Below are 115343 nucleotides of genomic sequence, written 5' to 3'. Positions count from 1 at the left end.
GTGGGGTGCCCGCTATTCGGGACGAATGGCTGGCGGTGGTGCAGTCTACGGTTACAGCGACGATCCGCCATCGACGACGAATTCGCCGCCGGTGGCAAACGCCGATTCGTCGCTGGCCAGGTACAGCGCGATCGCGCCGATCTCTTCGGGCCTGCCGAGGCGGCCGATCGGATGGCCACTGACCCAGGAGTCGTACAGCGCCTTCGGGTCGGCGACCTGCGACATCACTTTCTCCAGGATCGGTGTATGGATCGCACCGGGATGGATCGAGTTGCAGCGCATGCCGTAACGCTGGCGCGCGTAGTGCAGCGCCGCGGATTTGGTCAGCATGGTGACGCCGGCCTTGGCGGCGTTGTAGCCCAGCAGTTCGGCATCGGCTTTCAGGCCGCACATCGAGGCCATGTTGATCACCGAACCGCCGCTGCGCTTCATCAGCGGTGTGACGTGCTTGCAGCCTAGGAATACGCCGATCAGATCGATGTCGAGCATCGTCCTGAAACCTTCCAGCGACAGCGACTCGATGCTGCCGACCGTGGTGATGCCGGCGTTGTTGACCAGCACGTCGATGCGGCCGTGACGCTGCTCGATCGCCGCGAAGGTGGCGATCCAGTCGGCCTCGCGCGTCACGTCCAGCGCCAGCACGCTGACCGCGTCGCCGAGTTCTTCAGCGAGTGTTTTTGCGGCAGCGAGGTCGATATCGCCGATCACCACCTGTGCGCCTTCGGCGACATAGCGCCGCACGATCGCTTCACCGAGGCCCGAGGCACCGCCGGTGACCAGCGCGATCTTGCCCTGGATTCTGCCCATCTGCGTTCTCCTCGTTGTCGTGGTTCAGATGCCTTGCGCGCCGACATCGACTCGTGGCCGTGGCCCACGCGCGGCGGCGCGCTCGAACAGCGCACGTTCGCCCTGTTCCCAGGTGATGGTCAGGCAACAGGCGCTGATTTTCCAGCCGCTCGCGTCGCGGCGCAGGCGATTGGTGTAAAAGCCGCCGAGTTGCTGCATCTCGCCTTCGAAGTGATGCATCGCCACCATGTGCACGACGATCGTCGCCTCGTCGCCGGCCAGCGTGATCACAGGGTTGGTCATGTTGTGCTGGGTTGCGTCGAAGCAGGCCAGGGTCTGGCGCACCGACACGATCCAGTCGTCGGCGCGCATGGTTTCGCGCACACCGCGCCAGCTGGTGAAATCGAATTCGACTTCGTCGGTGAAGATCGAGCGATAAAGTGGCCAGTCGCGGCGGTCGATGCCGGTGGCGTACTTGAAGATCGTGTCGCTGATCGCGGCGCGATCCAGCAGGTCGGCGAGCGTTTGCGCCGTGGTGGTCGCGGGCATCTTGGACTCCGGCTTCATGTCAGGTGAACAGCGGTGCCGGCGTCTCGATCAGGCCGCGCAGCGCCTGCAGCCAGCGCGCGCCGGTGGCGCCGTCGATCGCGCGGTGATCGCAGGTCAGCGTGACGCTCATGTAGCGCTGCTCGGCAGCGGCGCCGTCCTGTAGCACCACGCGGACGCGCGCGGCGCCTACCGACAGGATCGCCGCCTGCGGCGGATTGATGATGGAGCCGAAGCTGGCGATGCCGTACATGCCGAGGTTGGACACGGTGAAACTGCCACCGGTGTATTCGTCGGGCTTGAGCAGCATGCCTTGCGCGCGCATCGCCAGATCGCGCATCTCGCTGGCGATCTGCGCGATCGCCTTGGTTTCTGCCGCACGCACGATCGGCGTCGTCAAGCCGCCCTTGATCGCGACCGCCACGGCGACGTCGGCATGATGGTGCTGCAGCATGCCCTCGGCCATGTAGCTGACGTTGACTTCCGGCACTTCGACCAGCGCCAGCGCCACCGCCTTGACCATCAGGTCGTTGACCGAAATCCTGGCCGACGATTCAAGGTTGTAGGCGACGCGCGCATCGAGCATCGCGTCGAGCGCGATGTCGGCCGTCAGCGGAAAGTGCGGGATGTCGCGCGCGCTGTCGGTCAGGCGCGTGGCGATGTACTTGCGCAGGCGGTCCAGCGGCTTGACGGTATAGCGGCCGCGCGGCAGGCCGAGCCGCTCGCAGGCTTGCGCCAGCAATTCGCTCTTGGTCGGAGTGTCGTTCATTCCCCAGCATAGGGGCGCTACGCGAGGCGGCATAAGCTGCACAAAGTAATAGCGTGTGGACGCGATGTTTAGTGGCTAGCTTGCGCTGGTAAAAACCATGGCAGGAGAGTCTTATGCATGCCCTCACGGATGTGCCGCCGCTGGCGCAGATCGACGCGACCGACCCCGGCCTGCTGCAGGATCCGTACGCCTATTACGCGCGCTTGCGTGAGGAGGCGCCGGTGTTCCGCGACCCGAAGACCGGCATCGTCGCCGTGTCCCGCTATGATCTGGTGCAGCAGGTCACGCGCAATCCGGCGCTGTTTTCCAGCCATTTCGCGCATCTTTTGAACAGCGGCGGTACCGGCCGGCTGGACCAGGAGGAGGCCGCGATCATGGCCGCCGGCCTGCCCTGGGTCGACACGCTGCTGACCGCCGACGCGCCGCAGCATACGCGCTACCGGCGCATCGCGATGAAAGCGTTCACGCCGGCACGCGTCGCGGCGATGCAGGCCTATATCGAGCGCACCACGCATGATCTGATCGATCGCTTCATCGGCGACGGCGTGGTCGAGTTCAAGACCGGTTTCGCCGATCACCTTCCGTCGATCGTGGTCGCCGACGCGCTTGGTATCGAGCGTGGCGACGTCGAGCGTTTTCACGATTGGCTGCGTGCCGGCATCGCGCGGCTCGCCGGCAACGCCGAACGCGGGGAGCGGCTGGCCAGCGCGCGCAAGGAGATCGAACTGCAGCAGTATTTCCTGGCGGCGATCGCGGCGCGCCGCGCGCAGCGTCGCGACGACATCATCTCCGACCTGGTGTACGCCAGCCTCGACGACGAGCACGGCGGCCGGCCACTTAACGACGCCGAGCTGTACGCGATCCTGCAACAGATCTTCAACGCCGGCCAGGAGACCACGGCGCACACGCTGACCTATGCGATCTACCAGCTGCTGCAGCATCCGCAGCAGCTCGCCGAAGTGCAGGCGGATCCGGCGCTGGCCGCGAACATGGTCGAGGAATCGCTGCGCCATCTGTCGCCGACCAACAACATGTGGCGCGTCGTCGCCGCCGATACCGAACTCGGCGGCGTCGCGCTGAAGGCGGGTGAAACCATGCTGCTACGCTTCGGCGCGGCCAATCGCGACGGCGAGCGGTTTGCCGATGCGGAGCGCTACGACATCCATCGCGACAACGCCGGCCGGCACCTGGCGTTTGGACACGGCGCCCATGTCTGCCTGGGCGCGGCGCTGGCGCGCAAGGAGATGGTCGTGGCCTTGCCGATCGTGCTGCAGCGCTTGCGCAACCTACGTTTTGCCGAAGGGCTCAACAGCTTCCGCTTCAGCCCGAGTCCGCTGTTGCGCGGGGTGCTGTCGCTGCACCTTCGGTTCGATCGCGGCTGAGTCTTTTGCCTAGGCCTTCGAACTGGGCCGTGCGGACACGCGCGAGAACCAGGCCGACAGCCACGGCCGGCCCTGCAGCGGCGTCATGCCGATCAGCAGTGCGAAGTCGACGAAGCAGTACAGCAGGATGTCGGCGATGGTGAAGGCCTCGCCGGCGAGGTAGTCGGCGCCGCCGTGTGAAGACTCCAGCCAGTCGAGCCGGTTCAGCGACATCGCTTTCAGATCCGGTGCCGCTTCGGCGCGCGCGAGCAGCACGCGAGCCGCGAACATCTCGCGGCCTTCGGCGGCGCGAAAACCCAGCACCAGCGGCTCGACGAAGCCCAGGTCGACGCGACGCAACCACATGCGCGTGTTGGCGCGTTCTTCGGGTGTGGCGCCGATCAGCGCCGGCGCGCTCTGGCGTTCTTCCAGGTATTCGCAGATCGCCAGGATTTCGGTGATGACCTGCCCCGAGGGCAACACCAGCGCCGGCGTGCCGCCGAGCGGATTCACCGCGGGCATGTACGGCGGCCGACGGTTGTCGCCGGCGATGATGTCGATGGCCTCGATCTCGTCGAAGCTGATGTGCTTCTCGGCCGCGAACATGCGCACAACACGCGGGTTCGGGCCCACCGAGTCGTAGAATTTCATTCGATGGTCGCGATCAAGGTGCCGACTTCGTAGACCTCGCCGATTTCGGCGATGATCTTCAGCTTGCCGCTGGCCGGCGACGGCACTTCGGTCGCTGATTTCTCCATCTCGATCGCATACAGCGGCGCGCCGGCTTCGACGGCGGAGCCGTCGGCGACCATCCACTCGGACAAGGTCGCCTCGGTCATGCTGATGCCGATTTTCGGGATGCGGATTTCGGTTGCCATTGTGCTATCGCCCCATGGTTTTCAGGATCGCCGCCTGGATTTCTTCGCGGCTGTAGAGAAAGGCCTTTTCCAGCGCAGGGGAGAACGGCACCGGCGAGTACGACGAGCCGATACGCGCAACCGGTGCCCTCAGCTGGCCGAAAAGGTTCTCGTGTATCAGCGAGGAGATTTCGGCACCGACGCCGAACTTCTTCACGGCCTCATGCACGACCACGGCGCGACGCGTTTTCGCAACCGAAGCCAGCACTGCGGCCTCGTCGTAGGGCGCGATCGTGCGCAGGTCGATCACTTCCACCGACACCCCTTCGGCTTCGAGCGTCGCGGCGACCGCCAGCGCGTTGACCACGGCCGGGCCGTAGGCGATCACGCTGACATCCGTGCCTTCGCGCGCGATCGCGGCCTTGCCCAGCGGCACCTTGTAGCCCGGCTCCGGCATGGCCCCGGTGACGCCGTAGGCCAGGGTGTTTTCGATAAAGATGCAGGGATCGTCGTCCTGTATGCACGACAGCAGCAAGCCCTTGGCATCGGCGGGGTTCGACGCGGTCACCACTTTCAGGCCGGGCACGTGCGCAAACCAGGCTTCGAGCATGTCGGAATGCTGGCCGCCGAAACCGGCGCCCGCGCCGGTGGAGGTGCGGATCGTCAGCGGCACGCTGGTCTGGCCGCCGGACATGAAGCGCAGCTTCGCCGCGTGATTGACCACCTGATCCATCGCCACGGTGATGAAATTCATCAGCATGATTTCGGCGACCGGGCGATAGCCGACCAGCGCGGCGCCGACCGCGGCACCGACGATGGCCTGCTCGCTGATCGGCGTCGAACGCACGCGCGCGGTGCCGTACTTGGTCGACAGGCCCTTGGTCGCGGTGAACACACCGCCGCCTTCCTCGTCGGCGATGTCTTCGCCCATCAGGATCACGCGCGGGTCGGCGGCCATGGCCTCGTCCATCGCCATCGTGATCGCCTGGGTGAAGCTGATGCGCTTGGCTTTGGCCGGTTTGGCGGCGGCGATATCGGCAGTGGCTTGCGCGCTCATGCTGCGATCTCCTGGGCAAGAACGTCGAGGCGGATTTCGCTCGCGTCGGGGTATTCACTGACCAGCGCAAACTGCGCGGCCTCTTCGATCGTCGCGGCGATGTCGGCGTCGATCGCATCCAGCGCCGCGGCTTCGATGCCCAGCGCCAGCAGCTGCCCGCGGTAGGCCGGGATCGGGTCGGCGGCCTTGGCCGCGGCCATTTCCTCGGCCGGGATGTAGTGGCTGTCGTCACCCAGCAGATGGCCGAAGAAGCGGAAGGTCTTGGCCTCGATGAACGTCGGGCCCTTGCCGGCGCGCGCGTATTCGACGGCTTGTTTTGCCGCCGTATGCATCGCGAACGCATCGTTGCCGTTGACCGACACCGCGCGGATGCCGTAGCCCGGCGCGCGGTCGATCAGCTCCTTGCAGCCTGTGGATTTGGCCTGCGGCGTGTGCTCGCCGTACAGGTTGTTCTGGCACACGAAGATCACCGGCAGCTTCCATATCTGCGCCAGGTTCAGCGCCTCGTGGAAGGCGCCGATATTGGTTGCCGCGTCGCCGAAGCAGACCACGGTGACCTTGCCGTCGCCTTCCAGCTGGCTGGCCAGCGCCAGGCCGTTGGCGATGGGCAGGCCGGAGCCGACGATGCCGGTGGTGACCATTACGCCGGTGTCCGGATGCGTGATGTGCATCGGCCCGCCCTTGCCCTTGCAGGTGCCGGTCTTCTTGCCAGCGAATTCCGCCCACAGCTCGCGCGGCGGTATGCCCTTGGCGAGCTGGTCGTGAATGCCGCGGTAAGTCGTGATCAGGTAATCGCTGCGGTTCACAGCCGCCATCAGCGCGGCCGACAGGATCTCCTGGCCGCGCGGGCTGTAGTAGATGATCTGCAACTGGCCGCCCATGATCATCTGGCGGAATTTCTCGTCGGCCCGATAGATCAGGTTGGCGCGACGGTAGATGTCGAGCATCGTGTCGCGTGACGGCTGTGTTGCGGTGGCGCCGGTCATGTGATTCTCCTGTTGTACTGCCGCTTTAGTACGCAGCCCGCGCGATGGCGACAACTGGCACCTTTGCCAGTCCGGCGGTTTCTGGCGGTTTTCTGCGTATTCTGGGATCTGCGATGTCAGGTACCGGCGTCGCCGAGGCGCAGCCGGCGGATGGTCTGCGCAACGAAGTCGATGATCGTCTGCACGCGCACCTCGTCGTCCCAGATGTCGCTGTTCAGCGCCAGGCCGTCGACCATCACCCAGACGAAGTCGTTGAGCATGTCCAGTCGCGGGTCGCCGCCCCATTCGGGGAACACCTTGCGCACTTCTTCGCTCCAGACGTGGTGATACAGCTCGGAGCGCTGCAGGAAGATCGCCCGCAGTTCCGGATCGGTACGCGAGGCGATGTGGCATTCCAGGTAGGCGCGGTATTCCGGCGTCTGGCTGATGCGGTAGGACACCGCGATGCCCAGGTTGCGCTCCATGCGCTCGTCGTCGGACAGCGCGCGGATGCGTTCCAGGAACAGCGCCATGCGCCGGTAGAACGCGTATTCGATGACCGCGCTCATCAGTTCGAGCTTGCTGGCGTAGTGATGCAGCATCGCGCCGCGCGACACTCTGGCGCGGTTGGCCACCGACTGCAGCGAGCAGCCGCCGTAGCCGTCTTCGGCCAGGCACAGCAGCGCGGCGTCGAGCAGCGCGTTGCGTGTCGCCAGGCTTTTGCGCTGCTGCCAGCGCGGGTTGCGCTCGTCGTCGGCGATATGCGCCAGGCTCTCGGGGCGCAGCCGCGCCAGTGCCAATCCATCCATTGCCGTGGTTCTCCCGCGGGTACATTGTCGGCGCCGCGGTGCGGTGCGGTGTCCGTCGGCGTCGTGGCGCCTGGTTCGGTGCTGCCGTTGGTCAAAAAACCTGATGAACAGTCTGCAACAGGACGCGCGGTTTGTTTTCTATGACAAGTGATAGGTGGCGCGCCGGAGCGGGGGTGACAAGCTGGCCGTACACAGCCTGGCATGCGTCGCGTCGCCGTGGTTCCCAGCACGGCCTCAGCAGCGCAGCAATGTAACGTCGACGAGGAGAACACCGTGGGTAATGCTGAATTCAGAGCCGATCGCCATCCGTCCGAGTCCTACGAGGACATTCTGGAGCGCGATACGCGCACGATCCCCGATCATTTGCGCCAGGGGCCGACGCGCAACCTCGGTGAAGAAGGCATTCCGGTCACCAACTACTTCGACCCGACGTTCTTCCACAAGGAAGTGCGCCATGTCTGGCTCAAGGTCTGGCAGTGGGCCTGCCGCGAGGAAGACATCCCCAACGCCGGCGACGTGTTCGTCTATGAGAACGTCGGCAAGAGCCTGATCGTGTCGCGGCAGAAGGACGGCAGCATCAAGGCCTTCTACAACTCCTGTCTGCATCGCGGCCGCAAGCTGGTCGACGAATGCGGCCATCGCAGCACCTTCCGCTGCAAATATCACGGCCTGGCCTGGGACAGCGACGGCAGCTTCAAGCACAACCCGATCAAGTGGGATTTCCCGCAGTTCGAAGGCAAGGACATGAGCCTGCCCGAAGTGCGGGTGGAAACCTGGGGCGGCTTCGTCTTCATCAACTTCGATCCGGCGGCCAAGCCGCTGATGCATTACCTGAAGCCGCTGGCCGATCACTTCGACCGCTACGATTTTGCCAACCGCTACAAGGCCGCGCACGTGTCCAAGATCGTGCCCTGCAACTGGAAGGTGATGGCCGAGGCCTTCATGGAAAGCCATCACACCATCGTCACCCATCCGCAGCTCGCGCCGTTTCTCGGCGACGTCAACAGCCAGTACGACGCCTTGTCGGATTACGTGACGCGCCAGTTCACCGCCACCGGCGTCGTCAGTCCGACGCTGGCCGATCGTAACTTCGGCGACATCGACATCCTGAAAGCGATGGAAGCCGCCGGTGGCAGCCACGTGTCCGGCGGCCACAGCGACAAGGACGGCGTGTCGAAGAAGGTCAACAATGCACGCGATACGCCGGATGCGCCGATGACCCTGGAGCAGGGCGTGACCGCGCGCATGTATGCCTGCGAAGTCACGCGAAAATCACTGGGCGACGAGGACGGCTGGGACTACTCGCAGGTGTCCGACGCCGAGATCATCGACGCGCTGTTGTACAACGTCTTCCCGCACATGAGTTTCTGGGCGGGCTACGCGCCGAACGTGGTGTATCGCTGGAGGCCGAACGGCCTCGACCCCGACACCTCGATCATGGACGTGATCATCCTCAAGCGCGTGCCCAAGCAAGGCCCGCGTCCGAAACCGGTCACCGAACATCGGCTGGGTCTGGGCGAGGACTGGTCGTCGTCGCCGATGATCGGTGCGCTCGGCCCGGTGTTCGAGCAGGACATGGAAAACCTGCCGGAAGTGCAGACCGGCCTGAAGAGTTCGGGCACCGGCGTCGTCCACTTCAGCCTGTACTCGGAAATGCGCATCCGCCTGATGCACAAGCTGATCGCGCAGATGATCGCCGAGGGTGAAGCCAAGGTCGGCGTGTGACGCCTGCAAGCGATACCGCTGCGGCCGCCGCCGCAGCGGTATACGAGACCGACGCGCCGGTTCTGTACGCGCAGCAGGATGCAATCGCGATCGTCAGCCTCAACCGGCCGAAGTTCGGCAATGCGCAGAACGCGCAGATGCTGTACGCGCTCGATGGCGCGCTGCGTCGCGCCGCCAGTGACGACAGCGTCAAGGTCATCGTGCTGCGCGCCGAAGGCCGGCATTTCTCATCCGGCCACGACATCGGCACGCCGGGCAGCGACTTCGCCACATCATGGCCGGATCGCAGGACGCTGTGGTACGACCATGTCGGCACCGTGGGCGCCGAAACCCACTATGTGCGCGAGCAGGAGAGCTATCTCGGCCTGTGCCGGCGCTGGCGCGAACTGCCCAAGCCGATGATCGCGGCGGTGCAGGGCGCCTGCATCGCCGGCGGCCTGATGCTGGCCTGGATCTGCGATCTGATCGTCGCCAGCGAGGATGCCTTCTTCAGCGATCCGGTGCTGAAGATGGGCGTGCCCGGCGTTGAATATTTTGCGCATGCCTTCGAGATGCACCCCCGCATCGCCCGCGAGTTTCTCTATCTGGGCGAGCGCATGAGCGCGCAGCGCGCTTATGAGATCGGCATGGTCAATCGCCTGGTGCCGCTGGCCGAGTTGCATGGCGCCGCGATCGCGCTGGCAGAAAAAGCCGCGCAATCGCCGCGTTTCGCACTGGCGCTGGCCAAGCAGATCTTCAACCAGATCGAAGACCTGCAGGGCAAGCGCGCCGCTATCGACGCGGCGTTCAGCGCGCATCATCTGGCGCATGCACACAACCAGCTCACCGGCGACTGGCTCGGTGGCGTGCGCGCTCGCGACGTGAAGAAAACCTAGCGTTTCTGTGGGTATTCCACTGCTATTGCCGCGACCTGTCACTTTAAGCAGTTGAGTAAAAACTGCCGCTTTCCATAATCAGTCACCTAATAGAACAATTATGTGGAAGGAGAGAAAATGACAGTCAATCGTGCCCGCAGGACCACGCGCCATGCGCTTGCCGGTTCCGCTTCGTTGCTGCTGATCGCGACGCCGGCAATGGCGCAGGAAACGGCGCCGATCGCCGCACCGGCCGAAATCGCAGCGCCTCAGGAAGCGGCGCCCGCAGCGGCTGGCGCCGAAGCGCCGGACGCGCCGGCTCCGGCCGCGGAAGCCGCGGCTGCAGAAAGCGGCGACAGCGCTTTCGCTACCGAAGAAGTCATCGTCACCGCGCGCAAGAAGAACGAAACCCTGCTCGACGTGCCGGTCGCGGTGTCCGCGGTCAGCGCTGCGGATCTGAACCGCTATGCCGCAACCGATCTGGGCAAGATCGGCCAGATGGTGCCGCAGGTGATCATCGCCAAGACCGGCGGCGGTGGCGCCGGCGCCTCGTTCACGATTCGCGGCCTGGGTTCTTCTGCGCTCGACGCCGGTATCGAACAGACCGTCGCGCTGAACGTCGACGGCCTGCAGATCAGCCGTGGACGCCTGGTCACGCAGAGCTTCTTCGACATCCAGCAGGTGGAAGTGCTGAAAGGCCCGCAGGCGCTGTTCTTCGGCAAGAACAGCCCGGGCGGCGTGATTTCGCTGCGCACCGCCGGAGCGACCGACGAATTCTCCGGCTACTTGCGCGGTGGTTACGAGTTCGAAGCCGGCGAGCGCATCATCGAAGGCGCCGTGTCCGGCCCGATCACCGACACCCTGAAGTATCGCTTCGCCGGCCGCGCCAGCAAGATGGACGGCTATATCGACAACGTCGCCGGCCCGGTGACGATGCCCAGCGATCCGGACTTTCCGACGGCCGGCGCCGCACATGGCGAGGATCCGGGCACGCGCGAATATCTGGGCCGTCTGACGGTGCAGTGGAACCCCAACGACAGACTCGATTCGACGCTGAAAGTGTTCGGTTCCAACCTGCACGACAACGGCGAAACCGCCGGCACCGAGCTGCTCTGCGACGAGCATCCGCGCACGCTGGATCTGTTGTCCGGCACCTACGTCGTCGACCCCTATGGCGACTGCGGTCTCGACGGCAAGCGCTCGCTGGGTGCTCTGAATCCGGATCGCGCTGCGGCGTATCCCGGCGCCAAGGACGGCAAGCCCTACACCAACTACAAGTCGATGCTGGCGTCCAACAGCGCCAACTACAAGTTCGATTCCTTCCTGCTGACTTCGGTCACCGGCTACTGGAATTACAAGAACGGCAGCTTCGACAACTTCGGTTTCGACGCCAGCACCGCCGTGCTCGGCTACAACGAGGACAAGAGCGACAGCTTCACCCAGGAACTCCGTCTGGCCTCGAACTTCGAAACGCCGGTGAACTTCACCACCGGCCTGTACTTCGAACATGGCAGCCGCGACACCACCGGCAACGGCTTCATCGCGCCGGTCGGCCTGGACAGCCGCAACGGGCAGTACAACAACTGGACCCTGCTGACCACCAACAGCAACTCGGCTTATTCGGCTTTCGCGCAGCTCAGCTGGAAGATCGTCGAAAACGTCGAACTCGCCGGCGGTGCTCGCTACACGCACGAAGACAAGAAGCTGTCGGTCGGCAACTCCTATGTCAACGACCAGTTCGCGCCGCTGCAGATCACCGCCGAAGAGGGTGTGTTCACGCGCGGCAAGTTCAGCGACGACAACGTCTCACCCGAGGCGACGCTGTCCTACCATCCGACCAAGAACTCGACCTTCTACGCCGCCTACAAGACCGGCTACAAGTCGGGCGGTTTCTCCAACCCGTCGATTCTGTCGTTCGGCCAGACCTCGGACGTGCTCGGCTTCAAGTCCGAGAAAGCCAAGGGCGGTGAAATCGGCGCCAAGGGCGAGTTCCTCGATCGTCGTCTGACCATCACCTCGGCGGTGTATCGCTACAAGTTCGACGGCCTGCAGCTGACCTCGTTCAATCCGACGCCGCCGTCGTTCACGATCCGCAACGCGGCCTCGGCGCGCACCACCGGCGCCGAAATCGAAAGCTCGTTCGCGGCGACGCACCAGCTGCGGTTGCGCGCAGCAGCCGGCTACAACAAGGCCGAGTATCTGAGCTTTGAAGGGGCGCCCTGCTATGCCGGTCAGGACGACGCCAGCGGTTGCGACTCGGATACCAACACGCAGGACCTGTCCGGTACCGCGCTGGTGCGTGCGCCGGAATGGAATGTGACCGGCGGCCTGACCTGGGACAGCGAGCTGACCGACAACATCTTCCTCGGCCTGTCGAGCGACGCGAACTACACCAGCGGCTACTGGATGCAGGAGAACGAGCATCCGCTGGCCTGGCAGGGCGGCTTCACGCGCATCAATGCCAGTGCGCGTCTGTATCAGGGATCGGATGCCTGGGAAGTGGCGCTGATCGGCCGCAACCTGACCAACAAGCATTACGGCGTCGCCTCGTCCGACAAGCCTTTCGGCACGCCGGACGAAGTCTGGGTCAGCGTCGGTCGCACCCGCGAGCTGCTGCTGCAGGGCACGTATCGCTTCTAAGTTGTAGAGGCCGCTCCCAGGCGGTGCCGGGTTCCGTCAGCGGAATGCGGCACCGCCTTTTTTTTGATACGAACAACAGGAGCACCACGATGCCGATCATCGAATACCGAGCGCCGGTCAAAGTCCTGCTCGCGGTACGCGGCCATCCTTTCGACCGCAATGCGCTCGATGCGCTGTTCCAGTCGCTGCCGGGCATTTCGGCCACGGTGGTGGATCAGCCGGCCGCCGCGCAGCTGATGAACCCCGAAGGCATGCGCCCCTACGACGCGCTGCTGCTGTACGACATGCCGGGCCTGGACTTCGAAGCCACGGTCGACAAGCCGGCGTACATCGATCCGGGCGAGGCTTTCAAGCGCGGGTTCGAAGCGCTGCTTGAAGAGGGCAAGGGCATCGTCGCGCTGCATCATTCGCTTGCCGGTTGGCCGGCCTGGCCGGCTTACGCCGATTATCTCGGTGGCACGTTCCTGTATCGCCCCGGCAGGCTGCGCGGCGAGAACCGGCCGGATTCCGGCTATCGCCATCAAGTGGAATATCAGGCCGAAGTGCTGGCGCCTGAGCATCCGGTGATGGCCGGCATTCCGGGCACATTCGCGATGCGCGACGAGCTGTACCTGGGCGAAGTGTTCGAGTCCGAAGTGACGCCGCTGCTGCGGTCGAGTCACCGGTTCACGCGCGACAATTTCCATTCGGCGACGGCCGCGATGAACGGCGTCATGTACAGCAACGAGGGCTGGTCGCATGCCGACGGCTCGTCGCTGATCGGCTGGTGCAAGCGCGCGATCAACAGCCCGCTGGTCTATCTGCAGCCGGGCGACGATCAGCAGACTTACGACAACCCGATCTATCGCCGGCTGATCGAGAACGCGATCCGCTGGGTGATTTCGCCAGCGGCGCGCGCCTGATTCGACGCCTGCCGGGCCGGCGAAGGATGGCCGCCCAGCGGTTCCGGGCGATGCTTCAGACTTTCAGGATCTGCTTGCCGCGGTTGCTGCCGTCGAACAGCCGGCGCAAGGTCGCCGGCGCGTTCTCGAAACCCTGCTGCTCATCGATCTGCCAGCTCAGCCGGCCGGCGACCGCGAGTTCGGTCAGGCGCCGGCGCATGTCGGCGAAGCGGTGCTCGTGGTCGAACAGGATGAAGCCTTCCATGCGGGCGCGCTTGAACACCAGGTTGAAGTAGTTGCCCGGCCCCTGCGGCTTGCCGCCGGTCTCGTAGCGGCTGATCGCGCCGCAGATCACCACGCGCGCGCCGTCGGCGAGCACGTTGAGCATCGCGTCGAGGGTCTCGCCGCCGACGTTGTCGTAGACGATGTTGGCGCCCTTGGGCAGGGCCTTGCGCAACTGCGCCTTCAGGTCGCCTGCCTTGTAGTCGAGCGCGATATCGTAGCCGCCGACCTGCGTCAGCCACTGGCATTTCTCGGCGCCGCCGGCGATGCCGACGATGCGGCAGCCGGCGATCCTGGCGAGCTGGCCGACCACCGATCCGGTGGCGCCGGCCGCACCCGACACCAGCACGGTGTCGCCGGCGACCGGCTTGCCGATTTCGAACAGCCCATGCCAGGCGGTCAGGCTGGTCAGGCCGAGGATCGACAGCATCGCGGTCGGCGGCAACGCCGGTTCAGCGGCGATGAAACCGCTGCCGTCGCTGACCAGGTATTCGCTCCAGCCGGTCATGCCGCTGAGCAGCGTGCCGACCGGGATTGCCGGGTTGCGGCTTTCGACCACTTCGCCGATGCCGGTGCCGCGCATCACGTCGCCGATGTGCATCGGCGCGACATAGCCGCCGTAGTTTTCCATCCAGCCTTTCTGCGACGGATCGAAGCCCAGCCAGCGCAGCTTCATCAACACTTCGCCTTGCGCCGGCTGCGGCCGCACCAGCGTCACCAGTTCAAAATCGCTGTCCAGCAGGCCGCGTCCGCGCGGATGCGCAGCGAGCCGGAATTGACGCATCGTGGCCATTGCAGACTCCTGGTTGGGATCCGCCACCATAGGCGTGATGCGCACCAATGAAACCGAGCAGTTTGGACAGTATCCGGCCGCGCAGGCTCGCCCTATGCTCGGTGCATGAACGACCATGCCGATGCCGCGCTGCAGATCAATCGACGTTTCACCTTGCAGCGCCGGCCGAACGGGCTGCCGGTTGCAGAAGACTTTGCGCTGCTGACCGCGCCGCTGCCATCGCTGCAGCCGGGCCAGTTGCTGGTGCGCAATGTCTGCGCCTCGCTCGACCCGGCGATCCGCGGCTGGCTCGACGACCTGCCTTCCTACCTGCCGCCGGTGGCGCTGGGCGACGCGGTGCGCGCGACCACGGTCGGCAGAGTGCTGGCCTCGCGCAACCCGGAATTCGCGGTGGGTCAATGGGTGCTGGGACTTAACGCGATCGAAGACGTGTCGCTGGTATCGCCCGGCGGCTTCACGATGGCGATCGACGCCGATGCGGTGCCGTCGGTGACCAACTATCTGTCGGTACTCGGCGCGGTGGGTTTGACGGCGTACTTCGGCCTGCTCGAAGTCGGCAAGCCCAGCGCCGGCGACACCGTGCTGGTGTCGGGCGCGGCCGGCGCCGTCGGCTCGCTGGTCGGCCAGATCGCGAAGATCAAGGGCTGCAGAACCATCGGCATCGCCGGCGGCGCCGACAAATGCCGGCGCCTGCTCCGCGACTACGGCTACGACGTCGCGGTCGATTACCGCGGCAAGAGCGTCGACGAACTCGCCGCCGCCATTGCCGCTGCCGCGCCCGACGGTGTCGACGTGGTGTTCGAGAACGTCGGCGGCGTCGTGCTGGATGCGACGCTGCGAAATCTCAAACGCGGTGCGCGCATCGCGCTGTGCGGCCTGATCAGCGAATACAACAGCACCAGCGGCAGGATCGGGGCGCGCAATATCTGGGAGCTGATCGTCAAGTCCGCGACGATCAGCGGCTTCCTGATCTCGGACTTCCTGCCGCGTTTCGGCGAAGGCGCGCTTGAGATGGCGAGCTGGCTGGCTCAGGGGAAGCTACGCGCCGACGAGCATATCGACGACGGTATCGAAAACGCCTTGCCGGCTTTCCTGCGGCTGTTCGAAGGCAGCAATCAGGGCAAGATGATGTTGCGGATCGCGCAATAGCGTCCGCAAATCTCGTTACGGCGCCGGCGGGAATCCCGGTGCCGGTGATGGCCGCACCGGATCCCCGCCTGCGCGCGAATCGCCGCTTCGGAGGTTCCTTAAAACTGCACGCGCTTGGTGTATCCGCCGTCGACGATCACATTGGTGCCGGTGGTCCAGCCCGACGCCGGGCTGGCCAGAAACACGATCGTTTTCGCCACGTCTTCGGCGACGCCGAAGCGGCCGATCACCATCTGGTCCTGCGTCGCCTTGTACAGCTCCGGCATGTCGCGCTTGATGTCGTCCCAGTTGCCGCCTTCGAACCACACCGGACCCGGCGACACGGTGTTGACGCGGATGCCTTTCGCGCCCCAGGCCTGGCCGAGCTGCTTGGAGTAGGTGATCAAGGTGGCCTTGACCGCGTTGAACGCCTGCGGGGCGAAGAAGGTTTCGGTGGCCGCGGTGCTGGCGAGCACGATCACCGAACCGTGCTTTGATTTCTCCAGATAAGGCTCCATCGCCTCGCAGCCCCTGACCGTGCCGAGCACGTCCATGTTGAAGCAGGCGCTCCAGTCCTGGGCGAGCTTGGAGCCCGAGGCGCTGGCGCTGGGGATGAAGATGTCGCAGCCGCCGAGTTCGTCGGCAATGCCCTTGAGCAGCGACGGATAGGCGTCCAGATCGCTGAGATCGCCCTGTCGGCCGACGACCTTGCCGCCGTGGCGCGACAGCGATTCCACCGCCTCGTCGATCTGCCGCTGGTTGCGCGAAAAAAAGCCCACATCGGCGCCTTCGGCGGCAAAAATTTCCAGCGCGGCGCGGCCGGTGCCGCGGCTGCCGCCGGTCAGGATGACCTTGAGTCCTTTGAGTCCTAGATCCACGACTATCTCCTGGTGTGCTGCGCCGGTTTCGGCTGCAACGACTATGTCAGAGGCGTCTGCAGGCGACACCCTATCCATAGGGTCAGTTGTTCGTGCCGATGGCGCGCGCGTTAACTCGCTGCATCGCGGCCGGATCGCGGCGCATGGAGACAGCACGATGAAAAGACTCGCATCGAAAGTGGCGCTGATCATCGGCGCCGCCGGTAAGGACAACATGGGCCAGGTGATCGCGCGTCGCCTGCATTCCGAAGGCGCGGCGATCATCGTCGCCGGGCGCCAGCTCGAGCCCTTGCAGCAGTTCGCGGAACAAGTCGGCGGCCTGGCGCTGCAATGCGACATCACCCGGCGCGGCGATATCGTCGATGCCGCGCAGCGCGCCTTCGACTGGAAAGGCCGTCTGGACATCGGCATCAACGCCACCGGCTGGGGGTTTCTGAAGAATTTTCTGGAGACCACCGAAGACGAGTTGCAGCGCATCACCGCATTGCAGTTCACCGGCCCGTTCCATTTCTACCAGTCGATGATCGAGGCGATGATGAAAAACCCGCAGCCCGGCGGCTCGATTATCCAGATCAGTTCGGCCACGGCGACGATCATGCTCAACGATCACGCCGCCTACATGGGCACCAAGGCCGGCAGCGACCACATCATCCGCTGCATCGCCCACGAATACGGCAAGCACGGCATTCGCGCGAACTCGATTTCACCGGGCCTGACCGATACGCCGATGAACGCCGAGGCGAAGAAAATCCCCGGCATGTTCGACAGCTTCATCGCCGGCTATCCGCTGGGCCGTATCGGGACGTCGGACGACGTGGCCGCGGCCGCGGCCTGGCTGTGCAGCGACGAGTGCTTCATGACCGGCGAGAACCTGCAGGTCAATGGTGGATTGACGCTGCGGCGCAATCCGACGCGCGAGGAAATCGGCGCGTCGATCGCCGCCGCGGCCGCCGCCAGGGCATAAACATGCTGCATCGCATCGCACTGGCCTCGGGCGTGGTGCCCGAACTCGGCCCAGTGGCGACGATCGCCGCGGCCGCCGCCGGCGGCTTCGATGCGGTCGGCCTGTGGGTGGAGCCGGATCAGTGGAGCGCCGGCACCGTCACCGAAGTGCGGCGCGGTCTGCGTGACAGCGGCCTGGATCTGATCGATGTCGAAGTGATCTGGATCAAGCCCGGCCCGCTCGATCCGGCGCACCGGCGCATTCTCGATATCGGCCTGGAACTCGGCGCCGCGAATGCGCTGGTGGTGAGTTCCGATCCGGACCTGTGCGCGACGATGGAAAAATTCGAACAGCTCTGCGAGCACGTCGCGCGCGCGCCGCTGCGCGTGTCGCTGGAGTTCGGCCTGTTCACCGAGGTCAAGGATATCGGCACCGCGTCGGCGATCGTGTCGGCCGTGGATCATTCGAACGCGGCGCTGCTGGTCGATGCGCTGCATCTGGATCGCTCCGGCGGCACCGTCGCCGACGTCGCCGCGCTGCCGGCGCGCTGGCTCAGCTACGTGCAGCTCTGCGACGCGCCGACGCAGCGGCCACGGCGCGCCGACGCCGCCGGCATTCTGCAAGAGGCGGTGTACGGACGGCTGCAGGCCGGCGAGGGCGGCTTGCCGCTGTCGGCATTGATTTCGGTGCTGCCGCCAGGCCTGCCGATCAGCGTCGAGCTGCGGTCGCAGGCGCTCTACGACGCCTATCCCGACGCGGCCGCGCGCGCCCGGGTCACTGCGCTGGCGACGCGCGCGTTTCTGGCCAAGCGCGCCTGAGCCCGACCGTTCCAGATCGCGGCAGATCGATGTCGGCGTGACTGCGCCGCGCCGCGCAGGATTACGCCGGGACTTCGACCATCGCGCGAATCATGCTGCGCAGAACGTCCTTGCGCACCTTGCCCGAGGCGGTGCGCGGCAGCTCGGCCAGGTACTCGATGCGTTCCGGGCATTTCTGCTTGGACAGTCCGCTGGCGCTGACGAAACCGGCGAGTTCGGCGAAAGCCGGGCGTTGCTCGCCACGGGTGATCACGAACGCGCAGATGCCTTCTCCGAGACGCGCATGCGGCATCGACACCACGGCCGATTCACGCACCAGCGGATGGCGGCCGAGCACGTCTTCGATCTCCTTGGCGCTGATGTTTTCGCCGCCGCGGATGATCAGGTCTTTCTTGCGGCCGGTGATGACGATCGCGCCTTCGGCGGTGAGCATGCCGATATCGCCGGTGCGGAAATAGCCGTCCGGCGTCAGCGCCTCGCGCGTCTGCGCCGCGTCGGCGTAGCCGAGAAACATCGCCGGGCCGCGCGCGACGATCTCGCCGTCCCGCCCGGGCGCGACATCGTCACCGTTGTCATCGATGAAGCGCACCTCGTAGTCCACCGCCGCGCCGTCGCTGGTGGCCGCGAGCTGCGGTTGCGAGACCGGCATGCAGCCGACCGTGACCAGCGGCACTTCGGAGCTGCCGTAGACGCGGAATGCGCAGGCTTGCTCGAAAGCCGCATTGGCATCGAGCACCAAGTCGGCCGGCACCGCGGCGCCGCCGCAGGCGAACACGCGAAAGCTCGGCAGCCGGTCGCCGCGCGCGCGTGCCATGTCGGCGAGTTCCTTCAGGAACGGCGTCGCCGCGACGGTGCCGGCAACGCGATATCGCCGGATCAGATCCACGGCCAGTGCCGCGTCCCAGCTTTCCATCAGCACGGTGCGCGTACCGGCGAGAAAAGGCTGCTCCAGGCCGTTGCTGTAACCGCTGATATGCGTGACCGGCGACGGCATCAGGATCGCGTCGCCGGCACCGAGTCCCCAATGCTGATAGCTGATCTGCGACACGCGCGCGAGGCTGTTGTGGCTGTGCAGCACGCCTTTCGGCCGGCCGGTGGTGCCGGAGGTGTACAGCAGCAGCTTGACCGCGTCGGCATCGACTTTCGGCAGCTGCGGCCGCCGGCCGCGGCCGGCGGCGAGCAGCGATTCGAAGCGCGTCATATCGCCTTCGGCACGCACGCCGATGCGATGCTGCAGCGCCGGCAGATCGGCGGCGATGCGCTCGACCATCGCCGCATAGTCGTAGCCGCGAAAACGCTCGGCGAAGAACAGGATCGTGGCGCCGCTGTCGACCAGCATTTGCCGCACTTCGGCGTCGCGGTAGATGGTCACGATCGGGCTGATCACGTAGCCGCCCAGCGCCGCGGCGAGATTGATGATCGCGGCCTCGATCCAGTTCGGTAGCTGAAAGCTGATGACGTCGCCGCTGCGCAGGCCGAGTTCCTGCAGCGACACCAGCAGCGCTTCGGCGTCGCCGAGCAGGCTGGCGTACGTCGGCTGCGCCGGATCGTTCGGGAACACCACCGCGTCCGGCTCGCGCTGCGCCCAGTCGCGCGCCAGCTCGCCGATCGTGCGGTCGCGCCAGACGCCGCTGCCGGCGTAGCGCTGCAGATGCGCGGGCAAAGCGGGCGTGCCCATCGCTACACTCCGTTCATGCCGGCGGTGGAGCCGCCGTCGATCACGTATTCGGCGCCGGTGACGAAGGCCGCCTCGTCGCTGGACAGGTACACCACCAGGCCGGCGATTTCTTCCATCGTCGCCATGCGTTTCATCGGCGCCAGGCCTTCGAGCGTCTTGCGCGCCAGCGCCGGATCGGGCGCGCCGGCGATCGCGGTCTTGATCAGCTGGGTTTCGACGACGCCCGGATGGATGCTGTTGCAGCGGATGTTCAGGCCCTGGTTGGCGCAGTGCATCGCGATCGATTTGGCCAGCAGCCGCAGCCCGCCCTTGGTGGTGGAATAGCCGACGTTGCCGCCGAGCGCGAGGATGCCGTTCATCGAACTGTTGAGGATGATCGAGCCGCGTGAGCCGCCGGGATTGCGCTTCATCAGCGCGATCGCGTGCTGCGCGGTCAGCATCGGCCCGGTCAGGTTCACTTCGACGATCTTGCTCCAGGCCTGCAGGCCGATCTTCTCGATGTCGGTGTCGCCGCCTTCGATGCCGGCATTGGCGAAGGCGATGTCGAGGCGGCCGAAGCTGTGCTCGATGTCCCGGCTCAGGTCGGCCCAGCCGGGCGCGTCCTCGACGGCGTGGGCACGAAAGCGCGCACCGGTTGCGGCGCACAGCGCCTCGGCGGCCGCGGCGTTGCGGCCGGTGAACATCACCTGCGCGCCTTCGGCGGCGAGACGCCGCACGGTGGCGGCGCCGATGCCGCTGGTGCCGCCGGTGACCAGTGCCACCTTGCCCTGCAATCGCATGTCGCGCTCCTCGTTCTGGTTGTGCTCACGCCGGTCGCGGCGGCCATGCGGCGGCGACAGGGCGGGCCTGGTCGGCCGAGGTTAACAGCGCGTGCCGCCCGGTCCGCCCTAGTGGATTTGGTAGGTCACGGCGGCCGGGGGCGGGCATAGACTCGGTCGCCTGTAGTCCCGTTTGGCCCGATCGGAGAGTCGCCCGGTGACCGAGGTCCCGTCCCCAGCAGAAAACAGCACGGCGCGCCCGCGGCGCATCGGCTGCGTGCTGGTGGCTGGCGGCAAGTACCACGACATCGACTTCGCCCGGCTCGAGCTGCTCAAGCTGCTGGCTGAAGACAGCCGTGTGCAGGTGCGCGTTTTCGAGGACTACGAGCACATCGCCGCGATCGAGGCGGCCGACATCCTGATCAGCTACACCTGCGACATCGTGCCGTCGCTGCCGGCGCAGGAGGCGATCCGCGCCTGGGTCGAGCGCGGCGGCCGCTGGTACGCGCTGCACGGCAGCAACTCGATCCTGCGTTGGACTCGGGATGGCCGCGTCGAATCGCCGCGCTGGGCGCCGCTGCACATGAACACGCTGGGCACGCAGTTCATCGCTCATCCGCCGATCGCGCCTTACCGGGTCACCGTCGCCAATCGCGCGCATCCGCTGGTCGAAGGTGTCGAGCCCTTCGAGACCACCGACGAAATCTACCTGATGGACGTGCACGCCGAACTCGACGTGCTGCTGCATACGCGCTACGGCGGCAGCACGCCGGAGTTCGTCGACAGCCAGTGGGCCGACGCCGATCATCCGGTGTTCTACATCCGTCATCTCGGCGCCGGCCAGGTGCTGTACCTGACGCTGGGCCACTGCCGCGGCCACTACGACCTGCGGCCGCTGATGGACTGGTGGCCGACGGTGGATCGCTGCGCCTGGGATCTGCCGGTGTTCTACACGCTATTGCGGCGCGGTATCGCCTGGATCAAGCAGCCGTTCGACGAGGTCGCCGAGGCCGGCAGCAGCTGAGCCGCAGCAATGTTGTATCGCAACAACACGCCGGCTTCGCAGAAAGCCGGTTGAAAACAGCAGCAAAACGGTGTGTGACCAACGAGGAAACAGCGAAATGTCCGAACAATATGATGTGAGCCGTGTGCGCATCGCGACGCCGGCCGATGTGCGGCCGGCTGCCGAAAACCTGCGCGACATCGCCGCGGCGATGGGTGGCCTGCGCGTGGCGATCTGCCACAACATCGCGGTGAACCAGAGCATGGAGGACGCCGACGGCAACGTGCTCGCGACCTCGGTGTTCGGCTGGACGTTCGAGGAAGACGATCGCTGGTGGCGCTCGCCGCGGCTGGCGCTGAAGTCGCCGTTGCCCACCGCCTGCCGCTACGAGAGCGAGCCGTTCTGGTGTAACGCCGAAGGCTTTCGCACCAGCCTGCCCAACCCGATGCTGGACATGCTCGACCGCGCCGACTTCGTGCGTCGCGGCCTGACGCCGGCGGCGATCGTGGTGCCGGTGCATCTGCCTTTCGGCCAGATCGGCGCGGCCAGCTATGTGCCGGCCGATCGCAACAAGCTCGATCTGGCGCAGGAGTTCGACGCCTATGCGGTGCAGCTCGGCGTGCTGACGCGGCACTTCATCGCCGGTTACGTGCGCAGCATGTGCAACCGTGAGCGTCTGCCGGTCGGCCCGGTGCTGAGCAAACGCGAAGTCGAATGCCTGCGCTGGGCATCGATGGGCAAGACCGACGACGAAATCAGCCTGATCATCGCGCGCAGCCGCGCGACGGTGCGCTTCCACATGCACAGCGCCTCGACCAAGCTCAATTCGGTTACCCGCAGCCAGACCTTGTTCAAGGCGACGCAGCTCGGCTACATCTCCTTCAGCGGCGGCTCGTTCAACGGCGGCAGCGCGAGAATGGTGGCATGAAAGGATTCCGTCGATGACGGCGAGCCGCCCGATCGCGAGTGAAATTTTCGCGCAGCTCGATCCGCCGCGCCTGCGCGGCGGCCGCCATCGCGAAACCGGCCGCATCGTGTTTCCGATTCCGCTCGGCGCCGAAGCCGCGCTGTACGAGCCGGTGACGCTGGCCGATCGCGGCACGCTGTGGTCGTGGACCGTGCAGCGCTTCCGGCCGAAATCGCCGCCGTATGCGGGGCCGGAGCAATTCGTGCCCTACGCGGTCGGCTATATCGAACTCGCCGGACAGCTCATCGTCGAGTCGCGCCTGGAAGGCGTGGACTTTGATCGGCTGCAGATCGGTGCGCCAATGGAACTGGCCGTGGTTGCGTTTTCGACCGCTGCCGACGGCGCGCCGCTGCTGACCTACGCCTTCATCCCCAGCAAGAGCGGGGTCGCGGCATGAGCGATGTCTGCATCGTCGGTATCGGCATTCATCGCTTCGGTCGCAGTGATGGCATGAGCGGATTGGACATGGGCATCGCCGCGACGCGCAGCGCGCTGGCCGACGCCGGTCTCGCCTGGCGCGACATCCAGTTCGCGTACGGCGGCTCGGACGCCTCCGGCAACGCCGACACCATGGTCGACAAGCTCGGCCTGACCGGCATCCAGTTCATCAACGTCAAGAACGGCTGCGCCACCGGTGGCTCGTCGCTGGCCTCGGCGGCGAGTTCGATCCGCTCGGGCGAATACGATCTGGGCCTGGCGGTGGGCTTCGACAAGCATCCGCGCGGCGCTTTCGATCCGCGACCGGCGGACTGGAATCTGCCGGAGTGGTACGGCGAGGCCGGCTTCATGCTGACCACGCAGTTCTTCGCGATGAAGCTGCAACGCTACATGGCGCTGTACGGCATCAGCCGCAACACGCTGGGCCGCGTCGCCGAGAAAAGTTTCCGCAACGCGGTGCATGCCGACCACGCCTGGCGCCGCGAGCCCGTCGATCTGCACACGATCCTGAATTCGCCAATGGTCAGCGATCCGCTGACCAAGTACATGTTCTGTTCGCCGGCCGAAGGCGCGGTCGCGCTGGTGCTGGCCAGCGAAGCGCGCGCGCGCCAGATCGGCGGGCCGATGATCCGCCTGAAAGCCGCGGCGATGCGCACGCGACCGCCCGGCTCGTTCGAAGTGTTCGCGCCGTCGATCGACATCGAGCGCGGCGGCTCGGCCACGCGCATCGCATCCGCGGCGGCTTTCGAAAAAGCCGGCATCGGCCCCGAAGACATCGACGTCGCGCAGCTGCAGGACACCGAAGTCGGCGCCGAGATCATCCACATGGCCGAAAACGGCTTCTGCGCCGACGGCGAACAGGAACGCTGGATCGCCGAAGGCCGCACCGCTCTGGACGCGGCCTTGCCGGTCAACACCGACGGCGGCTGCATCGCCTGCGGCGAACCCATCGGCGCGTCGGGCCTGCGCCAGGTCTACGAGAACGTCGTGCAACTGCGCGGTGCCGGTGGTGGACGCCAGGTGCCGGGTTCGCCGAAGACCGCGTATGGCCATGTGTATGGCGCGCCGGGCGTATCGGCAGTGACGATCCTGAGTCGTTGAGTCGAGCGGAATAACAACGCCGGCGAGTGCCAGCCGCGGCCCGGGCCAAACCCGGGATCAACCGAAACTGCGGTGTCTCAAGCCGCCGCGTTGTAGCGCCGCGTCTCGTAATCCGCGTCGCCGAACAGGCTCGCCAGCAGCAGCGCGCGCTTCAGCGCGGTGCCGATATCCAGTTCCTCGGAGATGCCCATGCCGCCGTGGAATTGCAGGCATTCTTCGGCCAGATGCACCGCGGCCACCGAGATGTAGGCCTTGGCCGCCGCGATCACCGTACGCCGCTGGCGCTCATCGGTGAGTGTCGCGCGATACAGCTGCGAGCGCGATTGCTCGAGGCTGGCGTAGAGATCGGCCATGCGGTGCTGGATCGCCTGAAAGCTGCCGATCGCGGCCTTGAACTGGTGACGCTGGCGGATGTAGCCCAGCGTCTGGTCGAACAGATACGTCATCACACCGACCAGTTCGGCGCAGATGCCGAGGCGCGCGCGATCGAGCGCCGCTTCCACCGCATCGACATCGCCGTCCATGACATCGGCGGCGACCGAATCGAAGCGCAGCTCGCAAGCCGCCGAGCCGTCGATCAGGCGATAGTCACTGCGCGTGATGCCGCCGGCCTGCGCGTCGACCAGATAGCAGCGCGTAGTGCCGGTCTGGTCGGCAGCGCTGACGATGTAAGCGTCGACATCAGCGCCGACCATGGTCTTGCCGCCGCTCAAACCCTGGCCGTCGAAGCGCGTCTGTGGCCGCTGCCAGTTCCAGCGCGCCGCCTGTTCGGCAAACGCGAACGCCAGATGGGCTTCGCCGGCGATCAGCGGTGGCAGCCAGCGCGCTTTCTGCGCGGCGCTGCCGGCGGTGGCCAGAATCCCGCCCGCGACCAGCACCTCGTCGAGCACCGGTTCCACCACCAGGCCGCGCCCCAGCGTTTCCATCAACAGGGCGATTTCGACATTGCCGGCGCCCATGCCGCCGTCATCGGCCGAAAACGGCAGCGACAGCAGGCCGGTCTCGCCGAGCAGCGACCAGTTGTGCTGCGAGTAGCCGCGCGCCTGGCCGCGGTAGCGCGCGCGCTGTCCCGGCTGGTAGCGATCGCTGACATAGCGATCGACCAGGTCCTTGATCATTCGCTGGTCGCCGTTCAAATCGAAATCCACGCCTGTCCCCGTTTGCTCTTGCCGTTGCCGGAATATCCGGCCATCGCACCACCTTAGAAGAACGCCCGCGCCGCACCCACTGCGACTACGGCTAGGTTTACAGCGCGGTGACAACGGAGCTGCCGCAGTGGCGGTTTCTATCGCTAATGCCAGTGCCGCCGGCAGCGGACGCTGGCCGACAATCCGGCCATGGACATGCAATTTTCAGCAGACCAGATCGCGTTCCGCGACGAGGTGCGCGCCTTCCTCGACGGCCATCTGAGCCCGCGCCTGCGTCTGGGTGCGCGGATGACGCCGACGGTCTTCGCCGAGCCCGACATCGGCCGCGAATGGCAACAGATCCTGTATCAAAGAGGCTGGTTCGGTTACTGCTGGCCGCAGGGTTACGGCGGCACCGGATGGACCCCGGTGCAGCGTTACATCTTCGACAAGGAATGCGCGCTGGCGCATGCGCCCGAGCTGCCGGCGCTGAGCCTGAAGCTGTTGGGCCCGGTGCTGCACCGCTTCGGCAACGAACAACAGAAGCAACATTATCTGCCGCGAATTCTCAGCGGCGAGCACTACTGGTGCCAGGGTTTTTCCGAGCCCTCGGCCGGCTCCGATCTGGCCAACCTGAAAACTCGCGCGGTGCTCGACGGCGATCGCTGGATTGTCAACGGCAGCAAGCTGTGGACCACGCATGCGCATTTCGCCGATCACATGTTCTGCCTCGTGCGCACCAACCCCGAGGTCAAGGCCCAGGCCGGGGTCAGCTTTCTGCTGATCGACATGAAGCAGCCCGGCATCGAGGTGCGGCCTATCCGCAATATCGCCGGCGACCACGAAGTCAACGCGGTGTTCCTCGACAACGTCGTCGTGCCGGCCGGCGACATGGTCGGTGAAGAAGGCCAGGGCTGGACCATCGCCAAATTCCTGCTGGAGAACGAGCGCGGCGGCTCCTGCCATGCGCCGGTGTTGCTGGCGCAGCTGGCCGAGCTGCGTCGCGAAGCGGCCGACGCCAGCGATGGTGAAGGCGCGCCGCTGATCGGCGACCGCAGCTTTGCCGCGGCGCTTGCGCGGGTCGAGTTCGAGGCGCAGGCGCTGGAGGTGACCGAGCTGCGCATCCTCGCGGAAATCGCACAGGGACGGCCGCCGGGGCCGCAGACTTCGCTGGTCAAGCTGATCGCCTCCAATCTGCGTCAGCAGATCAGCAGCCTCGGCCTGCGCGTATTCGGCTACGCCGGCCTGCAGTTGCAGCAGCAGCGGCCGCTGTACGGCGACGGTGCGCCGCAGCCGGTACACAGCGCCGCGGCGATGGCCGCGGCGCCGTCGTATCTGAACAACCGCGCGTGGACGATTTTCGGCGGCAGCAACGAAGTGCAGCGCACCATCATCGCGCGCACCGTGCTCGGCCTGTAGCGCCCCAAGAACATGACGAGGAGCCGAGCATGAATGTCGACGTGGATGCGCTGTTTCAGCCGCTGCAGTTGGGCCGCACACGGCTGAAGAATCGTCTGGCGATGGCGCCGATGACGCGCCAGCGCTCGACGCTGGACGGCGTGCCCACCGATCTTAACGTTGAATACTACCGCCAGCGCGCCAGCGCCGGCCTGCTGGTCAGCGAAGGCCTGTATCCGTCGGCGATGGGTCGCGGCTACCTGTTCACGCCGGGCCTGCACAACGACGCACAGCAGGCCGGGTGGAAGCGCGTCACCGATGCGGTGCATGGCGAAGGCGGGGCGATTTTCGGCCAGATCATGCATGTCGGCCGGCTGTCCGATCCGCTGATGCTGGATGGCGAGCAGCCGATCGCGCCGTCGGCGGTGCAGCCTGATCCGACCGCGCGCCAATACACGATCAACTGCCCGCGGCCGAAGCGGCCATACCCGACGCCGCGCGCGCTGACGCATGCCGAAGTGCTGGGCGTGATCGACGACTTTCGCGACTGCGCGGTGCGTGCGCAGCAGGCCGGCTTCGACGGCGTCGAGATTCACGCGGCCTCGGGCTATCTGCCGATGCAGTTTTTGTCGACCAATACCAATCTGCGCAGCGATGCCTGGGGCGGCAGCGTCGAGAAGCGCTGTGCGTTCCTGCTGGCCTGCGTCGATGCGATGATCGCCGCGACCCGCCGCGATTTCGTCGCGGTCAAGTTCTCGCCGGGCTGGTCGTTCCACAACGTGTTCGACGACGATCCGGTCGCCACGTACCGCTACGCGGTGCGCGAGCTGTCCAAACGCGGCATCGCCTATCTGCAGCTGGGCGACTACGGCATTGGCTGGGTTTACGAGACGCTGCGGCCGCTGTTCGACGGCCCGGCGATGTTCGTCGCCGGATTCACCCAGCCCACGGCTGCGGCGACCGTGCGCGAAGGTCGCGCCGATTTGATCGGCATCGGCCAGGCCTATATCTCCAACCCCGATCTGGCCGAGCGCTTTCGCGACCACCAGATGCTGACGCGGCCGCAACTGGAGACGTATTACACGCAGGGCGCCGAGGGCTACACCGACTACCCGCGCTTTGCCGGCAGTGATCCTGAAAAGCTGCAGTCGCTGGATACCGTGCCGATCCCGATTTCGCCGACGACGACGGGTTGAGAATCCCATTCCCGCCCTCTCGGGAATGATCTGCTGAGGAGAAAATCAATGAGCGTCGCAACGCCAACACTCGCCGAACTCGCGGCCAAGCAGGCGATCACCGAAGTGTTGCATCGCTATTGCCGATCCATGGATCGCATGGACCGCGAGCTGGCGCTTTCGTGCTGGCATGCCGGTGGCACGGATGAGCACACGCCGCTGTTTTCGGGCACCGGCGAAGCCTTCGTCGACTGGGTGTGGAAAATTCACGAGCCGATGCTGCTGACCCGGCATACGCTGAGCAACGTGCTGATCGAAGTCGACGGCGACAACGCCTGGAGCGAGTCCTACTGGACCGTGCTGTTGCGCATCGCGCGCGACGGCGCGATCTACGATCTGTGGAGCGGCGGCCGCTATGTCGACCACCTGAGTTGCGTCGCCGGACGCTGGGCCTTTGTTCACCGGCGTTCGGTGCACGACTGGGACCAGGTGCAGCTCCTGGAGATGACGATGGCGAACTTCCCCGGTCCGGCGCTGGTCGAGCCGGCCGCATTGCAGGCGCCGCTGTATCCGGCGCGCCGCTCGCAACAGGATCCGTCGTACCAGGCGCTGGTCGGCCACGCGATGCAGTTCGGCAAGGGTGGTGTCGGCGCATGAATTTCGGACTGAAGTCGCGCGTCGTGCTGGTGACCGGCGCGGCCGGCAATATCGGCAGCGCGATCTGTCGGCAGTTGAGCCAGGAGCAGGCGATCGTGATCGCCGCCGATATCAGCCCGCGGCCGCAGCAGGCAAACGTCGCCGACTGGCTGCATCTGGACGTGACCAGCGAGGCCGGCTGGGCTGAGGTGATCGCGACCATCGCGCAGCGTCATGGTCGGCTCGATGTGCTGGTCAACAACGCCGGCATCGCGCCGATGGGCACGCTCGAAGGCACCGGCTACGACGAGTGGCGGCGCTGCCTGGCTGTCAACGTCGACAGCGTGTTCCTCGGCATGAAGGCGGCGACGCCGCTGCTGCGCGAAACCGGCGCGGCCTCGGCCTGGTTCGCCAGCGTCGTCAATATCGCGTCGGCCTCGTCGAACCGTGCCACCGCGATGGCCTCGGCCTATGCGGCGAGCAAGGCCGCGGTCGCGCAGCTGACCAAGGCGGTGGGCATCGAGTACCTGTCGCTGGGCTATCGCGTGCGCGCCAACAGCGTGCATCCGGCCGCGGTGCAGTCCGACATGATCGATCAGATCCTGCAGCGCTATTCGGTGATCACCGGCGGCACGCCGGTCGAGGATTTGCGCAAGGCGATGATCGCCGACCATCCGATGCGCCGCCTGGTCGAGCCCGACGAAGTCGCGCGTTCGGTGCTGTTCCTGGCCTCGGATGCGAGCGCCTACGTCAATGCCAGCGAAGTCCACGTCGACGGCGGCCTGACCGCGAACTAGAGAGTTAGGGAACTTCACCATGCGTCTGAAAGACAAGATCGCGCTGGTCACCGGCGCCGCTTCCGGTATCGGCGAAGCCATTGCGCGGCGCTTTGCGCAGGAAGGGGCGACGGTCTATGTCGCCGACGTCGCGCAGGCGGCGGGCGAGCGCGTTGCAGCGGAAGTCGGCGGCCACTTTTTGCAGCTGGACGTGACCGTCGAAGCCGACTGGAGCGCGGCGATGCAGCACATCGCCGACCGGCATCAGCGCCTGGATGCGCTGGTCAACAACGCCGCGATCATTTCCAACGCGTCGATCGACAGCATCGATCTGCAGAGCTGGAATCGCGTGCTCGCGGTCAATCTGACCGGGCCCATGCTCGGCTGCCGCGCGGCGATCGCGATGATGCGGCGCAACGCGACGCCCGGCGGCTCCATCGTCAACCTCGGCTCGACGACGTCGTTTCTCGGCCTGCCCAACGACGTGATCTATACGACGACCAAAACCGGCGTGCTGGGTTTGACCCGGTCGGCGGCGGTGCAGTGCGCGCGCCAGGGATGGAACATCCGCATCAACAGCCTGCACCCGGGCACCACCGACACCGCGATCCTGCAGGGCCACATCGCCCAGGACCCGAGCATGCTCGGCCGCTTCAACGCGATGTCGCCGATGGGGCGCATGGCGCAGCCGCGGGAGATCGCCGCGCTGGCGCTGTTCCTGGTTTCCGACGAGGCGAGCTATTGCACGGGGGGCGCGTATACCGCCGATGGCGGTTTGGGGGCGACGCATCCCGGGATGTGAGCCTTTGCGTTGTTTTGATGTAGCCCGGGTGAAACCCGGGATGTGCGCGTGTTGCGGGCGGTGAACCCGGGTTTCACCCGGGCTACGGCGGCGGCTGGCGCTGCTCCTGGTTTCCTAAGAGGCGAGCTACTGCAAGGGCGCATGCGGTTACCGCGATGCGGGCGCGGCCCACAACGCCTCGGCCACCGCGAACACCGCGCGGATCATCGGCTTGTCGCGATCACGCCGCCGGCACAGCAAGGTCAGTTCGGTGCCGAGCGCCATGTCGCTGAGCGCGACGTGGCCGTCGCGGGCTTGGGCGATGGCCACCGATTCGCGCACCAGCGACAGGCCGACGCCGGCCTTGACCAGATCGAGCATCGACGGCTCGACGTCGACCTGCGCGGCGATGCGGGGCGTCGCGCCGACGCGTTCGAACTGCGCGCTGAGCAGGCGGTTGTGCACCGACTCCGGCGGCGTCCAGATCCACGGCAGTTGCGCGAGTTCGTTCCAGCCGGCGCCGGCGACGCGCGCCTGCCAGGCCGGCGGCGCGACCACGCGATAGTTGAACGGCGTCAGCACCGCGGCCTCCAGGCGCTCGTCGTCGGGCTGGCCCAGATAAAAACCCATGTCGAGCGCGCCGGTGCGCAGCTGTGCCAGAACCCAACCGGAAATGCCGTGCGAGACATCGGTCTGCACCGCCGGATGGCGTTGCAGCATCAGGCCGAGCAGCGCGCCGAGGCGCAGAAAATCCGGATCGAGAATCGTGCCCAGGTGCAGGCGGCCGCTGACCTGGCCGGAGACTTGCGCCGCGGCGCTGCGGAAGGCGTCGTTGGCGCTCAGCACGGCCTCGGCATACGGCAGCAGGCTGCTGCCGGCCGCGAGCAGCTCCATGCCTTGCGGCGTGCGTTTGAACAGCGGCGCGCCGACCGCGTCCTGCAGCGCCTTGAGTTGCAGGCTCAGCGCCGGCTGGGTCAGGTGCATGGCCTCGGCGGCGCGCGTGATGCTGCCATGGCGCGCCACCATCACGAACACGCGCAGCTGCTTCAGATCCATCGCACCGGCACCATCGCATTATTAGCGGGCCTTATATCGGGCCGCAGTTTAACTCATTGGATTCCGCGCCCAGGCTGCGGCCCAATGGGCGACACCTTCAGCGTATCGAGCCTGTCATGAGCAGCCCGCAGAACCCGGTTTCGACTCTCGGCCACTACATCGGCGGCGCCGTGCGCAGCGCCGCCGACGCGCGCACCAGCGACGTGTTCAACCCGGCCACCGGCGCCGTGACCGGCAAGGTGAGCCTGGCGACGCAGGCCGACGTCGATGCCGCGGTGGCGGCCGCCGCCGCCGCGTTCCCGGCCTGGTCGGCGACCGCGCCGCTGCGCCGCGCGCGCATCCTGATGAAGTTCCGCGAGCTGCTGGAGGCGCATCGCGATGAACTCGCGGCGCTGATCACCGCCGAACACGGCAAGGTGCTGAGCGACGCCGCCGGCGAAGTCACGCGCGGCATCGAAGTGGTCGAGTTCGCTATGGGCGCGCCGCACCTGCTCGCCGGCTCGCACAGCGACAACATCGGCGGCGGCATCGACAACTGGAACCTGCGCCAGCCTCTGGGCGTGGTCGCCGGCATCACCCCGTTCAACTTCCCGGTGATGGTGCCGATGTGGATGTTCCCGATGGCGCTGATCTGCGGCAATACCTTCGTGCTCAAGCCCTCGGAGCGCGATCCCTCGCCGTCGCTGCTGGTCGCCGAGCTGCTGAAGAAGGCCGGCCTGCCGGACGGCGTGTTCAACGTGCTGCAGGGCGACAAGCTCGCCGTCGACGGCCTGCTCGCGCATCCGGATGTGCAGGCGCTGAGCTTCGTCGGCTCGACGCCGATCGCCGAATACATCTATAGCGAAGGCACCCGGCGCGGCAAGCGTGTGCAGGCGCTCGGCGGCGCCAAGAACCACATGGTGATCATGCCCGACGCCGACATCGACCAGGCCGTCGACGCCCTGATCGGCGCCGCCTACGGCTCGGCCGGCGAGCGCTGCATGGCGATCTCGGTGGCGGTGGTCGTCGGCGACATCGCCGACGAGGTCGTCGCCAAGGTCGCGGCGCGGGCCAAGCAACTGATCATCTGCAACGGCATCGAGTCGCGCGCCGAAATGGGCCCGGTCGTCACCGGCATCCACAAGGCCAAGATCGAGGGCTACATCGCCACCGGCATCAAGGAAGGCGCCGAGCTGGTGGTCGACGGCCGCGGCTTCAAGGTGCCCGGCCACGACAATGGCTTCTTCATCGGCGGCAGCTTGTTCGATCATGTCAAGCCGGACATGACGATCTACAAGGAGGAGATTTTCGGGCCGGTGCTGAGCGTGGTGCGCGTGCCGGACTTCGCGGCCGCGCTGGAGCTGATCAACGCGCACGAGTTCGGCAACGGCGTTGCCTGCTTCACCCGCGACGGCGCCACCGCGCGCGAATTCTCGCGCCGCGTGCAGGTCGGCATGGTCGGCATCAACGTGCCGATCCCGGTGCCGATGGCCTGGCATTCCTTCGGCGGCTGGAAGCGCAGCCTGTTCGGCGACACGCATGCCTACGGCATGGAAGGCGTGCGCTTCTACACGCGCTACAAGAGCATCATGCAACGCTGGCCGGACAGCACATCGAAAGGGCCGGAGTTCGTGATGCCGACGGCGCAGTAAGCAACGCGCGCCGTTGGTCCCGAGTAGCGACGCAGACCCGATGTGTCTCTCGATACGCGGCGAGCGGCCAACCGGGAGCAACGGGGTTTCGATATTCGTTTCAACACAAAAAAAGCGGCGGGGCGAGATGAATCACTACGGCAACTTCGACTACATCATCGTCGGCGGCGGCAGTGCCGGCTGCGTGCTCGCCAATCGGCTGTCGCAGGACCCGGAGGTGTCGGTGCTGCTGCTGGAAGCCGGCGGCAAGGACAGCTGGATCTGGATCCACATTCCGGTCGGCTATCTGTATTGCATCGGCAATCCGCGCACCGACTGGTGTTATCGCACGCAGGATGAAGCCGGCCTCGGCGGGCGCAGCATCGGTTATGCGCGCGGCCGCGTGCTCGGCGGCTCGTCGTCGATCAACGCCATGATCTACATGCGCGGCCAGGCGCGCGACTACGACGAATGGGCGCAGCTCAGCGGCGATGCCTCGTGGAGCTGGGACCAGGTGCTGCCGATGTTCAAGCGCAGCGAGGATCACTGGCGCGGCGGTGATGCGATGCATGGCAGCGGTGGCGAACTGCGAGTGGAGCCGCAGCGGCTGCGCTGGGACATTCTCGACCGCTTCGCCGACGCCGCCGAACAGGCCGGCATTCCGCGTACCGCGGACTTCAATGGCGGCGACAACACCGGCTCCGGCAAATTCGAAGTCACGCAGCGCCGCGGTGTGCGCTGGAGCGCGTCGAAAGCCTTCCTGCGGCCGGCGATGAAGCGCCGCAACTTGCGCGTCGTCACCGGCGCGCTGATCGACAAGCTGACATTCGACGGCAGCCGCGTCAGCGGCGTCGAGTTCGCGGTCGACGGACACAAGCAGCACGCGAGCAGCCGCATCGAAACCATTCTCAGCGCCGGCTCGATCGGCTCGCCGGCGATCCTGCAGCGCTCGGGCATCGGTGATGCGGCGCCGCTCGGCGCGCTCGGTATCGAGTCGCGGCGGCATCTGCCCGGCGTCGGCCGGAATCTGCAGGATCATCTGCAGCTGCGCTCGGTCTACCAGATCAAGGGCATCCGCTCGCTCAACCTGCTCGCCAACAGCTACTGGGGGCAGGCGATGATGGGCATGGAATACGCGTGGCGCCGCGGCGGCCCGCTGAGCATGGCGCCGAGCCAGCTCGGTGTGTTCACAAAGTCCGATGCCGCGCAGCCGACTGCGAATCTGGAGTATCACGTGCAGCCGCTGTCGCTGGACAAGTTCGGCGATCCGCTGCATCGCTTCCCGGCGTTCACCGCCAGCGTCTGCAACCTGCGGCCGACGTCGCGCGGCAGCGTGGCGATCAGCTCAAGCGATCCGCATGCGGCGCCGCACATCGCGCCGTGCTATCTGTCCACCGACGCGGATCGCCATGTCGCCGCCAGCGCGATGCGGCTGACGCGGCACATCGTCGGCCAGCCCGCTTTGGCGCCGTATTTTCCCGACGAATATCTGCCGGGCAAGCAGTATCAGAGCGACGAGGAACTGGCGACCGCCGCCGGCCTAGTCGGCACGACGATCTTCCATCCGGTCGGCACCTGCCGCATGGGCCGCGCCGATGACGACGACGCCGTGGTCGACACGCGGCTGCGCGTGCGCGGCCTGCAGGGCCTGCGGGTGGTCGATGCCTCGGTGATGCCGACGATCACCTCGGGCAACACCAATGCGCCGACGATGATGATCGCCGAACGCGCCAGCGAAATGATTCGCGAGGACCGCCGCAGCCGCGGCGGCTGATGCGGATGTTTCAGCTGCGGATGTTTCAGCGCGCGACGAAACCGTAGCGGCCCAGCGACAGCTGCTTCATGTCCACGCCCTGCTGCAGGAAGGACTGATTCACGCGCTCCTGCAGCATCGCATAGGTCTTCGCATCGTTACGCTGCAGCAGCGAGCGGCTGCCGGTGGCCGATACCGCGGTGATGATGCCCAGCGATTCAGCCGAGCGCTGCTTTTCTGCGTCGCTCATGAACATGATTTCCGGGCTGCGTTTCAGCGACCAGGCGATACGGTCGCGCGCGGCGCGCGAGTCGCTCGGCGTGGCGCTGCGCAGATTCACGATCTCCCAGGCACTGACGTAGTACGCGGCCATCACGTCCGCGATATTGCGCGAGTTGTAGCCGGAGCCGGCGAGCAGTTGCTCGAACTGCTGCCAGATCGTGGCGCCGGCAAACGCCTCGCGCACCAGCGGCTGCTGCACCGGGTCCAGGCCGATGACCTTGCTGACGATCTGCTGGCGCAAGGTGCGGCTGATGCCGTCGGACGGTGCGTAATACAGGTTCGCGGTCAGCGTCTCGGTCATGCCGTCGCGATTGGTCGTCAACGGCGGCGGCCCGGCCTTGCCGAGCACGCTGCGCTGGCCGGCAGCGAGCGTCGCCTTGCTCACTTTCTGCAGCAGCCCGTCGTAGAACTCCGACGACAGGAACAGCGACGGCAGCGGCGGCGAATCCTGCGCGCGGCCGGCAGGCGAGGCGCTCAGCAGCGCGGCGGTGATCAGCAGGATGGCGAGGCGGGACATGGAGCGGGGCGTCATGTGCGCATGATAAACAGCCACGGCCGGCGACGGGCACCGCCCGGCCTGCCGGCATCGCCCGCTCGGCGCGAGTGCCGCGGTGTGCCGGATCGTCGCATCCGCCCGCTGCTGACCGATCTTGCCGGCGCCGACTTTGTCCACCGTAGGTCCTGACCTGTAGGAGCGGACCCTGTCCGCGACTGAGGCTCCGCAGGCACCGTCGCGGACAGGGTCCGCTCCTACAGGTGTCGCAGGGAGGCGGCCCGCGTTACACGCCGTGACAGATCCACTCCGCGATAAGGCTGAATTCACTACCTGCCGCAAGGGCTTCACCTCTTGCTGCGCATCGTGCTCACGCCTGTAATGAGGGCGTTGCATCCCACGAGCCTTTCCCCCCACTCGATGCGCGTTTCGTCTTCCGATATCGGGCGTCTGCAGTCCGTACTGCTGGTGCTGGCCCTGCTGCTGGCGCAATGGCTGTCGTTCGCGCATTCGCTGGATCACGCCGGGCCGCTGCCGGAGCACGACTGCGGCCTGTGCGTCGCGGCGATGGACCTGGACACCGTCGTTCCCGTTGCCGCGATGTCGGCAGCGACGCTGTGGCTGGGCGTCGAAGCGCCGCCGGCGCTGCTCGCGATCAGCGCCGCGCCGGCGCCGTCGCCGCTGCAGCGCGCCCGCGCACCGCCCGAGCCCGCTGCGGCCTAGCCGCCAGCCTGTTTGATACGGCCGCAAGACTCGGCGGCCGACGACATTCGATAGATGCAAGGGCGCAGGGATCGCGCGCCTGACGCATCGATGCTTTCGGGGTTTTTCATGTTCTTCCTTTCCCGTCGTGCGATTTCGCGCGCGTCCTTGCTGTTGTCCGCGCTCGCTGTCGCCAGCGCCGCGCAAGCCACCACCTCCACCTGGGTTTCCACCAGCAGCAAGGCGCTGCCGCTGGATCCCCGCTTCGTCACCAGCGCGGTGCCGGCGACGCAGACGATGCACGTCGTCGTCGCGCTGAAGACGCAGCATCTCGATACGCTCAAGTCCTACGTGCTCGGGCAGCGCAAGCCCGGCAACCCGGCTTATGGCCAGACGATGACGGCGGCTCAGACCATCGCCAACTTCTCGCCCAGCGCCGCGCAGGCGCAGCAGGTGATGGACTATCTGAGCAGCAAGGGCTTTAAAAATCTGAAGCTGTCCGACAGCCGCATGATGCTGCGGGCCGACGTGACCGCTGCCGACGCGCAGGCCGCGTTCAACACGCATCTGGTCAACTTCAAGCGCGGCGAACAGACGCTGCGCGTGAACCTGAGCGACGTGCAGGTGCCGAGCGCGCTGGCCGATCTGGTGCAGGGCGTGATCGGCCTGCAGACCGCGATCCAGCCGCACACCAACATCGCCGGCCGCAAGCCGCTGACCGACCTGCAGGCGGTCAAGCCGAGCACCAGCGACGACAGCGATCCCACCGCCGGCCTGCTGCCGCCGCCGACGTTTACCGCCGCGGCCTTCCGCAAGGCCTACAACGCCGACGCGATTTCCACCGGCGCCAACTCGACCTTGGGCATCATCACCGGCGGCACCGATCTGCTGCAGGTGATCGCCGACCTGCGCCAGGTGGAAACCGAAACCGGCCTGCCCTACGTGCCGGTGGAAATCCGCCAGCTCGCCGACGTGCCCGATCCGCAGGTCACCGACAACGACGGCGAATGGGATCTGGACAGCCAGTCCGCGTCTGGCATCGCCGGCAATTTGAAGAAGATCATCTTCTACAACGGCGCCGGTCTGGACGACGGCATCGACCTGGGCACCGACAAGTTCGTCAGCGACAACGAGGCCCAGGCGCTGAATATTTCCATCGGCGGCTGCGAAGCGCTGAACGTACTGCTCGGCTCCAGCGACATCGAAGATCCGCTGTACATGAAGGCGGCCGCGCAGGGCCAGACGGTGTTCGTCTCCGCCGGCGACGCCGGTGCGGCCTGCAGCGTGCTGATCAATCTCGGCACGCCGGATTCCGGCATTCCGTCGGTGGAATATCCGGCGTCTTCGCCTTACGTGGTCGCGGTCGGCGGCACCTCGCTGTACACCGATGCGAGCACTGGTGACTACTCGCAGGAAATCACCTGGACCGGCACCGGCGGCGGCACCAGCACGTTTGAAACCGCGCCGGACTATCAGAACAGCGCCGGCGTGACGCCGACCACCACGCTGTTCCGCGCGGTGCCGGACATCGCGATGAACGCCGGCTTCAACGTCGCTGTCGCCGCTTTCTATGCCGCGGCCGACACCGTCGTCGGCGGCGTGCACGAAGCGGTGATCGGCACCAGCCTGTCGTCGCCGCTGTCGGCCGGCGTGTGGATGCGCATGCAGACCGAGCACTGCAACGGCTACGGCTTTGCGGCGCCGCTGATCTACGCGCTCGACACCGCCACCGGCCCGCTGTCGACGGCCACCGGCTTCCACGACGTAACGCTGGGCACCAACGGCTTGTGGGTGGCGACGCCGGGCTGGGATTACACCACCGGCTTCGGCAGCTTCGACGTCGGCGCGGTGAACGCGGCGCTGCCGGCTGCAGACGCGGGCTGCAAGGTCGCCAACGTCGTGCCGACCGCGACGCTGACCGCGAACTACACGCAGGGCAACGCGCCGCTGTCCATCGTGTTCGATGCGAGCACGTCCAGGGACGGCGACGGCGATGCGCTGGCGTACTACGCGATCGACTTTGGCGACAACACGCCGCTGGCCTTCCAGAGCACGCCGACGTTCGCCGCGCACAGTTACACGAGGCCGGGCACCTATGTCGCCAGGCTGCAGGTGCGCGACTCACGCGGCGCGGTCAGCACGCTGGCGACGCAGCAGATCACCGTCGGCGGCATTCCGGAATCGTGCAAGGCACCGGGCGCGACCATCATCACCAGCCCGGCCGGCGTATCCAGCGGCGTCGAAGGTACCGATGTCGGCAGCGCCACCGACGATCTGCTGAGCACGCAGATCGCCGAGCCTTACGACAAGCCGAACCTGCTGGTGTTCACGATGAAGGTCGACAACCTGAGCACGGTGATGCCGGGCTTCCGCTGGGTCACGTACTTCAACATTCCGGAAGATCCGGCCGACGAGTACTACGTGGCGATGGTCAGCTCCGACGGCGCGACGCCGGTGTTCAACTACGGCACGCACGGCACGCTGCCGGGCGCCGGCCTGGGCGACTTCACTGTGCTCGGCAGCCTCGATGCGAGCAGCGCCTACAACGCCGACGGCACCATCACACTGGTGCTCGACAAGAGCCTGCTGAAACTGCAGACCGGCGACGCGCTCAGCAACATCATCAGCAGCGTGCGCGTGTCCATCCCGGACGACACCAGCGGCGCCATCCCGCTCGGCGAAGGCCTGACGCAAGATTCCGCCGGCGCTGCCCAGGCCTACACGCTGCTCGGCAACGACAGCTGCGCGACGCTGGTCAAAACCGGTGGCTTGATCGCCACCGGCGGGGGCAGCAGCGGCGGTTCGACGGGCGGCAGCTCGGGTTCCAGCGGCGGCGGTGGTGGCGGTGCCTTCGGTACAGTCTCACTGCTGGTGCTCGGCCTGGCGGGCTTCACGCGTCGACGCCGTCGCAGCTAAACGTTCCACCTGGATAGAAGCAGAAAGGCCGCCTACGGGCGGCCTTTCTGCGTGGCCGCCACCGTCACATTGCCTCTGCCCAGCGTCCGTGTTTGAATCGGTACCAAGTCCACCGCCATCAGCACGATCAAAGGCTTATGAAGATCATTTTCGACTTAGACGGAACGTCTGCCGAGTTAGGCGGATTCAGGTCCAACTAATTGGCGTTGAACTAAACCGCTATCGCGGTAGCTTGTTCGGTTTGGAATCGAGTGTTGATTGTGATGATGTGTGCTGGTCGTCGTGGATGGTGAGACTTCCAGCGGCGTGTTGATCGTTGCAGCTTTCTCACACGGGAATGTGCCCGTCTGATGAGGAAGTGTCATGCAACCACTCCGTCTTCAAATGCAGCGCGACATGAAGCTGCGCGGCTTGGCGCTGCGTACGCAGGAAACGTATATCGCCGCCGTGGCCGCTTTGGCAAAGCACTACCGCTGTTCACCCGATGGGCTGAGTATCGACCAGATTCAGCGCTATGTGCTGCATCTTCTGGAAGACCGGCAGCTGTCGTGGAGTAGCTGCAATCAAGCGATCTGCGCTTTTCGATTCTTCTACGGCGTGACGCTCAAGCGCGGCGTGTTTGCTCTGGAGATTCCGCATGGACGCACGCCGCAGAAGCAGCCTGAGATTCTGAGTCGATCCGAAGTCATGCGCCTGCTGGATGCCGCTTCCCGCCTGCATGATCGCGTGCTGCTGAAAACGACGTACGCTGCCGGCCTTCGATTATCGGAAGTCATCGCGCTTCGATGGAGCGACATCGACAGCGAGCGCATGAGCCTGCGCGTGGAGCAAGGCAAGGGGGCTCAGGATCGCTACACCGTCCTGTCGTCCGGCCTGCTGGCCGAATTGCGGACTTACTGGAAGCTGCGTCGTCCTGAAGGGCCGTGGCTGTTTCCGGGGCGCGATCCGAGTGTGCCGATTTGCGACAGCTCCGTGCAACGACTCTATACGCACACCAAACAAAAAGCCGGCATCACCAAGCGCGGCGGCATCCATGCGCTGCGCCACGCTTTTGCCACGCACCTGCTGGAGGCCGGCATCGATCTGCACATGATCCAGCGGTTTATGGGCCACCGCTCGCTGTCCACGACGCAGCGCTACCTGCATCTGACGCAGTCTCATCTGAAAGACAAAGCCGGCGCCTTGGATTTGCTGCAGTCCGGGTAAATCGATGGCCGCGTCGGCGAGGCCGACGCTGGCGCAGATTGTCACGCTGCATGCCGACGCCTGCGCCGAGCAATACGGCCTGTCCGCTTCCCAGCGCAAAGTCTGCCGCGCGATCCGCTCGTGCCGCACCGCTGCCCTGGGTGGGCAACTGCAAGCCTGTGAAGACTGCGGGACGGTGCGCTACGTCTATCACTCCTGCCGAAATCGCCATTGCCCGCGCTGCCAGACCCGGGCCAAAGAGCGCTGGATCGATGCGCGGGTGACCGAGCTGCTGCCGGTGCCGTACTTTCACCTGGTCTTCACGCTGCCCCACGCATTGCATCGCTTGCTGCCGCAGCAGACGCGCTGGATCTACGACACGCTGTTTCGATGCGCCTCGCAAACGCTGCTGGCGTTTGGGCGTGACCCATCAAGACTGAACGGCACGCTCGGCATCACGCTGGTGCTGCATACCTGGGCGCAGGATCTGTCGCGGCATATCCACGTGCATGGCGTCGTCACTGGCGGTGCGCTGACAGCGGATGGGCGCTGGGCCGGCTCGAAAACGTCTTTCCTGTTTCCGGTACGGGCGCTGTCGAAAGTGTTTCGTGGGAAATACCTCGAAGCGCTGCGGGAAGCGCACGACACCGGCGCTTTTCGCGACAGCACATGGACGCAGGATGATGCGCGGTGGACCGCCTTTGTCGATGAGCTGCAAAAGCCCGAATGGGTGGTCTACGCCAAACCGCCCTTCGGCGGACCCGAGCAGGTGATCGCGTATCTGGGCCGCTACACCCATCGCATCGCCATCAGCGAGCAGCGCCTGATCGACGTGAATGACCGGCAGGTGAGGTTTCGGGTGCGGCGCGGTCAGGATCGGTCGGAGCGCAAGGCACTGACACTGCCTGGCGCGGAGTTTCTGCGTCGCTATCTGCTGCACGTCTTGCCGTTGGGATTTCAGCGGCTGCGGCATTACGGGCTGACCGCCAGCCGCTGCAAGCAAGACAAGCTCGCGATGTGTCGGCAGCAACTGCAGGTGAGTGCGCCACCCGCCAAGCCAGCGGAGAGCGTCGAAGCCTTCTGGCTGCGCGTCGCCCAGATCGACATCCGTCGTTGCCCGGATTGCGGCGGGCTCCTGCAATTATCGGCCAGCCTGCCACCGGCTCGTGGGCCGCCATGAATTGCCGGCGGGGAAAGCAGATCCGGATCGAAAACCGGGCCGCGCGCGGCCCGAACCCGGCTGCGCCGAGGCGGGAAATTGACGGCTCGTGGAGCGCCTGCCACAGTCTGCGCCATCGATCGAATCACCGAAATCGGCGCTGGGGAGCGCGATGGTCATGCTCGATTCCAAACACGAGGACCACGCCGGAGCGAATCAAGCTCTGCATCGCAAAGCAATCCCCATAAGCCCGACCGCCGGCACCGGCGGTTTAGTCCAACGGCGTTTATCCACCACGCCTCATCTGGCCCACCACGCCGCCGTGCGCCGGCGTGGTGGATAAACGACTATTCGTTAGGAGTAACCGTGTTCAGAGCATTCGTTCTATTTGCAGCGTCCGCTGCTCTGGCAATTGCGCTTCTGTCATTCTTGGCAATACACATCGAGGCGCTCATTTACACAGGGTTCTCAATGCCAACGAGCCTATTGCCCATTGATATTGTGCGCGGGTATGGGCTTTCGCTAGGTTTGGCTCTGGCCGCCGGCGTGGGTGCAGTTCTGCACACCTATTGGTTCAAACGCTTCGTTGTTCAGCGCTGGAAGCTCGTCTCGGAAGAGCAGTTCAATCGTCTAAACGGCAAGAAACCTAAGTCTCCGTGAGTAAATCTACTCCTAACTACCGGTTCAACGCGACGGCCCGTAAACGGGCCGCGCGTTAACCATGCGTTAGATGGCTTAAGACACGACTCATCCATGTCTACCGCTCAAAGAAAAATAAAGCCGTCGCTAAAGAGACTGCTTGTGGAGAAAGCTGGCGGGAAATGTGCTAACCCGGGCTGCTCGAACTGGCGCGTTCACATCCATCACATAAAGCATTGGGCGGTGTACAAAGCACATGACGCTGAGGACATGATTGCGATCTGTCCCTCATGCCACGACGCAGCTCATCATGGAAATCTCAAAATTTCTGATGATTTGCTCTACCAATGGAAAGGCGCGGTTCGCCCTACTTCTCCAGATTCAGTTCACATTTATGTAGAGCCGGCGCGAGACTTAAAGCTACTCACGGGTTCTATTTGCATCGCAACAACTAATGACCAAGCTGCTGTTTTCGAGCTTTCGAATTCCAATTATTTGAAGTTAAGGGTCCTAGACGGAGACCTCCTTCAAGTGAATATACGATTACACGATGCGAGCGGCAAAGAGATACTCCGAGTAGTAGAGAACCATGTGCGGGTCAGTCGCAGCAATAGCGCTAAATTCGATTACCGCGCTGGGCGAGCGCGAGTCACAGTACCTGCTACCGCCAATTTCGCTCCTGCATGGCTGATTGAGCAAGTCCGCTATCAGAATCAAAACTTCGCCTCAAACGGTCAAATAATTGCATTGGACCTTGAGGTGATAAAACCGGGCCTTGTCCGAGTTCAGGGATGTTGGCCAGATGGGGATGTTGGCGTAGTAATCACAGAGCAGGCGTAATCTTCCCCGTCTGAGCGACAACTCATAACGAGAGCTTTCTGGCATCGTAACGCCAGGAGGCAGGAATGAAGAAGTCACGTTTTACCGAAACCCAGATCGTCACGATTCTGAAGCAGGCGGACGCCGGCGTGGCCGTGAAGGACATCTGTCGCAAGGCGGGCATCAGCGAGCCGACCTACTACAGCTGGAAGTCGAAGTACGGCGGCATGCAGGCATCGGATCTGAAGCGGACCAAGGAGCTGGAAGCGGAGCTGTCGCAGCTCAAGCGCATGTACGCGGACCTGGCGCTTGAGAATCACGCGATGAAGGATCTGATCGCAAAAAAACTGTAGGGCCGGACGCCAAGCGAGAAGCGGCCGGTTACTTGGTGCACACGCATGAAGTGCCCATCGCTCGCGCCTGCAGCTGCGTTGGGTTATCCCGATCGGCGTTCTACCGCGAGCCCGATCATTGGACGGTGCGTGATGCCGAAGTCATCGCGGCTTTGGCGGCGCTGGTGGAAGGTCGTCCAAGCCGTGGTTTCTGGATGTGTCGCAAGCAGCTGCGGCGTCAGGGCCGGCCGTGGAATCACAAGCGGATTTACCGGGTATACAAGCTCATGAAACTCAACCTACGCCGTGCTGCAAAGCGTCGACTGCCCCAGCGTGAGCGGGTGCCGCTGTACGTCCCACGGCTGCCCGACAGCGTCTGGTCGGCGGATTTCATGAGCGATACGCTGATCTGCGGTCGCCGCTTCCGGCTCTTCAACGTCGTCGACGATTTCAATCGTGAATTGCTGCAGGTGGAGGTCGATACTTCGATCACCTCGGAGCGTTTGGTCCGGGTTTTCGAGCGGCTACGCAAGGAGCGCGGCTTGCCGCAGGTCCTTCGTACTGACAATGGCCCTGAATTTCTTGGCGACGCCTTTACGCAGTGGGCCAAGGCAGCGGGTATGGCGATCCAGTACATCCAGCCTGGCAAGCCCAACCAGAACGCCTATATCGAGCGCTTCAACCGCACGATGCGCAACGAACTGCTCGACCAGCATCTCTTTGTCCGCCTCGACGATGTCCGTGAGGCCGTCTACTGGTGGATGCTCGAATACAACGAACAAAGACCCCATGACTCGCTCGGCGATATGACGCCGATCGAGTACGCTCAAGCCGCCAGAAACTCTAGTTTCGAACTGTCGCCTTGACGGGGAAGATTACGCAGGCCCTGTCATTCTGCACTCGTGGCTTACGTGAGCCTGTTTCTATGGTTGGCGAGGGGGAAGGATCGGTACTCGTGTATGCAGGCCCAATAACAAGCGCGTTATTTGGCTTCGGCGTAAAGCCATCTAACCCTTCGTTGCAGCGGACCGCCTTCGGCAGCCGCTGAACTCAAACGTTGGACCTAGAGTAAGAAAGATGAAATTCCCTGAGGAGCAGCAGTATGGGACTGCCGTGTCAGAACGTATCTGGCGTGCTTTGCTCTGTGCATATTGCGTGTTAACACTCGCGTCTTTAGCGAGGGCGTTTCACCCTAAAGCTGAACCCCTGTTTCTAGTTATCCCGCTGGTATGCCTTGGCGCCGTCATAATCGCACTACGTATGGGCCGAATTCAGTTAAGCATTCACGACATCCCCTGCCAAAAACACCCGATCACATTCTGGTTGGGAATTTTTACCTACTTTTCTATCGGTGTTATTTTCTTACTCTTGGGAGCAGGGCTCATGGAACCTAAAGCAAGCTGAATGCAAAGGACTTCCGCAAAGCGACCCAACAGCGCAATCCGGCCGACGTATTTACCCCCGACGGCAAATCCTCGGCTGAGCCGCAGCGTTGGACCAAACGAAGGAGAAATTCCGTGTCTCGTAGCTTCGTCTCTCTGGCCTTGTTTCTTGCCGCCAAAAATGCGTCGGCTGAGTCCCTTCCAGATGGGTGGCTTCTCACCGGTGGCAATCCTCAGTCGTATGTCGTGACACCTGACCGGATGGAGTACATCGAGGGGCGCGCGAGCGCCCATTTGTCGTCAAGAGGCGAAAATCAAACGGGCTTCGGCACACTTGCGCAAGCCGCACGCGCTGAGGCTTTTCGTGGCGAGCGCGTCCGATTTTCAGCTTACATAAAAGCTAAAGACGTTACAGACTGGGCCGGTCTGTGGTTTCGAGCGGACCGCGGTGATGGCGCTCTAGTTGCGTTCGACAACATGGCGAACCGCCCGATTAAAGCAAGCTCCGAGTGGCAGCCCTACGAAATAGTGCTTGAACTACCGGCGCAAACAGACACTATTGCTTACGGCGTCCTTATCAACGGATCAGGGTCTGTTTGGTTTGATGACGCAAGGCTTGAGATCGTTGATAGATCAGTTCATGTAACTCAAGCCACAGAAGGGATTCGCTCAAAAAAACCGATGTCTGCGTCTGTCATACAGCCTTCGCCGATTAATCTCAACGTCGAGAGCTGGGCCATGGTCCAACAAGGCGCTCCAGACGACGGCTCTGCCGCGCCGGGGCTTTAGGCGTTGGGCGGCTAAATGAGGAGTGGCTCGCATATTAAATATCGGCTGCGCCTTGGCAGTTCTCTTCTTCGAGCCGACACATGGCAGGCGATGGGCGTTCGTGAATTGAAGGCCCTCATACAGAGATTCTCCGCAAGAGAAAGCACAATCGACTCTTCATGGACGTCCAATCCCACAAAAACGGTGTTATCGTTTGCCATGCTGACCTCCGCGTAAGGAAACCGATCCATGAGCGCAGTCCTATCTCGCTCCTGCGGCTCTGGCGTCAAGCTAACCCTCGCTACGGCCTTGGCGGAGGTCAGCACCTCTGACGGCGGTAGTCATACTGTCTGGGCCTGAACAATGTCTGTTCTCAATCGCACAGCGGCGTCATTGAGGGTATTCGGTAATGAGATCGAGCCGAACGATGTCACCGCACTTCTCGGCTGTGCTCCATCAGAGGCATGGCTCAAGGGTGACGTTCAGAGTTTCCGATCCGGGAGAACGATCACGAGAAAGTCCGGAGCATGGTTCTTAAGTGCTCCAGTGACGGCGCCCGAAGACTTTAATGGTCAAGTTGAGCTTCTTCTCTCTCAGGCAACATCTGATCTCGATACGTGGAGAGACCTGTGCGCTAAATACGAGGTCGATCTTTTCTGCGGCTGGTTCATGAGCACGAGCAACGATGGTGTATCTGTTTCTGTTGCCACGTTGCGAATGCTCGCTGATCGAGGCATAGAGCTTTCAGTAGATATTTACGGTCGGGAAAAAGAAGAGGTCATGGCCCAACCAGCGGTTCAACCCGACGTACCGGCCTCCGGCCGGTCCTCGGGCTAACCTCGGCGTTGGACCTAAAAGAATAGATGAAACGCGACGTCGAGCCGGTAACGTGGGGCTACATGGTGCGAGGCCTACTGATCTTGGCCGTCGGTTCACTCGTTATATGGTTGCTGGGTTAGGCAATCTCGTGCTTTGGGCAAGGAGTTTGTTCGGTCGTAACAGTTACTGCGAGAATCTGGCTCGATTGTTTCCTGATGTTCGCCATAATGGGTTTCGTATTTCTCGGTAGCTCACATTTTAAATATCGGCACTGCAGGCGTTTGGCGAGCAAGGCATGATTAGGCCACAACAAGAAATGTTAGAGCTGGCACCAACTGGCAGTGTCGTTTCATTGATCGAGAGCCGGCGCGACTGGGCATTCAACCCGACGGGGCGGCCTCTGGCCGGTCCGCGCGTTAGCCACGGCGTCTAGGCGAATCGACATGTACATCGAAGCCATACAAGATCCGAGCGATGCTCAATCGTTGTTGACCGCAGCCAATCTGCCCGTCGCCGACATTCTGGCGAACTCACGGCTTTCACTATTTGGCATCCGCAAGGATTGCGGGCTCGTCGCCACAGCAGGCATTGAACATCTCAGCAGTCAGCTGGGCCTTCTTCGCTCTGTTGTCGTCAAACCCCAATTCCGAGGTCACGGCTTCGCCACACAGTTGGTAGCCTACTGCGAGCAATTGGCAAAGAAGAACGGCATGAAGTCGCTCTATTTGTTAACAAACACCGCATCGCCGTTCTTCTCGAAACAAGGTTATCTTCATGTCCCGAGGGCAGAGGTACCCGCTGAAATTTCAAGTACGGCCCAGTTTAGTTCCTTGTGCCCATCGTCAGCCAGCCTTATGCGAAAGGAGCTGCAATGACCTTCTGGCGCACTGGCAAGGTCAACCAACAGGCAGCACGCTTCATTCAAATTGGCCGTCTCAACCAGGATGTATCGCCCTCGCCTTAAGTCGCTCGGAACGCTGCAAAGTGGAGGCGGCCGAATTCAAGGGCGCGCGGGCAGCGTTGTCCCCAGAAATGAAGAACCCGCTTATTCGGATGGCGCTAGCGGCGACATTCGCGCGATCCGATTCGGCCGCGATCCGGTCCCTCGATACGCCGCGTGGCGGCTACTCGGGACGAACGGATCGTGTCAGAAGTTGCAGGGCGGGTCTGCCTGCTGTTTTTTTGCTTGAGGTCGCGCAATGATCAAACAGGTAAGCAGTGTGTTCGCCGCGGCTGTGATGTTGGCGGCGTGTACGCAGCCGAGCGCGCCACCGGTCGTCGGCGGCGACCGTGACGCGCATGGCTGCATCGGGTCGGCCGGTTATTCGTGGTGTGCGCGTGAAGCGCTCTGCGTGCGGCCTTGGGAGCTGGCCGGGCAGCGTGGCTTTGCAAATGAGGCGAACGCCTTCGATGCCTATTGCGCGGCGTCCGCGAACTAGCATCCTGCCTTACGAAAAGCGCTGGCGCGGAATCTGCTGAACAAAACGGCCATGTTCGAAATCAAAGCCCTGAGTTCATCGCCTGCGATCTGCGCGCAGCTGTGCGAGATCATCATCGAGGTCGTCGCCAACGGCGGCTCGGTCAGCTTCATGCACCCGCTGGAGCCGGAGCGCGCGCAGGCGTTCTGGAGTGCGTCGCTGGCCGCTGCGGATCGCGGTGAGCGCATCGTGCTCGGCGCGTTCGACGGCGAACTGCTGGTGGGCAGCGTCACGCTGTTGCTGGATTGCCCACCGAACCAGCCGCATCGCGGCGAGATCGCGAAGATGATGACGCGCCTGCGCTATCGCCAGCGCGGCATTGCCGCGAGCCTGCTGCGGCATGCCGAGGCTTTGGCGATCGAGCGCGGCCGCAGCCTGCTGGTGCTCGACACTGCGGTCGACGAAGGCGCCTCCGGCCTCTACGAGAAACTCGGCTACACCTACGCCGGCACGATCCCGGACTACGCACTCAAGCCGCACGGCGGCCTGACCGGCACGATGCTGTACTGGAAGCGGCTGGGAGCTTGACGAAGCTGTGCGCGCTGCGTGCCGCCGAATGCGGCGTTGGCCTGACCGACTCGGTTCCTGAATCGCGCGGCATTTTGCGGGGCTCGCGCAAGCTGGCTAGGCTGATGATCCTGTCAGGGAAGGCGTAGCAGCACAGGGCGAGTGTGCGCGGTAGCGGGAAGCACTCGGGAACGCTCGCGCCGTCGGGAGAATCAGGAGCGCTGTGACTGCGACACATCGGCAGGGGATGCCGGGATATCCGCTGCTTGGACGATGGCTGGCGATGCTGTTGCTGTGCTTGGCCGCGGCCAGCGCCGCGCGTGCGCAGACGCCATCCCAGGCGCCGCTGTCGGGCTTCCACCACACGCGCTGGAGCCTGGCCGATGGCGCGCCCAGCGGCGTGATCTCGCTGGCGCAGACCCAAGACGGTTATCTGTGGCTGGGCAGCGCGGCCGGGCTGTACCGCTTCGATGGCCTGCACTTCGAGTTGTTCGCGCCAAAGCTGCCGTCGGATTCGATCAGCAGCCTGCTCGCGCTGCGCGACGGCGGTCTGTGGATCGGCTATCGCGGCGGCGGCGCCAGCCTGCTCGACTACAACGGTGAGTTGCATCACTACGGCGAGGCCGAAGGCCTGCCGCCCTGGCGCGTGTGGAAGCTGGAGGCGGACACGCGCGACATCGTCTGGGCGGCGACCGACCGCGGCCTGTACCGCCTGCAGGGCGAGCGCTGGCAGGCGGCGGGTGAAACGTCCGGCTTCGCCGGCAGGCGCGTCTTCACGGTGCTGGCGGACGCCGCCGGCACGCTGTGGGTCGGCTCGGCCGACGGCCTGTACACGCGGGCCGCGGGCGCCACGCGCTTTGTCAGGCTCGATCAGCCGGCGTCGATCGTCGGCTCGCTCGCACAGGGGCCCGACGGCGCGATCTGGAGCGGCGGCGCGCATCACGGTCTGCGCCGTTTCGGTGGCATCCGGGGTGCCGGCAGCTGGCCGCTGGGCGGCTCGGCGCAGCAGCAACCGCTGCTGCTGCCGGATCGCGATGGCGGCCTGTGGCTGGCTCGCGATAGCCAGCTGCTGCGGATTGCGGACTCGCGCCGTCTCGGCGCCGGCGCTGCGCCGGAGTCGCTGGCCGAGGTCTACGGCGACGGCGATCTGAGCGGCGAGCCCTGGTGCATCCTGCAGGATCGCGAAGGCAGCATCTGGGTCGGCAGCAGCCGAGGTCTGGACCGCTTCCGCGCCAACCCGCTGCGCATGGTCGTGGAGCAGAGCGGAGCGATCGCTGCCGCCGGTGGCAGCGATCTGTGGGTGATGAACCCGCAACGCGGCCTGCTGAGGATTGGCGCGGTCAACCGGCATTACGACGGCGGCGCGGCGCGCGATTTCAGCCATCTGTACCGCGAGCCCGACGGCACGCTGTGGCTGGGCTCGCCGTCCGGCCTGTGGCGGCTGGCCGGCGACAAGCTGGAGTCGGTGCCGCTACCGCTACCGCTACCGCTACCGGTGTCGCCTGCGTCCGGCGACGATGGCATCGCCGCGCTGATGCGTGATCGCAGCGGCGGCCTGTGGATGTCGGTGCCGCGCGCCGAGGTCGGCGTGTGGCGGCTTGCCGGCGGTGTGTGGGCGCCCTGGGGCGGCCGCGACGATCTGCCGCATGCGCCGGTGCTGAGCATGGCCGCCGACGCCGCCGGGCGGCTCTGGTTCGGCTATGCGGACCATCGCATCGCCTGTCTCGACGGCGCGCGGCTGCGCGTCTATGGCGCAGCCGAGGGTCTGCAGATCGGCGCCGCCCGGGTGCTGTACTCGCGCGCCGGCAAGGCGGATGTCTGGGCCGCCGGCCCCTCCGGTGTCGCGCGCTTCGACGGCCGGCGCTTCGCGCCTCTGATCGGCGACGACGGCGACGCGTTCCGCGGCGTCAGCGGCATGGTCGAATCGGCGGCCGGGGAGCTGTGGCTCAACGGCGCCGCCGGCATCAGTCGCATCGCCGCGGCCGATCTGGCCGATGTGCGCAGCAATCCGCATCACCCCGTGCGCTACCGGCGCTTCGACACCAACGACGGCCTCGACGGCGGTGCGGCGCAGGTCGGGCCCCTGCCGTCGGCCGCGGAGACCGAAGACGGCCGCCTGTGGTTCGCTGCCGGCAGCGGCATCGTCCGCACCGATCCGGCGAAGCTGCGTTCCAACAGGCTGCTGCCGACGGTGCTGATCCGCGCGGTGCGCGCCGACGACGAGCAGCCGCTGGCACCGGCGCGCCAACTTAGGCTGCCGCACGGCACCACGCGGCTGCAGATCGACTACACCGCCACCAGCCTGGCGGTGCCCGAGCGCGTGCGCTTCCGCTACCGCCTGGAGGGCGTCGACACGCGCTGGCAGGACGCTGGCACGCGGCGCCAGGCGTTCTACACCAACCTCGGCGCCGGCCACTATCGCTTCCAGGTCATCGCCAGCAACGACGCCGGTCTGTGGAACAACACCGGCACGACGATCAGCCTCGACATCGCGCCGGCGTTCTACCAGCAGCCCTGGTTCGCCGCGGCGGGCGTGCTCGCGCTGCTCGGGCTGGCGCGCCTGTTGCACCTGCTGCGACTGCGCCAGATCGCCGCGCAGCTGCGCGTGGAGCTGGTCGAGCGACACCGCGAGCGCGAGCGCATTGCGCGCGAGCTGCACGACACCCTGCTGCAGGGCGTGCAGGGCCTGGTGCTGCGCTTCCAGTCGCTGGCCAACGAGCTGCCGCCGGAGGCGATGCTGCGCCAGCGCATGGACATCGCGCTGGAGCGCGCCGACCGGCTGCTCGCCGAAGGCCGCCAGCGCGTCGCCGAGCTGCACGCCACCGCCAGCGACATCACCGATCTTGCCGAATCGCTGGAGCTGCTGGGCCGGGAGCTGGCGCAGGAACGTGCGATCGACTTCCGCCTGAGCATCGAAGGCAGTCCGCGGGCGCTGCAGCCGCTGCTGCAGGACGAGGTGCATCGCATCGCCCGCGAGGCGCTGATCAACGCCTTCGTCCATTCCGACGCGGCGCGCGTCGACGTGCTGCTGGGTTACGACAGGGGCGGCCTGCGGCTGCGCGTGCGCGACGACGGCGTCGGCATCGACGAGGCGATCCTGAAAGCCGGCGGCGGGGCAGGCCACGGGGGCCTGGCCGGCATGCGCGAGCGCGCCGTCAGGATCGGCGGCTCGCTGGCGATCGTGTCGAGCCTGATGGCCGGCACCGAAATCGATCTGAGCGTGCCGGCGCGGCGCGCGTATCGGGGATCGATTTCGGTGTTCCGGCGGGCCTGAGGTCGAACGCAGCGTGTCGAAGTCCTACGGCGCCTTCGCCGGCTCCGTGGGCGGCGCCGACACCTCGACATCGGTGTCCGGCTCCGGCGTATCCGTGTCGATGCGCTGGCGCCATTGCAGCGGCGTCTGCATCAGGCTGTAGGCGGTGATCTTGCGCGCGATACCGATGTCGTAGCCGTAGTAGGTGTGGACGCCGATCAGGTCCAGCGTCGCGACCTCGGGCAGCGCGTCGAGCGCGCGGTTGGCCAGGCGCTGGGCCAGCTGCTGCGGCTCGTCGTGGATGACGCTGCGCGCCAGGATCGACAGGCTGTGCTGCGGCTCGGTCTTGGTGTCGGGAGCGGTGCGCGCGGCGGTGCCGATCTGGATCGACACTTCCGACACGCCGGGCTCCTGCGCGACCGCGCGCTGCACCTGCATCATCGCGACGAACGCCGGCGTGCGCGACATCTGCTTCATGCCCAGCGGTATCGCCATCGACGCCAGCAGCAACAGCACCACGACGACGACATGGCCGCGCCACAGCCCGGTCGCGGCCGGTACGCCGCCGCCGTCGTAGACGACGTAGCAGCCGCTCACCAGATCGTGCAGTGACTGGCGCGTGCGATGGTTGAACAGCAGCAGGTACAGCAGCGACAGCGCCAGGCCGAACACCGCGACCGCGCCGAGCACGGCAATGGCGAACTGCCCCGGCGATTCGCCGGCGAAGGCGTCGCTGTCCACCGGCGCGCCGTTCAGGAACCAGGCGATCGCCAGCACGCCATAACGTAGCGCGGCGCGCGGCACGCCGACGGTCTCGCCATCTCGGCCGACGACTCTGAGGCCGAACAGGCGCTTGCCCAGCGTGCGGCCGCCGCCGATGCGGCTGTCGAGCAGACCGAAATACAGCAACGACACGCCGACCCCGACCAGGCGCGCGCGAAAGCCCATCTGCGCCAGCGCGTCGTAGAACAGCGCACCGATCAGGAAGCCGGTCAGGGCCAGCAGCACCGCGTCCATCAGGAAGGCGGCGACACGGCGCCATAGCGGCGCGATCGGCGCGGTGGGTATCTCGCTCAAAGGTGTTTTCCCCGGATCGGCAGATCGGCCTGCCGGTGCTTACTTTCCCCGATGGCGCGGGTGCTGTCATCAAGGTGATGAAAAACCGCGGGTCGCGACCACGCTGCCGCCGCCCATCGCAGCGCAGCAAAACAAACCGCGCCGACTGGGGAACCCGGAAGTTCCCTAACTACCCATTAGGGTGGCGTCCGAAAAACGCCGCGGTCGTGTAATGCAATCCACTACAAAAAAGAGCGTGCTACCGGGTCGCGTCCAAGATGCCAGCGACCGGAGCGCAGTTCGATTCGCCTTTCCACGAGGAAGGCTTGCGCAGGAGAGAGCCAATGACACAGATCGATGTGAGGTTGCGCCTGCTGTCCGGCCCTGCCGCCGTCACCGGCGGTGCGCTGCTGCGCCGCGTGATGCCAACACTCTAAGCCGCCGACCACGGTACGGCAGTAGCAACGAGGAAGCTTATGTTCTCCCTGCGTCAAAGAATCGCGATGTGGATCATCGGCCACCAGAAGATCAGCTGGGTGGTATTCATCGTCATCACCGCGTTCTTTGCTGCGGGGCTGCGCGATGTCGAGCTGAAGACCATCTTCTCCGACCTGCTGCCCAAGGATGATCCCTTCGTGCAGGTGTTCAAGGATCATCCGAACTTCGGCAATCCGCTGACCGTCACGCTGATGGTCAAACGCAAGAATGGCGACATCTACAATGCCGAGACGCTGGGCAAGGTCTGGCAGATGACGCGCGACATCGATCTGGCGCCTGGCGTCGATCACGACCAGATCCTGTCGATCGCCACCGAAAAAGCGCGCTACGCCGAAGCCACGCCGTACGGCATCGACATGCGGCCGCTGATGGGCGACTCGGTACCGACCACGGCCGAAGATATCGAATCGTTCCGCAGCAAGGTCGACAAGTCGCCGAATGCGCGCACCTTCCTGGTCTCTGCCGACCAGAGCTCGACGCTGATCAACGCGACCTTCCAGGAATCGCGCCTGGATTACGGCGAAGCCTTCCAGTACGTGCAGGGCCTGGTGGCGAAGAACCGCGACGCCGACCACGACATTTATCTCGCAGGCCAGCCGGCGCTGACCGGCTGGGTCTATGAATACGAAAGCCAGATGATCGGCATCTTCGCGATCACGCTGACCTTGCTGGTGCTGGCGCTGGTCGCCTACATGCGCAACGTCGTCGGCGTGGTCACGCCCATCGTCACCAGCCTGGTCGCCGCGGTCTGGGGCTTCGGTTTCGTCGGCTGGCTGAAATCGCCGATCGAGCCGCTGCTGATGATCGTGCCGCTGCTGCTGATCGCGCGCAGCTTCTCGCACTGCGTGCAGTTCACCGAGCGCTACTACGAAATCTATTCGCATGTGCGCGACAAGCAGAAAGCCGCCGAAATCACCATGGGCGTGATGATGGCGCCGTCGGTGCTCGGCATCTTCACCGATATCGTCGGCATCTTTTTGATCGCGCTGGCGCCGATTCCGGCGATGGAGCGTTTCGCGCTGTTCTGCGGCTTCTGGGCGATATGGCTGATCCCCACCGGCGTGGTGCTGATCTCGCTGCTGCTGGCGGCGCTGCCGCCGCCGAAGAACATCGACGCGCTGGTCGGCGAACAGGCCGACAAGAGCCCGTTCAACCGCGGCTTCCGCAAGCTGCTGGAGGCGATCGCCAGCGTTACCCACGGCCGTCGCGGCAAGGTCACCGCGGTGGTCACGCTGGTTTGCGGCGTCGCCGCGATCATCGTCGCGTTCCAGATCAAGATCGGCAATCCGGTCGAGGGCAGCAACCTGCTGTGGTACGACTCCGAGTTCAATCAGGCGGTGAGGCAGATCAACGCCAACTTCCCCGGCGTCAACACGCTGGAAATCGTGCTGGAGGCCAAAAACCAGCGTAATCCGGATCGCGTCGGCCGCCAGGCCGAAACCATCATGACGATGCTGCAGTTGCAGAACCTGATGGAAAGCGGCAGCGAGCCGCCGCGCGCGACGCTGTCGTTCGCCGATTACCTGATGGAAGGCAACCGCCTGTTCTCCGGCGGCAATCCGAAATGGCTGCCGCTGGATCCGAACGATCACATGGTCGGCTCGGCGTCGATCGCGGTGATGCTCGGCAGCTCGCCCAAGGCGTTCTCGCACGTGATCAACTTCGACATCCAGAACGGCACCGTCTCGCTCTGGTACAAGGACAACAAGCAGGAAACCATCGACGCCGCGCTGGCCGCGGCGAAGAAGGCGGTGGAGACCGTCGGTGTCGACCACAAGGCCTTCACGGTGCGGCTCGGCACCGGCACGATCGCGCTGCAGCAGGCGACCAACAACGTCGTCGAGCGCTATCACTGGGTGATCATCGGCCTGCTGAATTTCGTCATCCTGCTGGGCTGCTCCTACGCCTACCGCAGCTTCGTCGCCGGCCTGATCCTGCTGGTGCCGGTGAACCTGTCGAACTTCGTGCTGCTGGCGTCGATGCACCTGATGGGCATCGGCCTGGACATCAACTCGCTGATGGTCGCATCGATCGGCGTCGGTGTCGGCATCGATTACGGCATCTATCTGCTGAGCCGAATCTGCGAGGAATACCACGCGCAGGAAAGCGACATCGGCCGCGCCATCACCGCGTCGCTGTCGACCACCGGCAAGGCGATCATGTTCACCGCCAGCATCATGCTGCTCGGCATCATGCCCTGGTACTTCCTGTCGGATCTGAAGTTCCTCGCCGACATGGGCCTGCTGCTGGTGCTGATCATGCTGATCAACATGGTGCTGGCGCTGGTGGTGCTGCCGCTGCTGGTGTGGCTGGTCAATCCGCGCTTCCTCAAGCGCGAAGACCTGCTGGTCGGCGAGGGTGTGGATCTGTCGCAGTACACCGCGGCGCGCGAGGACTCGCTGCAGCACCACGCGATGGCCAAGTGAGGTTTTCAAGCTAAGGGATTCATCAAACGGCGGCCGTCCGGCCGCTCAATAAAAGCAGTGCGACACAAACGGTTTTTCGAGGAGACGACGTCATGCATATCCGCAAATTCGATTTCGACTACAGCCGCCGCTCGTTCATGGGCAAGACCCTGGCAGGCGCCGCCACCGCCGGCGTGCTGGCGCCGCTCTGGCCTCAGATCGCCCATTCCGCCGATGTCTCCAAGGCCTATCCCGACGAGCTGCTGTCGATCGAGATGTACACCAAGGGCAAGATCAAGCCGGGCGACGTGATCACCGCGGACAACGTCGACGTGGTCAAGGATCTGCTCGACCCGGTGGCCTACAAGCAGGTCAAGACGATGCAGCGCCGCATCAACATCGTCGAGTCGACCAAGGACGTCAGCAAGCTGTTCCCGTACCAGTACCTGGAAGCGACGCTGAAGAACAAGGGCAAGGCCAAGTTCGGCCCGGACGGCAACGTCTATACCGCCGATGGCAAGCCGTGGATCGGCGGCAGCCCGTTCCCGGATTCCAAGGACGCCAACGAAGCCACCGCGAACCTCACGCTGAGCTGGGGACGTCACGACTACTCGCAGTACGCGGTGCGTGACTGGGATATCGATCCCTCCGGCGAAGTGTCCTACCAGTACGACTTCGTCTGGACCGAGCTCAACACCACCGCGCGCGTCGACGGCAAGGTGTGGAACAACCGCGCCGACCTGCTGCGTCTGCAGTCGGTGTTCTTCACCGCGCCCAACGACACCAAGGGCAGCTCCTTCCTCAACACCTGGTACTACGACCAGCGCAAGTTCCCCGATCTGATCGGCTACCTGCCGGCGTTCAAGCGCGTGCGCCAGTTCCCGACCAATCAGCGCTTCGAGCCGCTGGTGCCGGGCATCACGCTGTTCCTGTCCGATGCCTGGGCCGCCGGTGATCCGATGCAGACCTGGGGCAACTACAAGGTCGTCGGCCGTGGCCCGATGCTCGGCGCGGTCGGCAACAAGAACTTCATGGGCGGCACGCACCCGAACTACGAGCGTCCGGTGCACGGCGGCGCCAAGGGCAAGACCTTCCACGACGTGTACATGGAACTGGTCCCGGAATGCCTCATCGTCGAAGCCGAGCCCACCGGCTATCCGCGTGCGCCGGTCGGCAAGAAGCGCACCTGGATCGACGTGCGCAACGGCATGTACGTCGCCTACGTCACCTACGATCGCCGCGGCGAAATCTGGAAGTCGTTCGAGCCGCACTACGCGCAGTACGCCAACGACAAGGTCGTGATCAAGGACGAAACCGGCCACCCGGCCTGGTCCTGGGTCAGCGTCATCTGCCACGACGTGCAGTCCAACCGTCTGAGCCGTTTCGTGCAGGCCAAGGAAGTCACCGGCGGCTACAAGTCCACGTACAGCGAGGCCGGCGTCGACGTCTACAGCAAGTTCCTGACGCCGCAGGCCATCGGCCGTCTCGGCGCCTGATCGTCCGTGCTTCGTTCAACGCATCGGGAGAGGCGTGTCGTGAAAACTTTCGATCGCAGCCTGCGCGCTGCCTGTAGTGCGATCGCGGTGGCCGTGGTCGTGGTCGCCGCGGCCGACGCCAAGGAAGCGCCGATCAGCGCGGCCGGTGACAAGGGCGGCGTGCCGGTGGTCGTGCAGGGCACCGTGCACCAGGCGCTATTCGGCGTTGCCTTCGACGGTGATCACGGCGTTGCCGTCGGTGCGATGGGCGAGTTGCTCGACAGCACCGACGGCGGCCGCAAGTGGACGGCGCTGGACAAGGCGCCGACGCCGCTGTCGCTGCTCGGTGTCGGCGTGCGCGGCGACAAGCGAATCGCCGTCGGCCAGGAAGGCCTGATCCTGCTCAGCGACGCCGGCGGGCCGTGGACCCGGGTCGACAGCGGCACCGATCAGCGCATGTTGTCGGTGGCGATGAACGCGCAGGGTCTGGCGGTCGCGGTCGGTGCCTTCGGCACCGTCACCGTGTCGTCGGACGGCGGCAAGACCTGGGTGAAATCGGCTATCGACTGGACCCGCTTCATGACCGAGCCGGTCGAGCCGCATCTGTACGACGTCATCGTCGGCGACACCGGCGTGGTCACCGTAGTAGGCGAATACGGCCTGATCCTGCGCTCGCCGGATGCCGGTAAGAACTGGGTCGCGGTCAACCACGGCGAAGCCTCGCTGTTCGACATCGAGCTGCGCGCCGACGGCGGTGGTTATGCCGTCGGACAGGACGGCTACGTGCTCGCCACCAGCGACGGCGGCAATGTGTGGAAGCCGCTGACGACCCACTCCAAGTCGCTGTTGCTCGGCGTGTGGTCGTCGGCCGATGGCCACGTGCTGATCGCCGGCATGCGCGAAATGCTCGAAAGCCGCGACGGCGGGCAGAGCTGGAAAGCGCGCACCGACGGCGATTTCGCCACCGCCTGGTATTCCGGCGTCGCATCGCCGGCCAGCGGTGGGCTGGTGCTGGTCGGGCATTCCGGACGCATCGTCAGAATCGAGGGTTGAGGGTTTCGCGGGCGAGTGAGTGTTGGAGATTGGCGGCTGCGTCGAGGAGGCATCGGCGCCGCCTGCCGTAGTGCATTCAATAAAAAATCAAGGAGGGGGAGAACATGGTGACCAAGGCAAGCTTGTGGGGTCTGCTGGCAGGCGTGGCGTGCATGCTGTCGTCGACCGCGTGGTCTCAGGACGCGGCGATGCCGGCCGGCGAGCCGGCACCGGTGGACGCCAGCAGCGGCCCGGCCACGGGTCCGGTGGAAGAGCAGATGCCGACCGCGGCCGATTCCGGCCCGCAATCCGGTGCGTCGTCCGACTATGCGTCGTCGTCGTCGCCGGAACAGCCCGGCATGTTCGGTGATCTGTTCGGCGGCATGTCCTGGAGTTTCAGCGGCTATACGCGCATCGAAACCGCGATCAAGACCACCAACGAAGAAAACCCGTACAACCAGAACGGCAACCTGTTCAACGGCAAGGCCACCGCGCGTTGCGGCGGCGTGCCGCCGACGGCGCTGTGCACGACGCCGGACGAAGCGGTGCGCACCGGCAAGACCGCCAACAACGAGTTCAACCTGCAGCAGCTGCGCACGCACCTGGACTTCTCCGCGGTGTTGAGTCCGCAGCTCACGGCGCGCGCGCTGATTCGCGGCATTTATGAGCTCGGCGCCTACGACGACTACAACCCGAACGATGTCGCCAGCAATGCCGACGGTTACCTGTACCGCAAGCCGAACTACTTCGAGTACGACAATTACAAAAAAGGCGGCTGCCAGAACCGTCTCGAAGTCTGCGGCCGCAACTTCATGGTCGATCTGCCGGCGCTGACCCTGGATTATCAGGAAGGCCCGCTGCTGATCCGCGCCGGCAACCAGCAGATCGCCTGGGGCCAGGCGCTGTTCTTCCGCGTGATGGATATTCCCAACGGCCTGGATCTGCGTCGCCATCTGTTCATCGACTACACGCCGGAGGAATACGCCGACGAGCGCATCGCCTCGCCGGCGATCCGTACCTCGTACCAGATCACCAACGAGTGGGAGGCCGACAGCTTCGTGCAGCTGTTCCAGCCGACGATCTATCCGAACCCGAACACGCCGTACAACGTGATCGCGTCGCAGTTCACGATTCACGATCGCTACAACGAAGTCGACAACAAGCTCGACTACGGCATCCGCTTGCGCGGCAGCCTGTACAACATCGGCATGCAGTTCGTCGCCGCCAGCCGCTACAACCCGGACGGCGTGTTCCGCTGGACCGAGTCCGGCGTCAACCGCAACCTGCCGGCTTACCTGCCGAACCTGGCGCCGAACATCCTGCCCGGCCTGAGCCAGCTGGTGCCGACGCTGATCCCGGGCGGCGTGCCGGCCACCGGCGCGATCCTGGCGCAGACGCCGTTCGAAGTGGATCCGACCGGTGTCGTCTCGGCCAGCGAGTGGTTCACCTATGCCGGCATGGCGCGCCTGTCCGCACAGGAAGGCCTCAATGCCGCGATCAACGATTTCCCCGCGACGGCGCTGCTGCTGGCCAATCCGGTCGACAGCGATCCGGCGGCGATGCGTGAACTCGATCTGTTCTTCCAGCTCTCCGGCGGCCTGCGCGGCCACATCGAGCGCGAGTATCGCCGCGAGCACAACTACGGCGTCGGTGCCAGCTACGTCATCGAAGCCGATCCGGGTTCGCTGCTCGATCAGCTGATCATCAACGTCGAGGCGATGTACACGCCGGACCGCACCTATACGCCGATCGATCTGGGACACAACCTGACCCAGCGCGACGAGTGGGTCACCGCGCTGGTCATGGAGAAGTACCAGCGCTTTTCGCAGAGCTTCCCGGCGACCTACATGGTGTTCCAGTGGGAGCATCGCACCGAGAGCGATCTGTACGGCCGTCTGCTCGATGGCATGAACGGTACGGCCACCACCACCGCCGGCGGCTACAACGGCGGTTGGGACGGCCTGGTGTTCGCGTTCCAGCAGCCGTTTCCGAACCTGGTGTATCGCATCGACGGCGCGGTGCTGTACGACACCCGCGGCGGCGTGCTCGCCCAGCTCGGCCTGCGCTGGAAGCCGTCCGGCCCGTTCGCCGCCGAAATCTATTACACCTATCTCGACGGCCAGCTCAGCGGCAATGCCAACGACAACGTGATCTCGACGATCGACTATGCCGACGAAATCGGCGTGCGTCTGGGTTATCAATTCTGATGCAGTTGTAAAGAACAGGCAGCTTTTCGCCGGCGCACCCCGGCGAGTCCCGCCGGCGGTCCCGCCTCCGAGCCGCCGGCGGATTTTTATTCAGGGAACCTCTGATTAAGTCCTACGCGGGCGTGCAGGACTTAATCAGAAGTTACCCAGGGAGTGGCATGCGCATCACCCGTTACGACCGGCTCTACAGCCGCCGGCGTTTTCTCGACCAGGCCGCACGCGGCGTGTTCGCGGCCGGCGTGCTGGCGCCGTTGTGGGATGTGCTCGCTGCAACCGGATCGATAGAAAAGGCTTATCCGGAAGAACTGCTGTCGATCGACGGCTATACCCGCGGCAAGCTCAAGGCCGGCGACGTCATCGATGCGAGCAACGTCGAGCTGGTGAAGCAGCTGCTGACGCCGGTGGTCTACACGCAGGTGGCGACGATGGGCCGCAAGCTCAAGCTCGCCGCGACCACCACCGACATCATGCGACTGTCGCCCTGGGAATATCTGCAGGCGACGTTCTCCAACCGTGGCAAGGCGCAGCTCGATGCGCGTGGCAACGTCGTCACGCTCGAGGGCAAGCCCTGGATCGGCGGCAATCCCTTCCCTGATCCGAAAACCGCGATCGAACTTTTCGCCGGGCTCACCTTGAGCTGGGGCCGTCACGATGCGTCGATGTACGCGACGCGTGAATACGATGTCGGTGCCAGCGGCGAGGTGCAGTTCGAATACGAGTCCGGCTGGGCCGAGCTGTCGCCGGTGGCGCGCACCGTGCTCGAACCCAGGCCTTACTGGAACGGTCACGAAGACAAGCTGCGCTATCAGTGCGCGTTCTTCACGGCGCCGAACAGCGTGCGTGGCACTTCGTTCCTGAATATCTGGGACTACGACCAGCATCGCTTTCCCGAGCTGTATGGCTACGTGCCGGAGTTCAAGCGCGTGCGCCAGTTTCCGACCGACCAGCGCTTCGAGCCGCTGGTGCCGGGCTCGGCGCTGTATCTGTCCGACGCCTGGGCTGCCGGCGATCCGCTGTACACCTGGGGCAACTACCGCATCACCGGGCGCCAGCCGATGCTGGCCGCGGTCAGTGGCGGCTGGAACGCGGAGCATCCGAACTGGCAGCACAAGACCCACGGCGGGCCCAAGGGCCTGACGTTCTGGGACACCACGGTGGAGCTGGTGCCGGAGGTGATCCTCGTCGAAGCCGAGCCGGTGCTGTTTCCGCGGGCGCCGGTGGGCAAGAAGCGCGTCTACTTCGACGCGCGCACGCAGCTGCCGCTGGCGATGGTGTCGTTCGACCGGCGTGGCGACGTGTTCCGCTCTTTCGACGCGGCGTTCGCGCTTTACGAATCCGGCAGCAAAAAAATCATGGACGGCGCGCATCCGCTGTGGAGCTGGGGCCACGTGCATGCCTACGATCTGCAGAGCCAGCGCATGACGCGGCTGGAGCAGGTGCGCGAAATCAGCGGCGGCCACAAATCCAGCGCCAACGATCCCGCGCTGTACGACAACTATCTCACTCGCTCGGCGTTGATGCGCCTCGGCCGATGAATGCCGCGCATTCGCGCCGCGCACGTCAGCAGCCGGCGCCGGCCCCTGTAGGAGCGGACCCTGTCCGCGACTGCGGCAAGGCCGGCATTGCTGTCGCTCAATTCCGCAGCGCAGCCTGACGTATCACCATGCTCGCCGACCCCGCCAGCCTGCGCGCCGAGCATCACGCGATCGACGCGATGCTGATCGCCGGCCTGCCGACGATCGAGCTGGCCAAACGCGACGACGTGGTCGAGCCCGCATCACCCGCGCAACAACACCGCCTGCTGCTGCGCGTACTCCCAGCCTCCTTCGCACTGCATCTGCTGCTCGCGCTGCTGGTCAGCGGCCTGCTGCAACTCGGCCGTCAGGCGCCGCCGCCACGCGCCAGCATTCGCGCGGTGATGATCTCCTCATCGGTCCATTCCGGTTCGCAAAGCGCCGAAGCCGTGCCAACGCAGGCGAACACCGCCGCCGCGCCGGCACCGGCGAAACCCGCACCGGCACCGAAGCCCGCGCCGCAGGCAAAACCACAGGCGCCGACCAAGCCGGCGAAGCCGGCGCCGCCGACACCGGCCAAGGCCGCGAGCAGCGCCGCCTCGGCCAGCACATCGCCGGTATCCAAGGATCAGAGCGGCGTCGAAGCCCTGGATGACGCCGACTCGCTGCTGATGCGGCTGCGCGCCAACTGGCTGGCGCCGCCGCGCGCGGCGCCGGTGTTCCGCTGCCGGCTGCGCATCGATTATCGCGGCGGCGGCATGATCAGCGCGGTGCATGTCGAGCAGGGCTGCGGCGATCGCAGCCTCGGCGATTCGATCGAGCGGGCGGTGTGGAAAACCCAGCCGCTGCCCTTGCCGCCGGATGCACCGGCCAGCGGCAGCCTCGATCTGGAGTTCAGCCCGTGATCGCGCGGCGACTGCTGGTCGTGTTGCTGCTGGTCACCGGGAGCGCGCAGGCCGCGAAAAAAACCGTGCCGGTCGCAGCGCCGGTGCCGGCCGCGCCGGTTTTGCCGCCCTGCGTCGCGAGCCGCGTCGAACCGCCGCTCACAGGCGCGCCGCCGGCTTTCCGCGACTGCGACGGTTTGCCGGTGATGGTCGCGCTGCCGGCCGGGCATTTCCGCATGGGCGACGTGCTCGGCACCGGCACCGCTTACGAAAAGCCGGTACACGAGGTGACGCTGCGCCGTTTCGCGATCGGCCGTTATGAAGTCACGCGCGGCGAATGGATGGCCTGCGTCGCGGCGATGGCGTGTGCGGCGCCCGGCGGCGATGCAGCCGGCGGCGATCCGCAACTGCCGGTCGCTGAACTGGGCTGGAACGAAATCCAGCCGTATCTCGCGTGGATTTCGCAGCGCAGCGGCCAGCGTTATCGGCTGCCGAGCGAAGCCGAGTGGGAATACGCGGCGCGAGCCGGCCTGGAGTCGCAATACAGCTGGGGCAACCTGGTCGAGCCGGCCTGCGAGCAGGCGAACGCTTTCGATCGCGCCGGCCATCGCGGCCATCCGCAGTGGGGCTGGCAGATCGAATGCAACGACGGCTATGCCAGCAGCGCGCCGGTCGGCCGCTTTCCACCGAATGCCTGGGGCCTGCACGACATGCTCGGCAATGTCTGGGAATGGGTCGCCGACTGCTGGCATGCGGATTACGAAGGCGCGCCGGTGGACGGCAGCGCCTGGCTGGGCGCGGGTGACGCACCGGCCTGCCGCAAGCATGTCAATCGAGGTGGCGGCTGGGGCAATCATCCGCGCACCTTGCGCCTGTCGAATCGCGACGCCGATGAGACGGCGGCGCGCAGCGACGGCCTCGGCTTTCGTGTTGCAAGGGATCTCGGACAATGAAGCTACGCAGGGTTGTTGGCTTGTTGCTGATCGCATCGTCCACCGTGCTGGCTGCGCCGACGCCGCCGGTTCCGGCCGCAGGCGCAGCCGCGCCGATCGAGCGCCCGCTGTCGATCAGGCTCGACATCGACGCCACGCAGAACTGGCGCAACGACAAGCAATGGAGCCGCGCCAGCACGCAGCAGCATTACCAGTTGAGCACGCGGCTGCGCAGCGACGGCCGGCTGTATCACGACAATCTGCTGGAGCCGGATCTCGAGCGGCGCGTGCGTATCAAGAGCGAGTACTACACCTATCAGGGCCTGCTGCAGCTGCGCCGCGACAACGGCGGACGCCTGCCGGATGCGGCGCAGGCGGCGCGCGGCTTCGGCGGTCAGACCCTGCAGCAGCATCACGCCTGCGTGGACGCCGCCGATTGCCCGAATGCGGTCGCCGAGCGCTATGCGGCGATCAGCGCGCTGCAGAACAACAGCCTCGCCGAGCTGGAAGAATTCATCGCCACTTACGACCAGCCCGGCGGCACATACCGCTATTTCTTCGGCTATGCCGGCTGCCCGAACCAGATGCGGCTTCAGCATCGCGCCCACTTCGAAGGCGAGCAGGCCTACGACCGCGACAAGAAAAAGCTGCAGCCTTTCACGCTCGACTGGAGCGCCGACAGCCGCGGCAGCGCCGATGAGCAGGCGCGGCTGTGCCAGCGCTACGTGGCGACCGTGGATACCCGTGATGGCAGCGTCTATCTGGAGACCGCGTTCGTGCCGTCGGCGCGTGGACAGATCGTCAGCGTGCTGTCCGGCGCCAGCGAGCAGCGTCAGGCCGATCTGCCGCTGCCGTCCGAAGTGATGCGCTGGCTCGCCGATCAGCTGGGGCATGCGCCGCCGCAGCTCAAACGCAGTGCGACCCTGCAACTGGACCGGCCGCTGGACGGCAACGCGACCGTGCTCGGTCTGTTCGACGGCAGCGCGCGGGTGCAGCTGGAATGGGCATTCACCGAAGCCAAGGCTCCATAGGCCGGGCAGGCCCGTGTCGCGGCCAGGCCTGGAATCGACGATGGCAACGCGCGCATCGAGCGCCCGCAGCGCCGATCGAATCGCCGCCGCAGAACTACCCTTCGGGGTGGCGGGCGTCCGGCAGGCGCTCACTACACTCGATCCATAGACCGCCGTTCGCAGCGCTCCGCGCAGCAGGCCGGCGGCAATGAAAAAGCGCTAGAGCGAGGAGTAGCGACCGATGCAGACGCCTGCGGCCCGCGTCCAGCCTGTCTCGTCACCGGGGCCGGTCCGGTGAGCCGTCTTCTGGATCGCGTCGAATCGGCAGCGCCTGACGCCGGGCTGCTATGGCTGGACGCGAACGACTACGCGTCGGCACTGCTGGCCCATGGCGCGCCGCCGTGGCTGGATGTCGCGGCCACGCTCGCCTGGCAGCGCAAGTCGCAGGGCCTGCTGCGCTCCGACGTGGTGACGCTGCCGCTGGCGGTGGTGATCGAGGCCTGGCTCGCGCACAGGCCGGCGCTGAGCGGCGCGATGGCGGCGAAGTCGCGCCTGCTGGCGCCACTGAAAGTGCTGCTCGCCGACGAGCCGCTGCGCGCGCACCTGGCGGAAATGGTGCGCGGCATGCGCGCCGGTTTCGGTGACGCGGTGCTGGCGCTGAGGATCCCGTCGCCGCGGCTGTGGCCGGCGCTGGCCTACGCGCAGGCTTTCGGTGCGGATCAGCCGGCCGAAGTCACCGCCGACGACGCCGATGCGGCCTCGGTCTACGTCGCCGATTTTCTGCGCGGCTTCGGCGATGCCGGTGTCGACGCGCTGTTGCTGGAAGACACCGCAGCCACGGTGCCGCGCTGCGATGACGACCTGAGCTGCTATGGCGCGGTGATCAACGTCGCGCGCAACTATCGCTGGGATCTGGGCCTGCTGCAGCCGGCGGCTGCCGACTACGATGCGGCGCCGCTGGACTTCGTCATCGCGCCCGAGCCGCAGCGCGGCGCCAGGCTCGCCGCGCTGCGGCTGCCGGCTTCTTTCTGGGACACAGGCGTCGCCGCCGCCGCGCCGCTGCGCTACGTCGAGGTGCCGGCCAGCGCATTGCTGCCCGAGGCGGTGCTCGAGCGCCTGTCGGCGCTGCGCGGCGGCTGAAGTCCCGGCGAAATACTACCCGTCGGGGTAGCGGGTCGGGCCGCCTTCACTGACTACACTCGACGCCATAGACCCCCGTCCGCAGCGCAAGGCGCAGCAGGCCGGCGGCACAAAAAAGCGACAGTGCGAGGAGAAGCTCAATGCAGACGCCAGCCACACGCGTCCAGCCCGTGTCGTCAGCGCCTCGCCCCCGTTGCGCCCGTGTAAACCCCAGAGGTGTTCCATGACGTCGATAGCTTGCGCCGGTTGTTTCCGCCGCCCGGTTGAAACCCGGGATTCCATCCACACGGCTTGCGGATGGGCGCCGTGAGCGCCGCCTACGTGCTCGACGACAGCGCGCGCCGCGTGCTCGATCTGATGGCCGGCTCCGGCCAGCCACCGATCGAAGCGCTGCCGATCGCCGACGCCCGCGTCGCCGCGCGTCTCGGCTTCATCTCGATGCAGGCGCCGAAGTTCGACGTGCACAGCCTGCGCGATCTGACGATGCCGGGGCCGGGCGGCGCGCTCGCGCTGCGGCTGTATCGTCCGACCGATGCCGCGGTGCTGCCGGCGCTGATCTATTTTCACGGCGGCGGCTTCGCCATCGGCGATTTCGAGCTTTACGACGCGTTCTGTCGCCGGCTCGCGGTCAGCGCCGGCTGCGCGATCGTCGCGGTCGACTACCGGCTCGGGCCGGAGCATCGCTTTCCCGCTGCGGCCGTCGACGCGATCGCGGCGACGCGCTGGATCGCGCTGCACGCGGCCGAACTGGGGCTGGATCCGAAGCGCCTCGCGGTCGGCGGCGATTCGGCCGGCGGCACGCTCGCTGCCGTGGCTTCGCTGGCGCAGCGCGACAGCGGTGGCCCGGCGCTGCTGCACCAGCTGCTGATCTGCCCGCTGACTGACTGGAGCACGCAGACCGACAGCTACCAGCGCTGCCGCCACGGCTATTTCCTCACCGAAGAACTGATGCAGTACTTCGGCAGCCACTATCTCGCCGGCCCCGATGATCTCGCCGACTGGCGTTGCTCGCCGATGCTCGCCGCGCGTCACGACGGCCTGCCTTCGGCGACGGTGCTGGTCGCCGGCTTCGATCCGCTGCGCGATGGCGGCGAAGCCTATGCGCAGAAACTGAAACGCGCCGGCGTGGCGACGCAGCTGATCGAATTCCGCGGCCAGTTTCACGACTTTCAGCTGATCGACGGCCTGATTCCGGAAGCCATCGACGCGACCGAACAGCTGGCGCGCGCGCTGAAGCGCGCGCTGGGCGCATAACGTGGAGAACACCATGGGCATTGCGGCAAACGATCCGACCCGCGCGTTCCGTCTCGACGGCAAAGTCGCGTTCATCAGCGGCGCCGCGCAGGGCCTGGGCGCGCAGATCGCCCAGACCTTGGCCGCGGCCGGCGCCAGCGTTTTCCTCAGCGACGTGCAGGCCGAAGCGGTGGAGAAGACCGCCGCCGCGATACGCCAAGCCGGCGGCAAGGCGGCTTCGATCCGGCACGACGTCACCGTTGAAGCCGAATGGGATGCGGCGATCGCCAAGGCGGTCAGCACGTTCGGCGGCCTCGACATCCTGGTCAACAATGCCGGCGTCGAGGACATGGCGCTGATCACCGAAGCCAGTCTGGAGACGTTCAAGCGCATTCAGGACATCAACGTCACCGGCACGTTTCTGGGCCTGAAATACGCGATTCGCGCGATGCGGCCGGGCGGCGCCGCCGGCAACAGCGGCTCGATCATCAACCTGTCGTCGCTGGCCGCGATGATCGGCGTCACCGGCCTGAGCGCGTACTGCGCGTCGAAAGGCGCGGTGCGTTCGATGACCAAGGCGGCGGCGATCGAATGCGCGCAGCTCGGCACCGGCATACGCGTGAACTCGGTGCATCCCGGCGTGATCAAGACCGCGATGGGCAACCACCTGCTCGAAGGCTTCGTGCGCCTGGGCCTGGTGCCGGATCTGGCGACCGCGGAAGCGGCGATGGGCCAGCTGCATCCGCTGGGCATGGGCGAGCCCGCCGACGTCGCCAACGCGGTGCTGTATCTGGCCTCCGGCGCCGCGCGCTGGACCACCGGTGCGGAGATCGTGCTGGACGGCGGCGCCGCGGCGCAGTGAGCAATCGACTGTAGGAGCGGGCTTGCCCGCGATTGAGAACTTGCAGGGCGCAGTCGCGGGCAAGCCCGCTCCTACAGGTAGAGCAAGGAGAGCAATCCATGAACAGAGTCCTGGGAAAAGTCTGCCTGATCACCGGTGGCGCGCGCGGCCTCGGTCTGGCCGCGGCCGAGGCGCTGCTGGCTGAAGGCGCCAAGGTGATGATCACCGACCTCGATCGCAACGAGGGCGAAACGGTGGTCAAGACCCTCGGCGCGAAGGCGGCATTCGTCGTGCAGAACGTGACGCGCCGCGAGCAGTGGACAGAGGTGCTGGACGCGGTGATCGCGCGCTTCGGCAAGCTCGACGTGCTGGTCAACAACGCCGGTGTCGCCGGCATCGCCGACATCGAGAGCATCAGCGCCGAGGACTGGAGCCGCACCATCGACGTCAATCTCAACGGCGTCTATCTCGGCACGCAGGCGGCGATCGCGCGCATGAAGAGCAGCGGCGGCGGCAGCATCATCAACATCGCGTCGATCGAAGGCCTGATCGGCGAGGGCGGTCTGCCGGCCTATAACGCCAGCAAGGGCGCGGTGCGGCTGCTGACCAAATCCACCGCGATCCACTGCGCGCGCAGCGGCTACGGCATTCGCGTCAACAGCGTCTGCCCGGGCTTTGCCGAGACGCAGATGGTCAGCGGTGCGCTGGCCGCGCTGGCGCCGCAGACCGCGCAGGCCTTCGCCGAGAAAACCCTGACGCGCATCCCGATGGGACGCTTCGCCAAGCCCTCCGAAATCGCCTCCGCGGTGCTGTTCCTGGCCTCGGACGAATCCAGCTACATGACCGGGTCGGATCTGGTCGTCGATGGCGGCATGACCGCCTGAACAAGCGATTCACTCAAAAGACAAAAAGACAGCAGGAGAAACCCGATGAGCAAGAAACCCGTCGTCGTCTATGGCGTCAATGGCTACACCGGCCGCCTGGTGGCCGAGTATCTGCGCGAATACCGCATCCCGTTCATTGCCGCGGGCCGCGACGCGAAGAAGATCAAGGACGTGCTCGACAAGGTGCCTGGCATCGAGACCGCGGACTACGAAGTCGTCCAGGTCGAGCACAGCACCGAGGCGCTGACGCAGCTGATGAAGGGCGCCAAGGTGATGCTCAACATGGTCGGCCCGTTCATGAAGTACGGCCCCGAAGCGGTCGAGGCCTGCCTCGCCGCCGGCGCGCATTACACCGACACCAATGGCGAGCAGAACTGGATGATGCACGCCGAGGAAACCTGGGGCGCGAAGTTCGCGGCGAAGAACCTGCTGCTGTCGCCCGGCATCGCGCAGATGTACACCACCGGCGAAATCGCCGCGAACATCTGCCTGGAAAATCCGGGCCTGGATACGCTGGATATCCTGGTGCTGTGGAAAGGCTTCCCGACCTATGCGTCGACGCAGACCATCTTCAGCATCCTCACCGCCAACTTCTACTACCTCGAGCAGAACAAGTACGTGCAGTGGTCGCCGACCGCGAAGTCCGAGGTGATCGTGCCCGGGCAGCACGAAACCGCGATGGCGCTGCCCTGGGGCGGCACCGCGCATCCGGTGTGGTTCAAGAACGACCCGCGCGTCGCCAACGTCAAGGCGCAGGGCGGCGTGTTCGCGCGCGCGGTGATGGAGGGCGTGGTGCAGATCGCCGCGGTGGTCGAAGAACAGATCAAGCCGCTGCCGAAAGAACAGGCCGAAGCCAAGCTCTCCGAAATGGCGGCGAGCCTGCAGGCCGGCATGCCGCCGCGCGAGAACCCACGCGAGAACACCTCGGTGGATTCGGTGCACGCCAGTGGCCCGCTGGGCCGCGCGCACTGCGTGATCCACGGCATCTGCAACTACAAGCAGACCGGCCTGTTGCAGGCCTATGCGGCGTATCACCTGCTGCAGGCGCCGCCGAAGCGCGTCGGGTTCGCGTCGGGCTGCCAGGCTTTCGGCCATCGCGAATTGCTCGGCGTGCTGCAGAGCTTCGGCCTGGTCAGCGAGCCGGTGCTGACGGTGCAGGGCAGCGGAGCACGTCGTGGCTGATGATGTCGCTGCGAAGACGGCGCCGAGCATGAACGGGAGCCAGGCGATGACGATCCGGGAAGGGCAGCATCTGTGGACGCCGAGCGAGGCGTTTGCGAACGCGTCGAACATCGCGCAATACCAGCGCTGGCTGGCGACCGAACGCGATCTGCAGTTCGCCGACTACGAGACGCTGCATCGATGGTCGGTGACCGAGACCGCGGCGTTCTGGGCCTCGATCTGGGACTACTTCGACGTGCAGTCCTCGACGCCGTACGAGCAGGTGATCGACCAGCGCAAGATGCCGGGCGCGAAGTGGTTCCAGGGCTCGCGGGTGAATTACGCCGAGCATCTGCTGCGCCACGAAGCGCTGGCCCGCCCCGGCGAGACCGTGTTCCATCACCTGACCGAGAACCGCCCGCTGCAGCAGATGAGCTGGCAGGAACTCGGCCGCCAGGTGCGCATCCTGGCGACGCGGCTGCGCGCGATGGGCGTGGTGCCGGGCGATCGCGTGGTGTCGTACATGCCCAACGTGCCGGAGACCGCGGTGGCGATGATCGCGACCGTTGCGGTCGGCGCGGTGTGGTCGTCGGCGGCGCCGGAATTCGGCGTCAAGACCGTGATCGACCGCTTCTCGCAGATCGCGCCGAAAGTCATGTTCGCCTGCGACGGCTACCGTTTCGGCGGCAAGAACTTCTCGCGCCTGGCCGAGGTGCAGGACATCGCCGGCAAGCTGCCGAGTCTGCAGACGCTGGTGTGGCTGCCGTATCTGGATGCCGATTCGAAGGCGACGGTTCCGGTGGCCGGCGCGATCACCTGGGACTCGCTGATGGCGCATGCCGACGTGCCGCGCGCGAGCTTCGTGTTCGAGCGCGTGCCCTACGATCATCCGATCTGGGTGGTGTTCTCGTCGGGCACCACCGGCCTGCCGAAACCGATCGTGCACAGCCATGTCGGCGTGCTGCTCGAGCATCTGAAGCTGATGCACTTCCACATCAATCTGCGCCCCGGCGCGCCGATGTTTTTCTACAGCACCACCGGCTGGATGATGTGGAACCTGCTGATCGCGGCGCTGGTTGCCGGCGCGCCGGCGGTGCTCTACGACGGCAGCCCGATGCATCCCGGCCCGGACTTCTTGTGGAAGCTCGCCGCCGATACCCGCTGCGTCAGCTTCGGCGCCAGCCCGACGTTCGTGCAGATGATGGAGAAAGCCGGCCTGGTGCCGGGCACGGCCTATGATCTGTCGGCACTGGAATCGGTGCTGGTCGCCGGTTCGCCGTCGACGCCGGAGACCTTCGACTGGTTCTATCGCAGCGTGAAGCAGGATCTGTGGGTGACCTCGCAGTCCGGCGGTACCGAAATCTGCAGCGGCTTCGTCGGCGCGGTGCCGACCTTGCCGGTATACGCCGGCGAAATCCAGGCGCGCATGCTCGGCATGGACGTGCAGGCCTGGAACGATGATGGCCACGCGGTCATCGACGAAGTCGGCGAGCTGATGGTGATGACACCGTTCCCGTCGATGCCGCTGTATTTCTGGAACGACGAAGGCGACAGGCGCTATCGGGATTCGTATTTCGCGCAGTATCCGGGCGTGTGGCGTCACGGCGACTACATCAAGATCAACCGGCGCGGCGGCTGCTACATCTACGGCCGTAGCGATTCGACCTTGAATCGCTACGGCGTGCGCATCGGCACCGCGGAAATCTATCGCTGCGTCGAGCAACTGCCGGAGATCGCGGACAGCCTGATCGTCTGCTGCGAACTCGCCGGCGGCCGCTACTTCATGCCGATGTTCGTGCAACTGAAGGCCGGCCAGCCGCTCGACGAAAAGCTGCGCGACAAGATCGCCGCCAAACTGCGCAGCGACTGCAGCCCGCGGCATGTACCGGACCAGCTGTACGCGGTGGATCTGATTCCGTACACGCTCACCGGCAAGAAAATGGAACTGCCGGTGCGCAAGATCCTGATGGGCTGGGCGCCAGAAAAAGCCGTCAGCCGCGACGCCATGATGCAGCCCGCCGCGATCGACTGGTTCATCAAGTTCACGCAGGACAACAAGGAAATGCTGACGGGGTAAGAGCATCACCTGTAGGAGCGGGCTTGCCCGCGATTGTGTCCCAATCGGCACAGTCGCGGGCAAGCCCGCTCCTACAGTGGCGGCATGGAGAGCAGGCCGGGATCGTCGAGTTTGCGCCGGGGACGTCGATCGATTCCCGGGCAGATTTATTTGGTCACGACGGTGACCGCCAAGCGCATCCCTTGCTTCGAAAATTTCGCGGCCGCATGTGCGGCGGCGAGATGCTTCCACGAATGCGGAGCAATGGCCTGGGTGCTGATGCCCGATCACGCGCACTGGCTGCTGCAGTTGGAGTCGGGGACCTTGAACGAGTCGGTAATGCGGCTGAAGTCGCTGAGCGCTCGGGCGGTGAATTCAGCCCTCGACCGCACTGGCCCCATCTGGCAACCCGGCTACCACGACCGCGCCCTGCGCCGCGACGAAGACCTCATCACCGCCGCGCGCTACCTCATCGCCAATCCAATCAGAGCCAAACTCGCGACAAAACTCGGCGACTACCCGTACTGGAACGCCGCCTGGCTCTGAAAACCTAAACCAGCCCCATCCGCCTTGCCGCATTGATCGCCTGCAGGCGGCTGCTCGCGCCGAGCTTGCCGTAGATGTTCTTCAGGTGGAACTTGACCGTGTTCTCCGACACGAACAGCTCGCTCGCGATCACCTTGTTCGACACGCCACGCGCCAGAAACGACAGGATGTTCTTCTCGCCGTCGGTCAGGGCCTCGGTCAGCGCCGGCGGTGCGCCGCTGGTGAGTTCTTCGGCGCTGGGCGCGGCGCTGCCGAGCAGGCGGGCGGCGAAGTGCAGCAGGCCGTCGCTGCCGGAGCTGGCGGCGGGGCCGCTTTCCTGCAGCGAGGGATACACCTCGCGCAGCAGCTTCTGCACGTCGTCGCCTTCGTCGAGAAACGTGCGGATGAAGCCGCGCGGTTCGGCGAGCTGCAGGGCATGGCGCATCGCGATGTAGGCGGGCCGTGCACGACCGCGCTGCGACTGCGCCAGGGCTTCGAGAATATGCAGCTTGATCAGACGGCGGATGCGGCCGCGCTGCTGCGCGATTTCCAGTTCCGGCGCCAGACGTTGCAGCGCTTCTTCGCCATTGCCGCGATGGATCAGCAGACGGATCTGGCCGATAGCCTCGCCTTCGCTGTCTTCGGAGAACAGCAGCGCGCCATCGGGCAGCACGAACTCGGGTCGCTGCGGGATGCGCGAGGCGATCAGCTGCGCGCGGTCACGTTCACCGCGCAGCAGGTGACGGCGCACGCGCTCGCGGTCGACGAAGCGGATCAGCCGCGGCCAGCCGGTCAGGTGGCCGATGTTCTCGGCCTCATCCAGCAGCTCCACGGCCTTGGGCGAGGCGCCGCGTGCGTCGAAGATGCGCGCCATCGCCACGTAGGCCACCGCCATGAAATCCAGCAGCACGCCTTCGCGAATCACGTCGTGGAATTGTGCGAACAGCGCTTCGGCGGCGCTGAGCTGGTCGGCGTCGTACAGCGCCATCAGATAGCAGGAGACCAGCGACGCCGACGCCACCGACGTGTCGGCGTCGGCATGCTGCTCGGCCAGCCCGGCGCGGAAGCGCTCGATCGCCTGCAGCAGCTCGCCCTGCACCAGCAGGTTGGTGCCGGCGATCGCCACCGAATAGCCGCCGCTGAACAATGCGTGCGCCCGCTCGCTGTAGGCGCGCGACAGCATCACGTATTCGCGCGCGCTTTCGTAATCGCCCGCGGAAGAGGCGCGGTAGCCGTTCACGTTGCAGGCCGCGGACAGTTCGAAAGCGCGGAAGGGCTCGACGTCCGGCGCCCGTACGTCGATGCCGCGAGCCAGCTCGAAAGCGCGCGGCATGTCGTCGAACAGCAGCGCGACCATGGTCCTCACCACGTCGGGGTTCGCCGACAGCGAGCCGCTCGATGCAGGCGCGGTCGCGGGCCTGTCCAGCACTTCCATCAGCGGCCGCAGCTTGCGATGGCGGCGCAGAAAACTCAGAGCGTAGGCGATCTTCACCGCCAGGTCGCGGCGCGGCTCGATTTCGTCCAGCGGCAGGCGGTCGTACCAGCGCTCCACCGTCATCAGGTGGCCTTCGGCGACCAGACGCGTGCTCCAGAGATTCATCACGTTGGCGGCGAAGCCGAATTCACCCGCTTCGATCGCGTGGTGCATCGCCTCGTCGTGAAAGCCGTGGGCGTGATACCAGTGCGCGGAGCGCGAATGCAGTTCGCGCAGCGCCTGCGGATCGCTTTCGCTGAGTTGTTCGAGCAAAAATCCGGAAAACAGCGTGTGATATTTGAACCAGCGCAGCTCCGAATCCAGGCTGCGCAGGAACAGGCCGTTGCGTTCCAGGAACAGCAGGATGCTCTGCGAATCCTGCCAGCCGAGCAGCGCATCGCACAGCGGCGCGCTCAGCCGCGTCAGGAAGCTGGTGCGCAGCAGGAACTCGCGGATGCGCGGCGTCTGCAGGCTAAGTACGTTGTCGGCCAGGTAGTCGGCGAGTTCGCGCGGACGGTAGCCGCCCAGATCGCCGAGCGCGCCGCGCACGCTCGGGCTGGCCAGGCTCAGGCGAAACAGCTGCAGCGCCGCCGGCCAGCCTTCGGTCTGGCGATGGATCGCGGCGACTTCGTCCTGCTTGACGCCGAGATCGCGCGCCTCGGCAAAAAACTGTTCGGCCTCGTGCGTGGAAAAGCGCAGCTCGTCGGCGCGCAGCACCAGCGCGCGGCCATTGACCAGCAGGCGCGCCAGGCCCAGATCGGGCAGTGCCCGCGAGCCCAGATAGACGGTGATGCGATCCGGCAAGCGCTCCAGGAAATCGCGGAAAAAGCCGAGAATTCCGGGGTTGCTGAGCTCCTGGAATTCGTCGAGGAACAACGCCACCGGCCGGCCGAGTTGCAGCAGGCGTTCGATCGCCGCGTCGGAGCGACGCGCGCGCGGGCCGGCTGGATTCGGTCTCCGAGGTCCGCCGGGCGCCTCGCCGCAGACGAAGTCGAGCAGGGCGTCGAAGTGGCTGGTGAAGCGCCGCATGTCGTTGTCGGCGTCGTCGAAGCTGAGCCAGCCGGTGAGGCTGCCGCGCTGCTGGCAATCGCTCATCACCTGCTGCAGCAGCGTCGATTTGCCGTGGCCTGCCGGGCCCTGGAACAGGAAGGTGCGAACCGATGCTTCGGCAAAAACCCGATCGAGTATCGCGCGCCGCGACACCACCCCGCGAAAGCTGGGCGGCGCAAACAGCTTGTGTGAACTGATCTGGGCCGAGGGTCTGTCGCCCTCAGGTCTTCCAGCGGTCATCTGCGAGCTCCTCCGCTCGTGACGAGGGGCGACTATAGCCCAGATGTCGCGGCGGGTGATCGTTCGATCTGTAGGAGCGGACCCTGTCCGCGACCGTGCTCTGCGGGCCCCAGTCGCGGACAGGGTCCGCTCCTACAGGTGCGGATCTACTAGCACGCGCGGCCGGCATCGGCACCCGTTTTGCTGATGCCCGCATCACCGGCCGTCACGAGCCGGACCAGGGATCACGCAATTTCAGCCGCCTTGCGGCAACAGGGGAAGGGAAAATGAGAATCGGCAGACGCGCCTCGCGGCGCGGCGGCATGTCGTTGTTTGCGTCCGCTATCGCAATGACCGCGGCGCTGTTCGCGCCACCGGCCGCCGCCGTCGTCCAGCTCTACGATGAAGTCGCGATCGACCGGGCCAATGCGCCGGAAGTCGACTATCGCATTGGCCGCGTGCTGCCGACCCAGGTGCAGCTCGACGCGGTCAAGGGCCTGCAGGCCAAAGTGCAGTGGAACCGTTTCGGCACCGTGCACACGCTGCAGCGCAGCGGCGGCTATCTCGCCACCGGTCTCAGCGGCACGCCCGCGCAGGCCGCGCGCGACTGGCTGCGCCAGAACCGCGCGCTGTTCAGGCTCTCCGCGCAGGGCGTCGACGATCTGGAGCTGGTCAACGAGGGCGTCACGCCGTTCAACGAGGCACGTGCGATCCTGTTCCGGCAGAAATTCTCCGGCATCGCGATGGCCAGCGACGGCCTGATCACGGTGGGCATCGTCGGCGGCAAGGTTTACTACGTGTCGTCCTCGTCCGCGGGCGACGAGCAGCCGCCGGCCGGCGCCGCGACGCTGTCGCCGCTGCAGGCCTGGATCAAGGCCGCGGCCAACGTCAACCGCCATGTGCCGACCAGCAACGTCAAGCAGACCCGGGATCAGACCAAGACCAGCGGCTGGACGGTGTTCAAGGTGCTGGGCTTCTCCGACCAGCAGCGCGCGCGTCTGCGCGTGATGGCGCTGCCGCAGGGCGGCGTGCGCCAGGTCTACGAGACCATCGTGCTCGACTCGCAGCACGGCGCCGCAACCGCCTACGTGCATTACATCGATGCGCAGACCGGCCAGGTGCTGCGCCGCGAAAACCGCGTCTACAACGCCGCGGCCGACATCGTTCCGCAGCCGTTTTCCGGCGTGTTTCCGTCCGAAAGTGGTTGTGATGCGCTACACGAGTTCAGCGTCGGCGCGGGCAATGCGGCGCTGAACATCACCGCGTCGGCGATATTGCCGACCAATGGCCTGACGATGAGCCTGTACTTCAAGGGTCTTCTGAAATCGCAGCTGGTCGCCAGCGGCAAGGCGCTGACCGGCCCGGCCGAAATCATCACCTATGCGCCGACCGGCGGCGTGCCGGAAGGCACGTATCAAGTCGAGGCCTGCTCGTCGGCGTCCTTCGTCAACATGGAGCCGTACAACTATGTCGGCGTGTTCATCGCCAGCCCGATCGACACCTCGGTGACCTCGCCGGTGCTCGGTGCGGATGCCAATGCGCCGCAGTGGAAGTGGTTCACCAGCAACCCGGACATCAACTACGACGGCGCCGACATTCGCAAGGTCACCTGCTTCGCGCCGCTGCCGGAAGGCGGCTTGAGCGGCTGTGACATCGACAGCAGCAACGTCGCCGCACGCGCGCCCTGGGACACGCTGGAAGGCGGGCTGATCCCGACCTTCACGACCATCGGCAATGCCGCGATCACCGCCGGCGATTCGCTGAGCCCGCTGACGCCTTCGGTGCCGAACCTGCCGTTGAGTGTCACGCGAAAATACGATTTCCCGTTCAACAACGCCTGGTACAACTCCGGCTGCTCGCTGGCCGGCATCGTCGCCAGCCAGGTGCCGCAGAGCAACGGCAACGACATCAATGCGGTCACGGTGAACCTGTTCACCATGCACAACCGCATGCATGATTTCTCGTATTTCCTCGGCTTCACCGAGCGCAACTACAACATGCAGCTGAGCAACTTCGGCCTGACGCCGCTGACTCAGCAGAACGATCCGGAAGTCGGCAGCACCCAGGCCGGCGCGCTCGGCGGCATGCCCGGCCTGCCGACCTTCGGCACCTTGCCGGGCCGCAACAACGCCAACCAGATTTCGCTGATGGACGGCGTCCCCGGCATCACCAACCAGTACCTGTTCCAGCCGGTCGGCGGCCTGATTTATCCGCCCTGCACCGACGGCGCGCTCGACACCGGCATCGCCGGCCACGAATACACGCATGCGATTTCCAACCGCATGGTCGGCGGCCCGGACGCGAACCTGTCCGGCCTGCAGGCGGGCTCGATGGGCGAGAGCTGGAGCGACCTGAACGCGACCGAATACCAGGCCGAAAACGGCTTCGTGCCGCCGTCGGGCTACAAGCTCACCGCGCTGGCCGCGTACACCACCGGCAACAAGGAACGCGGCATCCGCGACTACGCGCTCGACGACAATCCGCTGAACTACGGCAACCTCGGCTTCGACACGCCCGGCCCGGAAGTGCATTCCGACGGCGAAATCTGGAACGGCACGCAGTGGGAGCTGCGCCAGGCGCTCATTGACCAGTACAACGCGCAGTTCTCGTATGACGACGCCGATCTGCAGAAGGCCTGCGCCAGCGGCAAAAACGCACCCGAAGCCTGCCCCGGCAATCGCCGCTGGATCCAGCTGATCTACGACGCCTGGCTGCTGATGCCGGCGACGGCGACGATGCTCGACGCGCGCGACGCGATGCTCGCCGCCGACATGGCGCGCTTCGGCGGCGCCAACCAGGCGCTGATGTGGAAAGTGTTCGCGCATCGCGGCATGGGCGAGTTCGCGTATAGCGAGAGCTCGGACGACGTCGAGACGATTCCGAACTTCGAATCGCCGCTGTCTTCCGATGAAGCCAACGTGAGCTTCAAGGTGGTCGCCGGCGACGAGTCCAATGCGCCGGTCAAGGCGCGCATCCTGGTCGGCCGCTTTGCGACGCGCACGCGCCAGATCGCCGACACCGACGATTCCACCGTGGTCGATGCGACCGACGACATCACCTCGCGCAAGACGCGGATCAATCGCGATATCGCCGCGCTGGTGCCGGCGACCTACGAGTTCACCGTGATCGCGCCCGGTTACGGCATCCACCACTTCACGCAGAAGCTCGAAGCCGGCAACACCACGCTGACGTTCACGCTGCCGAGCAACTGGGCCTCTGCGAGCAAGGGCGCGACGGTCGCCACCAGCGCGACCGTCGACGAGAACATCGCCGCGGCGCCGACGCTGATCGACGACAGCGAGGACAGCGGCGCGATCATCGGCGACGACGGCCTGGTCGCCGGCGCCTATGCGACGATCGCGCTCGCCGGCGGCGAGCACAGCGTGTCGCGGATGAACATCAGCACCGCCGCCGGCCCGACCAATGCGGGCCGCTGGGGCGCGCTGCGTTCGTTCGAAATCCGCAGCTGCTCGGGCGCCTGCACCGACGCGGTCAACGACTTCAAGAACGTGGCCTACACCAGCGCCGACGACGCCTTCCCTGGCGGCATTCCGCGGCCGCTGCAGCCCGACCTGAACCTGCGCACGTTCACGTTCGCCGCGATCAAGGCCACGCACCTGCAGCTGCGCGTGCTGACCAGCCAGTGCACCGGCGGGCCGGCCTACCAGGGCGATACCGACAGCGACCCGCTGAACAACACCGACTGCCCCAGCTCCAGCGGCCTGATCTCCGGCCTGAACCTGGTACTCGGCGGCGACGTCGTCGGCCCGGCGCCGGCCTCGTATGTGCGCGCCACCGACATCCAGGTGTTCTCGAGCGCGCCCGCCGTGTCGACCCAGGGCGCGTCGGGCGGCGGCAGCGGCGTACCGGGCGCAAGCAGCAAGGACGGCGCGGCCCTGGGTCCGGCGCTGCTGTTGCCGCTGCTGCTGATGGCGGGGCTGCGGCGGCGTAAGACCTTGCACTGAACCGGTAGGAGCGGATCCTATCCGCGACTGAGGCCTGGACGAGCACAGTCGCGGATGGGATCCGCTCCTACAGACGTAGGCCGGGCGCCGGCAGGCCTCTCGAATCCTCGGGTATCGCCGATAATTGAACGATCGGTTATCTTTGCCGCCTTCACCAGCAAGGCAGGCTCATGTCCGACCCCGGCGCGGCGCTCGACTATGACTACGACTATCTGATCGTCGGCTCCGGCTTCGGCGGCAGCGTCTCGGCCTGCCGGCTGACCGAAAAGGGCTACCAGGTCGCGGTCATGGAAATGGGACGGCGCTGGGCGCCGGAGGATTTCCCGAACAGCAACTGGAACACGCGGCGCTGGATCTGGCGCCCCGGCGCCAGGCTGCACGGCTTCTTCAACATGCGGCCGTTCAAGCACGTGGTGATCATCTGCGGCAATGCGGTCGGCGGCGGCTCGGTGACTTACGCCAACACCATGCTGGTGCCGCCGCCATCGGTGTGGAACCAGGGCAGCTGGGCCGGCCTCTGCGACTGGCAAAACGAAATGCCGGAGCACTACGCGACCGCGCAGCGCATGCTCGGCGTCACCGCCAACCGCATGCTCGGGCCGGCCGATCACCTGCTGAAAAAAATGGCGGACGCGCATGGCGTCGGCCACACCTTCAAGCCGACCAAGGTCGCCGCGTTTTTCGCGCCGGAAGGCGAGGCGCCGGGCAAGCGCTATCCCGATCCCTATTTCAACGGCGAAGGTCCGGACCGCTCGACCTGCATCGGCTGCGGCGGTTGCATGATGGGCTGCAAGCACGACGCCAAGAACACGCTGGACAAGAACTACCTGTACCTCGCCGAAAAGCGCGGAGCGAAAGTATTTGCGGAAACCCGCGTCGTCGACATCCGCCCGCTAGCCGGCGCGGCCGACGGCTCGCTGGGTTACGAAGTCACCACCGAATCGTCGACCGCGTGGTTTCGCAAACAGCGGCGCCGCTACAAGGCGCGCAAGGTCGTGCTGTCGGCCTCGTCGCTGGGCACGCAGGAGCTGCTGTTCAAGCTGAAGCTCGACGGCTCGCTGCCGAATATCTCCGACGATCTCGGCAACCGCGTGCGTACCAACGCCGAGTCGATCATGGGCGTGCGCTTTCCGGGCGACGTGGATCTGTCCAAAGGCGTCGCGATCGGCTCGGGCATCTACATCGACGAGCACACGCATATCGAGGCGACGCGCTATCCGGAAGGCTCGGACGCGATGGGCCTGCTGACGACGCCGTTCGTGCCGGGCCAGGGCATCAGCCGCATCTTCCGCTGGCTCGGCATGGCGTTGCGCCATCCGCTGCTGTTCTTCAGCGCGGCGCGGCCGCGCAATTTTGCCAGGCAGGCGATGATCTTTCTGGTGATGCAAACCGTCGACGCCTCGCTGCGCATGCGGCTCAAGCGCAACTGGTACTGGCCGTTTTCACGGCTGCTCAGCAGCGAGGGCGATCGCATCCCGACCTTCATTCCGCAGGCCAACGACTTCACCGTGAAGATGGCCAAGCTGTTCGGCGGCAATCCGATGACGACGCTGACCGAAATCCTGTTCAACGTGCCGTTCACCGCGCATTGCATGGGCGGCTGCGCGATGGCCGACAGCGCCGCGCATGGCGTCATCGATGCGCAGAACCGCGTGTTCAACTATCAGGGCCTGTATGTCGTCGACGGCGCCATGCTCGGCGCCAACCTCGGCGTGAATCCCTCGCTGACGATCACTGCGCTGGCGGAGCGCGCGATGAGTTTCATTCCGGCGAAAACAGCTGTCATTCCCGCGTAGGCGGGAATCCAGGGACGTTCGAGCCGCACTGGATTCCCGCCTTCGCGGGAATGACCATTCAGGCCAGCGCCTTACCGAACAGCACCAGCATCCGCGCCCAGGCCTTCTCCGCCTGGTCGTGGTCGTAGACCGGTGAATCGGTCGGGCACCAGCCGTGCTTGGTGCCGCTGTAGACCTCGATTTCCGCCGGCAGCTTGGCCTGCGCAAACGCGCTGCGCAGCGTGTCCTTGGCGGCCGGTTCCTTCTCGTCGTCGTTGGCGGCGATCGCGATCAGGAACTGCGCCTTCATGCCGGGGATCAGCAGATGCGGGCTGTCCGGCTTGTCGGTGGCCAGGCCGCCGCCGTGGAAGGTCGCGCCGGCGCCGATGCGCTCCGGCACCGCGGCCGCGGTCCAGAACACCAGCGGGCCGCCCATGCAGTAGCCGCTGCTGCCGATTTTCTTTCGGGTATCGACGGACGACTGCGCGTCCAGGAACGCGACGAAGGCCTTGGCGTCGACGCTAGCGGTATCGGCATTCAGGCTGTTTTTCAGCGCCATCAGCGCTTCGCGCGTCGGCGGATCGTTGAAGTCCGGATGCTCGGGCGCGGTCGGCGCGCGCTTGCTGCGGTAGAACGGATTGACCACCAGCACCGCGTAACCGGCGCCGGCGAGCCGCGTCGCCATCTCCTTGAACGCCGGACGCAGGCCGAAGATGTCCGGCCAGATCAGCACGGCCGGATGTTTACCCTTGGCCGGGTGCACGAAGTACGCATCGCAGGTGCCGGCGGAGGTCTTGATCTCGACGTCCTTGCCGCTGGTTTTCTCGCCGGCGATCGCCAGCTTCGGCAGGCCGACCGCGAGCCCGGCGCCGACGGCGGCCAGGCCGAACCGGCGCCGCGTCATGCCGTTGTTGTCCCGCGCAAAACCACCCAGATCGTCGCTTTCACACATGGTCGACTGCTCCTCGTCCGTTGGGGATCACAGCTTGCCTGAACTCAGACTTTGACCGGAAACGGATTGCGCTCGGCAAAGCCGGTCTGGTGCCAGTATGGATCGGCCAGCGGCCGGGCGCTCGCGGCGTCGAGCCTGGCGACCTGCTCTGCGCTCAGATTCCAGCCGATCGCACCGAGGTTCTGCCTGAGTTGTTCCTCGTTGCGCGCACCGCGTTCGCCGCACGCGCCATCAGCAAGGTGATGGCGGTCGTCGCCGCCCATACAACAGCCGTTTTGAGCAGTGCCGGCAGATTCCACGCGGCGATCAGCACCGGCAGCCACAGCGTGAACGGAAAATGCAGCAGGTAAACCGTGTAGGAGGCGTCGGCGAGCTGCCGCCACACTCGGTTCGCGCGGCTCAGGTAACGCTGGCCCAGGCCGAGCATCGCCAGCACCAGCAGCCAGGTGACGAAGGCGGTCGCGATCACCGCGAACAGGTGATCGGTGAACGTCGGTTCCGGCGACGGCAGCAGGCGATGACGAATCCAGGCCAGTGAGGCGAAGCGCAGCGCCAGGCCCAGCAGCAGGCAGGTCCATGCCGATGCCGCGTAGCGGTCGAGCAGATCGGGCTGGCGCTGCAACTGCCAGCCGAAGCCGAAGAACAGCACGTAGAACGCCAGCACCGGCAGCACGGGCGCCAGCTGTGAGGGCGTGTCGACGGTGGCGTGCTGCATCGGCAGCAGCAGCGCGACCGTCGGCAGCGCCAGCACCGCGGCGAGCGCGACGCTGCTGCGCGGCAACGCGTCGAATGCGGCCCGAAAAGCGGATGCGGGTTTGCCGTCGCCTGTGACACGTAGAAGCGCCAGCAACAGCGCGTATATCAGGCACAGGTAGTACAGAAACCACAGGTGATACAGGCCGGCATGCGTCTGCGGCGCGAACTGCAAGGCCGACTGGAATGCGGCCCTGAGCGAACGCGCATCTGCGCTTTGCGCGCCATAGGCGAGCCCGGCTGCGATCGGCAGATACAGCAGCAGCCAGGTGGCTACCAGCGGCAGCAGCACGCGCCGCAGTCGATTGAGCACGAAGCCCGCTTCACCGCGGCGCAGCAGCATCAGCCGCGCAAAAAATCCGGCCAGGCAGAAGAACACCGGCATGCGGAAGGTATGGAGGGTCACTGCCAGCGCGTCGAGCGCGAGGCTGCCGTGGGCATCCTTGAACGTCCAGAAATCCAGCGGCAGGCGCGTGTACGACAGCGCCGAATGCAGCAGCACGCCGAGCAGCATCATGCTCGCGCGCAACGCGTCCATCGCATGCCGGCGCTCGTTGTCTGCGGCCGGCGGCGCCACGATCGGGCGCTCAGTCTGGCGCGCGTTGCAGCGGTGGAATCTTGTCGCGCACGACGTCGAGCAGCAGCGACACCATCTGGCCGAACGCGAGGGTGACGATGGCGCCGCCGACGGTCAGCATCCATAACAGTCTCGCCGAGCCGCTGCCGCGGCTGGCATCGATCACGCCGCTCGAAAGCGGATAGAACATCAGCGTGAAGATCATCAGGCCGAACAGCACGTTCACGGCCGACAGCAGGCAGCGACGAACGCGCGCCTGGGTCTGCGGATCGTGCTCGCCGAGTTGCAGCATCGCCAGGTGCATGCGGAAAACCAGCCTTGCGAGCAACAGCAGTTCGATCAGCAGGGCGATCGCGCCAGCGGTGGGAGCGAGCATCGCCGTCGTGCCCTTGGGCGCGAGCAGCAGCACGATCACGCTGAGGATGAACAACAACGGCAGCAGCAAGGCCGGCGATACGCCACGCATCGCGATCGGCGAACCCAGCGCCGTCGCGATCCGCCATTCCAGACCTTGCTGCTGCATCTCCCGATCCCCCAGCCCCGTGGTCGGATGCTAGGTCAGTACGATGCGCCCAGTAATTGGGCCGCAGACGTACGTGAAACGCGCAGGGTCGCAGTCGGGTGAAACCGGCCCGTTAGCCGCGTTCCAGTGCGATGCGCACCAGGCTGGCGAGGCTGCGCGTCTGCAGCTTTTCCATCAGCCGCGCCTTGTAGACCTCGACGGTGCGTGGGCTGATCGCCAGCTTGATCGCGATGTCGCGGTTCTGCAGGCCGAGCGCGAGCAGATTGAGCACCTCGTTTTCGCGCGGTGTCAGCCGCTCCAGGCGCTGCCGGGTCTCGGCGCTGCGCTGACGATCGGCCGCGCGCGAAGCCTGCTGCTCCAGCGCCTTGGCGATCGCCTCGATCAGCAGCGGATGGTCCAGCGGTTTTTCGACGAAGTCGTTGGCGCCGGCCTTCAGGCACTGGCGCACCGTCGACACGTCGCCATGCGCGGTCATGAAGATCACCGGCAGATCGGGCTGCGATTCCACCAGCTTCTGATGCACTTCGAGGCCGCTCATGCCGGGCATGCGGATGTCGAGCAGCGCGCAGCCCACCGGATCTTCCGGCAACGACGACAGGAAGTCTTCGCCGCGCGCGTACAGGCGGGTCTGGAAGCCCTTCAGGCTCAGGTACAGCGCGGTGGAATCGCGCACCGAGGCGTCGTCGTCGACGATGAATACCGTGCCGCCGTGAGTGCCGGCGAGCGGCCGCGGGATTTCACTGCTGAAGGTGTTCGTCATCGTCTCAGGCATCGTCTTGCTCCGCGCTCGGCAGGCTCAGGTTGAAACGGCTGCCGCCGTTGTCCGCGGCACGATAATTCAAAGTGCCGCCGTGTGCTTCGATCAGGCTGCGGCTGATGGTCAGGCCCAGGCCCATGCCATGCGGCTTGCTGGTGGTGAAGGGCTGGAACAGCCGGGCGAGAATTTCGGAGGCCACACCCGGGCCATTGTCCTCGATCGCCAGATCGACGATCGCGCCGCGGCCGCTCATCGAGATCGTCACGTGACCGCGATTCTTCTGCGAATGCTCGATCGCGTCCAGTGCGTTGACCAGGATGTTGTGCAACACCATTTCGACCTGCACGGTGTCGGCCATCACCGCCGGCAGATCGGCGTCGCTGCGCAGCTCGATGCTGACGCCGAGTTTTTCGCTGCGCGGCGCCAGCCGCCGCAGCACCGCCTGCACCAGCGACGGCAGCTCGACCCGCTCGGCGCTGACGTTGCCGTGCTGGAAGAAATTGCGCAGCTTCTGCACCACGTCGCCGGCGCGACGCGCCTCGACCGCGGCGCGATCGAGCGCGTCGATCAGGCGCGCCCGCTGCGTCTGCACCGCGTCCGGCGCGTCCAGCAACAGGCGGCTGGCGCCGATGTAATTGCTGACCGCGGTGATCGGCTGATTCAGTTCATGCGCCAGCGCCGACGACAGCTCACCGGCGGCCGCGAGTTGCAGCGTGCGCGACACCAGCGCGTTCTGCTCCTGCAGGATCACGTCGGCGCGTGCGCGCTCGTTGACGAATACGCCCAGGGTCAGCGCGGTCGCGCACAGGCTGAACAGCAGGAACTGATAGCGGATGAAGGTGACGACGTAAACCTCGGTGTCCGGCACCACCGCGATCAGGCCGATCTGCGTCACCGCCAGCGACAGCACCGCGCCCTGCAGGCCGTGGCGCGCGACGATCCATACCAGCGGCAGGAACAGGATGTAGAAGAACTGGAACTGCTCGATGTTCGGCTCGCGAAACACCAGCCACAGGGCCGACAGCAGCGCGATCGCCTGCGCGCTGATTTCGGCGAGGCGGCGCGGCAGCGGCCAGCGCGGCCAGCTCTGGCGCAAGGTCAGCAGCAGCGGCGTCACCACCAGGATGCCGTCGAGATCGCCGATCCAGAAACGCACGCTGTGCGAGGCGAAATCCGCCCAATGCAGTTCGCCGAATGCGGTGAACACGACGACGTAGCCGACCGCCACCACCAGGCTTGCGACCAGCGTCGCGCCGATGAACCAGGCCAGGTCGCGCAGCGTCTGGATCTCGGCGCCGCGGGTCAGCGTGCGCTTGAGCAGTTGCGCACACAGCGTGTAGCAGAGCGTGATCCACGCGGCCGCGAACAGCAGCGGCAGGGGGCTGGGCAGGCCACGGGTCACGTATTCGGCAGCAAAGCAGGCGATCGGCACCGCCGGCCAGAAACGCAGGCCGAACACCAGCAGCAGGAACAGGGTCACGCCGGGCGGCGGATTCCACGGCGAAATGCCCAGCGGCAGCACCGGCAGGATGTAGCTGACCAGGTCCAGCAGTACGTAGATCGCGATGTAGGCGATTGCCAGGAACAGCGGATGGCTCAGCAGGCGACGCAGTGGCGATGGCCGCGCCGCATCGATGGCGCTCATCGGGTCAGGGAGCACGGGGCGGCCAAGGTTTGCCGGCCCGGCCGATGCTCGGTCGCCCTCCGTTCCTCCCGAGTAGCCTCGCTTGCGAGGCGTATCGAGGGACACATCAATACAGCCGTGCCGTGCCTGTGTCCCTCGATACGCCCGCTGCGCGGGCTACTCGGGAGGAACGGAGAGGGCTTGTGCATTCGGGCACTAGTACCGCGGCGCCTGGTGCCAGCGCCACGCGGTCCTGATGATCTCGAGCAGGTCCGGTGTCTGCGGAATCCAGCCGAGCACGCTGCGCGCCTTGCTGGCGCCGGCGACCAGCACCGGCGGATCGCCGGCGCGGCCCGGCGCGACTTCGGAGGCGATCGCATGGCCGACCACGGCCTCGGCCGCACGCAGCACTTCGAGCACCGAAAAGCCCTGGCCGTTGCCGAGGTTGTACAGCTGGAACGCCGGCAGGTCGGCGCGATCCAGCGCCACCGCGGCCAGCAGATGCGCCTCGCACAGGTCGGTGACGTGGATGAAGTCGCGCACGCAGTAGCCGTCGCGGGTGTCGTTGTCGTTGCCGAACAGCCTGACGATCGGCGCCTTGCCGGCAGCGACCTTGAGGATGTTCGGCAGCAGGTGCGTTTCCGGCTCGTGCGCTTCGCCGATGTCGCCGCCGGCGTCGGCGCCGGCGGCATTGAAGTAGCGCAGAACCACCGCGCGCAGGCCGTAGCTGCGGCAGGCGTCCTCGATCATGCGTTCGGCGAACAGCTTGCTCCAGCCGTAGGTGTTGACCGGCTGGGTCGGATGGTCTTCCTCGATGCGGCGCTTCAGCGGCAGGCCGTAGACCGCGGCGGTGGAGCTGAACACCAGGCGCGAGCGGCCGTGACGGCGCATCGCCTCGATCAGGTTGAACACGCCGCAGACGTTGTTGCCGTAGTACAGGTTGGGCTCGACCATCGACTCGGCGACCAGCGAGCGCGCGGCGAAGTGCAGCACCAGGTCCGGCGCGTAGTCGGGCAGCGCGTGGTCCAGGTCGGCGGGCTTGAGCAGGTCGCCTTCGTAGACTTTCAGGCCGAGGACCGCCTCGCGGTGGCCGGTGGAGAAGTTGTCGAAGATCGCGACCTCGTGGCCGGCGCGCTGCAGCGCGCGGACCATGTGGCTGCCGATGTAGCCGGCGCCGCCGATGACCAGTGCTTTCACTAAAAGATTCCGTCTATGCCGGGATGCGTCCCGGCGCCGTGCGCCCAAGCCCAGGCGCCAATCGTTGCGTTCGCCGAATGTTCTGGTGGTTTCGGCTGCAAAAGCCTAGCAGCCCCGGCCCGGTGGCGTTCGCCGGATCGGCAGTCAGGCCCTAAACTGATGGGCCATGCCCCGCCGCCCCGATTGCTCGCAATGAGCTTGCCGATCTATCCCGCCGCCTCTCGACTGCAGCAGATTCTGGGGGATCGCTACGTCGTCGAGCCCTCGCGCGTGGAGCGCTACGAGCTGCTCGAGCGCGGTCCACGCGGCCATACCGGCGCGGTGCTGCTGCCGCGCAGCGAGGCCGAAGTCGGCGAGATCCTGCGCGCCTGCAACGAGCTGGGCACACCGCTGGTCATCAGCGGCGGCCGCACCGGCCTGGTCGAGGCCCAGCGCCCGCTGGGCGAGCCGGTGCTGAGCCTGGAGAAGCTCAACCGTCCGCTGGGCTTCGCGCTGGGCGATGGCGCCGAGTTCGAGTTTCCGGGCACGGGCAGCCTGGATGAGGCGCGCGACGCGCTGCTGGCCTGGTGGAGCGGCCTCGGCGAGCCGGCCACGGCCGGCGCCACGATCACCGTGCAGGCGGGCCTCGCGGTCGACGCGCTGAATGATCTGCTGCGGCCGCTGCGGCTGATGTTCCCGATGGAAATGGGCTCCAGCTCGTCGGCCAGCGTCGGCGCCTGCGCGGCGAATGCCTCGGCCGGCAGCAATGCGGTCTGCTACGGCACCTCCGCGCACATGACCGACACCGCCTGGGGTTTCTGGGGCAACGGCGAGCCTGCCGGCCCCTGCCGCGCGGCGCCGTGGTCCACGCCCGATCCGCAGCGCTTCGCGATCAACTCCGCGCATATCGAGCCGAGCTGGGGCCTGCTCGGCTCGCAGGGCGCGTTCGGGCTGATCACGCATCTGCGGTTGCGGACCTATCCGATCCCGTTGCAGCGCGAAGCGGCGCTGATTCCGGTCGCCGACATGGTCGGCTCGATGAAGGTGCTCGCTGCGGCGCGCGAGCGCTTCGGCACCGATGTCGAGGAGTTCGAGTTCATTTCGAAATCGGCGATGGCGCTGGTTCGCGAGCTGCAGGGCGAGGCCTTCCGTCTGCCTTTCAGTGGCAGCGTCGACAGCCCGCTGTTCCTGCTGCTGCAGATCAAGTCCAGCGATGCCGAGGCCGATCTGGCCGGCGCGCTGTATGAGTTCCTGGCCGGCGATCTGGCGCTGCCGGACGAACACATCGGCTACGCGCCGCTGCCGGCGCTGAAGAAAATCCGCCACTCGATCACCGAGGCCAGCAATGCGCGCATGCGCGCGCTCGGCGGCGGCCGGCTCAGCTTCGACACGGCGACGCCGCTGGCCGGCTTCGGCCAGTACCTGGACGCGATGCGCGCCGAACTCGCGGCGGCGGCGCCGGATGCCGAGCTGGTCGCGTTCGGCCATGCCGGTGTCGGCGGCGCGCATCTGCACGTGCTCGGCACCGCGGCGCGGCCCATCAGCGCCGTCGGCAAGCAGCTCACCGAGCTGGTGTTCGATGTCACGATCGCGCATCAGGGTTCGTTCAGTGCCGAACACGGCATCGGCTCGAAGTGGGCCGACGACTATCTGCTGCGCACGCCGCCGCAGGAACTCGCCGCGGTGCGTGCGCTCAAGCAGCAATACGATCCGAACAACATTCTCAACCCGCGCAGCTTCGGCTTCGACCGGCTTTTGAAACCCTGATTGCTTAAGGCCTGAGCGCGGCATGAGTGAATTCATTTTGCTGGGCCTGTGCCCGTTCCTGGGCTGGCTGGCAGCGCGCTTCAAGCTGGTGCCCGAAGCGGCACCGGCCACGTTCAATGCCTGGCTGATCCGCATCGCGCTGCCCTGCGTGATCCTGGTGCAGATTCCGAAACTGCATTTCGACGCGCGCATGCTGTTGCCGGCGATCGGCCCGTTCGTGCTGATGTTCTCGACGATGGCGCTGATGGCGGTGCTGGCGCGGCGCCTGAACTGGGATCGCGGCACCCAGGGCGCGATGACCTTGTGCTGGGGGCTGGGCAATACCTCGTTCGTCGGCTTTCCGCTGATCGTCGCGGTGGTCGGCCCGGCCGGCCTGGGGCCGGCGGTGATCGCCGACCAGGCGACGTTCTTCAACGTGGTGATGGTGTCGCTGCCGGTGGCCGCGTACTTCGCCGGCCGCTCGGCGAACCTGGCCGAGATGGCCAGGCGGGTGTTCTCTTTCGTGCCGGTCTACGCGCTGCTGCTGTCCGGGTTGATGAAGCTGTCCGGCTTCGTCTGGCTGCCGCCGGTCGAGCACGTGCTGCAGCGCCTGGCCGACACCTTGACGCCGATCGCGCTGTTCTCGGTCGGCTTCCAGTTGCGCCTGGGCGAGGTGCGCCGCTTCCTGCCGCTGTTCGGCATCGGCGCGGCATGGAAGATGATCACGCTGCCGGCGCTGATGTGGGGCGGCGCGATCGTCATGGGCCTGCACGGCCTGCCGATCACGGTGGGTATTCTGCAGATCGCGATGGCGCCGATGATCACTGCCGGCATCATCGCCGAGGATCACGGGCTGAATCCGCCATTGGCGAACGCGCTGGTCAGCGTCGGCATCGCGCTGAGCTTCATCACGGTGCCGATCTGGTATTGGCTGATCGGGGTTTGAGTGCGCCCGCGCTTGCGTCTCTCGATACGCCGCGTTGCGGCTATTCGGGAGGAACGGGTTTCCATTGAAGCCCGAAGAAAACCCCGTTCCTCCCGAGTAGCCTCGCTCGCGAGGCGTATCGAAGGACGCCGAAATCCTTCACGCCCTGCGCCATTCCCGCGAAAGCGCGAATCCAGTGACGGGTAGAGCAGCGCTTTCAGCCCTGGATTCCCGCCTTCGCGGGAATGACAACAGGCCTCATCAATCCGGCTCGATCGCTTCGGCGTGCAGGTCGTGCTCGTTGGACTGCAGCACTTTGGCCTTGATCATCTGCCCCGGTTTCAGCGGGAAGTCGCAGGACAGGTACACCTTGCCGTCGATCTCCGGCGCATCCGCATAAGAGCGGCCGCTGAGCACGCCGTCCTCGTCGATTTCGTCGACCAGAATGTCGAGCGTGCGGCCGACCATTTTCTTCAGCCGCGCCTTGCTGATCTTGGCCTGGGTTTTCATGAAGCGCTCGTAGCGCTCGGCTTTCACTGCTTCCGGCACCGGATCGGCGAGTTCGTTGGCGGTGGCACCTTCCACCGGCGAGTACTGGAAGCAGCCGACGCGGTCGAGCTGCGCGATCTTCAGCCAGTCCAGTAGCTCCTGGAACTCTTCCTCGGTCTCGCCGGGGAAGCCGACGATGAAGGTGCTGCGGATCACCAGCTCGGGGCAGATCCGGCGCCAGGCCTTGATCCGCTCCAGTGAATTTTCCGCGAAGGCCGGGCGCTTCATGCGCTTGAGCACGCTGGGCGAGCCGTGCTGGAACGGGATGTCGAGATAGGGAAGGATCTTGCCCTCGGCCATCAGCGGAATGATCGCGTCGACATGCGGATACGGGTAGACGTAATGCAGCCGCACCCAGACGCCGAGTTCACCCAGGCCGCGGCAAAGATCCAGCATCGACGTGCGGTATTCCTGGCCGCGCCATTCACCGCCGGCGTACTTCAGGTCCGAGCCGTAGGCCGAGGTGTCCTGCGAAATCACCAGCAGCTCTTTGACGCCGGCCTTGACCAGGCGCTCGGCTTCCTTGAGTACGTCGGTGACGACACGCGAATCCAGCCGGCCGCGCATCGACGGGATGATGCAGAAACTGCACTTGTGATTGCAGCCTTCGGAAATTTTCAGGTAGGCGTAGTGCTTCGGCGTCAGCTTCACGCCGACGTCGTCGGCCTTGCGCGCGCGCTTGGCCGGCAGCAGGTCGACGAACGGGTCGTGTTCGTAGGGCACGGCGAGATGCACCGCGTCCATCACCGCGGTGAAATTCTGCGGGCCGCTGATCGACAGCAGATCCGGGAATTTCTCGCGAATCATCTCGCTCTTGGCGCCGAGGCAGCCGGTGACGATGACCTTGCCGTTCTCGTTCATCGCCTCGCCGATCGCATCCAGCGATTCGGTGACCGCGCTGTCGATGAAGCCGCAGGTGTTGACGATGACGACGTCGGCCGCGTCATAGGTCGGCGCGGTCAGATAACCCTCGGCGCGCAGCTGCGTCAGGATCCGCTCGGAGTCGACCAGCGCTTTCGGGCAACCCAGCGAAACGAAACCGACCTTGGGCGCGGCGGACTTGGAACGGGGACGGCGGGGAGCGGCAACGGAGGACATCGGCAGGCACGCAACAGATCTAGAACCGCATATTGTACCGAAACTCAGGCTTCCCTCTCCCCTTGTGGGAGAGGGTGCCGCGCAGCGGCGGGAGAGGGGTTGCGAGGTCGGGCCTACAACCCCTCTCCCGGCCCTTCGGGCCACCCTCTCCCGCAAGGGGAGAGGGTAAAAGCGGTCAGGCCCGCGCCGCGTTTGCCGCGATCAGCCCCGACCACTTCGGCATCAGGCTCGGCGCCAGGTCGTGGCCCATGCCCGGGATCAGTTCCAGGCGCGCGCCGCGGATCAGCTGCGCGCTGCGGCGGCCGCAGGCCGGGCGCAGCAGCGGGTCGGCGAGGCCGTGGATGATCTGCGTCGGCGCGATGATGCCGGGGAGCAGGTCTTCGAAGCTGCCGGTGGCGACGATCGCGTGGGTCTGGCGCAGCACGCCGGCCGGGCGGAACGCGCGATCAAAGGCGCGGCCGGCGAGCTGGGCGCGATACTCCACCGGCGTCGGGAAGCCCGGGCTGCCGACGCGCTTGAGCATCGTCAGCGAGCGTTTGATCACCGCTTCGCGGGTCTTCGGCCGCGGGGTCAGGCCGGCGACGTGCAGCAGCACGTCGAGCCGCGCGCCGGGCAGCCGCGGGTGATTGGTGCTGGACATGATCGAGCTGAGGCTGAGGACGCGCTGCGGGAATTTGGCCGCGAGCAGCTGCGCGATCATGCCGCCCATCGACACGCCGACGATATGCGCGCGTGCGATGCCGAGCACGTCGAGTACGCCGATCGCGTCGTCGGCCATGTCGTGCAGCGTGTAGTTGCTGCTGCAGGCGCCGCCGCGACGCGTGCGCAGCCAGTCGCGCGCCAGCTTCACGCGTACGCCGCGATCGACCTCGGCCGACAGGCCGGTATCGCGATTGTCGAAGCGGATCAGCCGGAAGCCGCGTTGCGCCAGATCCTGGCACAGCGCGTCGGGCCAGTGGATCAGCTGCGCGCCCAGGCCCATCACCAGCATCAGCGGTTCGCCATGGGCGGGTCCGGCGGTTTCGAACGTCAGTTGCAGGCCGTTGACGCAGGCGCTGCTCGCGGACCAGCAGAGTTTCATGACGGCTTGTTGTCGTTTCCGTGAATCTTTTGAGGCAGCCGACTATAGCAAGAAAATTTTTTGCTAGTCACCTCGTTGTCATCTGCCGCGACGCACGGTGGGACACACGGTGTGTAACGGCGGCTGGAGATCGCTCACGCATGGCGCCATCGAGCGCGGGTGTCGGCGCCGCCGGCGCTCGCTGCCGGGTCGCCGGGCTTTGCGCTAGGCTTGGCCTCATGGACTGGCGCGAACATCTGATCGAAACCCCCGACGCGATCCGGCGCCTGTTGCAGGCGACGCGGCGCATCGCGGTACTCGGCATCAAGACCGAAAACCAGGCCGACCAGGCCGCGTTCTACGTGCCGCAGTACCTGTCCGACGCCGGCCTCGAGGTGATTCCGGTGCCGGTGTATTACCCGGACGTGTCGGCGATTCTCGGCCGGCCGGTTTATCGCAAGCTCGCCGACATTCCCGGCGGCATCGACATGGTCAATGTGTTCCGCCGGCCCGCGGATATCGCGGCGCACCTGCCCGACATCCTCGCCGCCAGGCCGAAGTCGGTGTGGATGCAGCTCGGCATCCGCAACGACGATGTCGCCGAGACCCTGGCGAAGGCCGGAATCGACGTGGTGCAGAACCGCTGCCTGATGGTGGATCACCGGCAGTTCGGCGGCTGATCCGCTGTGCCCTCTCCCTTCGGGAGAGGGTGCCCCGAAGGGGCGGGTGAGGGCCTTCCAGGATTGAAAGAGCCTTGCATTTCCCACCGCCCTCACCCCAACCCCTCTCCCGGAGGGAGAGGGGCAATGTCATCAGTTCAACGCGCTCGCCGGCACCACCGGAATCACCACGCTCGACGGCATCGTCGCGCTGCTGTGGATCGTCAGCACGCCGACCAGCGACTGCAGCAGGGTCGGGATCGGCGGCACGCCTTGCGGCAGGTCGCTTGCACCGACCGAGACGCGCAGCTTGTGGCCCTTGGCGATCAGCGCGCTGGTGGCGAAGATTTCCACCGGCACCAGCACCGGCGTGTTCGCGCCGACCGCCTGCACCGATTCCTGCGTAAACGGATGCCAGGGCTGGATCGACTGCCCGTCGAGCTTGCGCGAGCGGCTGTCGTCGACCGCGCGCAGCGACGCGGTCTGGATGCCATTGGTCAGCGACTTCGCGGTGCCGCGGGCGTCGACGTCGTCGACGCGCACCGACAGGCCGGCGTCGCTGGCCGTGGTCGACATCCAGATGTCGGCCTGGATCGGGCCGTTGAGGTAGTAATCGGCCTCCATCACCGGCGTCTCGTACTTCACCGAATAGCGTTCGGCGCTGTTGCTGTTGCTGAAGCAGGGCAGCGGGATGTAGCCGGCGATGCCGGCGGTCCACTGTGAGGTGCTGATCGAGCACAGGCCTTCGATCGGCAGCTGCAGCACCTTGTTGGCGCCGTCGGCCTCGGTTGGCGCCGTCGTCGACAGGGTCTTGTCGGCGTGCATGTACAGGCGCTGCGCCTTGGCCTGCGGATGCGGCCAGTCGGTGGCGGTGACGTAGTGATCGTAGCCGGCGACCCACTGGGTGACGTTGGGCAGCTTGTCGGCGCCGACGTCCAGGCCTTTCACGTACTGGTCGAACCAGCGCAGCGTGATCTGGCTCAGGCTCGGCACGCCGTCCACCGGCAGGCCGGCGCCGGTCGCGGCCTGCAGATGCGTCCACGGGCCGATCAGCAGCTTGGTCGGCGCGTGCGTCTTGATCGCCTCGTAGGTCATCGGCTCACTGCGCTGAAACAGGTCGTGCAGACCGCCGACGACGAAGGTCGGCACGTTGATCTGCGCGTCCTGCTCCAGCGGCGAACGCGCCTTCCAGAAGTCGCCGTCGTAGGCGGTTTCCGGATCGCCGACCAGCGCTTTCAGGATCGTCGGCACCTGGAATTCGGTGACCGCGCTGAGCAGATGCTGCAGCAGCACCGGAATGCCGACCGTGGGATCGGTGATCGCGGTCGGGTTGGTCAGGCCGAGCACCGACACCAGCGCCAGCCATAACGGAATGAAGGTCGGGTTGACCTGGCCGCCGGTGAAGACGATGTCGCGGTAGCCGTCGCCGATCGGCACGATCGGGAACGCCGCCTTGACTGCCGGATGGCGCTGCGCCGCAGTGAGGATCGCGGTGATGCCGAGGTAGGACACGCCCTGCAGGCCGATACGGCCATCGCACCAGTCCTGGGCGACGACCCAGTCGACGACCTCGGCGTAATCCGCCTGTTCGGTCGGGCCGAAGGCTTCCCAGCTGCCTTCGGACTGGCCGGTACCGCGCACGTCGACGGTGATGCTGGCATAGCCGTGCGTGACCAGCAGATCGTCGGCGCCGCCGAGCGCGGGCACCACGCTGCCGCTGACGCCGTTGTAGCTGGTCTGCACGAGCACGGTCGGGAACTTGCCGGCGACGACATTGCCGTCGGCGTCGGCCGGCAGCGTCAGATACGCGGCGAGCCGGGTGCCGTCGCGCATCGTGATGTACTGCAGCGGCTGGTTCTTGGTCGCCGGATACGCCGCCGCGGGGTTGTAGTCGCTCCACACCGCGTCGGCATTGCTGGTGATCGCGCTGCCGCTACCGGCGGTGCTGTCGCGCGTGCCCGGCGTGGTCCAGGCCGATTTGGCGGTGGTGATGCCGTCGCCGCCGTCGGAGCCGCCGCCGCCGCAGCCGCTGACCGCGACCAGCAGCGCGCACGCGCCCGCGAGCAACAGCTTGTTCGATTTCTGCTTCATTAGGCTCTCCGTCCTCACCGGACCCAGGTTTCGATCAGTCGTGGCCGGCGTGCTTGCGCCGAGGCCATCGATGTCGAAATGTTTACACGAGCATGATGCGCCCGGCAGTGGCCGCCGCGCGCGTTGAGAGCTGTTTTTACGGCCCTGTCGTAGCCCGGGTGAAACCCGGGTTGATGGCTTGGTTCCCGGGTTTCAACCCGGGCTACGCCAGGCCGTGCAGCGCCATGCCGGCCGCGACCAGCAGCATCAGCAGCGCAAAGCCCTGCTGCAGCCGCACGCCGGGCAGTTTCGGCGCAAGCCAGCGGCCCGCGGCCATGCCGAGCAGGCTGCCGAGCACGAACGGCAGCGCCACTAGCACCGGAATATCGCGGCCGACGATCGCGGCGATGGCGACGGTGCCGAGGCTGGTCAGCGCGATGGTCATCAGCGAGGTCGCGATCGCCGCCTGCATCGTCAGCTCGGTGGCCGCGCGCAGCGCCGGCACGATGAAGAAGCCGCCACCGACGCCGAGCAGGCCGGACAGGAAACCCGTCAGCGCGCCGATCGCGGCGAGCACCGAGCCGCTGAGCCAGGTCCAGACCAGGCGGCCGCTGACCGGGTCGTAGCGGCACAGCCGGCCGAGATGGGTGTCGCCGTCGGCGCCTTTGTCGAGGCTTTGCAGCAGCAGCCGGATCGCGGCGATGCCGAGAATCACCGCGAACACCAGGGACAGCGCCGCGGCGGGCAGACGCTCGGCGGCATGCAGACCGAGCGGCGAGGTCAGCGTGCCGACGATCGACATCAGCGTCGCCGCGCGATAACGAACGTAGTGCCGTCGCCATGCCAGATAAGTACCGAGCGCGGCGGCCGCGGCGACCGCCAGCAGCGCGATCGGCGCGGCCTGCGTCAGCGGCCAGGCCAGGCCGGCCATCAGCAGCGGCACAGCCAGGATCGAACCGCCGGCGCCGGTCAGCCCGAGCACCAGGCCGACGACGATGCCGAGCAGGATGCTCATGGCCGGCTGCCGGTCACGCTCAATTCGACGGGAAGAAATCCAGCGGCTTGGTCGTCGTCACCTGGGGCACGTCCTTGGGCTTGAAGCGGAACAGCTTGACGCGCTCGACCAGCTTGGCTTCCAGCTCCGGATCCTTGAGCTCGCTGGAGACGATCGAGCAGCTCGACACCGAGCCGTCGGGCTCGATGGTCAGCTTCAGCACCAGCTTGCCCTGCAGCGCCGGGTTGTCGCGCAGCGCGCGGTTGTACAGCGCATAGATCGAGCCCTTGTTCTGGTCGAACACTTCCTCGACTTCTTCGCGATCGCGTCCACCGCTGCCCTTGGCCGCGGCCTTGCCTGCCGGGCTGCCGGCCGCGGCCTGCACCCTGGACGTGCTGCGTTCGCCCAGGCCGGCGGCGCCGGTGTCGCGGCTCAGGCCGCCGGTATTGATGCCGCCGCTGCCGCGCGTCTCGCCCAGCGTCGACGACGAGGCCTGCTTGGCCGGTGCGCCGCTGCCGCTGATCGTCGCCGCGCCGCTGGCGACGCGATCCGCGGTCTGCGAATCACGCAAGGCGGCGAGGTCTTCGCTGAGCGACATCAGGCCGGACTTGGCGGCGCGCTGGCGCGCGGCTTCGGCGAGCTGCTCGGGCGTCGGCTCGGGTTTGGGCTCGGGCTTCTGCGGCTCCGGCTTGGGTTCCGGTTTTGGCTTGACCGGTTCGGGTTTCGGCGCCTCGATCGGCTTCGGCTCCGGCTTGGGTTCTTCGACTTTGGGTTTCGGCGGCGGAGGCGGAGGCGGCAATAGCTGCGCGTACTGGCGCGGCGGCGGCGGCAACACCGCCGGCGCTTCGCGCTCGAAACGCAGGATCGACATCAGCACGCCGAAGATCAGCACCGGCACGCCGACCTGCAGGCAGATCAGCCGGAAGCGGCGGTCCGCGGCCGCATTGAGTTCCCAGCTTTCCCAGCGGATCGCGTGCTGGCTCATGACTTCTTGCCTGCGCCACCGCGATTCACGGTCAGCGAAATACGCGCGAAACCGGCGTCGCCGCCGCAGGTCGTCATCACCTTGTTGAGCAGCGCGAACGGCAGATCCTTGTCGGCCATGATGTTGATTTCGCCGCGCGTCAGCTTGCCGCTGGGGTCGTTCGGATCGGCGGTCTGCGGTACCAGCAGCAGGCGCTGTTTCAGCGGCGCCAGTAGCGCGTTCGGATCGCGCTCGGCGTCGGCGACGCTCATCACCGGCTCGCCCTGGAACAGGATCATGTCGCGCGTGACCATGACCACCGCCATGTCTTCCGGCGGCTGCACCGATACCGACGGCGGCAGCGTCAGCGAGCGCGGCGCGCGCAAGGTCTGCACGCTGGTCGAGGTCAGCATCAGGAAGAACACCAGCGTCGTGAACACGTCGATCATCGACACCAGGTTCAGCGGCACCGCGTCCGGGCGCTCGGCCTTGCGCAGCATGCGCCGGCGGCGTGTGGCACTGCCGAGCAGGCTCATGGCTGGGCTCCTGTGGCAGTAGGCGCCGCATCCGGCGCGACGCCGACGGAGACCTGCGGGAACAGCTCGGCGCCACTGGACCCCGGCGTTGCCGAATCCGAGCGCACCGCGTCCATCAGCGACACCAGGGTTTCGTAGGAGATGCCGGGTTCGAGCATCAGCGAAATGCGCTTGTCGTCGGGTGCGGCCTGCTTGAGTTCGAGCAGCTTGGCGACCAGCGCGGCGTATTCGTAGCCCTGCGCGGTTTTCGGATATTCGGCCAGTGGCGCGTTGTTGTCGGCGAGCGTCAGCCCGCCTTCGCGCACGATCACGCTGAGGTCCTGTTGCTCCGGCGGCGGTTCGGCGCTGGCGACCGGCGGACCGGGCAGCTCGATGCCGAGCACCGACACGCCGATCTGGTTCACCAGCAGAAAGAACACCAGCACCGTCAGCACGTCGATCATCGACACCAGGTTCAGCTCGGTGCCGCGCCGACGCTTGGCGCGACGCATCGCGCGGCGCGTGTTCTTGGCGATTCCCTGCATCATGGCGGCGGCCTTTGCTTGCTTAGTCTTCTAGGCCGAGGCTGTTGAGGAACTTCACCGCCGCCATTTCGATCTGGTCGACCAGCGAGTCGGTGACCGACTGCAGCCAGGAATGGATCAGCAGGAACGGAATCGCCACCATCAGGCCGAAGGCGGTGCAGTTCATCGCCTCGGACACGGCCTTGGACAGCAGATCCTGCTTCTGCGCCGGATTGACGTCGGCGAGCGCGCCGAAGCCGTGGATCAGGCCGATGATGGTGCCGAGCAGGCCGAGCAGCGTCGCGACGTTGGCGAAGGTCGCCAGGTAATGCGTGCGGCGCTCCAGCTGCGGCGTGACTTCCATCAGGCTTTCTTCCATCGCGCGTTCCACCGGCGGGCGCTTGGTGGCGCCGCGCGAGCGGGCGATGCCGTAGCCGAGCACGCGGCCGATCGCGGTGGTCGAGCCGCTGGCCAGTTTCTCGGCTTCGCCGTAGTTGCCGGCGTTGATCAGCGGCATCAGCTTGCCCCAGAGCACGCGGCTCTCGGTATGCGCGCGCTTCAGGTAGATCATGCGCTCGATGGTGATCGCCAGGCCCAGTGCCAGCAGCGCCAGGATCGGATACATGAACAAGCCACCGGCCTGGAAGAAGGAGGGAATGTTGCTCAAGCTCATGGTCTTTGCCTTATGTGCGGTGACGATGGTGTTGTGTTGGGAGCGCGGATGGTTTGCAGTGTGCCGCTACGGCTTGCTTGGTGTGCTGCCCGCCGGATCGGCGTAGCGAAGTTCGCGCCGAAACTCAACGCGGTTCACCGGCTGCACCACTTCGTTCAAAAGGGAATCGGGTGGCGCGCCCGGCAGCTCGCTGGCGCCGGCGCGTTTCCACGGCAGGATGTTCATCACCGTCGGCTGTTCGCGGCTGCCGGTGATCTGGGTCGTGTCGAGCTGCAGGTTCTGGCTCGGGCCTTCGTTGGCGGCGGGATTCGGCTGAGTTTTCGTTTGCTGGGCAACAGCGGGCATCGCGACGAGCAGCAGAGCCGCGGCAAACAACGCAGACCTGCCGAAGGAGAACCCCTCTCCCGCCGGGAGAGGGGCAGGGGTGAGGGCGTCTCCGACGCAACGCCGCTTTGTTGTGACTCGGAGGCCCTCACCCGGCGCGTCGCGCCACCCTCTCCCGGTGGGAGAGGGCACGACATCGAGTCGGCTCTTCAACTTCATGGTGTGCCTCCGTTTGCAGACACCGCGGCCGGCGCGCCGCTGCGGCGGCGCAGATCGGCGATCCATCTGGCGACCTGCGGGTCCGGCGCCGGCAGCAGGCTTTGGTACTTCTCGTATTCGGCGAGTGCTTCGGTCGGGCGCTGCAGGTAGAGATCGTTGAGCACGCCGCGATCGTAATGCGCGGCGGCGTAGCCGGCATCGGCGGCGATCGCGCGCTGCTGCGCGGCATCGGCATCAAGGAACTGGCCGCGACGGCGCAGCCAGACGCCGAGCTGATGCTGTGCCGGCGCGAATTTGGGGAACGTGCTCGCGGCTTTCTTCAGCGCGTTCTCCTCGTCGGCCGGATAGTTCATCTGCCGATACGTCAGCCCCAGATTGACCAGCGCGCCCGGCAACGCCGGATAGTCTTTCACCAGCGACTTGAAGCCGGCTTCCGCGGCGGCGTAGTTCTGTGCCTTGAGGCTGGCGACGGCGCTGTCGAATGCGGGCGGCGCGACGCCGCCGGCCGGCACCGATGTCTCCGGCAGCTCGCCCTTGCCGTAGCGGCCCGGCGACAGGCCGGCGAGTTCGGCGTAGCTCTTCTGCACCCAGACGTCGTACAGACCGGTCGCGGCACGCTTGGCGTTGCCTTCGTGGATCGCGATCGCCTTGTCCTCGAACGGGAAGATCTGTTCGTCCAGCAGCAGGTCGTATTGTTCGAGCGCGGCGGCGTCGAGATCGCGCGGACGCTCGGATTTCTTCAGCGCGCGTGCCAGCTCGTGATACAGCTCGGCGGTTTCGAACGTCGCCTGCGTCAGCACCTCGGCGACGCCGTAGTCGGCGCTGCGTCCATAGGCGGCGAGCGCGTCTTCCAGGCGCTTGCGCTTGGCGGCGAGGCTGGCTTTCAGCGGCAACTTGAGCTCGACCGCGATGAAGGCATCGCGCGCCTGCTGCGCCGGGATCAGCGAAGCGCGCGCCGCCAGCGCCCGCGAGCGCTCGGTGCGCGCGCTGCCGCCGCCGGCTTCGAAATTCACCAGCCGCCGCGACCATTCGTTCCTGATGTCCGGATCCTTGTCGCCAGCGGCGATATCGATCAGTTTCTGGTAGGCCTCGATCGCGGTGTCGAACGGCGTCGGATAGCGCTCGACGTACTGGCGCAGTGCGCGCGCGCCGGCGGTCTTGTCGATCGGCATCAGCAGCTCGGCGCTGTGCCACAACGCTTCGCGCTGCAGCTGCGGATCGCTGCCGGGTGTATCCGAAATACGCTGCAGTTCGGCGGCGGCTTCGCGCGGCTGGCCGTTCTTCTCATAGGTCGCGGCCAGCGTCTTGGTGACGTCGGCGGCGAGAGGCTCTCCGGCATGTTTGTCGCGGAACGCCAGCAGCATCGGGATCGCCGCAGCCGGCTTGCCGGCTTTCAGCGTCGCCATCGCGGCATCGTAGTCCGCGGTGACCCGAATCTGGGTATCCGGTGCTTCGGCGGCGACACGCGAGAAGTGATCCGCGGCGGCTTGCGCCTGGCCGGCAGCCTGGGCTTTTTCGCCTTGTCGATAAATCGCCGCGGCGAGTCGCTCGGAGATGTCCTTGTCCGGCGCACTGCCGGGCGGCGACAGTTTCTGCACCTGCAGATACGCCGCCTCGGCGCGCGCATAGTCCTGCTTGTCGAAGGCGGCGTGGCCGATCACGCGCCATGAAACGCGCTTGGATTCGTTGTCGGCCTTGGGATCTTTGGTGACGCCTTCGGCTGCGCTGATCGCGGTGCTCAGATCGCCAGCTTCGAACAGGCCGGCTGCGGCATTGGACTGCACCTGCGCCGCCTCCTTGCGATCCGAGAACGTGCTGGCGAAGCGCAGGTCCGAGGTCAGGCGCTTGCGATGCCAGGCGTCGCGCTCGGTCCCGCTGAGCGTGCTCTCGTGTTTCTGATACGCCTGCAGCGCGGCGTAGGCGGCGTCGGAGCGGCGATCGAAGTTCGGATAGTCGTAAGCCGCAGCTTCGTAGGCGCTGATCGCGCCGGGCAGGTCGCCGCTGTCGTAGAGCAGATCGCCGAGCAGGAACTGCGCCTGCGGCGCGCGCGGATCCTGCGGGAAATAGCGCGCATACAGACGGTATTGCTCGGCCGCGGCGCGCGATTCGGCAACCCGCTCATCCGGCTTGCTGTTCTTGTTCTGCGCCAGCGCGTGATGCTGCTGCGCCAGCATCCAGCTGGAGTCGCGCAGGTAGTTGACCGTGTCCGGCTGATCGGCCGGCTTGCGCCCGGCCCAGTACGGCTGGTCGAGGCCGAAGCGGCGTACGTAGTCGGCGCGCATCGTCAGCGCCTGCGTGGCGAAACCGCCGGAATCGAGCGCGGCGATCGCCTGGATCTCGAAAGCCGGTGCCTGCGCATGCAGCGGATGCGCGGCGACGAAGTCCATCATCGTCGCGGCGACGTCGTTGTAGCGTTCCTGCTTCAGATAGATCGCGGCGAGGTTGTTGTACAGCAGGTAGCCGTAGGCCGGATCGCCGTGCCTGGCCAATTGCTCGCCGGCGGTTTTCGGCGTGCCCAGACCCATGCAGGCCAGCGCCATCGCCCTCAGGCTATCGTCGATCAGCTCGCGCTCGGGCCGCGCCATGGCCGACAGATGCGCCGCCATATCCTTGGCCTGCACCTTGCCGATACGGCGGTCCAGCAGCGAAAAGAAAGCATCCAGGCTGGCCTGATACTCGTCCTGCTTGAGTCGCGACCAGCCCTGCTTGTACAGCGCCGGCTCGTAGTAGCTGTTGTCCTTGCCTTCGGCGTCTTTACTGGCGGCGGCGGGGCCGCGCGCGACGATCGCCGCATAGGATTTTTCGGCCTCGTCGTAACGATGCTGGCCGAACAGCACTTCGCCGCGGCGGAACTGCGCCTCGGTCAGCATCGGCGACTGCGGATAGCGCGTCGCCAGCTCGCCCAGCGCGGCGAGCGCGGCCTTGGCATCGCCGCCGCCTTCTTCAGCGCGCGCCAGCTGGTACAGCACCTGGTCGTTCTTGGCGTCGTCGGGGAATTTCTTCAGCAGCTCGCGATAACGGGCGGCGGCCTTGCGATACGAGGCGGCGCGCGCATCAACGCTGGCGTCGGTCAGATCGGCGCTTTCCAGCTCCAGGTCGGCGAGACGACGCATCGCCTCGGCGGCCAGCTTGGGATCGGCCTGCGCGTTATCCAGATATTGCTGGTAGCCCTGGCGCGCGCGCTCGTTGGCCTGCGCACTGGGCGGCGGTTCGGGCGGCAGCTCGGGCCGGCGATCCTGCAGAGTGCCGAGCGTGCCGTCGCGCGGCGGTGGGTCTTTTTTGTCGTCGCTGCCAAACGGCCACATCAGCGATGCGGCGAGCAGGGTGGTGACGACGATCATGGGCGCTTGCCTGCGGCCGGTGCGGTGGTGGAGCGGTCGAGCACGCGGGCCTGCGCAAAACGCGCTTCGGTTTCGTAGTCGGCGAGGCGCTTGCGCGTGCGCTGCATTTCGGCCAGCGCCTGATCCTGCAGCGCGCTGCGCTGACGCTGCAGCATGCGGTCACAGGCCTCGGACAATTTTGCGAGACGCGCGGATTGCGCCGGCCAGTCGGCATTCGGTGCGGCCGCCTTCAAGGCGGCGACGCGCGGCAGCCATCCGGCGAGATGCTGCTTCAGAAAACGCAGGCGCCGCGCGTTGTGCAGGCCGGACTGGAATTCGTCGGACGCGATCAGCTTGCTCAGCGCCTGGTATTCCGGCGCTTCGGGCAGCTGGGCCAGCGGCGCGACCGGCTTGCTGGCGTCTGCTTTCAGATCGCCTTGGGCGTCGCTGGCGTCGAGCAGTCGGTCGACGAAGCTGTTCTGCTTCACTGCCGCGCTCAGCGCATCGAGCTTCTGCGCCTGCTGCTGGAAACGATTGACGGCGACCTGGTATTGCTCGGCCGCGGCGGTCGGCGCGTCGGCGCGTGCCATCGCATACGGCACGGCCAGCAACGCTTCCTGCACCGCGAGATCGGCGGCGTCGCGGCTGGCCAGTTCCATCCACGGCACCAGCGCGTCACGATCGTTTTCGAGGCCGGATTCGGCCCAGCCCAGGCCGAGCAGCGCCTGGTTGGAACTCGGTCCGGCGAGCCGCACGCGGCGCAGCGCGTTGCGTGCGGCGTCCCATTCCTTGGCCTGCAGATGGCTGTAACCCAGCGCGGTGTTGGCGCGGTCGCGCAGTGCCCGCTGTTCTTCGGCGCGCAGGTCGAAGCGGTCGACCGCGTCGAGCTGCTTTTCGCCTTCGTCCTTGCGGCCGGCGCGCAGCAGCGCGACGCCGAGGTTGTACTGCGCATACGGCATCCAGTCGCGAGCGCCTTTCCAGCGTCGCAGGGTGCTCGCCGCCTCATCGAAGCGGCCGAGGTCGATCAGCAGTTCCGCGGTCAGCATCTGCCGGTCGGCTTCGAGATCGCTCTTGGAATCGGATTCCAGCGGTGCGTCGATGTGCTGCAGCGCGGCCAGTGCCTCGCTGTTGGCCCGGGTCTGGTGCAGCGCGCGCGCCAGCGACAGCCAGGCCTGGTTGCGCTTGTCGCGGCGGACTTCGGTCTGCAGCGCATGCTCGAAACCGGTGATCGCATCGCGGGTCTGGCCGAAGGACAGCAGCAGGCCGGCCAGCAGCAGCTCGCCGTCGACGTCGTTGGCCTGCGGCTGATCCAGCGAGCGCGCCATCATCAGCTCGGTCAGCGCGTCGAAGTCCTGATCCTGGTAGTAGTGGAACAGCACGTCGCCGTACTGCAGGCCGCGCAGCGGCTTGGCGCCGAACGTCGAGTCGGCGCCGGCGGCATTGCAGAACATCAGGCCGGCGGCGGCTGCGATCAGCAGCGGCTCGCGCATCATGGCTTCACCTGTGCGCTGAACTGCGGCTTCTGCGGGTCCTGCCAGTCGCCGACGCGCAGTTCGACGTTGCGCGGGCCGCTCGCCGGCTGCAGATCGAGATTGACCGCGCGCCGGTAGTCGCGTCCATGCGGGCCTTTGCCGGTGAACACGGCCAGCAGCTGGTGCGGGCCACTGCTCAAATTGCCGACATAGACCTCGTGCGCCGCGCCGCGGATCAGCGCGTCGGTCTCGGCGTCGGTGTAGTCGTGCCGCGCGATTTCGCGATTGTCGAGTTCCACCTTGACGCTCTCGAGCTTGAAGAAGGCGCCGATGTCCATCGCGACGAAAATCGCGATGCGCGAATCGGCCGGATGCAGCGTGAGGTCTTCGAGCACGCGCAGATCGCGATCGAGCTCGAGTATCTGACGCTTCAGCGCCTGCGAATCGGCATCGAGTACGCGCGCGTCTTCAGCCGCCGCGATGCCACCCGCGCACAGCCAGATCGCCGCGACCGCTGCCAGCCGGATCAAGGCGCGGTGCCCCATTAAAAGTAGCCCGATACGCCGATCGAAAAGGCGGCGTTGTCATTGGTTTTCTTGTCCGACCAGGCCTGGTTGCGCAACTCGAAGCGGATCGCGAAATAGTCGGTCGGCGTCACGCGCAGGCCGCCGCCGTAGCTGTAGGCGAAGTTGCCGACGCCTTCGTAGTCGACATAGCCGAGGCCGCCGATCGCATAAAACGAAAACGGCAGGGTGTAGGACTGCGTGATGTACAGATCGCCGGGAACCAGGTCGTAGCCGACGCTGAATTCGTAGGTGCTGTAATCCAGGCCCGGATCTTCGCTGGCGCCGATGGCCTGGCGCACATCCTCGAAACCGATTTTCGACGAGAACGCGACATTGCCTTCGACGAAGAATTTGTCGGTCTTGTGATACGCGGCGCGCACACCGTACAGGCCCACCGTGTGGTTGCGATCCAGCACGATGCCCTGCGCGTAGCCGCCGAGTTCGTAGTCCTGCGCCTTGATCCGCTTGACCTGCACCTCGGGCCGCGTGATGTTCGGATCCACCGACTGCGTGGCCGCTGCTTCGCCCGGCAGCGTGCGCGAGGCATCGCCTTCGCGGCTCTGGAACAGGCTGCAGGCCGACAGCGTGCCCAGCGCCGACAAAGTGATCGCCAGATGACGCGCTGCCCGAACCAGGGCTTTGGATTGCGAGCTCACGGTGTGTCCTAAGATTTATTGATCGGATGTCGACAGCGCGTAGCCGGCCGCCGTCAGCGACGGACCCAGCTGTGTTTCGGAAACCCAGCCCTGCTTGCCGGACGGTGTGCGCAGCTTGTACCAGCGCGTCTGACGCTTGAGCACGCGCACCTGTTCACCGCGTTCGGCGATCTCGTGTATCGGATAGCGCTCGTCGGGTGAGGTATGCAGCTCGACGAAAGCGGCGAGGATTTCGATCGAAGGCGCCGGCTCGGCATGCGCCGCCAGCGGCAGCAGCGCGCAGCAGCAGGCCAAGATCCACCGGCGTGGAGTACTCATCAACGTCCCTGTTCCCGAGGTTATGCGCGTACGTGGCAACACGCGTCCGCCTTTTAGTCTAGCAAGCAAGGCTTGCTGGCTCTTTAATGGGAAATGTTGAGCCGAGTGTCCGCCAGCGAACATCGCCGCACGCATTCAAGTCGACGAAAGGATGCGCATTGATGACAGGTGGAGCACGGCCGCGGCGTACGCAAAATTACTAGAACTCAATTGAAGTAGTACCGCGCAGCGAGTTGAGAAAAGTTAAGTTTTGTGTGGTTTCTTTTTGCTCAGGCCGCGCGGTTGCGCGGTTTCTTGCCGGAAAAGTTCAACAGGAACTCCATCTGGTCGGCGAGGATGCGGCGATTGCTCAGGATCAGGTACTCGGCCAGATTCGGCGTGTACGGCACTGCCAGCAATTTCATGCCGGCTTCTTCGGGCGTGCGGTTGGCCTTGCGGTGATTGCAGCGTTCGCAGGCGGTGACGCAGTTGATCCACACGTTCTCGCCGCCGCGCGAAGCCGGGATCACGTGGTCGCGCGTCAACACCGACGGCGAGAACTGCTGACCGCAGTACAGGCACAGGTTGTGGTCGCGCTGGAACAAGGTGCGATTGGTCAGCAGCGGCGCGCCGGTGGCGAATTTGCGCGTGCGGTCGGAGACCGCGATGATTGAGCCGATTTCGATATGCGAGCGTTCACCGCTGCCGGCGTTGAGTCCGCCGAAGATGCGGAAGCGCTCGGCGCCGGCCTCCCAGCTGACACGCTTGCGCGCGTAAAGCGTCGCCGCCGTCTGCCAGCGTATCCAGCCGACGGGTAAGCCGCCGGAATCGAGTTTCAGAATCGAAGGGATCATCACCACTCCGTTCGCCACTTTGAACCGATGCATCCTTTGCCGCGCATGACGTCATTACTACAGGTACACGGAGCGGCGCGCCATTATCGACGCGCACCATGGCCATTCCAAGACAAGCGGCGCGGTGTTCTAAAAATGCGACATTCGAAGCTTTATACGATTATTTATCTCAGGACTGCGGCGTCTTGAAGAAGACTTCCGCGAGGGCCTCGTGCAGGTCGCTGAGGCCGAGCTGGATCTCGTCGATCAGCTCGTGCAGGCCGGCTTCGACCAGCTTGTCGACGTTGGCGTCCTGAACCAGCGCGCGCACCCGCCACAGGGTGCGCTCGACACTGCGCGCTTCGGGCAGATGCGGCAAGGTGCTGGCGATCATGCTCAGGCAGAACGTCACGCTGCGCGGGAACTCGCGGTTCTGCAGCAGAAAGCGCAGCACGCCGGTGCGGTTGACGCGTGCCTTCACGTGCCGGCGATACATCTGGTACGCGGTCAGCGAGCGCAGCACGCTCATCCACTGGATGTTGTAAAGCGGCGCCAGCTGCTCGGCGCGGCCGGTGGGATCGAGCAGCGAGGTCGAACGCACATCGAGGATGCGCGTGGTCATGTCGGCCTGTTCGAGATTGGTGCCGATGCGCAGGAACTGGAAGCCGACGTCCTGGCTCATGTTCTGGCTCAGGACCGCGTAGACCAGCATCGTGCCGTCGATGACGCGCTGCAGGAAGGCGCCGCGCCGCGAGCGGCTCAACGCGCCTTCGCCCTGGCCGATCACGTAGTAATGCAGGTCGTTAAGCTTTTCCCAGACTTCGCGCGGCGTCGCGTCGCGCACCGTGCGCAGGATTTCGCGCGCGGCATGCAGCGAGCTGTGGATCGAGCCCGGGTTGCGCTGGTCGAGCAGCAGATAGCGCACGACATTGGATTCGCTGTAGTCGTCGCCGTAGAGCGAGCGGTACAGGTCGTCGGAGCCGACGATCTGGATCAGCGGCTGCCAGCCGAACGGGATGCCGCGTGGAAGGTCCAGCAGCAGCAGCGCGTTGACGTTGACCAGGCGGGCGGTGTTCTCGGCGCGCTGCAGGTAGCGGCCGAGCCAGTAGATGTTGCTAGCGACGCGCGACAGCATCAGTCGTCACCCCGCGCCGGCGTGTCCTGCGGCGAGCCGCTGCCTAAGGCCTGCGACTGGCTCATGCCGCCCAGGCTCTGCGATTGCATCGGGCTGTCGTCCATATCGACGATCCAGGTGTCCTTGGCGCCGCCGCCCTGGCTGGAGTTGACCACCAGCGAGCCGCGCACCATCGCCACGCGGGTCAGGCCGCCGGTGGTCACATAGGTGGATTCGACGCTGCCGCGCGACAGGATGAAGGGGCGCAGGTCGAGATGCCGCGGTTCCACGCTGTTGTCTTCCATCATCGTCGGGGCGGTCGACAGCGCCAGGGTCGGCTGGGCCATGTAGTTGCGCGGGTTGGCCTCGATCAGGCGGCGGAACTTGTCGCGCTCCTCCGGCGTCGAGCGCGGGCCGATCAGCATGCCGTAGCCGCCGGACTCGTTGGCCGGCTTGACCACCAGCTTGTCGAGGTTGGCGATCACGTATTCGCGCTGCTTCGGGTCCATGCACAGATAGCTGGGCACGTTGGGGATGATCGGGTCCTCCCCCAGGTAGTACTTGATCATCGCCGGCACGAAGGCGTAGACGACCTTGTCGTCGGCCACACCGGCGCCCGGGCAGTTGGCCAGCGCCACGCGGCCGCGGATCCAGGCGCGCATCAGGCCGGGCACGCCGAGGATGGAATCGGGGTTGAAGGCCTCCGGATCGAGGAACAGATCGTCGATGCGGCGATAGATCACGTCGACCCGGCGCGGGCCGTAGATGGTGCGCATGTAGACGCAGTCGTCGTCGGCGACGAACAGGTCGGTGCCCTCGACCAGCTCGATGCCCATCTGCTGCGCCAGATAGGCGTGCTCGAAGTAGGCCGAATTGAAGATGCCCGGCGTCAGCAGCACGATGTTGGGCTGGTCCAGCGGCCGCGGCGAGATCGCCGCCAGCGTGTCGTAGAGCTGCGCGGGGTAATCGTCCACCGGCAGGATCGTGGTCGCCTCGAACAGCTCCGGGAACACGCGCTTGGTGACCAGGCGGTTCTCGACCATGTAGGAAACGCCGGAGGGAACCCGCAGGTTGTCCTCCAGCACGTACATGGTGCCGTCCTTGTCGCGCACCAGATCCGAGCCGCAGATGTGCGCCCAGACGCCGTTGGCCGGCTTGACGCCGATGCACTGCTTGCGGAAGTTCACCGACTCGTTCAGCAGGTCGGCCGGGAACACGCCGTCCTTGATGATCTTCTGGTCGTTGTACAGATCCTGGATGAACAGGTTCAGCGCGTAGGCGCGCTGCTTCAGACCGGCTTCGGTCTTCTGCCATTCGGTCAGCGGGATGATCCGGGGAATGATGTCGAACGGCCAGGCGCGGTCGACATTCTTGCCCTCGGAATACACCGTGAAGCTGATGCCCATGACCTTGATCGCCAGCTCCGCCGCGAGGCGACGCTCGGCCATTTCCGGTTCGGACAGGGCTTGCAGATATTCGGCGAGCTTGAGGGCCGCGGCGCGGGGCCGTCCGGGTGCCTCACACAGCTCGTCGTAGAAGTTTTCGCAGCGGTATTGCCGCCAATCGATTGCCATGATCTCCCGCAGGGTGATGGCCGCTTTTTTTGTTGAACAACTAAAGACCTACGCTAACAGGAAGCCGTAGCAAAACATAGGCCATCGCTGCACCGCTTCGGTGCGTCGGCCGCGGACCGCAGGCCGCGGGAGATCGCGAGCCTGGATGATAGACTGATGCAATTCCGCTAGATGAAATCCATGCCCAAAGCCAAGCCTGCTCTGGAGTTGAAGGGGCGCGTGCTGTCCTTGACGCGGGTGCGCGTGCTCGATCCCGACCTCAAGGCGATCGAAGCCCATCTGCGCAACTTCGCACGGCAGATGCCGCAGGCCATCGAAGGCCTTCCGGTGATCCTGGAGAGCGAGTTTGCTATCGAGCTGGCCGGCGTGCTCAAGCTGATGCGCGATCTCGGCATGCAGCCGCTGGCCGCGATGGAAGGCGCGCTGGCCGGCGACGCGCGTCTGTGCGGCCTGCCGGTGCTGCCGCCGGATGTGGTCAGCGAAGGCCGCAGTGCAGCCCGCGCGGTCGAGCCAGCGCCGGTCGAAGCGCCGCCGCCGCCCGAGCCGATCGCCGCGCCGGCACCGCAGCTGGCGGTGCGCCGCTCGACCCGGATCGTCACCGAGCCGGTGCGCAGCGGCCAGCAGATCTACGCCGAAGGCGCCGACCTGATCGTGACCCAGCTGGTCAGCCCGGGCGCCGAGGTGATCTCGGACGGCTGCATCCACGTCTATGGAACGCTGCGCGGCCGCGCGCTGGCGGGCGCGCGCGGCGATACCGCGGCGCGTATCTTCTGTCGCAAGATGGAGGCTGACCTGCTCGCGGTCGCCGGCGTCTATGCGGTCGCCGACCAGATGCAGGGTGCCTTGCGCGGCCAGGCGGTGCAGGCCAGCCTGCAGCAGGGCACACTCAAAATCGAACGGCTCGACTCTTGACGCGGCGCTGCGCGCCGGTCCGGACGAACACTTCAAAAGCGGTAACGAACTTTAAAGAGGGGCAGCGGTGACGAAAATCGTCGTAGTGACATCGGGCAAGGGCGGCGTCGGCAAGACCACGACCAGCGCCTCGTTCTCCACCGGCCTGGCCGCGCGCGGCAAGAAGACCGTCGTGATCGACTTCGACGTCGGCCTGCGCAATCTCGATCTGATCATGGGCTGTGAGCGCCGCGTGGTGTTCGACTTCGTCAACGTGATCCACGAAGAGGCGAACCTGCGCCAGGCGCTGATCAAGGACAAGCAATACGACAACCTCTACGTGCTGGCCGCCAGCCAGACGCGGGACAAGGACGCGCTGTCCGAAGCCGGTGTCGAGAAAGTGCTCAATGAGCTGGCCAAGGAGTTTGACTACATCATCTGCGACTCGCCGGCCGGCATCGAGCGCGGCGCGCATCTGGCGATGTACTTCGCCGACGAGGCGCTGGTCGTGACGAATCCGGAAGTATCCTCGGTGCGCGACTCCGATCGCGTGCTCGGCCTGCTGGCCAGCAAGACCAAGCTGGTCGAGAGCGGCGCCGGGCGCGTCAAGGAGCACCTGGTGATCACGCGCTACAACCCGGCGCGCGTCGCCAAGGGCGAGATGCTGTCGATCGACGACGTCAAGGACATCCTCGGCATCCCGGTGCTCGGCATCATTCCGGAATCGCCGAGCGTGCTGTCGGCATCCAACTCGGGTTCGCCGGTGATCAACGACAAGCTCACCGACGCCGGCCAGGCCTACGAGGATCTGGTCGCGCGCTTCCTCGGCGAGGAGCGCCCGCACCGCTTCATCAGTGCTGAGAAGAAGGGTTTGCTCAGCAAACTGTTCGGAGGCTAGGCCTATGGCTTTCGACTGGCTGAAACTGTTTCGCGCCGAGCAGACCGCGAGCGCCCAGACCGCCAAGGAGCGGCTGATGGTCGTGGTCTCGCATCAGCGCGCCGGCCGCGCCAATGGCCCGGAATATCTGAATCGCCTGCGCGAGGAGTTGCTGGCCGTGGTGCGCAAATACGTCGCCGTGCCGGACTCGGCGGTGCACGTGGATGTGAAGCGCGAAGACGGCGACGAAGTGCTGGCGATGAGTATCACGCTGCCGGAACGCACGTAGTTCGACGCTACAACGTCACCCTGTAGGAGCGGGCTTGCCCGCGACTGAGAGCTTTCAGGTCGCGGGCAAGCCCGCTCCTACAGGCGCAGCTCAGGCTTTCCCGCGCAACTCCTTCCGCAGGATCTTGCCGATCGGCGACTTCGGCAGCTCGCTGCGGAACTCGATCGTCTTCGGAATCTTGTAGCCGGTCAGGAACTGCTTGCAGTGCTCGCGCAGCGCGGCGACGGTCAGGTCCGGATCTTTCTTGACCACGACAACCTTGACCGCTTCGCCGGTCTTGTCGTCGGGCACGCCGACACAGGCGCATTCGAGCACGCCGCTGTGCCTGGCGACCACGTCCTCGATTTCGTTCGGGTACACGTTGAAGCCCGAAACGATGATCATGTCCTTCTTGCGATCGACGATCTTGAAGTAGCCGCGCTCGTCCATCGTCGCGACGTCGCCGGTGCGCAGGTAGCCGTCCGGCGTCATCACCTTGGCGGTCTCCTCCGGCAGGTTCCAGTAACCGGCCATGACCTGCGGGCCTTTCACGCACAGCTCGCCGGCTTCGCCGGGCACGACGTCCTTGTTGTCGTCGTCGCGCAGCACCACGTCGGTCGACGGGATCGGCGTGCCGATGGTGCCGTTCCATTCCAGCGAGGTCATCGGATTGATGCACACGCCGGGCGAGGTTTCGGTCAGGCCGTAAGCCTCGGACAGCGGCGCGCCGGTGACCTTCTTCCAGCGTTCCGCGACGGCCTGCTGTACCGCGGCGCCGCCGCCGAGCGTGAAGCGCAGTGGCTTGAAATCCAGCTCGGCGAAGCCCGGTGTATTCAGCAGGCCGTTGAACAAGGTGTTGACGCCGGTGATCACCGTGAACTTGTGCTTGGCCAGTTCGGCGATGAAGCCCGGCATGTCGCGCGGGTTCGGGATCAGCACGTTCTTGCCGCCGACCGACAGGAACACCAGGCAGTTCGCCGTCAATGCGAAGATGTGGTACAGCGGCAGCGCCGTGATGATCAGCTCCTTGCCGTCGTTCAGATAACCGCTGAGCCAGGCGCGAACCTGCAGCACGTTGCCGACGATATTCCGGTGCAGCAGCTGCGCGCCCTTGGACACGCCGGTGGTGCCGCCGGTGTACTGCAGATACGCGGTGTCTTCCTGCTTGATGGTGACGCGGTGATAGGGCTGCGAACGGCCGCGCGCCAGGGCCTTGCGCAGCGGCACCGTGCCGGGAATGTTCCAGTCCGGCACCATCTTCTTGACGCGCTTGACGACGAAGTTCATCAGCGGCCGCTTCGGGAACGGCGCCAGATCACCGATCTCGGTGGTGACCACGGTCTCGACCTTGGTCTTGCCCAGCACCTGCTGCAAGGTCACGCAGAAATTTTCGATGATGACGATCGCGCGCGCGCCGCTGTCGTTGAGCTGGTGTTCGAGTTCGCGCGGCGTGTACAGCGGATTGACGTTCACCACGACCAGGCCGGCGCGCAGGATGCCGAACATCACCACCGGATACTGCAGCAGGTTGGGCAGCATGATCGCGACGCGGTCGCCGGCGTTCAGGCCGAGCACGTTCTGCAGGTAGCTGGCGAAATCCTGGGTGAGCTTGTCCAGCTCGTCGTAGGTGATGCTGATGCCCATGCACTCGTAGGCCACCTGGTTGCGATAGCGCTTGCAGGCGGTTTCGAGGATGTCGACGATCGACTGGTAGGTGCTCAGGTCGATTTCGGCAGGCACGCCAGGGGAATATTGCGAAAGCCAGATTTTGCTGGCCGTAGCGGCGCTGTTCGCGGTCATTGGCGAGAAGTCCTGCCTGTCGTGGTTTTGCGTTTAGTTATGGGTTTTTGGCGCTCCGCGTCACTGCCCGTCCTCCGCGGATCGCCGGATGATAGGGGATTCATAGTCGCGCGGCGAACCGGCATGCGCCGGCGTATGGCACCGTTCGCCGGCTCGTTTCGCGGTATGTCGCTTACGGCTTTTCGGGCGCGGCCTGTGCCAGCCAGTCGCGCAGGTTCAGATCACCGCCGCTGGCGTGGAAGCTGCCTTCGGCGGCGTCGAGCAGCGCCGCGACCCGATGGCCGAGCGGGCCGCGCACTTTCACCACCATGCCGTGGGTGCGCAGCGCGCGCCACATCGCCGCCAGCTGGATCGACGCCGGATCGCGCGCCGGCAGCAGCAGCGCGCGTGCCGGGCCGGACTCGATCAGGTAGCTGCTTTCGATCAGCGCTTCGACGACATGGGTGATGTTCTCCGGCGGCGCGTCGATGCCCTCGATCAGGTCGTCCTGGGTCAGGCCCTTGTCGCCCTGGATGTAGCGCTGCGCCGCCATCGCCATGATCGTCAGCGCCAGATACTCGGCCTCGCGGCCGGCGATCTGGGTGGCGCGGCGCACCGGGTCCAGGTGCCGTGGGTTCTGCACGTAGAAGGCGAGCTGGCAGCCGATCAGCAGGATCAGCCAGCCGACATAGATCCAGATCAGCAGAAAAATGCCGATCGCGAAACCCGAATACACCGCGTTGTAGTTGCTGGCGTTGGCGACGAAGGAAGCGAACAGCAGGCTGCCGGTCTGCCACAGCACGCCCGCGGTCAGGCCGCCGGCCAGCGCCGCATTCCAGCGAACCTTGGCGTTGACCAGAAAGCTGTACAGGAAGCTGAAAAGGCCGACGATGATCAAATACGGAATGGTCCGCGCGATCAGGTAGATCAGCCAGCCGAAAGGCTCGTAGGCGGCGATGTCCGCGACCACGGTGCTCTTCAGCACCGTGGCGGTCAGACCGAGCGCGGCGAACACCAGCACCGGCCCGACCATCAGCACGCCGAAGTATTCGCCCAGGCGTTGCGCGAACGAGCGCTGATGCTCGATGCGCCAGATGAAATTGAAGCTGGACTCGACTTTCTGGATCAGCGAAATCGCGGTGTAGAACAGCAGCGCAATGCCGACCGAGCCGAGCACGCCGACCTGGATCTTCTCGACGAAGGCCATCACCTTGGCCGAGATCTCGGTCGCCTGCGGCCCCAGCGGGCGCAGGAATTCGATCAGCACCGGTTCCAGGCTGTTGTGTGCACCCAGCGCCTTGAGCACTGAGAAACCCAGCGCCAGCAGCGGCACGATCGACAGCAGCGTGGTGTAGACCAGGCTCATCGCGCGCAGCGACAGGTCGCCGGCGAGCAGGTCGCGGATCACCGCGTAAAGGTAGCGGGCGCAGCGCATCAGCACGCGCTGGTGCCGCGTGTGCAGCGCTCGTTCGCGCCATACCGCTTCGCGCAACCGATGGATCAGGGACGGCTTCATGTCGGTAATCCTAAGGCCCAATGCTGAGCGCCCGCCGTTGCTCGGCTGAGGCTTGACTTTGCTGCACTGCAAAAATACTCTGCACTGGTCGCGTTGTTGCAGTGCAACATCGCTTTCCATTTTGGCTTGGGTTTTTTCGATAGGCGCCCCCGCCGATCTTTTTCTTGTTAAGGAGTGAAGTGATGACTGTGCAGACGATCGTGAACGATGTGAAGGGCCGTGTTGAACCGCTGGTTGCCAAGGGCCAGGAAGTGGTGACCGTGTCGGTCGATGCGCTGCTGAAGGCCAACGACGTCGTCGTCGACGGCGTGCAGACCGTGGTCAAGACCCAGATCGAAGCCGGCAAGGATCTGCTCGCGACCTTGCAGAGCAGCTTCGAGAAGGCCAAGAGCGCCGGTCTGAAGGCCGTTGCCGCCGCGCCGATCGACTACCTGCCGGACGGCCGCGAGCGCGTCGTCTCGGCCTACAACGACACCGTCACCACCGTCACCAAGACCAGCGGCGAAGTCGTGAAGATCGTCAAGAAGGGCTACGCCTCGGTCAGCGCCAAGCTCAGCGGCGCCCCGGTTGCCGGCAAGGCACCGGCGAAGAAGGCCGCTGCCAAGAAGGCACCGGCCAAGAAGCGCGCGACCAAGAAGGCCGCCTAAGCTTTAAAGCGGCACGTGGTACCAGAAGGGCTGGAGCGCGATCGCGCTTCGGCCCTTTTTTGTTGGCGCGTTCCAGGGGCAGGGCAGAATCACGCAACCTTGAGCCTAAGAACTCCATGTCGCCATCGTTAGCGCCGCCGTCCGAAACCGGGATCGGACGTGTCCTGCAAAGCGGTTTCCGGCCGCACCCGCTGCTGCGCCATGCGCACCAGCAGACCATCGCCCCGATGCTGATCCGGCCGACACCGCAGCCGGCGATTCGTGTCGAACGGCTGCAGACGCCGGACGGCGATTTCGTCGATCTGGGCTGGGTCGGCGAGCAGAATCGTGATGGTCCGATCGCGGTGCTGTTGCACGGCCTCGGCGGCGGCTTCGACTCGAAATATCTGCGCGGCCTGGCGATGAAGCTGGACGCCCTCGGCTGGCGCGCGG

99 protein-coding genes and 1 pseudogene (1 of these 100 running past the window's edge) are annotated in these 115343 nt (G+C 65.8%); 57 read left to right on the top strand and 43 right to left on the bottom strand.

All coding sequences use genetic code 11. From position 1 onward, the window contains the following. Positions 1–51: 51 nt before the first annotated feature. The 3 genes from ACQZF9_RS19000 to ACQZF9_RS18990 are packed head-to-tail and all read right to left on the bottom strand — an operon-like array spanning position 52 to position 2101. Positions 52–807 carry a glucose 1-dehydrogenase gene (locus ACQZF9_RS19000; protein ID WP_428310533.1) on the bottom strand — a complete coding sequence of 252 codons (756 nt, stop codon included), beginning with the start codon at positions 805–807 and terminating at the stop codon, positions 52–54. 24 nt (positions 808–831) lie between these two features. Further along, complete coding sequence (locus ACQZF9_RS18995; RefSeq protein ID WP_428310532.1) at positions 832–1335, bottom strand: nuclear transport factor 2 family protein; 504 nt, start codon at positions 1333–1335, stop codon at positions 832–834. A 19-nt stretch (positions 1336–1354) separates the two neighbouring features. Continuing rightward, positions 1355–2101: a 2-oxo acid dehydrogenase subunit E2 gene (locus ACQZF9_RS18990; protein WP_428310531.1), complete on the bottom strand. Its 747-nt coding sequence runs from the start codon at positions 2099–2101 to the stop codon at positions 1355–1357. 113 nt (positions 2102–2214) lie between these two features. On the opposite strand from ACQZF9_RS18990, the gene ACQZF9_RS18985 reads away from it, so the two are divergent. Further along, entirely contained in the window at positions 2215–3483 is a 1269-nt protein-coding gene (locus ACQZF9_RS18985) for a cytochrome P450 (protein ID WP_428310530.1), read from the top strand. 9 nt (positions 3484–3492) lie between these two features. Here the strand turns inward: ACQZF9_RS18985 and ACQZF9_RS18980 are convergent, their stop codons facing one another. From ACQZF9_RS18980 to ACQZF9_RS18960, 5 genes are all read right to left on the bottom strand, one after another. Next, positions 3493–4113 carry a glutathione S-transferase family protein gene (locus ACQZF9_RS18980; RefSeq protein WP_428310529.1) on the bottom strand — a complete coding sequence of 207 codons (621 nt, stop codon included), beginning with the start codon at positions 4111–4113 and terminating at the stop codon, positions 3493–3495. Continuing rightward, entirely contained in the window at positions 4110–4340 is a 231-nt protein-coding gene (locus ACQZF9_RS18975; RefSeq protein WP_428310528.1) for a biotin/lipoyl-containing protein, read from the bottom strand. The genes ACQZF9_RS18980 and ACQZF9_RS18975 overlap by 4 nt, the downstream gene beginning before the upstream one ends. A gap of 4 nt (positions 4341–4344) precedes the next feature. After that, a complete protein-coding gene (locus tag ACQZF9_RS18970; RefSeq protein ID WP_428310527.1) occupies positions 4345–5376 on the bottom strand; it encodes an alpha-ketoacid dehydrogenase subunit beta in 1032 nt (343 codons plus the stop codon). After that, the gene (locus tag ACQZF9_RS18965) at positions 5373–6362 is read right to left on the bottom strand and encodes a thiamine pyrophosphate-dependent dehydrogenase E1 component subunit alpha (protein WP_428310526.1); all 990 of its coding nucleotides are present in this window, start codon (positions 6360–6362) and stop codon (positions 5373–5375) included. Before ACQZF9_RS18965 ends, ACQZF9_RS18970 begins: the two co-directional genes overlap by 4 nt. Before the next feature lie 116 nt (positions 6363–6478). After that, entirely contained in the window at positions 6479–7150 is a 672-nt protein-coding gene (locus ACQZF9_RS18960) for a TetR/AcrR family transcriptional regulator (protein ID WP_428310525.1), read from the bottom strand. A gap of 273 nt (positions 7151–7423) precedes the next feature. On the opposite strand from ACQZF9_RS18960, the gene ACQZF9_RS18955 reads away from it, so the two are divergent. The 4 genes from ACQZF9_RS18955 (at position 7424) to ACQZF9_RS18940 (ending at position 13271) form a co-directional block, all read left to right on the top strand. Further along, positions 7424–8875 (top strand): aromatic ring-hydroxylating oxygenase subunit alpha, encoded by a 1452-nt coding sequence (locus ACQZF9_RS18955; RefSeq protein ID WP_428310524.1) that lies wholly within the window; start codon positions 7424–7426, stop codon positions 8873–8875. Beyond that, the gene (locus ACQZF9_RS18950; RefSeq protein ID WP_428310523.1) at positions 8872–9750 is read left to right on the top strand and encodes an enoyl-CoA hydratase; all 879 of its coding nucleotides are present in this window, start codon (positions 8872–8874) and stop codon (positions 9748–9750) included. The genes ACQZF9_RS18955 and ACQZF9_RS18950 overlap by 4 nt, the downstream gene beginning before the upstream one ends. 117 nt (positions 9751–9867) lie before the next feature. Then, positions 9868–12369, top strand: coding sequence for a TonB-dependent receptor (locus ACQZF9_RS18945; protein WP_428310522.1), 2502 nt, complete (start codon positions 9868–9870; stop codon positions 12367–12369). A gap of 89 nt (positions 12370–12458) precedes the next feature. Further along, a complete protein-coding gene (locus ACQZF9_RS18940; protein WP_428310521.1) occupies positions 12459–13271 on the top strand; it encodes a ThuA domain-containing protein in 813 nt (270 codons plus the stop codon). A gap of 55 nt (positions 13272–13326) precedes the next feature. Here ACQZF9_RS18940 and ACQZF9_RS18935 read toward each other — a convergent pair whose 3' ends face one another. Then, complete coding sequence (locus tag ACQZF9_RS18935) at positions 13327–14325, bottom strand: NADP-dependent oxidoreductase (protein WP_428310520.1); 999 nt, start codon at positions 14323–14325, stop codon at positions 13327–13329. A 105-nt stretch (positions 14326–14430) separates the two neighbouring features. On the opposite strand from ACQZF9_RS18935, the gene ACQZF9_RS18930 reads away from it, so the two are divergent. Next, complete coding sequence (locus tag ACQZF9_RS18930) at positions 14431–15474, top strand: NADP-dependent oxidoreductase (protein ID WP_428310519.1); 1044 nt, start codon at positions 14431–14433, stop codon at positions 15472–15474. A 98-nt stretch (positions 15475–15572) separates the two neighbouring features. On the opposite strand, the gene ACQZF9_RS18925 is transcribed toward ACQZF9_RS18930, so the two are convergent. Continuing rightward, a complete protein-coding gene (locus tag ACQZF9_RS18925; protein WP_428310518.1) occupies positions 15573–16331 on the bottom strand; it encodes an SDR family NAD(P)-dependent oxidoreductase in 759 nt (252 codons plus the stop codon). Positions 16332–16488: 157 nt separating this feature from the next. On the opposite strand from ACQZF9_RS18925, the gene ACQZF9_RS18920 reads away from it, so the two are divergent. Then, entirely contained in the window at positions 16489–17295 is an 807-nt protein-coding gene (locus ACQZF9_RS18920) for an SDR family oxidoreductase (RefSeq protein WP_428310517.1), read from the top strand. A gap of 2 nt (positions 17296–17297) precedes the next feature. Beyond that, complete coding sequence (locus tag ACQZF9_RS18915; RefSeq protein WP_428310516.1) at positions 17298–18092, top strand: sugar phosphate isomerase/epimerase family protein; 795 nt, start codon at positions 17298–17300, stop codon at positions 18090–18092. 61 nt (positions 18093–18153) lie between these two features. Here ACQZF9_RS18915 and ACQZF9_RS18910 read toward each other — a convergent pair whose 3' ends face one another. Both ACQZF9_RS18910 and ACQZF9_RS18905 read right to left on the bottom strand, forming a co-directional pair. Further along, positions 18154–19770, bottom strand: a complete 1617-nt coding sequence (locus ACQZF9_RS18910; RefSeq protein ID WP_428310515.1) for an AMP-binding protein — start codon at positions 19768–19770, stop codon at positions 18154–18156. 2 nt (positions 19771–19772) lie between these two features. Further along, positions 19773–20549 carry an SDR family NAD(P)-dependent oxidoreductase gene (locus ACQZF9_RS18905; RefSeq protein ID WP_428310514.1) on the bottom strand — a complete coding sequence of 259 codons (777 nt, stop codon included), beginning with the start codon at positions 20547–20549 and terminating at the stop codon, positions 19773–19775. A 196-nt stretch (positions 20550–20745) separates the two neighbouring features. Between ACQZF9_RS18905 and ACQZF9_RS18900 the strand changes: the two genes are divergently transcribed. The 4 genes from ACQZF9_RS18900 to ACQZF9_RS18885 all read left to right on the top strand — a co-directional run bounded on the left by ACQZF9_RS18900 (position 20746) and on the right by ACQZF9_RS18885 (position 24037). Further along, a complete protein-coding gene (locus tag ACQZF9_RS18900; RefSeq protein ID WP_428310513.1) occupies positions 20746–21552 on the top strand; it encodes a ThuA domain-containing protein in 807 nt (268 codons plus the stop codon). A gap of 97 nt (positions 21553–21649) precedes the next feature. After that, positions 21650–22459: a LuxR C-terminal-related transcriptional regulator gene (locus ACQZF9_RS18895; protein ID WP_428310512.1), complete on the top strand. Its 810-nt coding sequence runs from the start codon at positions 21650–21652 to the stop codon at positions 22457–22459. Positions 22460–22472: 13 nt separating this feature from the next. Further along, a complete protein-coding gene (locus tag ACQZF9_RS18890; RefSeq protein WP_428310511.1) occupies positions 22473–22895 on the top strand; it encodes a Zn-ribbon domain-containing OB-fold protein in 423 nt (140 codons plus the stop codon). Next, positions 22892–24037 carry a thiolase family protein gene (locus ACQZF9_RS18885; RefSeq protein WP_428310510.1) on the top strand — a complete coding sequence of 382 codons (1146 nt, stop codon included), beginning with the start codon at positions 22892–22894 and terminating at the stop codon, positions 24035–24037. Before ACQZF9_RS18890 ends, ACQZF9_RS18885 begins: the two co-directional genes overlap by 4 nt. 77 nt (positions 24038–24114) lie before the next feature. On the opposite strand, the gene ACQZF9_RS18880 is transcribed toward ACQZF9_RS18885, so the two are convergent. Next, complete coding sequence (locus tag ACQZF9_RS18880; RefSeq protein WP_428310509.1) at positions 24115–25185, bottom strand: acyl-CoA dehydrogenase family protein; 1071 nt, start codon at positions 25183–25185, stop codon at positions 24115–24117. A 189-nt stretch (positions 25186–25374) separates the two neighbouring features. Between ACQZF9_RS18880 and ACQZF9_RS18875 the strand changes: the two genes are divergently transcribed. The 5 genes from ACQZF9_RS18875 to ACQZF9_RS18855 are packed head-to-tail and all read left to right on the top strand — an operon-like array spanning position 25375 to position 29951. Then, positions 25375–26583, top strand: a complete 1209-nt coding sequence (locus ACQZF9_RS18875) for an acyl-CoA dehydrogenase family protein (protein WP_428310508.1) — start codon at positions 25375–25377, stop codon at positions 26581–26583. Between the two features lie 29 nt (positions 26584–26612). Beyond that, positions 26613–27758 (top strand): alkene reductase, encoded by a 1146-nt coding sequence (locus tag ACQZF9_RS18870; RefSeq protein ID WP_428310507.1) that lies wholly within the window; start codon positions 26613–26615, stop codon positions 27756–27758. Between the two features lie 48 nt (positions 27759–27806). Beyond that, complete coding sequence (locus ACQZF9_RS18865) at positions 27807–28394, top strand: nuclear transport factor 2 family protein (protein WP_428310506.1); 588 nt, start codon at positions 27807–27809, stop codon at positions 28392–28394. Further along, positions 28391–29170 carry an SDR family oxidoreductase gene (locus tag ACQZF9_RS18860; protein ID WP_428310505.1) on the top strand — a complete coding sequence of 260 codons (780 nt, stop codon included), beginning with the start codon at positions 28391–28393 and terminating at the stop codon, positions 29168–29170. Before ACQZF9_RS18865 ends, ACQZF9_RS18860 begins: the two co-directional genes overlap by 4 nt. Positions 29171–29189: 19 nt before the next feature. After that, positions 29190–29951 (top strand): SDR family NAD(P)-dependent oxidoreductase, encoded by a 762-nt coding sequence (locus tag ACQZF9_RS18855; RefSeq protein WP_428310504.1) that lies wholly within the window; start codon positions 29190–29192, stop codon positions 29949–29951. 147 nt (positions 29952–30098) lie between these two features. Here the strand turns inward: ACQZF9_RS18855 and ACQZF9_RS18850 are convergent, their stop codons facing one another. Further along, positions 30099–30986, bottom strand: coding sequence for a LysR family transcriptional regulator (locus ACQZF9_RS18850; protein WP_428310503.1), 888 nt, complete (start codon positions 30984–30986; stop codon positions 30099–30101). A 116-nt stretch (positions 30987–31102) separates the two neighbouring features. Here ACQZF9_RS18850 and ACQZF9_RS18845 point away from each other — a divergent pair, with 116 nt between their 5' ends. Together ACQZF9_RS18845 and ACQZF9_RS18840 are read left to right on the top strand one after the other, a co-directional pair. After that, positions 31103–32617, top strand: coding sequence for a CoA-acylating methylmalonate-semialdehyde dehydrogenase (locus ACQZF9_RS18845; RefSeq protein ID WP_428310502.1), 1515 nt, complete (start codon positions 31103–31105; stop codon positions 32615–32617). A 127-nt stretch (positions 32618–32744) separates the two neighbouring features. Beyond that, positions 32745–34370, top strand: a complete 1626-nt coding sequence (locus ACQZF9_RS18840; RefSeq protein WP_428310501.1) for a GMC family oxidoreductase — start codon at positions 32745–32747, stop codon at positions 34368–34370. A 25-nt stretch (positions 34371–34395) separates the two neighbouring features. On the opposite strand, the gene ACQZF9_RS18835 is transcribed toward ACQZF9_RS18840, so the two are convergent. Continuing rightward, complete coding sequence (locus ACQZF9_RS18835; protein ID WP_428310500.1) at positions 34396–35148, bottom strand: DUF6683 family protein; 753 nt, start codon at positions 35146–35148, stop codon at positions 34396–34398. A gap of 396 nt (positions 35149–35544) precedes the next feature. Here ACQZF9_RS18835 and ACQZF9_RS18830 point away from each other — a divergent pair, with 396 nt between their 5' ends. The 13 genes from ACQZF9_RS18830 to ACQZF9_RS18770 all read left to right on the top strand — a co-directional run bounded on the left by ACQZF9_RS18830 (position 35545) and on the right by ACQZF9_RS18770 (position 51104). Next, complete coding sequence (locus tag ACQZF9_RS18830; protein ID WP_428310499.1) at positions 35545–35847, top strand: hypothetical protein; 303 nt, start codon at positions 35545–35547, stop codon at positions 35845–35847. Between the two features lie 108 nt (positions 35848–35955). After that, positions 35956–38742 (top strand): protease pro-enzyme activation domain-containing protein, encoded by a 2787-nt coding sequence (locus tag ACQZF9_RS18825; RefSeq protein WP_428310498.1) that lies wholly within the window; start codon positions 35956–35958, stop codon positions 38740–38742. Between the two features lie 363 nt (positions 38743–39105). After that, a complete protein-coding gene (locus tag ACQZF9_RS18820; RefSeq protein ID WP_428310497.1) occupies positions 39106–39948 on the top strand; it encodes a tyrosine-type recombinase/integrase in 843 nt (280 codons plus the stop codon). Positions 39949–39952: 4 nt separating this feature from the next. Continuing rightward, positions 39953–41107: an IS91 family transposase gene (locus ACQZF9_RS18815; protein WP_428310496.1), complete on the top strand. Its 1155-nt coding sequence runs from the start codon at positions 39953–39955 to the stop codon at positions 41105–41107. A 345-nt stretch (positions 41108–41452) separates the two neighbouring features. Beyond that, complete coding sequence (locus tag ACQZF9_RS18810) at positions 41453–41746, top strand: hypothetical protein (RefSeq protein WP_428310495.1); 294 nt, start codon at positions 41453–41455, stop codon at positions 41744–41746. Between the two features lie 93 nt (positions 41747–41839). Then, a complete protein-coding gene (locus tag ACQZF9_RS18805) occupies positions 41840–42565 on the top strand; it encodes an HNH endonuclease signature motif containing protein (protein ID WP_428310494.1) in 726 nt (241 codons plus the stop codon). Positions 42566–42630: 65 nt separating this feature from the next. Next, a protein-coding gene (locus tag ACQZF9_RS18800; protein ID WP_428310493.1) for an IS3 family transposase occupies positions 42631–43742 on the top strand; the annotation gives its coding sequence in 2 pieces (ribosomal slippage) (positions 42631–42883 and positions 42883–43742; 1113 coding nt in all). Positions 43743–44393: 651 nt separating this feature from the next. Further along, entirely contained in the window at positions 44394–45047 is a 654-nt protein-coding gene (locus ACQZF9_RS18795; protein WP_428310492.1) for a hypothetical protein, read from the top strand. A 342-nt stretch (positions 45048–45389) separates the two neighbouring features. Beyond that, entirely contained in the window at positions 45390–45863 is a 474-nt protein-coding gene (locus ACQZF9_RS18790; RefSeq protein ID WP_428310491.1) for a DUF4279 domain-containing protein, read from the top strand. 425 nt (positions 45864–46288) lie between these two features. After that, a complete protein-coding gene (gene arsN2 / locus ACQZF9_RS18785; protein ID WP_428310490.1) occupies positions 46289–46720 on the top strand; it encodes an arsenic resistance N-acetyltransferase ArsN2 in 432 nt (143 codons plus the stop codon). 324 nt (positions 46721–47044) lie between these two features. Continuing rightward, positions 47045–47284: a peptidase gene (locus ACQZF9_RS18780; RefSeq protein ID WP_428310489.1), complete on the top strand. Its 240-nt coding sequence runs from the start codon at positions 47045–47047 to the stop codon at positions 47282–47284. 51 nt (positions 47285–47335) lie between these two features. Continuing rightward, positions 47336–47851 (top strand): GNAT family N-acetyltransferase, encoded by a 516-nt coding sequence (locus ACQZF9_RS18775; protein ID WP_428310488.1) that lies wholly within the window; start codon positions 47336–47338, stop codon positions 47849–47851. Positions 47852–48113: 262 nt separating this feature from the next. After that, positions 48114–51104 (top strand): two-component regulator propeller domain-containing protein, encoded by a 2991-nt coding sequence (locus tag ACQZF9_RS18770; RefSeq protein WP_428310487.1) that lies wholly within the window; start codon positions 48114–48116, stop codon positions 51102–51104. 24 nt (positions 51105–51128) lie between these two features. On the opposite strand, the gene ACQZF9_RS18765 is transcribed toward ACQZF9_RS18770, so the two are convergent. Then, positions 51129–52160 (bottom strand): RDD family protein, encoded by a 1032-nt coding sequence (locus ACQZF9_RS18765; RefSeq protein WP_428310486.1) that lies wholly within the window; start codon positions 52158–52160, stop codon positions 51129–51131. A gap of 455 nt (positions 52161–52615) precedes the next feature. Between ACQZF9_RS18765 and ACQZF9_RS18760 the strand changes: the two genes are divergently transcribed. From ACQZF9_RS18760 to ACQZF9_RS18690, 15 genes are all read left to right on the top strand, one after another. Next, the gene (locus ACQZF9_RS18760) at positions 52616–55063 is read left to right on the top strand and encodes an efflux RND transporter permease subunit (protein ID WP_428310485.1); all 2448 of its coding nucleotides are present in this window, start codon (positions 52616–52618) and stop codon (positions 55061–55063) included. A gap of 92 nt (positions 55064–55155) precedes the next feature. After that, positions 55156–56538 (top strand): DUF1329 domain-containing protein, encoded by a 1383-nt coding sequence (locus tag ACQZF9_RS18755; protein WP_428310484.1) that lies wholly within the window; start codon positions 55156–55158, stop codon positions 56536–56538. Positions 56539–56577: 39 nt separating this feature from the next. Continuing rightward, complete coding sequence (locus ACQZF9_RS18750; protein WP_428310483.1) at positions 56578–57570, top strand: WD40/YVTN/BNR-like repeat-containing protein; 993 nt, start codon at positions 56578–56580, stop codon at positions 57568–57570. 104 nt (positions 57571–57674) lie between these two features. Beyond that, a complete protein-coding gene (locus tag ACQZF9_RS18745; RefSeq protein WP_428310482.1) occupies positions 57675–59756 on the top strand; it encodes a DUF1302 family protein in 2082 nt (693 codons plus the stop codon). A gap of 158 nt (positions 59757–59914) precedes the next feature. After that, positions 59915–61291 carry a DUF1329 domain-containing protein gene (locus ACQZF9_RS18740; RefSeq protein ID WP_428310481.1) on the top strand — a complete coding sequence of 459 codons (1377 nt, stop codon included), beginning with the start codon at positions 59915–59917 and terminating at the stop codon, positions 61289–61291. 128 nt (positions 61292–61419) lie between these two features. Further along, positions 61420–62175, top strand: coding sequence for a TonB C-terminal domain-containing protein (locus ACQZF9_RS18735; protein ID WP_428310480.1), 756 nt, complete (start codon positions 61420–61422; stop codon positions 62173–62175). After that, positions 62172–63107, top strand: coding sequence for a formylglycine-generating enzyme family protein (locus ACQZF9_RS18730; RefSeq protein WP_428310479.1), 936 nt, complete (start codon positions 62172–62174; stop codon positions 63105–63107). Before ACQZF9_RS18735 ends, ACQZF9_RS18730 begins: the two co-directional genes overlap by 4 nt. Before the next feature lie 20 nt (positions 63108–63127). Further along, positions 63128–64117 (top strand): hypothetical protein, encoded by a 990-nt coding sequence (locus ACQZF9_RS18725; RefSeq protein ID WP_428310478.1) that lies wholly within the window; start codon positions 63128–63130, stop codon positions 64115–64117. A 273-nt stretch (positions 64118–64390) separates the two neighbouring features. After that, positions 64391–65236 (top strand): hypothetical protein, encoded by an 846-nt coding sequence (locus ACQZF9_RS18720; protein ID WP_428310477.1) that lies wholly within the window; start codon positions 64391–64393, stop codon positions 65234–65236. Between the two features lie 306 nt (positions 65237–65542). Next, positions 65543–66490 (top strand): alpha/beta hydrolase, encoded by a 948-nt coding sequence (locus tag ACQZF9_RS18715; protein ID WP_428310476.1) that lies wholly within the window; start codon positions 65543–65545, stop codon positions 66488–66490. 13 nt (positions 66491–66503) lie between these two features. Continuing rightward, entirely contained in the window at positions 66504–67331 is an 828-nt protein-coding gene (locus ACQZF9_RS18710) for an SDR family NAD(P)-dependent oxidoreductase (protein ID WP_428310475.1), read from the top strand. A gap of 98 nt (positions 67332–67429) precedes the next feature. Then, positions 67430–68194: a glucose 1-dehydrogenase gene (locus tag ACQZF9_RS18705; RefSeq protein WP_428310474.1), complete on the top strand. Its 765-nt coding sequence runs from the start codon at positions 67430–67432 to the stop codon at positions 68192–68194. Positions 68195–68239: 45 nt separating this feature from the next. Continuing rightward, positions 68240–69376 carry a DUF5938 domain-containing protein gene (locus ACQZF9_RS18700; protein WP_428310473.1) on the top strand — a complete coding sequence of 379 codons (1137 nt, stop codon included), beginning with the start codon at positions 68240–68242 and terminating at the stop codon, positions 69374–69376. Positions 69377–69404: 28 nt separating this feature from the next. Further along, a complete protein-coding gene (locus ACQZF9_RS18695; RefSeq protein WP_428310472.1) occupies positions 69405–71432 on the top strand; it encodes an acetoacetate--CoA ligase in 2028 nt (675 codons plus the stop codon). 84 nt (positions 71433–71516) lie between these two features. Further along, positions 71517–71957, top strand: coding sequence for an REP-associated tyrosine transposase (locus tag ACQZF9_RS18690; RefSeq protein ID WP_428310471.1), 441 nt, complete (start codon positions 71517–71519; stop codon positions 71955–71957). A gap of 4 nt (positions 71958–71961) precedes the next feature. On the opposite strand, the gene ACQZF9_RS18685 is transcribed toward ACQZF9_RS18690, so the two are convergent. Next, positions 71962–74700 carry a LuxR C-terminal-related transcriptional regulator gene (locus ACQZF9_RS18685; protein WP_428310470.1) on the bottom strand — a complete coding sequence of 913 codons (2739 nt, stop codon included), beginning with the start codon at positions 74698–74700 and terminating at the stop codon, positions 71962–71964. A 266-nt stretch (positions 74701–74966) separates the two neighbouring features. Between ACQZF9_RS18685 and ACQZF9_RS18680 the strand changes: the two genes are divergently transcribed. Next, the gene (locus tag ACQZF9_RS18680; RefSeq protein ID WP_428310469.1) at positions 74967–78644 is read left to right on the top strand and encodes a M36 family metallopeptidase; all 3678 of its coding nucleotides are present in this window, start codon (positions 74967–74969) and stop codon (positions 78642–78644) included. 170 nt (positions 78645–78814) lie between these two features. Next, positions 78815–80440, top strand: coding sequence for a GMC oxidoreductase (locus ACQZF9_RS18675; RefSeq protein WP_428310468.1), 1626 nt, complete (start codon positions 78815–78817; stop codon positions 80438–80440). A 58-nt stretch (positions 80441–80498) separates the two neighbouring features. Here ACQZF9_RS18675 and ACQZF9_RS18670 read toward each other — a convergent pair whose 3' ends face one another. From ACQZF9_RS18670 to galE, 7 genes and pseudogenes are all read right to left on the bottom strand, one after another. Further along, the gene (locus ACQZF9_RS18670) at positions 80499–81371 is read right to left on the bottom strand and encodes a dienelactone hydrolase family protein (protein WP_428310467.1); all 873 of its coding nucleotides are present in this window, start codon (positions 81369–81371) and stop codon (positions 80499–80501) included. A 44-nt stretch (positions 81372–81415) separates the two neighbouring features. Continuing rightward, positions 81416–81583: pseudogene (locus ACQZF9_RS18665) on the bottom strand (aldo/keto reductase); the annotation flags it as partial. Then, entirely contained in the window at positions 81526–82638 is a 1113-nt protein-coding gene (locus tag ACQZF9_RS18660) for an acyltransferase family protein (protein ID WP_428313459.1), read from the bottom strand. The gene ACQZF9_RS18660 and the pseudogene ACQZF9_RS18665, both read right to left, overlap by 58 nt. Before the next feature lie 73 nt (positions 82639–82711). Beyond that, positions 82712–83224, bottom strand: a complete 513-nt coding sequence (locus ACQZF9_RS18655) for a hypothetical protein (RefSeq protein ID WP_428310466.1) — start codon at positions 83222–83224, stop codon at positions 82712–82714. Between the two features lie 112 nt (positions 83225–83336). Further along, entirely contained in the window at positions 83337–83984 is a 648-nt protein-coding gene (locus ACQZF9_RS18650) for a response regulator transcription factor (RefSeq protein ID WP_428310465.1), read from the bottom strand. A gap of 4 nt (positions 83985–83988) precedes the next feature. Beyond that, the gene (locus ACQZF9_RS18645) at positions 83989–85626 is read right to left on the bottom strand and encodes an ATP-binding protein (protein ID WP_428310464.1); all 1638 of its coding nucleotides are present in this window, start codon (positions 85624–85626) and stop codon (positions 83989–83991) included. Between the two features lie 195 nt (positions 85627–85821). After that, positions 85822–86802 carry a UDP-glucose 4-epimerase GalE gene (galE, locus tag ACQZF9_RS18640; RefSeq protein WP_428310463.1) on the bottom strand — a complete coding sequence of 327 codons (981 nt, stop codon included), beginning with the start codon at positions 86800–86802 and terminating at the stop codon, positions 85822–85824. Between the two features lie 192 nt (positions 86803–86994). Here galE and ACQZF9_RS18635 point away from each other — a divergent pair, with 192 nt between their 5' ends. Together ACQZF9_RS18635 and ACQZF9_RS18630 are read left to right on the top strand one after the other, a co-directional pair. Then, positions 86995–88548: an FAD-binding oxidoreductase gene (locus ACQZF9_RS18635; protein ID WP_428310462.1), complete on the top strand. Its 1554-nt coding sequence runs from the start codon at positions 86995–86997 to the stop codon at positions 88546–88548. 22 nt (positions 88549–88570) lie between these two features. Next, the gene (locus ACQZF9_RS18630) at positions 88571–89473 is read left to right on the top strand and encodes an AEC family transporter (RefSeq protein ID WP_428310461.1); all 903 of its coding nucleotides are present in this window, start codon (positions 88571–88573) and stop codon (positions 89471–89473) included. Between the two features lie 240 nt (positions 89474–89713). Here the strand turns inward: ACQZF9_RS18630 and rimO are convergent, their stop codons facing one another. Beyond that, positions 89714–91099 carry a 30S ribosomal protein S12 methylthiotransferase RimO gene (gene rimO / locus ACQZF9_RS18625; protein WP_428310460.1) on the bottom strand — a complete coding sequence of 462 codons (1386 nt, stop codon included), beginning with the start codon at positions 91097–91099 and terminating at the stop codon, positions 89714–89716. A 175-nt stretch (positions 91100–91274) separates the two neighbouring features. After that, complete coding sequence (locus ACQZF9_RS18620) at positions 91275–92180, bottom strand: alpha/beta fold hydrolase (RefSeq protein WP_428310459.1); 906 nt, start codon at positions 92178–92180, stop codon at positions 91275–91277. Between the two features lie 218 nt (positions 92181–92398). Here ACQZF9_RS18620 and ACQZF9_RS18615 point away from each other — a divergent pair, with 218 nt between their 5' ends. Next, positions 92399–92839, top strand: coding sequence for a CoA-binding protein (locus ACQZF9_RS18615; RefSeq protein ID WP_428310458.1), 441 nt, complete (start codon positions 92399–92401; stop codon positions 92837–92839). A gap of 132 nt (positions 92840–92971) precedes the next feature. On the opposite strand, the gene ACQZF9_RS18610 is transcribed toward ACQZF9_RS18615, so the two are convergent. The 15 genes from ACQZF9_RS18610 to ACQZF9_RS18540 form a co-directional block, all read right to left on the bottom strand. Further along, positions 92972–94909 carry a CocE/NonD family hydrolase gene (locus tag ACQZF9_RS18610; protein WP_428310457.1) on the bottom strand — a complete coding sequence of 646 codons (1938 nt, stop codon included), beginning with the start codon at positions 94907–94909 and terminating at the stop codon, positions 92972–92974. Positions 94910–95111: 202 nt separating this feature from the next. Beyond that, entirely contained in the window at positions 95112–95903 is a 792-nt protein-coding gene (locus tag ACQZF9_RS18605; RefSeq protein ID WP_428310456.1) for a sulfite exporter TauE/SafE family protein, read from the bottom strand. Between the two features lie 19 nt (positions 95904–95922). Further along, complete coding sequence (locus ACQZF9_RS18600; protein WP_428310455.1) at positions 95923–96867, bottom strand: TonB family protein; 945 nt, start codon at positions 96865–96867, stop codon at positions 95923–95925. After that, on the bottom strand, positions 96864–97382 hold the full coding sequence (locus ACQZF9_RS18595) for an ExbD/TolR family protein (protein WP_428310454.1): 519 nt from the start codon (positions 97380–97382) through the stop codon (positions 96864–96866). Before ACQZF9_RS18595 ends, ACQZF9_RS18600 begins: the two co-directional genes overlap by 4 nt. Further along, entirely contained in the window at positions 97379–97909 is a 531-nt protein-coding gene (locus ACQZF9_RS18590) for an ExbD/TolR family protein (RefSeq protein ID WP_428310453.1), read from the bottom strand. Before ACQZF9_RS18590 ends, ACQZF9_RS18595 begins: the two co-directional genes overlap by 4 nt. A gap of 19 nt (positions 97910–97928) precedes the next feature. Further along, positions 97929–98558 (bottom strand): MotA/TolQ/ExbB proton channel family protein, encoded by a 630-nt coding sequence (locus tag ACQZF9_RS18585; protein WP_428310452.1) that lies wholly within the window; start codon positions 98556–98558, stop codon positions 97929–97931. Positions 98559–98624: 66 nt separating this feature from the next. Beyond that, positions 98625–99101: a hypothetical protein gene (locus tag ACQZF9_RS18580; RefSeq protein WP_428310451.1), complete on the bottom strand. Its 477-nt coding sequence runs from the start codon at positions 99099–99101 to the stop codon at positions 98625–98627. Beyond that, positions 99098–102442 (bottom strand): tetratricopeptide repeat protein, encoded by a 3345-nt coding sequence (locus ACQZF9_RS18575; protein ID WP_428310450.1) that lies wholly within the window; start codon positions 102440–102442, stop codon positions 99098–99100. Before ACQZF9_RS18575 ends, ACQZF9_RS18580 begins: the two co-directional genes overlap by 4 nt. Then, the gene (locus ACQZF9_RS18570) at positions 102439–103914 is read right to left on the bottom strand and encodes a tetratricopeptide repeat protein (protein WP_428310449.1); all 1476 of its coding nucleotides are present in this window, start codon (positions 103912–103914) and stop codon (positions 102439–102441) included. The genes ACQZF9_RS18575 and ACQZF9_RS18570 overlap by 4 nt, the downstream gene beginning before the upstream one ends. Further along, positions 103911–104423 carry an AraC family transcriptional regulator gene (locus ACQZF9_RS18565; RefSeq protein WP_428310448.1) on the bottom strand — a complete coding sequence of 171 codons (513 nt, stop codon included), beginning with the start codon at positions 104421–104423 and terminating at the stop codon, positions 103911–103913. The genes ACQZF9_RS18570 and ACQZF9_RS18565 overlap by 4 nt, the downstream gene beginning before the upstream one ends. A 14-nt stretch (positions 104424–104437) precedes the next feature. Continuing rightward, positions 104438–105115 carry an outer membrane beta-barrel domain-containing protein gene (locus ACQZF9_RS18560; protein WP_428310447.1) on the bottom strand — a complete coding sequence of 226 codons (678 nt, stop codon included), beginning with the start codon at positions 105113–105115 and terminating at the stop codon, positions 104438–104440. A 15-nt stretch (positions 105116–105130) separates the two neighbouring features. After that, a complete protein-coding gene (locus ACQZF9_RS18555) occupies positions 105131–105433 on the bottom strand; it encodes an SH3 domain-containing protein (RefSeq protein WP_428310446.1) in 303 nt (100 codons plus the stop codon). A gap of 269 nt (positions 105434–105702) precedes the next feature. Next, a complete protein-coding gene (locus tag ACQZF9_RS18550; RefSeq protein WP_428310445.1) occupies positions 105703–106266 on the bottom strand; it encodes an HNH endonuclease in 564 nt (187 codons plus the stop codon). Positions 106267–106435: 169 nt separating this feature from the next. Beyond that, entirely contained in the window at positions 106436–107380 is a 945-nt protein-coding gene (locus tag ACQZF9_RS18545; protein WP_428310444.1) for an alpha-E domain-containing protein, read from the bottom strand. Then, positions 107380–108927, bottom strand: a complete 1548-nt coding sequence (locus ACQZF9_RS18540; RefSeq protein ID WP_428313458.1) for a circularly permuted type 2 ATP-grasp protein — start codon at positions 108925–108927, stop codon at positions 107380–107382. The genes ACQZF9_RS18545 and ACQZF9_RS18540 overlap by 1 nt, the downstream gene beginning before the upstream one ends. Before the next feature lie 177 nt (positions 108928–109104). Between ACQZF9_RS18540 and minC the strand changes: the two genes are divergently transcribed. The 3 genes from minC to minE all read left to right on the top strand — a co-directional run bounded on the left by minC (position 109105) and on the right by minE (position 110990). Continuing rightward, entirely contained in the window at positions 109105–109845 is a 741-nt protein-coding gene (minC, locus tag ACQZF9_RS18535; RefSeq protein WP_428310443.1) for a septum site-determining protein MinC, read from the top strand. 67 nt (positions 109846–109912) lie between these two features. Continuing rightward, positions 109913–110722 carry a septum site-determining protein MinD gene (gene minD / locus ACQZF9_RS18530; protein WP_428310442.1) on the top strand — a complete coding sequence of 270 codons (810 nt, stop codon included), beginning with the start codon at positions 109913–109915 and terminating at the stop codon, positions 110720–110722. A 4-nt stretch (positions 110723–110726) separates the two neighbouring features. After that, the gene (gene minE / locus ACQZF9_RS18525; RefSeq protein ID WP_428310441.1) at positions 110727–110990 is read left to right on the top strand and encodes a cell division topological specificity factor MinE; all 264 of its coding nucleotides are present in this window, start codon (positions 110727–110729) and stop codon (positions 110988–110990) included. A gap of 90 nt (positions 110991–111080) precedes the next feature. On the opposite strand, the gene ACQZF9_RS18520 is transcribed toward minE, so the two are convergent. Together ACQZF9_RS18520 and ACQZF9_RS18515 are read right to left on the bottom strand one after the other, a co-directional pair. Continuing rightward, a complete protein-coding gene (locus ACQZF9_RS18520) occupies positions 111081–112769 on the bottom strand; it encodes an AMP-binding protein (RefSeq protein WP_428310440.1) in 1689 nt (562 codons plus the stop codon). 172 nt (positions 112770–112941) lie between these two features. Continuing rightward, on the bottom strand, positions 112942–114264 hold the full coding sequence (locus ACQZF9_RS18515) for a YihY/virulence factor BrkB family protein (RefSeq protein WP_428310439.1): 1323 nt from the start codon (positions 114262–114264) through the stop codon (positions 112942–112944). Positions 114265–114446: 182 nt separating this feature from the next. Between ACQZF9_RS18515 and ACQZF9_RS18510 the strand changes: the two genes are divergently transcribed. Further along, a complete protein-coding gene (locus ACQZF9_RS18510) occupies positions 114447–114911 on the top strand; it encodes a phasin family protein (protein WP_428310438.1) in 465 nt (154 codons plus the stop codon). A 116-nt stretch (positions 114912–115027) separates the two neighbouring features. Then, positions 115028–115343: the beginning of a hydrolase gene (locus tag ACQZF9_RS18505; protein ID WP_428310437.1), read on the top strand. Its footprint extends 728 nt past the window's final position; the window shows 316 of its 1044 coding nt (coding positions 1–316); it begins with the start codon at positions 115028–115030; its stop codon lies off the right edge, out of view.

Source organism: Hydrocarboniphaga sp. (assembly GCF_965279055.1).
Lineage (GTDB): Bacteria > Pseudomonadota > Gammaproteobacteria > Nevskiales > Nevskiaceae > Hydrocarboniphaga.
This window is presented reverse-complemented; position numbering and strand designations above follow the sequence as displayed.

Excerpts from the sequence above, each read along its gene's own strand:
- ACQZF9_RS19000 (WP_428310533.1), bottom strand. The coding sequence starts at position 807 with ATGGGCAGAATCCAGGGCAAGATCGCGCTGGTCACCGGCGGTGCCTCG.
- ACQZF9_RS18995 (WP_428310532.1), bottom strand. The coding sequence starts at position 1,335 with ATGCCCGCGACCACCACGGCGCAAACGCTCGCCGACCTGCTGGATCGC.
- ACQZF9_RS18990 (WP_428310531.1), bottom strand. The coding sequence starts at position 2,101 with ATGAACGACACTCCGACCAAGAGCGAATTGCTGGCGCAAGCCTGCGAG.
- ACQZF9_RS18985 (WP_428310530.1), top strand. The coding sequence starts at position 2,215 with ATGCATGCCCTCACGGATGTGCCGCCGCTGGCGCAGATCGACGCGACC.
- ACQZF9_RS18980 (WP_428310529.1), bottom strand. The coding sequence starts at position 4,113 with ATGAAATTCTACGACTCGGTGGGCCCGAACCCGCGTGTTGTGCGCATG.
- ACQZF9_RS18975 (WP_428310528.1), bottom strand. The coding sequence starts at position 4,340 with ATGGCAACCGAAATCCGCATCCCGAAAATCGGCATCAGCATGACCGAG.
- ACQZF9_RS18970 (WP_428310527.1), bottom strand. The coding sequence starts at position 5,376 with ATGAGCGCGCAAGCCACTGCCGATATCGCCGCCGCCAAACCGGCCAAA.
- ACQZF9_RS18965 (WP_428310526.1), bottom strand. The coding sequence starts at position 6,362 with ATGACCGGCGCCACCGCAACACAGCCGTCACGCGACACGATGCTCGAC.
- ACQZF9_RS18960 (WP_428310525.1), bottom strand. The coding sequence starts at position 7,150 with ATGGATGGATTGGCACTGGCGCGGCTGCGCCCCGAGAGCCTGGCGCAT.
- ACQZF9_RS18945 (WP_428310522.1), top strand. The coding sequence starts at position 9,868 with ATGACAGTCAATCGTGCCCGCAGGACCACGCGCCATGCGCTTGCCGGT.
- ACQZF9_RS18940 (WP_428310521.1), top strand. The coding sequence starts at position 12,459 with ATGCCGATCATCGAATACCGAGCGCCGGTCAAAGTCCTGCTCGCGGTA.
- ACQZF9_RS18935 (WP_428310520.1), bottom strand. The coding sequence starts at position 14,325 with ATGGCCACGATGCGTCAATTCCGGCTCGCTGCGCATCCGCGCGGACGC.
- ACQZF9_RS18930 (WP_428310519.1), top strand. The coding sequence starts at position 14,431 with ATGAACGACCATGCCGATGCCGCGCTGCAGATCAATCGACGTTTCACC.
- ACQZF9_RS18920 (WP_428310517.1), top strand. The coding sequence starts at position 16,489 with ATGAAAAGACTCGCATCGAAAGTGGCGCTGATCATCGGCGCCGCCGGT.
- ACQZF9_RS18915 (WP_428310516.1), top strand. The coding sequence starts at position 17,298 with ATGCTGCATCGCATCGCACTGGCCTCGGGCGTGGTGCCCGAACTCGGC.
- ACQZF9_RS18910 (WP_428310515.1), bottom strand. The coding sequence starts at position 19,770 with ATGGGCACGCCCGCTTTGCCCGCGCATCTGCAGCGCTACGCCGGCAGC.
- ACQZF9_RS18905 (WP_428310514.1), bottom strand. The coding sequence starts at position 20,549 with ATGCGATTGCAGGGCAAGGTGGCACTGGTCACCGGCGGCACCAGCGGC.
- ACQZF9_RS18895 (WP_428310512.1), top strand. The coding sequence starts at position 21,650 with ATGTCCGAACAATATGATGTGAGCCGTGTGCGCATCGCGACGCCGGCC.
- ACQZF9_RS18890 (WP_428310511.1), top strand. The coding sequence starts at position 22,473 with ATGACGGCGAGCCGCCCGATCGCGAGTGAAATTTTCGCGCAGCTCGAT.
- ACQZF9_RS18885 (WP_428310510.1), top strand. The coding sequence starts at position 22,892 with ATGAGCGATGTCTGCATCGTCGGTATCGGCATTCATCGCTTCGGTCGC.
- ACQZF9_RS18875 (WP_428310508.1), top strand. The coding sequence starts at position 25,375 with ATGGACATGCAATTTTCAGCAGACCAGATCGCGTTCCGCGACGAGGTG.
- ACQZF9_RS18870 (WP_428310507.1), top strand. The coding sequence starts at position 26,613 with ATGAATGTCGACGTGGATGCGCTGTTTCAGCCGCTGCAGTTGGGCCGC.
- ACQZF9_RS18865 (WP_428310506.1), top strand. The coding sequence starts at position 27,807 with ATGAGCGTCGCAACGCCAACACTCGCCGAACTCGCGGCCAAGCAGGCG.
- ACQZF9_RS18860 (WP_428310505.1), top strand. The coding sequence starts at position 28,391 with ATGAATTTCGGACTGAAGTCGCGCGTCGTGCTGGTGACCGGCGCGGCC.
- ACQZF9_RS18855 (WP_428310504.1), top strand. The coding sequence starts at position 29,190 with ATGCGTCTGAAAGACAAGATCGCGCTGGTCACCGGCGCCGCTTCCGGT.
- ACQZF9_RS18850 (WP_428310503.1), bottom strand. The coding sequence starts at position 30,986 with ATGGATCTGAAGCAGCTGCGCGTGTTCGTGATGGTGGCGCGCCATGGC.
- ACQZF9_RS18845 (WP_428310502.1), top strand. The coding sequence starts at position 31,103 with ATGAGCAGCCCGCAGAACCCGGTTTCGACTCTCGGCCACTACATCGGC.
- ACQZF9_RS18840 (WP_428310501.1), top strand. The coding sequence starts at position 32,745 with ATGAATCACTACGGCAACTTCGACTACATCATCGTCGGCGGCGGCAGT.
- ACQZF9_RS18835 (WP_428310500.1), bottom strand. The coding sequence starts at position 35,148 with ATGTCCCGCCTCGCCATCCTGCTGATCACCGCCGCGCTGCTGAGCGCC.
- ACQZF9_RS18830 (WP_428310499.1), top strand. The coding sequence starts at position 35,545 with ATGCGCGTTTCGTCTTCCGATATCGGGCGTCTGCAGTCCGTACTGCTG.
- ACQZF9_RS18825 (WP_428310498.1), top strand. The coding sequence starts at position 35,956 with ATGTTCTTCCTTTCCCGTCGTGCGATTTCGCGCGCGTCCTTGCTGTTG.
- ACQZF9_RS18820 (WP_428310497.1), top strand. The coding sequence starts at position 39,106 with ATGCAACCACTCCGTCTTCAAATGCAGCGCGACATGAAGCTGCGCGGC.
- ACQZF9_RS18815 (WP_428310496.1), top strand. The coding sequence starts at position 39,953 with ATGGCCGCGTCGGCGAGGCCGACGCTGGCGCAGATTGTCACGCTGCAT.
- ACQZF9_RS18805 (WP_428310494.1), top strand. The coding sequence starts at position 41,840 with ATGTCTACCGCTCAAAGAAAAATAAAGCCGTCGCTAAAGAGACTGCTT.
- ACQZF9_RS18790 (WP_428310491.1), top strand. The coding sequence starts at position 45,390 with ATGTCTGTTCTCAATCGCACAGCGGCGTCATTGAGGGTATTCGGTAAT.
- arsN2 (WP_428310490.1), top strand. The coding sequence starts at position 46,289 with ATGTACATCGAAGCCATACAAGATCCGAGCGATGCTCAATCGTTGTTG.
- ACQZF9_RS18780 (WP_428310489.1), top strand. The coding sequence starts at position 47,045 with ATGATCAAACAGGTAAGCAGTGTGTTCGCCGCGGCTGTGATGTTGGCG.
- ACQZF9_RS18775 (WP_428310488.1), top strand. The coding sequence starts at position 47,336 with ATGTTCGAAATCAAAGCCCTGAGTTCATCGCCTGCGATCTGCGCGCAG.
- ACQZF9_RS18770 (WP_428310487.1), top strand. The coding sequence starts at position 48,114 with ATGCTGTTGCTGTGCTTGGCCGCGGCCAGCGCCGCGCGTGCGCAGACG.
- ACQZF9_RS18760 (WP_428310485.1), top strand. The coding sequence starts at position 52,616 with ATGTTCTCCCTGCGTCAAAGAATCGCGATGTGGATCATCGGCCACCAG.
- ACQZF9_RS18755 (WP_428310484.1), top strand. The coding sequence starts at position 55,156 with ATGCATATCCGCAAATTCGATTTCGACTACAGCCGCCGCTCGTTCATG.
- ACQZF9_RS18745 (WP_428310482.1), top strand. The coding sequence starts at position 57,675 with ATGGTGACCAAGGCAAGCTTGTGGGGTCTGCTGGCAGGCGTGGCGTGC.
- ACQZF9_RS18740 (WP_428310481.1), top strand. The coding sequence starts at position 59,915 with ATGCGCATCACCCGTTACGACCGGCTCTACAGCCGCCGGCGTTTTCTC.
- ACQZF9_RS18735 (WP_428310480.1), top strand. The coding sequence starts at position 61,420 with ATGCTCGCCGACCCCGCCAGCCTGCGCGCCGAGCATCACGCGATCGAC.
- ACQZF9_RS18710 (WP_428310475.1), top strand. The coding sequence starts at position 66,504 with ATGGGCATTGCGGCAAACGATCCGACCCGCGCGTTCCGTCTCGACGGC.
- ACQZF9_RS18705 (WP_428310474.1), top strand. The coding sequence starts at position 67,430 with ATGAACAGAGTCCTGGGAAAAGTCTGCCTGATCACCGGTGGCGCGCGC.
- ACQZF9_RS18700 (WP_428310473.1), top strand. The coding sequence starts at position 68,240 with ATGAGCAAGAAACCCGTCGTCGTCTATGGCGTCAATGGCTACACCGGC.
- ACQZF9_RS18695 (WP_428310472.1), top strand. The coding sequence starts at position 69,405 with ATGAACGGGAGCCAGGCGATGACGATCCGGGAAGGGCAGCATCTGTGG.
- ACQZF9_RS18690 (WP_428310471.1), top strand. The coding sequence starts at position 71,517 with ATGGAGAGCAGGCCGGGATCGTCGAGTTTGCGCCGGGGACGTCGATCG.
- ACQZF9_RS18685 (WP_428310470.1), bottom strand. The coding sequence starts at position 74,700 with ATGACCGCTGGAAGACCTGAGGGCGACAGACCCTCGGCCCAGATCAGT.
- ACQZF9_RS18680 (WP_428310469.1), top strand. The coding sequence starts at position 74,967 with ATGAGAATCGGCAGACGCGCCTCGCGGCGCGGCGGCATGTCGTTGTTT.
- ACQZF9_RS18675 (WP_428310468.1), top strand. The coding sequence starts at position 78,815 with ATGTCCGACCCCGGCGCGGCGCTCGACTATGACTACGACTATCTGATC.
- ACQZF9_RS18670 (WP_428310467.1), bottom strand. The coding sequence starts at position 81,371 with ATGTGTGAAAGCGACGATCTGGGTGGTTTTGCGCGGGACAACAACGGC.
- ACQZF9_RS18660 (WP_428313459.1), bottom strand. The coding sequence starts at position 82,638 with ATGCTGCTCGGCGTGCTGCTGCATTCGGCGCTGTCGTACACGCGCCTG.
- ACQZF9_RS18655 (WP_428310466.1), bottom strand. The coding sequence starts at position 83,224 with ATGCAGCAGCAAGGTCTGGAATGGCGGATCGCGACGGCGCTGGGTTCG.
- ACQZF9_RS18650 (WP_428310465.1), bottom strand. The coding sequence starts at position 83,984 with ATGACGAACACCTTCAGCAGTGAAATCCCGCGGCCGCTCGCCGGCACT.
- ACQZF9_RS18645 (WP_428310464.1), bottom strand. The coding sequence starts at position 85,626 with ATGAGCGCCATCGATGCGGCGCGGCCATCGCCACTGCGTCGCCTGCTG.
- ACQZF9_RS18635 (WP_428310462.1), top strand. The coding sequence starts at position 86,995 with ATGAGCTTGCCGATCTATCCCGCCGCCTCTCGACTGCAGCAGATTCTG.
- ACQZF9_RS18630 (WP_428310461.1), top strand. The coding sequence starts at position 88,571 with ATGAGTGAATTCATTTTGCTGGGCCTGTGCCCGTTCCTGGGCTGGCTG.
- rimO (WP_428310460.1), bottom strand. The coding sequence starts at position 91,099 with ATGTCCTCCGTTGCCGCTCCCCGCCGTCCCCGTTCCAAGTCCGCCGCG.
- ACQZF9_RS18620 (WP_428310459.1), bottom strand. The coding sequence starts at position 92,180 with ATGAAACTCTGCTGGTCCGCGAGCAGCGCCTGCGTCAACGGCCTGCAA.
- ACQZF9_RS18615 (WP_428310458.1), top strand. The coding sequence starts at position 92,399 with ATGGACTGGCGCGAACATCTGATCGAAACCCCCGACGCGATCCGGCGC.
- ACQZF9_RS18610 (WP_428310457.1), bottom strand. The coding sequence starts at position 94,909 with ATGAAGCAGAAATCGAACAAGCTGTTGCTCGCGGGCGCGTGCGCGCTG.
- ACQZF9_RS18605 (WP_428310456.1), bottom strand. The coding sequence starts at position 95,903 with ATGAGCATCCTGCTCGGCATCGTCGTCGGCCTGGTGCTCGGGCTGACC.
- ACQZF9_RS18600 (WP_428310455.1), bottom strand. The coding sequence starts at position 96,867 with ATGAGCCAGCACGCGATCCGCTGGGAAAGCTGGGAACTCAATGCGGCC.
- ACQZF9_RS18595 (WP_428310454.1), bottom strand. The coding sequence starts at position 97,382 with ATGAGCCTGCTCGGCAGTGCCACACGCCGCCGGCGCATGCTGCGCAAG.
- ACQZF9_RS18590 (WP_428310453.1), bottom strand. The coding sequence starts at position 97,909 with ATGATGCAGGGAATCGCCAAGAACACGCGCCGCGCGATGCGTCGCGCC.
- ACQZF9_RS18585 (WP_428310452.1), bottom strand. The coding sequence starts at position 98,558 with ATGAGCTTGAGCAACATTCCCTCCTTCTTCCAGGCCGGTGGCTTGTTC.
- ACQZF9_RS18580 (WP_428310451.1), bottom strand. The coding sequence starts at position 99,101 with ATGAAGTTGAAGAGCCGACTCGATGTCGTGCCCTCTCCCACCGGGAGA.
- ACQZF9_RS18575 (WP_428310450.1), bottom strand. The coding sequence starts at position 102,442 with ATGATCGTCGTCACCACCCTGCTCGCCGCATCGCTGATGTGGCCGTTT.
- ACQZF9_RS18570 (WP_428310449.1), bottom strand. The coding sequence starts at position 103,914 with ATGATGCGCGAGCCGCTGCTGATCGCAGCCGCCGCCGGCCTGATGTTC.
- ACQZF9_RS18555 (WP_428310446.1), bottom strand. The coding sequence starts at position 105,433 with ATGAGTACTCCACGCCGGTGGATCTTGGCCTGCTGCTGCGCGCTGCTG.
- ACQZF9_RS18550 (WP_428310445.1), bottom strand. The coding sequence starts at position 106,266 with ATGATCCCTTCGATTCTGAAACTCGATTCCGGCGGCTTACCCGTCGGC.
- ACQZF9_RS18545 (WP_428310444.1), bottom strand. The coding sequence starts at position 107,380 with ATGCTGTCGCGCGTCGCTAGCAACATCTACTGGCTCGGCCGCTACCTG.
- minC (WP_428310443.1), top strand. The coding sequence starts at position 109,105 with ATGAAATCCATGCCCAAAGCCAAGCCTGCTCTGGAGTTGAAGGGGCGC.
- minE (WP_428310441.1), top strand. The coding sequence starts at position 110,727 with ATGGCTTTCGACTGGCTGAAACTGTTTCGCGCCGAGCAGACCGCGAGC.
- ACQZF9_RS18520 (WP_428310440.1), bottom strand. The coding sequence starts at position 112,769 with ATGACCGCGAACAGCGCCGCTACGGCCAGCAAAATCTGGCTTTCGCAA.
- ACQZF9_RS18515 (WP_428310439.1), bottom strand. The coding sequence starts at position 114,264 with ATGAAGCCGTCCCTGATCCATCGGTTGCGCGAAGCGGTATGGCGCGAA.
- ACQZF9_RS18510 (WP_428310438.1), top strand. The coding sequence starts at position 114,447 with ATGACTGTGCAGACGATCGTGAACGATGTGAAGGGCCGTGTTGAACCG.